This window comes from Longimicrobium terrae (assembly GCF_014202995.1).
Taxonomy (GTDB): domain Bacteria; phylum Gemmatimonadota; class Gemmatimonadetes; order Longimicrobiales; family Longimicrobiaceae; genus Longimicrobium; species Longimicrobium terrae.
The window spans coordinates 470,039-582,869 of sequence record NZ_JACHIA010000002.1 but is presented as its reverse complement, the minus strand read 5'-3'; the positions used below and the strand labels follow the sequence as shown (position 1 = coordinate 582,869).

At 69.4% G+C, this 112,831-nt stretch carries 107 protein-coding genes; 32 read left to right on the top strand and 75 right to left on the bottom strand.

Annotated elements, in window-relative coordinates; translation table 11 throughout:
• Positions 1 to 191 precede the first annotated feature (191 nt).
• The gene (locus HNQ61_RS05855) at positions 192 to 701 is read left to right on the top strand and encodes a hypothetical protein (protein WP_170037319.1); all 510 of its coding nucleotides are present in this window, start codon (positions 192 to 194) and stop codon (positions 699 to 701) included.
• A gap of 96 nt (positions 702 to 797) precedes the next feature.
• Positions 798 to 1,385 carry a tetratricopeptide repeat protein gene (locus tag HNQ61_RS05850; protein WP_170037322.1) on the top strand — a complete coding sequence of 196 codons (588 nt, stop codon included), beginning with the start codon at positions 798 to 800 and terminating at the stop codon, positions 1,383 to 1,385.
• Between the two features lie 113 nt (positions 1,386 to 1,498).
• Here the strand turns inward: HNQ61_RS05850 and HNQ61_RS05845 are convergent, their stop codons facing one another.
• The gene (locus HNQ61_RS05845) at positions 1,499 to 2,506 is read right to left on the bottom strand and encodes an alpha/beta fold hydrolase (protein ID WP_170037325.1); all 1,008 of its coding nucleotides are present in this window, start codon (positions 2,504 to 2,506) and stop codon (positions 1,499 to 1,501) included.
• A gap of 536 nt (positions 2,507 to 3,042) precedes the next feature.
• Here HNQ61_RS05845 and HNQ61_RS05840 point away from each other — a divergent pair.
• The 4 genes from HNQ61_RS05840 (at position 3,043) to HNQ61_RS05825 (ending at position 5,013) form a co-directional block, all read left to right on the top strand.
• Positions 3,043 to 3,951, top strand: a complete 909-nt coding sequence (locus HNQ61_RS05840; RefSeq protein WP_170037328.1) for a 6-bladed beta-propeller — start codon at positions 3,043 to 3,045, stop codon at positions 3,949 to 3,951.
• A 4-nt stretch (positions 3,952 to 3,955) separates the two neighbouring features.
• Positions 3,956 to 4,522 (top strand): TlpA family protein disulfide reductase, encoded by a 567-nt coding sequence (locus HNQ61_RS05835; RefSeq protein WP_170037331.1) that lies wholly within the window; start codon positions 3,956 to 3,958, stop codon positions 4,520 to 4,522.
• A gap of 84 nt (positions 4,523 to 4,606) precedes the next feature.
• Positions 4,607 to 4,798: a hypothetical protein gene (locus tag HNQ61_RS05830; protein WP_170037334.1), complete on the top strand. Its 192-nt coding sequence runs from the start codon at positions 4,607 to 4,609 to the stop codon at positions 4,796 to 4,798.
• Between the two features lie 44 nt (positions 4,799 to 4,842).
• Positions 4,843 to 5,013, top strand: coding sequence for a hypothetical protein (locus HNQ61_RS05825; RefSeq protein ID WP_170037337.1), 171 nt, complete (start codon positions 4,843 to 4,845; stop codon positions 5,011 to 5,013).
• Positions 5,014 to 5,456: 443 nt separating this feature from the next.
• Here HNQ61_RS05825 and HNQ61_RS05820 read toward each other — a convergent pair whose 3' ends face one another.
• The 13 genes from HNQ61_RS05820 to rny form a co-directional block, all read right to left on the bottom strand.
• Entirely contained in the window at positions 5,457 to 6,344 is an 888-nt protein-coding gene (locus HNQ61_RS05820) for an NAD(+)/NADH kinase (protein WP_170037340.1), read from the bottom strand.
• Positions 6,341 to 8,281: a 1-deoxy-D-xylulose-5-phosphate synthase gene (gene dxs / locus HNQ61_RS05815; protein ID WP_205761891.1), complete on the bottom strand. Its 1,941-nt coding sequence runs from the start codon at positions 8,279 to 8,281 to the stop codon at positions 6,341 to 6,343. The genes HNQ61_RS05820 and dxs overlap by 4 nt, the downstream gene beginning before the upstream one ends.
• A 242-nt stretch (positions 8,282 to 8,523) precedes the next feature.
• Entirely contained in the window at positions 8,524 to 9,027 is a 504-nt protein-coding gene (locus HNQ61_RS05810; protein ID WP_170037346.1) for a hypothetical protein, read from the bottom strand.
• 136 nt (positions 9,028 to 9,163) lie between these two features.
• Complete coding sequence (locus HNQ61_RS05805; RefSeq protein WP_170037349.1) at positions 9,164 to 9,625, bottom strand: hypothetical protein; 462 nt, start codon at positions 9,623 to 9,625, stop codon at positions 9,164 to 9,166.
• A 183-nt stretch (positions 9,626 to 9,808) separates the two neighbouring features.
• Complete coding sequence (locus HNQ61_RS05800; protein ID WP_170037352.1) at positions 9,809 to 10,309, bottom strand: hypothetical protein; 501 nt, start codon at positions 10,307 to 10,309, stop codon at positions 9,809 to 9,811.
• The gene (locus HNQ61_RS05795; RefSeq protein ID WP_170037355.1) at positions 10,306 to 10,767 is read right to left on the bottom strand and encodes a divergent PAP2 family protein; all 462 of its coding nucleotides are present in this window, start codon (positions 10,765 to 10,767) and stop codon (positions 10,306 to 10,308) included. Before HNQ61_RS05795 ends, HNQ61_RS05800 begins: the two co-directional genes overlap by 4 nt.
• Entirely contained in the window at positions 10,764 to 11,693 is a 930-nt protein-coding gene (locus HNQ61_RS05790; RefSeq protein ID WP_170040349.1) for a polyprenyl synthetase family protein, read from the bottom strand. Before HNQ61_RS05790 ends, HNQ61_RS05795 begins: the two co-directional genes overlap by 4 nt.
• Before the next feature lie 2 nt (positions 11,694 to 11,695).
• Entirely contained in the window at positions 11,696 to 11,944 is a 249-nt protein-coding gene (gene xseB / locus HNQ61_RS05785; protein WP_170037358.1) for an exodeoxyribonuclease VII small subunit, read from the bottom strand.
• 102 nt (positions 11,945 to 12,046) lie between these two features.
• Positions 12,047 to 12,427: an endonuclease domain-containing protein gene (locus HNQ61_RS05780; protein WP_170037361.1), complete on the bottom strand. Its 381-nt coding sequence runs from the start codon at positions 12,425 to 12,427 to the stop codon at positions 12,047 to 12,049.
• 139 nt (positions 12,428 to 12,566) lie between these two features.
• A complete protein-coding gene (gene xseA / locus HNQ61_RS05775; protein WP_170040351.1) occupies positions 12,567 to 13,712 on the bottom strand; it encodes an exodeoxyribonuclease VII large subunit in 1,146 nt (381 codons plus the stop codon).
• Positions 13,713 to 13,921: 209 nt separating this feature from the next.
• A complete protein-coding gene (locus HNQ61_RS29495; RefSeq protein ID WP_170037364.1) occupies positions 13,922 to 14,830 on the bottom strand; it encodes a tetrahydrofolate dehydrogenase/cyclohydrolase catalytic domain-containing protein in 909 nt (302 codons plus the stop codon).
• Between the two features lie 2 nt (positions 14,831 to 14,832).
• Positions 14,833 to 15,645 (bottom strand): TIGR00282 family metallophosphoesterase, encoded by an 813-nt coding sequence (locus HNQ61_RS05765; RefSeq protein WP_170037367.1) that lies wholly within the window; start codon positions 15,643 to 15,645, stop codon positions 14,833 to 14,835.
• A 575-nt stretch (positions 15,646 to 16,220) separates the two neighbouring features.
• Positions 16,221 to 17,795, bottom strand: coding sequence for a ribonuclease Y (rny, locus tag HNQ61_RS05760; protein WP_170037370.1), 1,575 nt, complete (start codon positions 17,793 to 17,795; stop codon positions 16,221 to 16,223).
• A 351-nt stretch (positions 17,796 to 18,146) separates the two neighbouring features.
• Between rny and HNQ61_RS05755 the strand changes: the two genes are divergently transcribed.
• From HNQ61_RS05755 to HNQ61_RS05745, 3 genes are all read left to right on the top strand, one after another.
• Complete coding sequence (locus HNQ61_RS05755) at positions 18,147 to 19,133, top strand: hypothetical protein (RefSeq protein WP_170037373.1); 987 nt, start codon at positions 18,147 to 18,149, stop codon at positions 19,131 to 19,133.
• Between the two features lie 131 nt (positions 19,134 to 19,264).
• Complete coding sequence (locus HNQ61_RS05750) at positions 19,265 to 20,644, top strand: alpha-amylase family glycosyl hydrolase (RefSeq protein WP_170037376.1); 1,380 nt, start codon at positions 19,265 to 19,267, stop codon at positions 20,642 to 20,644.
• 138 nt (positions 20,645 to 20,782) lie between these two features.
• On the top strand, positions 20,783 to 20,929 hold the full coding sequence (locus HNQ61_RS05745; RefSeq protein ID WP_170037379.1) for a hypothetical protein: 147 nt from the start codon (positions 20,783 to 20,785) through the stop codon (positions 20,927 to 20,929).
• A 452-nt stretch (positions 20,930 to 21,381) separates the two neighbouring features.
• On the opposite strand, the gene HNQ61_RS05740 is transcribed toward HNQ61_RS05745, so the two are convergent.
• The 20 genes from HNQ61_RS05740 to HNQ61_RS05645 form a co-directional block, all read right to left on the bottom strand.
• Positions 21,382 to 21,717 (bottom strand): cell division protein ZapA, encoded by a 336-nt coding sequence (locus HNQ61_RS05740; protein ID WP_170037382.1) that lies wholly within the window; start codon positions 21,715 to 21,717, stop codon positions 21,382 to 21,384.
• Positions 21,714 to 22,046 carry a hypothetical protein gene (locus HNQ61_RS05735; protein WP_170037385.1) on the bottom strand — a complete coding sequence of 111 codons (333 nt, stop codon included), beginning with the start codon at positions 22,044 to 22,046 and terminating at the stop codon, positions 21,714 to 21,716. Before HNQ61_RS05735 ends, HNQ61_RS05740 begins: the two co-directional genes overlap by 4 nt.
• Positions 22,027 to 24,381: a phenylalanine--tRNA ligase subunit beta gene (gene pheT / locus HNQ61_RS05730; protein WP_170037388.1), complete on the bottom strand. Its 2,355-nt coding sequence runs from the start codon at positions 24,379 to 24,381 to the stop codon at positions 22,027 to 22,029. Before pheT ends, HNQ61_RS05735 begins: the two co-directional genes overlap by 20 nt.
• 185 nt (positions 24,382 to 24,566) lie before the next feature.
• The gene (pheS, locus tag HNQ61_RS05725) at positions 24,567 to 25,589 is read right to left on the bottom strand and encodes a phenylalanine--tRNA ligase subunit alpha (RefSeq protein WP_205762273.1); all 1,023 of its coding nucleotides are present in this window, start codon (positions 25,587 to 25,589) and stop codon (positions 24,567 to 24,569) included.
• Between the two features lie 20 nt (positions 25,590 to 25,609).
• Complete coding sequence (locus HNQ61_RS05720; protein ID WP_183685536.1) at positions 25,610 to 26,122, bottom strand: hypothetical protein; 513 nt, start codon at positions 26,120 to 26,122, stop codon at positions 25,610 to 25,612.
• Positions 26,123 to 26,260: 138 nt separating this feature from the next.
• On the bottom strand, positions 26,261 to 26,617 hold the full coding sequence (gene rplT / locus HNQ61_RS05715) for a 50S ribosomal protein L20 (protein WP_170037396.1): 357 nt from the start codon (positions 26,615 to 26,617) through the stop codon (positions 26,261 to 26,263).
• A gap of 44 nt (positions 26,618 to 26,661) precedes the next feature.
• Positions 26,662 to 26,856, bottom strand: coding sequence for a 50S ribosomal protein L35 (rpmI, locus tag HNQ61_RS05710; protein WP_170037397.1), 195 nt, complete (start codon positions 26,854 to 26,856; stop codon positions 26,662 to 26,664).
• A 37-nt stretch (positions 26,857 to 26,893) separates the two neighbouring features.
• The gene (infC, locus tag HNQ61_RS05705; RefSeq protein ID WP_338088079.1) at positions 26,894 to 27,508 is read right to left on the bottom strand and encodes a translation initiation factor IF-3; all 615 of its coding nucleotides are present in this window, start codon (positions 27,506 to 27,508) and stop codon (positions 26,894 to 26,896) included.
• A 775-nt stretch (positions 27,509 to 28,283) separates the two neighbouring features.
• Entirely contained in the window at positions 28,284 to 28,967 is a 684-nt protein-coding gene (locus HNQ61_RS05700) for a tetratricopeptide repeat protein (protein WP_170037401.1), read from the bottom strand.
• Positions 28,964 to 30,034 (bottom strand): vWA domain-containing protein, encoded by a 1,071-nt coding sequence (locus HNQ61_RS05695; protein WP_170037403.1) that lies wholly within the window; start codon positions 30,032 to 30,034, stop codon positions 28,964 to 28,966. The genes HNQ61_RS05700 and HNQ61_RS05695 overlap by 4 nt, the downstream gene beginning before the upstream one ends.
• The gene (locus HNQ61_RS05690) at positions 29,995 to 30,981 is read right to left on the bottom strand and encodes a VWA domain-containing protein (RefSeq protein WP_170037405.1); all 987 of its coding nucleotides are present in this window, start codon (positions 30,979 to 30,981) and stop codon (positions 29,995 to 29,997) included. The genes HNQ61_RS05695 and HNQ61_RS05690 overlap by 40 nt, the downstream gene beginning before the upstream one ends.
• Positions 30,978 to 31,886: a DUF4381 family protein gene (locus tag HNQ61_RS05685; protein ID WP_170037407.1), complete on the bottom strand. Its 909-nt coding sequence runs from the start codon at positions 31,884 to 31,886 to the stop codon at positions 30,978 to 30,980. The genes HNQ61_RS05690 and HNQ61_RS05685 overlap by 4 nt, the downstream gene beginning before the upstream one ends.
• Positions 31,883 to 32,845: a DUF58 domain-containing protein gene (locus HNQ61_RS05680; RefSeq protein WP_170037409.1), complete on the bottom strand. Its 963-nt coding sequence runs from the start codon at positions 32,843 to 32,845 to the stop codon at positions 31,883 to 31,885. The genes HNQ61_RS05685 and HNQ61_RS05680 overlap by 4 nt, the downstream gene beginning before the upstream one ends.
• Before the next feature lie 11 nt (positions 32,846 to 32,856).
• Complete coding sequence (locus tag HNQ61_RS05675; RefSeq protein ID WP_221239658.1) at positions 32,857 to 33,846, bottom strand: AAA family ATPase; 990 nt, start codon at positions 33,844 to 33,846, stop codon at positions 32,857 to 32,859.
• A 606-nt stretch (positions 33,847 to 34,452) separates the two neighbouring features.
• Positions 34,453 to 35,991: a HEAT repeat domain-containing protein gene (locus tag HNQ61_RS05670; protein ID WP_170037411.1), complete on the bottom strand. Its 1,539-nt coding sequence runs from the start codon at positions 35,989 to 35,991 to the stop codon at positions 34,453 to 34,455.
• An 11-nt stretch (positions 35,992 to 36,002) separates the two neighbouring features.
• A complete protein-coding gene (locus HNQ61_RS05665; RefSeq protein WP_170037414.1) occupies positions 36,003 to 37,676 on the bottom strand; it encodes a short-chain dehydrogenase in 1,674 nt (557 codons plus the stop codon).
• 72 nt (positions 37,677 to 37,748) lie between these two features.
• Positions 37,749 to 39,911, bottom strand: coding sequence for a pseudouridine synthase (locus HNQ61_RS05660; RefSeq protein WP_170037417.1), 2,163 nt, complete (start codon positions 39,909 to 39,911; stop codon positions 37,749 to 37,751).
• Entirely contained in the window at positions 39,889 to 40,458 is a 570-nt protein-coding gene (scpB, locus tag HNQ61_RS05655; RefSeq protein ID WP_170037420.1) for an SMC-Scp complex subunit ScpB, read from the bottom strand. Before scpB ends, HNQ61_RS05660 begins: the two co-directional genes overlap by 23 nt.
• Positions 40,455 to 41,201: a segregation and condensation protein A gene (locus HNQ61_RS05650; RefSeq protein WP_170037423.1), complete on the bottom strand. Its 747-nt coding sequence runs from the start codon at positions 41,199 to 41,201 to the stop codon at positions 40,455 to 40,457. Before HNQ61_RS05650 ends, scpB begins: the two co-directional genes overlap by 4 nt.
• A complete protein-coding gene (locus tag HNQ61_RS05645; protein ID WP_170037426.1) occupies positions 41,198 to 41,896 on the bottom strand; it encodes a site-2 protease family protein in 699 nt (232 codons plus the stop codon). The genes HNQ61_RS05650 and HNQ61_RS05645 overlap by 4 nt, the downstream gene beginning before the upstream one ends.
• Before the next feature lie 156 nt (positions 41,897 to 42,052).
• On the opposite strand from HNQ61_RS05645, the gene rpsT reads away from it, so the two are divergent.
• Positions 42,053 to 42,307, top strand: coding sequence for a 30S ribosomal protein S20 (rpsT, locus tag HNQ61_RS05640; RefSeq protein WP_170037429.1), 255 nt, complete (start codon positions 42,053 to 42,055; stop codon positions 42,305 to 42,307).
• A gap of 280 nt (positions 42,308 to 42,587) precedes the next feature.
• On the opposite strand, the gene HNQ61_RS05635 is transcribed toward rpsT, so the two are convergent.
• From HNQ61_RS05635 to pyrR, 5 genes are read right to left on the bottom strand one after another with little or no spacing between them, the layout of a single operon-like run.
• A complete protein-coding gene (locus tag HNQ61_RS05635) occupies positions 42,588 to 43,688 on the bottom strand; it encodes a zinc finger Ran-binding domain-containing protein (RefSeq protein ID WP_170037432.1) in 1,101 nt (366 codons plus the stop codon).
• A 23-nt stretch (positions 43,689 to 43,711) separates the two neighbouring features.
• On the bottom strand, positions 43,712 to 44,815 hold the full coding sequence (locus tag HNQ61_RS05630) for an HD domain-containing protein (protein WP_170037435.1): 1,104 nt from the start codon (positions 44,813 to 44,815) through the stop codon (positions 43,712 to 43,714).
• Between the two features lie 5 nt (positions 44,816 to 44,820).
• Positions 44,821 to 46,116, bottom strand: coding sequence for a dihydroorotase (locus HNQ61_RS05625; RefSeq protein ID WP_170037439.1), 1,296 nt, complete (start codon positions 46,114 to 46,116; stop codon positions 44,821 to 44,823).
• A complete protein-coding gene (locus tag HNQ61_RS05620; RefSeq protein ID WP_170037442.1) occupies positions 46,113 to 47,084 on the bottom strand; it encodes an aspartate carbamoyltransferase catalytic subunit in 972 nt (323 codons plus the stop codon). The genes HNQ61_RS05625 and HNQ61_RS05620 overlap by 4 nt, the downstream gene beginning before the upstream one ends.
• On the bottom strand, positions 47,084 to 47,641 hold the full coding sequence (gene pyrR / locus HNQ61_RS05615) for a bifunctional pyr operon transcriptional regulator/uracil phosphoribosyltransferase PyrR (RefSeq protein WP_170037445.1): 558 nt from the start codon (positions 47,639 to 47,641) through the stop codon (positions 47,084 to 47,086). Before pyrR ends, HNQ61_RS05620 begins: the two co-directional genes overlap by 1 nt.
• 449 nt (positions 47,642 to 48,090) lie before the next feature.
• On the opposite strand from pyrR, the gene HNQ61_RS05610 reads away from it, so the two are divergent.
• Both HNQ61_RS05610 and HNQ61_RS05605 read left to right on the top strand, forming a co-directional pair.
• The gene (locus HNQ61_RS05610; protein ID WP_170037448.1) at positions 48,091 to 48,306 is read left to right on the top strand and encodes a hypothetical protein; all 216 of its coding nucleotides are present in this window, start codon (positions 48,091 to 48,093) and stop codon (positions 48,304 to 48,306) included.
• A 78-nt stretch (positions 48,307 to 48,384) separates the two neighbouring features.
• Positions 48,385 to 49,527 (top strand): 6-bladed beta-propeller, encoded by a 1,143-nt coding sequence (locus tag HNQ61_RS05605; protein ID WP_170037451.1) that lies wholly within the window; start codon positions 48,385 to 48,387, stop codon positions 49,525 to 49,527.
• On the opposite strand, the gene tadA is transcribed toward HNQ61_RS05605, so the two are convergent.
• The 5 genes from tadA to HNQ61_RS05580 all read right to left on the bottom strand — a co-directional run bounded on the left by tadA (position 49,508) and on the right by HNQ61_RS05580 (position 57,129).
• Complete coding sequence (tadA, locus tag HNQ61_RS05600) at positions 49,508 to 50,056, bottom strand: tRNA adenosine(34) deaminase TadA (protein WP_221239657.1); 549 nt, start codon at positions 50,054 to 50,056, stop codon at positions 49,508 to 49,510. The genes HNQ61_RS05605 and tadA overlap by 20 nt on opposite strands.
• Positions 50,057 to 50,133: 77 nt before the next feature.
• Positions 50,134 to 50,790: a transcriptional repressor LexA gene (gene lexA, locus HNQ61_RS05595; protein ID WP_170037454.1), complete on the bottom strand. Its 657-nt coding sequence runs from the start codon at positions 50,788 to 50,790 to the stop codon at positions 50,134 to 50,136.
• Positions 50,791 to 51,048: 258 nt separating this feature from the next.
• Positions 51,049 to 52,488: a glutamate--tRNA ligase gene (gltX, locus tag HNQ61_RS05590; protein WP_170037457.1), complete on the bottom strand. Its 1,440-nt coding sequence runs from the start codon at positions 52,486 to 52,488 to the stop codon at positions 51,049 to 51,051.
• Between the two features lie 645 nt (positions 52,489 to 53,133).
• Entirely contained in the window at positions 53,134 to 54,453 is a 1,320-nt protein-coding gene (locus HNQ61_RS05585) for a vanadium-dependent haloperoxidase (RefSeq protein ID WP_170037460.1), read from the bottom strand.
• A gap of 741 nt (positions 54,454 to 55,194) precedes the next feature.
• Positions 55,195 to 57,129, bottom strand: a complete 1,935-nt coding sequence (locus HNQ61_RS05580) for a M1 family metallopeptidase (RefSeq protein WP_170037462.1) — start codon at positions 57,127 to 57,129, stop codon at positions 55,195 to 55,197.
• A gap of 509 nt (positions 57,130 to 57,638) precedes the next feature.
• On the opposite strand from HNQ61_RS05580, the gene HNQ61_RS05575 reads away from it, so the two are divergent.
• Positions 57,639 to 60,032: a glutamine--tRNA ligase/YqeY domain fusion protein gene (locus HNQ61_RS05575; protein WP_170037465.1), complete on the top strand. Its 2,394-nt coding sequence runs from the start codon at positions 57,639 to 57,641 to the stop codon at positions 60,030 to 60,032.
• A gap of 96 nt (positions 60,033 to 60,128) precedes the next feature.
• On the opposite strand, the gene HNQ61_RS05570 is transcribed toward HNQ61_RS05575, so the two are convergent.
• The 3 genes from HNQ61_RS05570 to HNQ61_RS05560 form a co-directional block, all read right to left on the bottom strand.
• Positions 60,129 to 60,731, bottom strand: a complete 603-nt coding sequence (locus HNQ61_RS05570) for a hypothetical protein (RefSeq protein ID WP_170037468.1) — start codon at positions 60,729 to 60,731, stop codon at positions 60,129 to 60,131.
• A 5-nt stretch (positions 60,732 to 60,736) separates the two neighbouring features.
• On the bottom strand, positions 60,737 to 61,810 hold the full coding sequence (locus tag HNQ61_RS05565; RefSeq protein ID WP_205761894.1) for an AAA family ATPase: 1,074 nt from the start codon (positions 61,808 to 61,810) through the stop codon (positions 60,737 to 60,739).
• A 267-nt stretch (positions 61,811 to 62,077) separates the two neighbouring features.
• Positions 62,078 to 62,287, bottom strand: a complete 210-nt coding sequence (locus HNQ61_RS05560; RefSeq protein WP_170037471.1) for a DUF1508 domain-containing protein — start codon at positions 62,285 to 62,287, stop codon at positions 62,078 to 62,080.
• Between the two features lie 256 nt (positions 62,288 to 62,543).
• On the opposite strand from HNQ61_RS05560, the gene HNQ61_RS05555 reads away from it, so the two are divergent.
• On the top strand, positions 62,544 to 62,753 hold the full coding sequence (locus HNQ61_RS05555; protein ID WP_170037473.1) for a hypothetical protein: 210 nt from the start codon (positions 62,544 to 62,546) through the stop codon (positions 62,751 to 62,753).
• A gap of 76 nt (positions 62,754 to 62,829) precedes the next feature.
• Here the strand turns inward: HNQ61_RS05555 and HNQ61_RS05550 are convergent, their stop codons facing one another.
• Positions 62,830 to 63,138, bottom strand: a complete 309-nt coding sequence (locus HNQ61_RS05550) for a hypothetical protein (protein ID WP_170037476.1) — start codon at positions 63,136 to 63,138, stop codon at positions 62,830 to 62,832.
• 324 nt (positions 63,139 to 63,462) lie between these two features.
• On the opposite strand from HNQ61_RS05550, the gene HNQ61_RS05545 reads away from it, so the two are divergent.
• Positions 63,463 to 63,711 carry a pinensin family lanthipeptide gene (locus HNQ61_RS05545; RefSeq protein ID WP_170037478.1) on the top strand — a complete coding sequence of 83 codons (249 nt, stop codon included), beginning with the start codon at positions 63,463 to 63,465 and terminating at the stop codon, positions 63,709 to 63,711.
• Between the two features lie 156 nt (positions 63,712 to 63,867).
• Here the strand turns inward: HNQ61_RS05545 and HNQ61_RS05540 are convergent, their stop codons facing one another.
• The 10 genes from HNQ61_RS05540 to HNQ61_RS05495 form a co-directional block, all read right to left on the bottom strand.
• Positions 63,868 to 65,727 (bottom strand): RICIN domain-containing protein, encoded by a 1,860-nt coding sequence (locus tag HNQ61_RS05540; protein WP_205761896.1) that lies wholly within the window; start codon positions 65,725 to 65,727, stop codon positions 63,868 to 63,870.
• A gap of 266 nt (positions 65,728 to 65,993) precedes the next feature.
• On the bottom strand, positions 65,994 to 66,401 hold the full coding sequence (locus tag HNQ61_RS05535; RefSeq protein WP_170037482.1) for a VOC family protein: 408 nt from the start codon (positions 66,399 to 66,401) through the stop codon (positions 65,994 to 65,996).
• A 370-nt stretch (positions 66,402 to 66,771) separates the two neighbouring features.
• Positions 66,772 to 66,942, bottom strand: coding sequence for a hypothetical protein (locus tag HNQ61_RS05530; protein WP_170037484.1), 171 nt, complete (start codon positions 66,940 to 66,942; stop codon positions 66,772 to 66,774).
• A 228-nt stretch (positions 66,943 to 67,170) separates the two neighbouring features.
• A complete protein-coding gene (locus HNQ61_RS05525; protein WP_170037486.1) occupies positions 67,171 to 68,127 on the bottom strand; it encodes a zinc-dependent alcohol dehydrogenase family protein in 957 nt (318 codons plus the stop codon).
• Between the two features lie 302 nt (positions 68,128 to 68,429).
• The gene (locus HNQ61_RS05520) at positions 68,430 to 69,122 is read right to left on the bottom strand and encodes a hypothetical protein (RefSeq protein WP_170037488.1); all 693 of its coding nucleotides are present in this window, start codon (positions 69,120 to 69,122) and stop codon (positions 68,430 to 68,432) included.
• Positions 69,123 to 69,240: 118 nt separating this feature from the next.
• Entirely contained in the window at positions 69,241 to 69,954 is a 714-nt protein-coding gene (locus HNQ61_RS05515; protein WP_170037490.1) for a hypothetical protein, read from the bottom strand.
• Between the two features lie 105 nt (positions 69,955 to 70,059).
• Positions 70,060 to 70,650, bottom strand: coding sequence for a hypothetical protein (locus tag HNQ61_RS05510; RefSeq protein WP_170037492.1), 591 nt, complete (start codon positions 70,648 to 70,650; stop codon positions 70,060 to 70,062).
• A 64-nt stretch (positions 70,651 to 70,714) separates the two neighbouring features.
• Entirely contained in the window at positions 70,715 to 71,554 is an 840-nt protein-coding gene (locus HNQ61_RS05505) for a sugar nucleotide-binding protein (RefSeq protein WP_184430709.1), read from the bottom strand.
• A 663-nt stretch (positions 71,555 to 72,217) separates the two neighbouring features.
• On the bottom strand, positions 72,218 to 73,084 hold the full coding sequence (locus tag HNQ61_RS05500) for an HD domain-containing protein (protein ID WP_221239656.1): 867 nt from the start codon (positions 73,082 to 73,084) through the stop codon (positions 72,218 to 72,220).
• Between the two features lie 41 nt (positions 73,085 to 73,125).
• Complete coding sequence (locus HNQ61_RS05495; RefSeq protein WP_170037498.1) at positions 73,126 to 74,142, bottom strand: hydrolase; 1,017 nt, start codon at positions 74,140 to 74,142, stop codon at positions 73,126 to 73,128.
• Positions 74,143 to 74,312: 170 nt separating this feature from the next.
• Between HNQ61_RS05495 and HNQ61_RS05490 the strand changes: the two genes are divergently transcribed.
• On the top strand, positions 74,313 to 75,626 hold the full coding sequence (locus HNQ61_RS05490) for a 1-acyl-sn-glycerol-3-phosphate acyltransferase (RefSeq protein ID WP_170037501.1): 1,314 nt from the start codon (positions 74,313 to 74,315) through the stop codon (positions 75,624 to 75,626).
• 78 nt (positions 75,627 to 75,704) lie between these two features.
• On the opposite strand, the gene HNQ61_RS05485 is transcribed toward HNQ61_RS05490, so the two are convergent.
• Entirely contained in the window at positions 75,705 to 76,115 is a 411-nt protein-coding gene (locus HNQ61_RS05485; RefSeq protein WP_338088083.1) for a transposase, read from the bottom strand.
• 402 nt (positions 76,116 to 76,517) lie between these two features.
• Positions 76,518 to 77,903 (bottom strand): MFS transporter, encoded by a 1,386-nt coding sequence (locus tag HNQ61_RS05480; RefSeq protein ID WP_170037504.1) that lies wholly within the window; start codon positions 77,901 to 77,903, stop codon positions 76,518 to 76,520.
• Positions 77,904 to 78,029: 126 nt separating this feature from the next.
• Between HNQ61_RS05480 and HNQ61_RS05475 the strand changes: the two genes are divergently transcribed.
• The 8 genes from HNQ61_RS05475 (at position 78,030) to HNQ61_RS29490 (ending at position 85,876) form a co-directional block, all read left to right on the top strand.
• Positions 78,030 to 79,199, top strand: coding sequence for an App1 family protein (locus HNQ61_RS05475; protein ID WP_170037507.1), 1,170 nt, complete (start codon positions 78,030 to 78,032; stop codon positions 79,197 to 79,199).
• 195 nt (positions 79,200 to 79,394) lie between these two features.
• On the top strand, positions 79,395 to 79,877 hold the full coding sequence (locus HNQ61_RS05470) for a DUF4142 domain-containing protein (protein ID WP_170037510.1): 483 nt from the start codon (positions 79,395 to 79,397) through the stop codon (positions 79,875 to 79,877).
• Positions 79,878 to 80,413: 536 nt separating this feature from the next.
• A complete protein-coding gene (locus HNQ61_RS05465; RefSeq protein ID WP_170037513.1) occupies positions 80,414 to 80,842 on the top strand; it encodes a hypothetical protein in 429 nt (142 codons plus the stop codon).
• The gene (locus tag HNQ61_RS05460) at positions 80,839 to 81,495 is read left to right on the top strand and encodes an alpha/beta hydrolase-fold protein (RefSeq protein ID WP_170037516.1); all 657 of its coding nucleotides are present in this window, start codon (positions 80,839 to 80,841) and stop codon (positions 81,493 to 81,495) included. Before HNQ61_RS05465 ends, HNQ61_RS05460 begins: the two co-directional genes overlap by 4 nt.
• Entirely contained in the window at positions 81,492 to 82,118 is a 627-nt protein-coding gene (locus HNQ61_RS05455) for a flavin reductase family protein (protein ID WP_170037518.1), read from the top strand. Before HNQ61_RS05460 ends, HNQ61_RS05455 begins: the two co-directional genes overlap by 4 nt.
• A 38-nt stretch (positions 82,119 to 82,156) precedes the next feature.
• On the top strand, positions 82,157 to 82,954 hold the full coding sequence (gene aac(3)-IV, locus HNQ61_RS05450) for an AAC(3)-IV family aminoglycoside N-acetyltransferase (RefSeq protein ID WP_170037521.1): 798 nt from the start codon (positions 82,157 to 82,159) through the stop codon (positions 82,952 to 82,954).
• A gap of 73 nt (positions 82,955 to 83,027) precedes the next feature.
• A complete protein-coding gene (locus HNQ61_RS05445) occupies positions 83,028 to 83,870 on the top strand; it encodes a CbbQ/NirQ/NorQ/GpvN family protein (protein ID WP_170037524.1) in 843 nt (280 codons plus the stop codon).
• A 2-nt stretch (positions 83,871 to 83,872) separates the two neighbouring features.
• On the top strand, positions 83,873 to 85,876 hold the full coding sequence (locus HNQ61_RS29490; protein WP_170037529.1) for a VWA domain-containing protein: 2,004 nt from the start codon (positions 83,873 to 83,875) through the stop codon (positions 85,874 to 85,876).
• Between the two features lie 137 nt (positions 85,877 to 86,013).
• On the opposite strand, the gene HNQ61_RS05435 is transcribed toward HNQ61_RS29490, so the two are convergent.
• Positions 86,014 to 87,030, bottom strand: a complete 1,017-nt coding sequence (locus tag HNQ61_RS05435; RefSeq protein WP_170037532.1) for a hypothetical protein — start codon at positions 87,028 to 87,030, stop codon at positions 86,014 to 86,016.
• Positions 87,031 to 87,314: 284 nt separating this feature from the next.
• Here HNQ61_RS05435 and HNQ61_RS05430 point away from each other — a divergent pair, with 284 nt between their 5' ends.
• Together HNQ61_RS05430 and HNQ61_RS05425 are read left to right on the top strand one after the other, a co-directional pair.
• Positions 87,315 to 87,701 (top strand): hypothetical protein, encoded by a 387-nt coding sequence (locus HNQ61_RS05430; protein ID WP_205761903.1) that lies wholly within the window; start codon positions 87,315 to 87,317, stop codon positions 87,699 to 87,701.
• Between the two features lie 29 nt (positions 87,702 to 87,730).
• Positions 87,731 to 88,678 carry a DUF5996 family protein gene (locus HNQ61_RS05425; protein WP_221239655.1) on the top strand — a complete coding sequence of 316 codons (948 nt, stop codon included), beginning with the start codon at positions 87,731 to 87,733 and terminating at the stop codon, positions 88,676 to 88,678.
• Between the two features lie 82 nt (positions 88,679 to 88,760).
• Here HNQ61_RS05425 and HNQ61_RS05420 read toward each other — a convergent pair whose 3' ends face one another.
• Entirely contained in the window at positions 88,761 to 89,375 is a 615-nt protein-coding gene (locus tag HNQ61_RS05420; protein ID WP_170037535.1) for a hypothetical protein, read from the bottom strand.
• 291 nt (positions 89,376 to 89,666) lie between these two features.
• Entirely contained in the window at positions 89,667 to 90,107 is a 441-nt protein-coding gene (locus tag HNQ61_RS05415; protein ID WP_170037538.1) for a GatB/YqeY domain-containing protein, read from the bottom strand.
• A 250-nt stretch (positions 90,108 to 90,357) separates the two neighbouring features.
• Here HNQ61_RS05415 and HNQ61_RS05410 point away from each other — a divergent pair, with 250 nt between their 5' ends.
• Both HNQ61_RS05410 and HNQ61_RS05405 read left to right on the top strand, forming a co-directional pair.
• A complete protein-coding gene (locus HNQ61_RS05410) occupies positions 90,358 to 91,314 on the top strand; it encodes an ABC transporter ATP-binding protein (RefSeq protein ID WP_170037541.1) in 957 nt (318 codons plus the stop codon).
• A complete protein-coding gene (locus HNQ61_RS05405) occupies positions 91,307 to 92,578 on the top strand; it encodes an ABC transporter permease (RefSeq protein ID WP_170037544.1) in 1,272 nt (423 codons plus the stop codon). Before HNQ61_RS05410 ends, HNQ61_RS05405 begins: the two co-directional genes overlap by 8 nt.
• Before the next feature lie 289 nt (positions 92,579 to 92,867).
• Here the strand turns inward: HNQ61_RS05405 and HNQ61_RS05400 are convergent, their stop codons facing one another.
• The gene (locus HNQ61_RS05400) at positions 92,868 to 94,190 is read right to left on the bottom strand and encodes an MFS transporter (protein WP_170037547.1); all 1,323 of its coding nucleotides are present in this window, start codon (positions 94,188 to 94,190) and stop codon (positions 92,868 to 92,870) included.
• Between the two features lie 222 nt (positions 94,191 to 94,412).
• The gene (locus HNQ61_RS05395) at positions 94,413 to 94,949 is read right to left on the bottom strand and encodes a hypothetical protein (RefSeq protein ID WP_170037550.1); all 537 of its coding nucleotides are present in this window, start codon (positions 94,947 to 94,949) and stop codon (positions 94,413 to 94,415) included.
• A gap of 327 nt (positions 94,950 to 95,276) precedes the next feature.
• Between HNQ61_RS05395 and HNQ61_RS05390 the strand changes: the two genes are divergently transcribed.
• Positions 95,277 to 95,660 (top strand): hypothetical protein, encoded by a 384-nt coding sequence (locus HNQ61_RS05390; RefSeq protein ID WP_170037553.1) that lies wholly within the window; start codon positions 95,277 to 95,279, stop codon positions 95,658 to 95,660.
• A gap of 212 nt (positions 95,661 to 95,872) precedes the next feature.
• On the opposite strand, the gene HNQ61_RS05385 is transcribed toward HNQ61_RS05390, so the two are convergent.
• Entirely contained in the window at positions 95,873 to 96,205 is a 333-nt protein-coding gene (locus HNQ61_RS05385) for a hypothetical protein (RefSeq protein ID WP_170037556.1), read from the bottom strand.
• Positions 96,206 to 96,602: 397 nt separating this feature from the next.
• Between HNQ61_RS05385 and HNQ61_RS05380 the strand changes: the two genes are divergently transcribed.
• A complete protein-coding gene (locus HNQ61_RS05380) occupies positions 96,603 to 97,337 on the top strand; it encodes a suppressor of fused domain protein (RefSeq protein WP_183685532.1) in 735 nt (244 codons plus the stop codon).
• Positions 97,338 to 97,544: 207 nt separating this feature from the next.
• On the opposite strand, the gene HNQ61_RS05375 is transcribed toward HNQ61_RS05380, so the two are convergent.
• Positions 97,545 to 97,940, bottom strand: a complete 396-nt coding sequence (locus tag HNQ61_RS05375; RefSeq protein WP_170037563.1) for a Fur family transcriptional regulator — start codon at positions 97,938 to 97,940, stop codon at positions 97,545 to 97,547.
• 207 nt (positions 97,941 to 98,147) lie between these two features.
• Here HNQ61_RS05375 and HNQ61_RS05370 point away from each other — a divergent pair, with 207 nt between their 5' ends.
• On the top strand, positions 98,148 to 100,625 hold the full coding sequence (locus HNQ61_RS05370) for a PAS domain S-box protein (protein ID WP_170037566.1): 2,478 nt from the start codon (positions 98,148 to 98,150) through the stop codon (positions 100,623 to 100,625).
• A 294-nt stretch (positions 100,626 to 100,919) separates the two neighbouring features.
• A complete protein-coding gene (locus HNQ61_RS05365; protein WP_170037569.1) occupies positions 100,920 to 103,364 on the top strand; it encodes a methyltransferase domain-containing protein in 2,445 nt (814 codons plus the stop codon).
• A 10-nt stretch (positions 103,365 to 103,374) separates the two neighbouring features.
• On the opposite strand, the gene HNQ61_RS05360 is transcribed toward HNQ61_RS05365, so the two are convergent.
• The 8 genes from HNQ61_RS05360 to HNQ61_RS05325 form a co-directional block, all read right to left on the bottom strand.
• Positions 103,375 to 104,115 (bottom strand): nucleotidyltransferase domain-containing protein, encoded by a 741-nt coding sequence (locus HNQ61_RS05360; protein WP_170037572.1) that lies wholly within the window; start codon positions 104,113 to 104,115, stop codon positions 103,375 to 103,377.
• On the bottom strand, positions 104,112 to 105,863 hold the full coding sequence (locus tag HNQ61_RS05355) for a toprim domain-containing protein (protein ID WP_170037575.1): 1,752 nt from the start codon (positions 105,861 to 105,863) through the stop codon (positions 104,112 to 104,114). The genes HNQ61_RS05360 and HNQ61_RS05355 overlap by 4 nt, the downstream gene beginning before the upstream one ends.
• A 66-nt stretch (positions 105,864 to 105,929) precedes the next feature.
• Positions 105,930 to 106,193 carry a pinensin family lanthipeptide gene (locus HNQ61_RS05350; RefSeq protein ID WP_170037578.1) on the bottom strand — a complete coding sequence of 88 codons (264 nt, stop codon included), beginning with the start codon at positions 106,191 to 106,193 and terminating at the stop codon, positions 105,930 to 105,932.
• 74 nt (positions 106,194 to 106,267) lie between these two features.
• Positions 106,268 to 106,552: a pinensin family lanthipeptide gene (locus HNQ61_RS05345; protein ID WP_170037582.1), complete on the bottom strand. Its 285-nt coding sequence runs from the start codon at positions 106,550 to 106,552 to the stop codon at positions 106,268 to 106,270.
• A 57-nt stretch (positions 106,553 to 106,609) separates the two neighbouring features.
• Positions 106,610 to 106,882: a pinensin family lanthipeptide gene (locus HNQ61_RS05340; protein ID WP_170037585.1), complete on the bottom strand. Its 273-nt coding sequence runs from the start codon at positions 106,880 to 106,882 to the stop codon at positions 106,610 to 106,612.
• Positions 106,883 to 107,418: 536 nt separating this feature from the next.
• Complete coding sequence (locus HNQ61_RS05335; protein WP_183685530.1) at positions 107,419 to 109,929, bottom strand: DUF5916 domain-containing protein; 2,511 nt, start codon at positions 109,927 to 109,929, stop codon at positions 107,419 to 107,421.
• A 166-nt stretch (positions 109,930 to 110,095) separates the two neighbouring features.
• The gene (locus HNQ61_RS05330; RefSeq protein WP_170037591.1) at positions 110,096 to 111,970 is read right to left on the bottom strand and encodes a M56 family metallopeptidase; all 1,875 of its coding nucleotides are present in this window, start codon (positions 111,968 to 111,970) and stop codon (positions 110,096 to 110,098) included.
• Positions 111,967 to 112,362: a BlaI/MecI/CopY family transcriptional regulator gene (locus HNQ61_RS05325; RefSeq protein ID WP_170037594.1), complete on the bottom strand. Its 396-nt coding sequence runs from the start codon at positions 112,360 to 112,362 to the stop codon at positions 111,967 to 111,969. The genes HNQ61_RS05330 and HNQ61_RS05325 overlap by 4 nt, the downstream gene beginning before the upstream one ends.
• Positions 112,363 to 112,831 lie beyond the last annotated feature (469 nt).

The window sequence follows — 112,831 nt, the reverse complement described above, 5'->3', positions numbered from 1 at the left end:
GTGGATGGATCGATCGTCCGTGCGAAGCTACGGGGCGGCCCGGACGGGCGCAACGCGCCGCTTGACACGCCGGGGCAGCGCCGGTAGCCTCTTCCGGTTGCCCCGCGCTCCTCCGCGCCGGCTTCAGCATCCACGTGAGGGAGGATCTCGCATCCTTTTTCGTGGATTGTGGTTATCGACAAGGAACGAATGTGACTTCTCGCCCCCTCTACGCCGTTGTCCTCCTCCTCTCCCTCGCCGCGTGCGGGGGTGAGAAGAAGTCGGATGTGCTGCCGCGCGACCGCTTCGTGGCGGCCAGCGTGGCGCTGCGGCTGCTGCCGGCGAACGCCACGGAGGCGCAGCGGCGCGAGACGCTCAAGAAGTTCAAGGTGACGAACAAGCAGATGCTGGCCTGGGTGGATGCGCATCGCCGCGACCCGGGCGCGCTGGCGGAGGCATGGCAGGACGTGGCCAAGCGCGTGGACAGCCTGTCGTCGCTCCGGCCCGTGCCGCCCACCCCGGACTCCGCGCGCGGCGATTCCGCGCGGGCTGATTCTGCCGGGAAGCAGCCGCGGAAAGTGGATGCGCCGTTGATCGTGACGCCCCCGCAGGCCGGCCGTCCGGGCCGCGTGTCGCCGTTCGATTCGCTGGCCAAGTACCGCGGCCGCCGCAGGCCGCCGATTTCCGGCAAGCCTCCCCGCCCCACGGCCGAGATCCAGTAGCCGCCAGCCGACGCGCATGCCGACATCGCCCCTTCCCGCCTCGCGGGTCGTTCTGGCCCGTTCCGCCTGCCGTCCGGGGTCGATGGCGGTGCGCCCATGACCCGCGTCGCGCGGCGGAAGCTGCTCTGGTTCGGCGGGCTGATCGTGCTGATGGCGGTTGCCGCGGTGATCTTCCGGCTGATGGACGGGCCGTTCGCCATCTTTGCCGCCGCGCTGGTGGCGCTCATCCCCGGCCGCATTCAGCGCACCTTCTACCGCGACCTGTTCGCCGCGCGCCGCACGATGTCGCACGGCCGCTACGCGGAATCCGCCGAGCACTCCCGCCGCTTTCTGGCCGACATCCGTGAACAGCCCGGGCTCAAGCGGCTGATGTGGATCGCGTGGCCGGGGCGCACGGTGGACGCGGAGGCAATGGCGCTCAACAACCTGGGCGGCGCGCAGGTGGAACTGGGCGAGTGGGACGCCGCTTCCCGCCACCTGACGGAAGCCATCCGCATCGATCCCGAGTACTCCGTCCCCCGCTTCAACCTCGCGTTGATCGCCGCCGTCCGCGGTGACCGTGAGACTGCCGAACGCCTGCACGGCGAGGCGCGCGCGATGGGTTATGCTCGCGGCTCCATCGACGCGCTGCTGCGGCACGCGGACGAACTGCGGACGCGCTTCGCGTCACCCGCCACGGTCTGAACCGCGGCTCGGATGGCGCGCGGTGCTGAACGAAACGGGGGAGCTCTTCGCGAGCTCCCCCGTTTTTCGTCCGTCCCGGGCTGCGGCCCGTCGGCACGCAGAACCTCCGCGCGTCAGCCGTCCGCGTTGCGCGCGTGTGTCGTGATGTGGTTGATGAGGGTGTCCCACAGCGGCGGCGGGAGCGCGTGGCCCATCGCGGGGATGATCTCCAGCCGCGCGCCGGGGATGAGTTCGGCCGTACGCCTGCCGCCTTGCAGCGGAACCAGCGGATCTTCATCCCCGTGGATCACCAGCGTGGGAATCCGCAGTTCGCGCAACGCGTCCGCGCGGCTGGGGCTGGCCAGGATCGCCGCGAGCTGCCGGGCCACGCCGGACGGGTTGCGCCCGCGCTCGTACGCCTTGAGCACCTGCGTCCGCGTCCGGGCGAGGTCCACGGCGATTCGATGTCCATTCAGGATCCGCCACATCGTGATCGCTCGCCTCACTACCGCATCCCTTCCCCGCGGCGCCGGGAGGAACAGCGCGGCGGACGCGCGCCAGTGCGGATGCGGCAGGTCATCCTCCCCCGTGTGCGACATGACGCTGGTGAGCGATCGCACGCGGCCGGGCGCCAGGACGGCCACGCTCTGCGCGATCATTCCGCCCATCGACACGCCCACGACGTGCGCGCTCGCGATCCCCAGCGCGTCCAGCACGCCGAGCGCGTCGCGCGCCATGTCGTCCAGCAGATACGGAACGCCCACCGGGAGCCCGCGCCGTTTTGCCGCCACCAGCGCCACGACCCGCGGCACCGGCGCGCCCGTCATCCACGTGCTGCGCCCGATGTCGCGGTTGTCGTAGCGGATCACGAACCATCCACGAACCGCCAGCCGCGCGCAGAACTCGTCGTCCCACTGCACCATCTGCGCTGCCAGCCCCATGATGAGCAGAATGGGCGGATGCGCGGGGTCGCCGAACGTTTCGCAGGTGATCTGCAGCCCGTTGGCGGGAACGACGATAGGCTCCACGCGGCGGACGGCGGAGGTGTCCACCGGCGCCAGCGGCCAGGTGAGGACGGGCTTGGGCGTGCGCGCCGCCAGCAGGCTGAGCGTCGCGTCGCCGAACAGGTGCGCCAGGGGCATGCGATGGATGGATCACGGTCCGTGGTTCGCGCGCCGCTCCGGCCGGCGCCAATCGACGCCATCCACAATCGCGAGGCGCGGGCCAGCGCGCGAGTTGCACGCCCGCTCGCACCAGCCCAACGGGAAGGTCATACACATGCGCACTATATTCGCGCAAAATCGCAAGTTGTGATGCCGGAGAAACTTGTGTTGTTGTCTCCTGATCCAGGGCCGAAAACCGGAACTTCAGGGACTTGCGCCGATCAGCAATCATCGGCTTATTCTGAGTGCCAGCCAGAAGTACTCCAGTCTGTACCGCTGTCCCGCAGCAAAAACTCCCTCCTACTTGTTTTCACGAAATGAGAAGTTCTCACGCACGCCGCACGTCCCCGTTTCTCGTATTTTCGCTGTTCCTCGCCGCCGCCGCCTGCACGTCCAAGGACACTCTTCAGCCGCCGATTGATCTTACGACTGTCCAGCAGTTGTCGGCGGGCGACGTTCGCCCGCTGACGCTGACCAGATCCGATTCCATCGTCCTGGGGACTGGCGCGGAGACGGTGGGCGACATCAGTGATTTCCGAGTTTCGGAGGGCCGGTTCTACATTCTTGACGGCCCCTCCAAGCGGGTCCGCGTTTTTGACACTCGCGGCCAGCTTGTCAGCACGATCGGCCGGCAGGGGTCAGGGCCGGGCGAGTTCCGGTCCCCGGTGTCCATCGCGGTGCTCGGCAACGAACTGCTGGTGGCCGATGTGGCGGTGGACAATGCACTTTCGCGATTCAATGCTCAGGGCGCGTTCCTGGACCGCAGGCGGTACGGCGTCGTTGCACAGGCGTCATCTCTGGCCACGGATGCGGACATGGTGGCGTCCATGCGCATGCTGACCATCGCGGACCCCGCGAAAGAGGGCTGGAACGTGGTCGCCATCGCAAACGCCCGCGGAGACTCGGTCGGGTCCGGCTGCGTGATCGATCCGCGGTACGTGGAAAGCAGAAAGGTTGACGGGACTCTTTCGCACTTCGGTTTCGGGAACGTGTCGGTGCGGGGGGGCGAGGTGTACTGCACGCAGGGGATCAGCCCGATCGTGCAGGTCATGGACCTCACGGGAAGGCCGATCCGCCAGATCCGGACTGCGCCTCCGTTCTACCTGGCCCCGAAGGACAAGAAGCTGGACCTGAACCAGAAGGCCATCTTCGAGTTCCTGGGAAGCTTTACGACCAATGCCGGCTACGTACCCGTCGAGGGGGGCTTCGTATCCATGTATACGCGGTTCAACGAGGACGAAGGCGAGGTCCGGTACCACCTGCTTGTCTGCCGCGAGGGCACGCCCATGCGGTGCGGAACGCTGGAAAATATCCGCAAGCCGATCTACATCCCTTCCCTGGACAGCATCTACCTGCAGGAAGAGATGGAGCCCAACGCACCCGTCACGATTGGAATCTACCGCATCGCCGGCCTGACGGAGTGAACGCATGTACCTGTCGAGACTTCTGCCGCCATTGGCGGGTGTGCTGCTGGCGGCCTGTTCCTCGGGCGAGCCGCTGGCCAAGGCCAGCATGGAGCACGGGATTTCCCCCGGCGATGCCGTGGCGTCCGTCAAGGTTCCCTGCATGTCGGGCCCGGACCGCGAAGTAGCCGAAAAGAACAAGTTGCAGGTGGTTACCTTTGCAACGCCCTATGACTGCTCGGCATGCACGCCCCACATGGCTGGAGTGCCCCGTGTGCTCAGGCACATAAACGAGGACCAGAAGGGTTTTGTGGTGGTCTGGAGCCCGAACAAGAAGATGCTTCAGCGCTCCCTGGGGCAGGCGAAAAGCGATCTGCCCATCTGCATTGATGAAGCGGGCGTGTTCTGGGATCGCCACGACATCCAGCATACGCCTTTTACGGTCGTAATCGATGACGGACGCGTCGTTTACACGACAGACGCGGTTTTCACGCAGCGGGACACCGAGGAAAAGTTCGCCCGTGATCTGAAGGTTCTGATTGCGCGGTCGGCGTCGGCCCGCGCACCGTCTCGTTCCACGGCTTCACGATAGACGCTCCGAATGTACGGTCATCCTCCCTGGACGGAGTGGGACCTGCTTGAAGTTCACCTTCCAATACCTCTCTGGAGATCCAAGATGCGCATCAAAGTCTCTCGTATCGTGTTCGCCGCGATTGCGGTGGTTTCCATCGGCGCCGGCGCCCGCGCCGCGTCCGCTCAGGAAGAAAACGAAGTGAAGACGCCCAAGGAGTTCGCTCTGATGGTGAATCCGCTCACCGGGCACGTCTACTGTGTCGCCGCCGGGTCCGGCTGCTTCGTCGTCTCCTGACCCGCCTCGCAGTCAACTTTCCTCAACCCCTCATGAAAAAGCCAATGCGCAAAGTCATCTACGCCCTCTCGCTCCTCGCCTGCGTCTCCGCCCCGCTTGCTGCCCAGGTCGACAATGAGACCGGCGGCGATCTGAAGGAGTATGACGTTACCTTCGACAAGAACGGCAACGTGATCTGCTTCAACACGGGCACCAAGTGCACTGCCGCCGGCTGACCTGATCTTTCCCTGGCCGCGCCTCGATAGCGGCCGGGACCCGCACGTCGTTCTGTTTGCCCACTCCGTCCAGCAGGGTTGCCGCGTCAGGCAAACAGAAGAGGACGAGTGCACCCAGTGTGCACTCGTCCTCTTCTGCTCCAGGCAAAGAGCCCAGCCCTCATCCGGCAGAACTAGGCATTATTCCGGTCGCCTGGAGTGAACTCAAGATCGGCGCGTCGATCGCATCACGGAACATTGCACGATCAGAGCGCTCGAGAGCGCTTCTGGAAGCTCGTTCGACCCTGCACGATTTATCGGGGTGCGTTCAGTCCCGTTCGCACTCTCAGTCCAGCAGGGTGCCCGCGAAACAATGGGAGAAGACAGGCGCTGGTTTGCCTGGCTTCTCCCATTTCCGCAGCTTCCCGCTGCAGGCATCACGCGCGGCAGCCAGCGAACCGCTCCTACTCGCGCTCCACCAGGTCGCCCCAGCGCAGCTTGCGGCGCAGGGTGGAAAAGAAGGTCTGGCCGTCGAAGCGCACCAGGCGCACCGGCCTGGGCGCGCGGTAGACAACCACCTTCTGCCCGGGCACCAGCCGCTCGTGGTCCTGCCCGTCGATGGTCAGAATCAGTTCCTCCGTAGGGGACAGCACCTCCACGGTGATCGTCTCGTCCGCGGGCAGCACCAGCGGCCGCACCCCCAGCGTGTGCGGGCAGATGGGCGTGGCGATGATGCAGTGCACCGATGGCGCTACGATGGGCCCGCCGGCGGAAAGCGAGTACGCCGTCGACCCCGTGGGCGTGGCCAGGATGATTCCGTCCGCGCTGTAGCTGCCCACCACGTCCTTGTACGCGCTCACCGCCAGCCGGATGACGCGCGCGGCGCCGGTCTTGTGCAGCACGGCGTCGTTCAGCGCCAGGTGCCGCCTGCCCTGCTCCCCGTCCGCGGTCTCCGCGTGGCACTCCAGCGCCATCCGCTCGTCGATGGTGAAGTCGCCGGCGATCCACTTTTCCAGCGCGTCCTCCATTCCGTCGCGCGGCGCGGAGGTCAGAAACCCCAGGTGCCCCAGGTTCACGCCCAGCACCGGGACGCCCTCGCGCACGACGAGTCGCGCCCCGCGCAGCAGCGTGCCGTCCCCGCCCAGCGTGAGCAGCAGGTCCAGCCCGGCGCACATCTCCGGGGTCAGCAGCTCGCCGTCGCCCACGTACTCGCGCAGCGGCGGCTCGTAGAACAGCAGAACCCCCTCCCGCCGGGCGAAATCCGCCAGACGGGTGAGGGTTTCCTGCAGCATCCCGTAGTGCGAGTGCCCTACGACGCCAATGCGGCGCGGCCCGCGTTCCGCGGCGCTCACGCCGTTTCGGCCAGCGACCGCAGCGGCCGGCCCAGCAGCGCGCGGGCCCGCGCGGCGATCCCGTCCGCGTTCAGGCCCAGGTCCGCCAGCAGTTCCGCTCGCTCGCCGTGCTCCACGAACGCGTCCGGAAGGCCCATGGAGGCGCCCGCCACCTGCGGCCAGCGGTCGTCGATGGCCTTGCGCACATACGCGCCGAAGCCGTTGGCCACCGTCCCCTCCTCCACCGTCAACACGTGCGGATGGTGCGGGAACAGGCGCTCCAGCGCGGCCTCGTCCAGCGGCTTGATGAAGCGGCAGTTGACCACCGTGGCCGAAATCCCCTCGCGCTGCAGCGCCTCGGCCGCGGCGACGGCCGGGTTCACCATCGTGCCGGTCGCCAGGATGGCCACATCGCGCCCCTCGCGCAGCGTTTGCCAGGTGCCGTACGGAACGGCCTGGATCTCCGCCACCGGCTTCGGTAGCGCGGGCACGGCGTCGCGGGGGATGCGGATGCTGAACGGCCCGGCGTCGTGCTCCAGCGAGGTGCGCAGCAGCCCGATCAGCTCGTCCGCGTCGCGCGGCGCGGTGATGGTGAGACCGGGGACGGAAAGCATGTAGCCGATGTCGATGCCGCCGTGGTGCGTGGCGCCGTCGTCGCCCGCGATCCCGGCGCGGTCCATCACAAAGGTCACCGGCAGGTCCTGCAGCGCCACGTCGTGCACGATGTTGTCGTACGCGCGCTGCAGGAACGTGCTGTAGATGGCGACGACGGGACGCAGCCCCTGCGTCGCCAGGCCGGCGGCAAAGGTGACGGCGTGCCCTTCCGCGATCCCCACGTCGAAGAAGCGGTCGGGATGTCCGGCCTGAAAGATGTCCATCCCCGTCCCCGTCGACATGGCGGCGGTGATGCCCACCACGCGCTTGTCTTCCGTGGCCAGCTCCGTCAGCGCCTCGCCGAACACCTGCTGGTAGCGCGGCAGCCCGCCCGCGGACGCCTTCTTGAGCGGCGCGCCGGTATCGCGGTCGAACAGCGCGGCGGCGTGCCACTTCACCTGGTCCGCCTCGGCCGGCGCGAAGCCCTTGCCCTTGGTGGTCAGGACGTGCACCAGGCGCGGTCCCTCCATCCGCCGCACCTGCTCGAACGTGCTGACCAGCGCCTCGATGTCGTGGCCGTCCACCGGGCCCACGTAGCGAAAGCCCAGTTCCTCGAACAGCATGCCGGGAACGAACATCCCCTTCATCGCATCGTCCGCGCGCACGGCGAAGTGCTCAAGCATTTCGCCGATGGTGCCCAGCTTGGGCGCCTGGTGGACGAGGCGCTTCACTTCCGCGCGCACCTTGTTGTAGAGGGGCGAGGTGCGGACGTCGGTGAGCTTCTTGTGGATGCCCAGGTACTTGTGCAGCGCCCCCACGTTGGGGGAGATGGACATCTGGTTGTCGTTGAGGACGACGATGACGTCGCGGTCGGTGTGCCCCGCGTTGTTGAGCGCCTCGTACGGCAGCCCGCACGTCATCGAGCCGTCGCCGATGACGGCGATGACCTCGAAGTCCTCGCCCTTGATGTCGCGCGCCGCCGCCACGCCCACGGCCGCGCTGATGCTGGTTCCCGCGTGCCCGGCGCCGAAGACGTCGAACTCGCTCTCGTCGCGCCGCAGGAAGCCGGACAGGCCGCCGCGCTTGCGGATGCTGTCGAGCCGGTCGTTGCGGCCAGTGAGGATCTTGTGGGGATACGCCTGGTGGCCCACGTCCCAGATCAGCTGGTCGCGCGGCGTATCAAAGACGCGGTGCAGCGCCACGGTCAGCTCCACCGTGCCCAGGTTGGAGCCGAAGTGCGCACCCTTGTGGCGCGAAACGACGTCGATGATGCGATCGCGCACGTCGGCGCAGAGCTGCGGAAGTTCCGATTCCGGCAGCGCGCGCACGTCTTCGGGGGTCCTGACCGTATCCAGAAGCGCCACGGGGGCTCCTCGTATTTGATCTGCGATGTTGGGTTCCGGCGGTCTCGCCAGCCGGGCACCCGTCCAATTTACGTCCTGAACGCCGCTCATCCAACCGTCCGGCCCCGGATGGCCGCATTCACCGCGCCGCGGCGTTGGCCGATCCGTTACTTTATGGTACAAAGCAAAGCGCGGGCCGTCAACATCGGCCCGCAATCCGCCCCCTGCCCCGCACCCTCTCCGGACGCTCGGGACGACCTCCGTCAGGGCACCAGAAGCCGCCAGCCACGGATTCTGGGTCCCACGTACAGCCCCGCCGCCGCGCCGATCAGCGCCCCGGTGGCGCCCATGATGATGTCGCGCGCACGCTGCTCGTTTCGTCCGCAGCCGTACATGGGAATGCACTCGCCTTCCGGCGTGCGCCCGTTGAGCAGCGTCCCCGCCGCGCCGCCCACCGCGGCCAGAAGGACGGTGGCCTGCGGCGTGTACGAGCGGCGGATCCACAGCGAATCCACGCTGGGCAGCGCGATGCGCGATTCCAGCCTGCGCTTCGTGAGCGCGAGGCGGTCGTCCGCCACGCGGCCGCAGCGTCCCTCCACCCGCTGTTCGTCGACCGTGGCCACGCGCAGCCAGGCGCCGGGGCAGGCTGTCCACAGGGCCGTGGTGATGCGGGCGGTGTCCGCCGCCTGCGCATGCCCGTCGCGGGCGGAAAACGGGAGCGCGATCGCCAGCACGAGCGCGGCGCGGAAAAAACGAACGGCGGTCATTCCCTTTTCGATCATCATGCGGTGGATGGATGGACAAGGCGCATCGGCCGCGCCGGCCAGCCCGGATTGGTGTCCTGCTCTTCCCCGAGGACGGCGGTTGGAGCGGCAAGCCCTCAACATCCGTTCGGAACACGCCTCACGGCGCGAGGCGCACCCAGCTCAGGATGCGCGGGCCCACGAACCGCCCGGCGAGGGCGCCGACAAATGCCCCGGTCGTTCCCGAGATGATCCGATCCCGGCGGTTGCTGCAGTTGCCCTTGGCGATGCACTCCGCGCTGGAGCGCTCAGGGGTGACCAGGAACCCGATTCCGGCTCCCGCCGCGGCCAGAAGGACGGTTGCTTCCGTCGGGTACGAGCGCTGAACCCAGAGCGTTTTCACGCCGGACAGCGGGATCTGTGCATTCCCCTGCGGAGTTCTCACCAGAAGCCGGGCATCCGTCACCGCGCCGCAGCGTCCCTCCATCCGCTCACCATCATGCAGGGAGACGCGAATCTGTGCGCCGGGGCAGATCTCACGCACAGCCCGGGTGATGCGGGCGGTGTCCGCCGCCTGCGCATGCCCATCGCGGGCGGAAAACGGGAGCGCGATCGCCAGCACGAGCGCGGCGCGGAGAAAACGAACGGCGGTCATTCCTCTTGGACCATCATGCAGCGGGTAACAGGCAGCGCGCCGCGGGTGGCGCCTGCCCGCACTCGATTCCGGGCCCCGCTGCTGCGGGAGGTCGATCCTCTCCGATGCAGCGATTGCGGAGCATTCCTGCCCTGACGAATCCTCAGGGCTTCAGGCCCAGCAGGTTGCGGAGCTGCGGACCCACGTACCGCTCGCCGACGGCGCCCAGGAACGCACCGGTGGTTCCCGAGATGATCCGCTCCCGGTTGGTGCCGCACTCTCTTTGCGACAGGCACCCCTGCCTGAGTACCCGGGATCGACCAGGAGCCCCACCCCCGCAAAGACCGAGGCCAGCAGCAGGGTCGTTTCCGGGTCGGAGCTGCCCTGGATCCTCAGCGAATCCACGGCGTCGGGCGGGACCTGCGAGCCGGCCAGCGGCGCCGTGAGCAGAAGCCGGGCGTCCGTCACCGCGCGGCATCCGTCCATCCGCTCGCCGTCGCGCGTGGCGATGCGGGCCTCGGCGGCGGGGCAGATCTCGCGCACCGTCCGGGTGGCCGCGGCTGAACCCGCTGCCTGCGCGCGCCCGTCCCGGGCAGAAAACGGAAGGGCGATCGCGAGCACGAACGCGATGCGAAGGTATCGGCCGGTCATCATCATCCCCTTTGCGGTCATGGATGCAGCAGAAAGGCGAGCAGCGCACCGTACACGGCGCCGACCAGCACTTCCAGCGGCGTGTGGCCCAGCAGCTCGCCCAGCTTCTCGAAATCCAGCGTGTGGTGCTCCTGCAGTTCCGCGACTAGGCGGTTGAGCAAGCGCGCCTGGCGTCCCGCGGCGCGGCGGATTCCGGTGGCGTCGTACATGATGACGAGCGAAAAGAACGCCGCCACGCCAAAGAGCGGCGTGTTCCACCCGTGGCCGATTCCGACCGCCGTGGACAGCGCCGTCACCGAGGCGGAGTGCGCGGACGGCATTCCGCCCGTGCCGATGAGCCGCGTGAAGTCCGGCCGGTTCCGGCGCAAAAGGGTGCGCAGGAACTTGAAGGCCTGGGCCGTCATCATCGCCAGCAGCGCGGGGGCGAGCGGCGGGTTCCACCCGATCAACGGCTCAAAGAACCAGCGCAGCTGGTTCATCGGTCGCGCTCCAGCACGTAGGCGGCTAGCGCCCGCAGTTCCGGGGAGGGGATCCGAGCGCCGGCGAGCGCGTCCACCGCGCGGTCCACGCGCTCGCGCGCCATCTGCCGCGCGCGCTCCAGGCCGAAAATGGATGGATAGGTCGCCTTGCCCGTGCTGGCGTCCTTGCCGGCCGTCTTGCCGAGCACCGCGTCCGCCTGGGTGACGTCCAGCACGTCATCCACGATCTGGAACGCCAGCCCCAGCTCGCGCCCGTAGACCGTAAGCCCCCGCAGCACGCCGTCGTCCGCACCGGCGGCCAGCGCCCCGATCCGCAGCGAGGCGGCGAGCAGGGCCCCCGTCTTTGCGCGGTGGATGCGCTCCAGCCCCGCCCCGTCCACGACTGTTCCGGCCTCGCCCTCCAGGTCCAGCTGCTGCCCGCCGACCATTCCGTTTGCGCCAGCCGCGTCGCACAGTTCGGCGGCGAGCCGCCCGCGCAGCGCCGCGCCCGCGCCCAGCTCGCGCGCCGCGTCGTCCAGCACACGGACCGCCGCGGGGATCAGCGCGGCGCCCGCCAGCAGCGCCGCGCGGGGGGAAAACGCGACGTGCACGGTGGGGCGGCCGCGGCGCAGGTCGTCGTCGTCCATGCACGGCAGGTCGTCGTGCACCAGCGAGTAGGTGTGGATGATCTCCAGCGCGCAGGCCAGGTGGTAGACGGCGTCCGGCACCGGTCCCGGACGCACCACGCTCCACGCCGTCACGCAGAGGACGGGGCGCAGGCGCTTGCCCGGCGTGCCCAGCGCGTACAGGATCGGCTCGGCGAGCGGGGCCGGGGCGCGGGCGGCCAGCCCGGGGACGAGCGCGTCCAGGGCGGCGTCCACGCGGGCGCGTTCGCGGCCCAGGAACGCGGCGAGGTCCGCGCGGTCGCTGGCGGGAACGGCGTGCATGGTCACGCGGGCTCGGCGAAGTCCGTGAAGCGGTGGCCGCCGGCGCCGTCGTCCATCAATTGGCGGATGCGGCCGTCGGCGCTTTCCAGCACGCCTTCCGCCACGCGGAGCAGGCGCACGCCTTCCTCGAACAGGGAAAGCGACTCGTCCAGTTCCAGCGGCTCGCCCTCGATGCGGCCCACGATCTCGGTGAGGCGGCCGAGGGCGGCCTCGAAGCTGGGGGCGGATGAAGACAGGGTATTCTCAGACATGAAGATCGCGTTTGTTTCGGCTTGCTTCAGGGCGGCCCCCACCCGGGCCGGCACCACCGGCCCACCCTCCCCCAAAAAAGACTGGGGGAGGGTTGGGCGTGGCTATGGCTGTCGTGCGTTGCTCATGGATTCTGCGAGCGCCGTGATTTTACGGACGACGGCGGGCAGATCCGTGAGCACCTCGTCGTTGCGGAAGCGGACGACGCGGTAGTTGTGCGCCTCCAGCGCGCGCGTCCGCTCCGAGTCGCGCTCCACCAGTTGTTCGTGCACGTCGCCGTCGACTTCGATCGCCAAGTGCAGCGCCGGGCAGTAGAAATCCAGCACGAAGCGCCCCACCGGGTGCTGCCGCCGGAAACGGAGGTCCGCGATCTGGTTCTTCCGCAGCGCGCCCCACAGCGCCTCCTCCGCGCTGGTCGCGTCCGCGCGAAGCCGCCGCGCCGCCGCATCAATACCCTGCGTCGTCCCCCGAATCCGCTGCCGCATACTCTCCTCGCAAGAGACTCTGCCTGGACAAGCCGAACCGTCCCCCCGGCCCACCCTCCCCCAGTCTTTTTTGGGGGAGGGTGGGCGAGTAGTACGAGCCCGGGTGGGGGCCGCCGTGGACTACGCCTCCCGCTCCAAGCTATTCCGGGTCCACGCCTTCCACCCGCGCCGACACGGACCCGTCCGCCACGCGCAGGCGGAACTCCTGGCCGGGGGCGAACTCCGCGGTGGTGCGCAGCACGCGGCCGCCGGGGGCGATGGGCACCGCGAAGCCGCGGGCCAGCGTGGCCAGCGGCGAAAGCGCGTGCAGCTTTCCCGCGATCCCCGCCACCTGCTCGCGGCGCCCCGCCAGCACGCTTTCCGCCACGTCGCGCAGATCCAGCCGCGCGGTCAGCAGCGACTCGTGCGCGTCCTGCAGCCGCTCGCGCGTGCACCGGGCCAGGCGCCCGCCCAGCTCCGCCACGCCACGCCGCAGCTGCGCCCCGTCCGGCACCGCCGCCTCAGCCGCGGCGGAGGGCGTGGGCGCGCGCAGATCCGCCACCAGGTCGGCGATGGTGAAGTCCGTCTCATGCCCCACGGCGGAGATGACCGGGATGGGTGATTCGGCGATGGCGCGGGCGACGGCTTCCTCGTTGAACGCCCACAGGTCCTCGGTCGATCCCCCGCCCCGCCCCACGATGAGCACATCGGCGCAGCCGGCCCGCGCGATCAGGCGGATGGCGCGCGCCACCTCGTCCGCGGCGCCCTCGCCCTGCACGCGCGCGGCGGACAGCATGATCTCCGTCCACGGCGCGCGCCGGCGGATCACGGAGATGATGTCGCGCACCGCCGCCCCGGTGGAGGAAGTGACGACACCCACGCACGCCGGGTACTCCGGCAGCGGCCGCTTGCGCAGCGGCGACGTCAATCCCTCCATCTCCAGCTTGGTCCGCAGCTGATCGAACGCGAGCTTCCACAGCCCCTCGCCGCGCCCTTCCAGGTCGGAAACGACCATCTGGAACTCGCCGCGGCCCTCGTACAGCGTCAGCCGGCCCAGCGTGCGCACGGCCATCCCCTCGGTGGGCATCGTGGGCAGGCGCCGCGCCTCGTCCCGCCACATCACGCAGCGGATCTGCGAATCCTCATCCCGCAGGCTGAAGTAGCAATGCCCGGAGCGCGCCTTGGTGAAGTTGCTCACCTCGCCGTTCACCCACAGCGGCGGAAAGGTGCCTTCGATGAGGGCGCGCGCGGCGGCGTTAACGGTCGAAGGCGTCCATCCGCCCTCCGGCCCGGCGCGGCGCGGCATAACGGGTCCGGTGTCCTCATCCAGGAAACCGGCGTCCGCCTGCTGCGCGGCCACGCGGCGCGCGATGTCCTCGTTGCTCGCCTCGTTGATGTCCGGTCCGCGTGAGAACTCAGGTGCCTTGGCCGTGCCCCGGGTCCTGGCAGCGCCGCGGCCCTTGGGTTTTTCCGGCTCCTTTGGCGGCGGATCCGCGGACGAAAACAGGTCCCACGTCACCGCGCGCCCGCCTTTGCCTTTCGGGATGCGCGATCGTGCACGCGCTGCGCGGCGGTGATGGTGTTGCGCAGCAGCATGGCGATGGTCATCGGCCCCACGCCGCCGGGGACGGGGGTGATGGCGCCCGCCTTTTCCGCCACGGCCTCGAAATCCACGTCACCGCGGATCACGTAGCCGCGCGGGTTGGAGGGATCGTCCACGCGCGTCACGCCCACGTCGATGACCGTGGCGCCCGGCTTCACCATCTCCGCCGTGATCAGCCCCGGCTTGCCGACCGCGACGACGAGGATGTCGGCCATGCGCGTGTACTGCGCGAGATCGACCGTGTGGCGGTGGGTGAGGGTGACAGTCGAGTTGGCGCCGGGCGCCATCAGCAGCGACGCCAGCGGCTTGCTCACGATCAGGCTGCGTCCGACGATCACGGCGTGCTGCGCGTGCGTGTCGATCCGTTCCCGCCGCAGAAGCTCCATGATCCCCGCCGGCGTCGCGGGAACGAAGCCCTGCGGATCGCCGACGAACGCGCGCCCCACGTTGTTGGGATGAAAGCCGTCCACGTCCTTGGCCGGGCTCACCCGCTCCAGGAACTCCTTGGCGTTCAGCTGCGGGGGAAGCGGAAGCTGAACGAGGACGCCGTGGATGTCGGGATCGGCGTTCAGCCCGTCGATGGTGCCGAACAGCTCTTCGCGCGTCGCGGTCTCCGGCAATTGGAGCAGGCGCGAGTGCATGCCGGCTTCTTGGCACGCGCGGGTCTTGCTGCGCACGTACACCTCGCTGGCGGGGTCGCCGCCCACGAGCACGACGGCGAGCCCCGGCACGGTGCCCTCCGCGCGAAGCTGCGCCACCTGCGCCGCCACCTCCGCGCGGATTTCGCGCGCGATCGCCGTTCCGTCGATGATCCTGGCCACGTCTATTTCTTCCGGAATTCGCCCTGGAGCACGCGCTCGTAGGGAACGTTTACCCGTTCGATGGACCGCGCAAGCCCGGTCCCCGCGTCCACTTCCACCACCGCGCCCTGCAGCGTCAGGTCGCCGTCCGCGGGCTGCAGCCGCTCGCCGCGCGTCAGCGTCAGCTGCCGTTCCACGGAAAGCTCCCACTTCATCCCGATGATGCCGTCCATCCCGCCCGTCATCCCCAGGTCGGTGATGCGCGCCGTGCCCTTGGGAAGGATGCGCTCGTCGGCCGTCTGCACGTGCGTGTGCGTGCCCACCACGGCGGCCACGCGCCCGTCCAGGTAGCGCGCGAACGCCTGCTTCTCGCTCGTGGCCTCCGCGTGGAACTCCACGACAAAGACGTCCGCCTCGTCCTTGAGTTCCGCCAGCAGCCCGTCCACCGCGCGGAAGGGGTCGTCGATGGGCGACATGAAGGTGCGGCCCTGCAGGTTCAGCACGGCCAGGCGCCGGCCGGCGGCCTCGATGACGACGGAGCCGCGGCCGGGGTTGCCGGGCGGATAGTTGTGCGGGCGCAGCAGGCGCGGCTCGGTCTTGAGAAGGGGAAGGATCTCCTTCTTGTCCCACACGTGGTTGCCGGTGGTGATGACGTCCACGCCGGTTTCGCGGAACTCGCGCACGATCTCGGGCGTGATGCCGAAGCCGCCGGCGGAGTTTTCGCCGTTGGCCACCACCACGTCGGCGTTGACGTCCTTTTTTACGAGGCGCAGAAGCTGGGTAAGCGTGCGCCGCCCCGGCGACCCGATGACGTCCGCGACGAAGAGAATCCTCACGTGTGGCGAACCTTTCGAACTGAAGTGCGTGAGTGCGGGGTGCGTTAGTGCGTGAGTGCGACGGCGGCCGCGCACGACGGCCCACCGGCGGCCCCCACCGAACGAGAGCGAATAAATCCGCCGCTCCAACAGCGGGAACCCCCGACACAGCGCTATTCGCGCCCCGTTCGGGGCTTGAACCACCTCACCGCCCGAGATCCGCGCCGAACCTCCAGTCGGCGCTGAGGTCTCCCCCTCTCCCGCTTGCGGGAGAGGGGGCCGGGGGGTGAGGGCTGCCCGCCGCCGCGCCGAACCAACCGGAGCACACGGACCCGCCGTTCTCCCAATCCGTCAAAGTTCGAACTTACCGCCCCTGTGCCGTAATCCGCCCTGGCGCTGAGGTCTCCCCCTCCCCCGCTTGCGGGAGAGGGGGCCGGGGGGAGAGGGGTGCCCGCCGCCGCGCCGGGCTGTCCGAAGCACACGGAGCCGTCGTTCTCCCCCTCTCCGAAGTTCGTCTTCCCTTCCCCAACGACAAAGGGGACACGTACCGTGCCCCCTCGTCCGGCCCGGAAGGCCGCAATCTATCGCCCGGCGGATCAGCGCGCGAAGTCCACCGCGCGCGTTTCGCGAATCACCACCACCTTGATCTGCCCCGGATACTGAAGCTCCGCCTCAATGCGGCGCGCCGTTTCTTCGCTCAGGCGCGTCATGTCCTCGTCGCTCACCACTTCCGGCGTCACCATCACCCGCAGCTCGCGCCCGGCCTGGATGGCAAAGCAGCGCTCCACGCCCGGGAACGAGGTGGCGATCTCCTCCAGCTTCTCCAGCCGCTTGACGTACGTGTCGAACATTTCCCGCCGCGCGCCCGGCCGCGATCCGCTGATGGCGTCCGCCGCGGTCACCAGGAACGACTCGGGGAACATGTGCGGCTCTTCGTCGTGGTGCGCCTTGATGGCGTTCAACACCTGCGCGGGCTCGCCGTACTTCTTGGCCAGGTTCCACCCCAGCTCCACGTGCGTTCCCTCGTGCTCGTGGGTCATCCCCTTGCCCACGTCGTGCAGCAACCCCATCCGCTTCGCCATCGTGGTGTCGAAGCCCATCTCCGCCGCCATGTTTCCCGCCAGCAGCGCGACTTCCTTGGCGTGAAGCAGCTGGTTCTGCCCGTACGACGTGCGGAACTTCAACCGGCCCAGCACCTTGACGACCTCGGGATGCACGCCGTGAATCCCCAGCTCGTACATGATTTCTTCCGCCGCCTCGCGCATTCCCTTGTCCACGTCCAGCCGCGCCTTGGCGACCACGTCGTCGATGCGGCCGGGGTGGATTCGCCCGTCGGACACCAGCTTGTCCAGAGCGATGCGCGCCACCTCGCGGCGGATGGGATCGAATCCGGACAGCACAACCGCTTCCGGCGTGTCGTCGATGATGACGTCGATCCCCGTCGCCTGCTCGAACGCGCGGATGTTGCGCCCCTCGCGGCCGATGATGCGCCCCTTCATCTCGTCGGACGGGAGCGACACGACGGACACGGTCGTTTCGGCCGTGTGGTCCGCGGCGATGCGCTGGATGGCGAGCGAGATGATCTTCTTGGCCTCGCGGTCCGCGTCGCGGCGGGCCTCTTCCTTGATCTCGCGCAGGCGCTGCCCGGCCGTGGCGCGGGCCTCTTCTTCCAGGTCGTGGATGAGCTGCCGGCGCGCCTCGTCGGCGCTCAGGCCGGCCAGCGACTCCAGGCGGTGCTGCACCTCGGCGATGCGGGCGTGGACGGAGTTCGCCTCCACTTCCACGGCCTTTTCGCGCTCCGTAAGCGTCTGGGCGCGGCGTTCCTGCGCGTCGCCCTTTTCATCCAACTGGTGGATCTTGCGGTCCAGCATTTCGCCGCGCTCCTGAAGGCGGCGCTCCAGCCGGTCCACCTCGTCGCGGCGCTTGGCTTCCTCGCGCTCCCACGCTTCGCGGGCGCGGATGGCTTCTTCGCGCCCCTTGAGCACTTCGCTCTTGCGCAGGCTTTCCGCTTCCTTTTCGGCGGCGGCCTCCGCCGCGGAGCGGATGCGGGCGGCTTCGTCTTCGGCGGTGGCGCGGCTGGCGCGAAGGCGGCCCTGGATGACGGACTGCCCGCCAAAGAAGCCGGCGGCCAGGCCCAGCACCGCGGCCACGACGATCAACAGAATGTTCATGGATTTTTATGTCAGCGCGGCCGGAGCCGCGGGGTGTAGCCAAAAGAATCGGTGGCAGAGCCGAACTCCCGCCACCGTGCAACTGAATTCTGCTTCAGGCGCGCCGTGTCACGCGCGCGCAACAAAAAAACATACGTCCACTACACGGTTCCGGGCAAGCCCGGGCGGGCCCCGGAGCCCCGTTCCGCACGGCGCCTCCGCGCGGCCGCGACCCCCGATCCGGGCGGTGCCTGCGTGCGTTGCGGCGGACGGGGTTGATGAACCGCGCCCCCGGTTCCACTTTCCGGAGCAGCGCCGCGGCCGTTCATCCGCCCCGCCCGTCATCCGCCCCTCCCCTGCCCTCCGCGCGCGATGAAGATCCGCATTCTGCTCGTGGCCGCCGCGCTCGCCGCCTGCTCGCACGCCGGGAGGCACGCGGGGCCGCTCCCGTCCCCCGGCCAGCCGGCCGCGCCCGCGTTCCAGCCCAACGAGCTTCAGAACGATCTCTTCAGGCTGTCCGGGCTACGGCCGCTGCAGGCGGTGCGGCTGCCGAACGGCACCCGGGAAGTCCGCGTCTGGCCCGTCACCATGGGCTATCCGCTGCATCTGTACCGCATCGTGCAGACGCCGGCCGGGGTCAGTGGCCAACTCCTGTGGTACTGGCCCACCCAGTTCGACCTCAGCGGGGAGGACCGCGACCCGGAGGGCGAGACTTTTCACGACCTGATCCTCTACTCCCACCAGGGAAACTGCGCCGGCATGCGGCGCGTGTGGCGCACAGCGTTCTGCCGCGCCCGCTTTGTCCGCGAACCGGACTGGGCCGCCGTCCTGCGCCGCATGGACGAACACGGCCTGGACACGCTGCCGGATCCCTCCACCTTCGCGCCGGACAGCATCGTGGTGCTGGACGGATGGGGGTTCCGGGTGGAAACGCGCCGCGAGGACGCCTACCGCACGTACGCGTACGACAATCCCGAGGATCACCCCCGCTGGCCGACGTCGCCGGACGCGATCCGGATGTACCAGGCGCTGTCCGCGGTCGACTCGCTCATCCGTCCGAGCGATTCCGTCCGCATCTACTCGGGCGTGACCACCGGCGCGTGGAACTCCGCCTTCCACCCCTGCGGGACCGGGGAGGCGTGGAATTTTGGCGATGACCTGCGGGACCGGCAGCGTAAGGAGCCGCGTCCCGCGTGGACGGTGGGCGATGATACGACGGCGTTGTACCGCGTGACCGTGCGGGGCCAGGCCAGTCCGCGGTGGCTGGCCCGCAGGTGGGAATCCCGCTTTCCCCGCGAGCTGGACGTGCACGAGATCCTGGAGGTGCGCCCCGCTCCATCCGGCGCGTGCGAGCGCTGACCTCGTCTCGGGACGATGCGCGCGATGTGCTCTTGTGCCGCGCATAGTTCGGCGGATAACGTTCCGCGCCGCCGGACGGGACCGTTCGGCTCCACCGATCATTTCTCGACAACGCTGAACGGATCGTCGTCATGAGACGTTTGTACGCCGCCCTCGTGGCCGGAAGCGCGTTCGCCGGCGCCTGTGCACCCGCGGGGCGGACCGCCGCGCAGCCGGGTGCCGCACCGGCGGGACCCGCGGGCGCGACCAACCAGGGCTGGGTGGCCAACACTGCGCTCTACGAGGTGTTCGTCCGCGACTTTTCGCCCGCGGGCAACCTTAGCGGGGTGATCGATGGGCTGGACCGCATTCAGGCGACCGGCGCCAACGTCGTGTGGCTGATGCCCATCCATCCCATCGGTGTCCTGAACCGCAAGGATCCGCTCGGTTCCAGCTACTCGGTTCGCGACTACCACGAGGTCAATCCGGACTACGGCACCAAGGACGACTTTCGCGCGCTGGTGCAGGCGGCGCACGCGCGCAATCTCAAGGTGATCCTGGACTGGGTGCCCAACCACACCGCGTGGGACCACCGCTGGGCCACCGAGCACCCGGAGTTCTACACGCGCGACGAGCAGGGGCGGATGACCGTTCCGCGCGACGCGGACGGCAAGCTCACCGACTGGACGGACGTGGCGGACCTCGACTACGGCAACCCCGGCCTGCGCCGCGCCATGATCGGCGAAATGCGCTACTGGCTGGATGAGTTCGGCATCGACGGGTTCCGTGTGGACGTGGCCGCGTTCGTTCCCGACGACTTCTGGCGCGAGGCGGTGCCGCAGCTTCGCGCCGGGCGGTCCATCCTGCTGCTGGCGGAATGGGATGCGCCCCGGATGCACGACCTGGGGTTCGACCTTACGTATTCGTGGCCGTCGTACAGCCGCCTCAAGGAAGTGTGGAAGGGCGGGCCGGCGTCGTCGTTCGTGGACGCGGAGATCGCGGACGTGCGCTCGCTTCCCAACGGCGGAATGCGGATGCGCTTCAGCACCAACCACGACGAGACCGCGTGGGACCAGCCGCCCATAACGCTCTTTGGCGGCGCGGCGGGTGCGCGGGCCGCCTTCCTGACCATGGCGCTGCTTCCCGGCACGCCGCTGCTGTACAACGGGCAGGAGGTGGAAAGCCCGCAGAAGCTCGGCCTGTTCGTCCGTGAGCCCGTGTCGTGGTCGCTGTCCGGCGCCGACGCCGCGCGCGCCTTTTACCGCCACGTGATCGACCTGGAGCGCACGCACCCCGCGTTCGTGTCCGGCGATCTGGCCGCGGTGCAGACGGACCAGGCGAACGACGTGATCGCGTACCGCCGCGGGAACGCGGTGGTGCTGGTGAACACGCGCCCCCGCCCCGTTCGCGTCACCCCCGCCGGCGTGAGCCTGAACGGCGCGCGCGATCTGCTGGCCGGCGGCGCGCACCAGGGCGCGTCCGTTTCCCTTCCCGCCCACGGCGCGATGGTGCTGGAGATCGCGGGCTCGTAGATCAGGATCGGATCGAAAAACGCAGGCCCGCCGGATACCGGCGGGCCTGCGTTTTTTCTGATGCCGAGGAAATTCGGCATCAAAGTTGAGTCGCATTGGGAGCGGTCTCGCATGCCGATTCACATCCAAGGAGGCTTCATGAGCGACGATCTAAAGACCGGCGGCCCCTTGCCGCTCGCGCAGGACCGGGGCGGAAGCCAGCCTCGCCTGTCGCGGGAGGACGACGCGAGTATCGTCAAAACCGCAACAACCCTGCATTCGCGGCGGATGAAGCCAATCGGCTGAAGCAGAAGCAGGACAGTTGATCCGTAGACGAGCATGAAACAGAGAGTCCGACTGGTCGCCGACGCGGATCGCGGTTGGCCCAGAGGCTTGTCATCCTGAGCGAAGCGCCGCGCCGGACCGTCCGCAACGCCGAATCATGGCGCGCAGTCGAAGGATCTCGCCACGGCAGCCCGCCGGTGCCCGGCAGGTGGGGGACGGTTCAGACTCAGGGCCGCGGCACGTGAAGCCGGGAATGTGGCAAGATCCTTCGACTCGCTGCATGGAACGGTGTACGGGAGAGCGCGTCGTCGCCGCTCGCTCAGGATGACAGGGGATGGGATGATGCGGCCACGCGATGCAGCCGCGGGCTGACCATCACAGAAAACGCGAACAGGCCGCCGGGAATCCGGCGGCCTGTTCGCGTTGGTCGTCCTCTGGGGGAGAACGAGCCCGGTCGTACCAGTGATGAAGGATCAGGCGGGGCGCTCCCCCGAACCGCTCGCCTCGCTGTTGACCGCTTCCTCCAGCAGCGACGCCACGTCTTCCACGCTGCGCTCGATCTCGGCGCGGAGCCGGGCGATCTCCTCGCGGGCCTTGAACAGCTCGTCGGTGATGGAAAGCGCCGCCAGCGTGGCCGCGCGAAACGGCTCCAGCGTGGGAAACGACGGCAGCGAGCGGATCATGGAATCCACGTGTTCCGCCACCGAGCGCGTGTATTCCGGCGACACGTCCGAGCGCAGCACGTGGCGCTCGCCCGCGATTTCCACCGCGACGGTGTGGCGCGGCGGAGGCGGCTTGCGCGGGCTCATGGGCGGTTCTCCAGCACGGCGAGGCGCGCCAGCAGCCCCGAAATGCGCTGCCGAGCCTCCGTCGCGCGGCTGGTGAGCACGGCGTTCTCCGCGCGCAGCCGGCGGATTTCATCCCCCGACTGTACGGACGGAAGCGAGCCCAGCGCGTTCACCTGCTCCAACTCGCCGCGCAGCCGCTGCACCTCGTTTTCCGCCTCCGTCGCGCGCCTGCGCCACTCGTGCAGCGCGATGGCGGCGGCACGGGCGGCCCGCTCCAGCCGGTTCCATCCCTGGAGTTCCGACGGAAGCGGCGGCGGCACGGCGGGGGACTCAGCGGCGTCGGACGCCATGCCGCTCCTCGAGCGCGGTCAGGACGCGCGTCACGGACTCATCCACCTCCGCGTCCGTCAGGGTGCGCTCCGGCGCGCGGTACCGCAGGCGGAAGGCGATGCTGCGCGTTCCCTCCGGAATCCCCTTCCCCTCGTACAGGTCGAAAGGCGCCACGGACTGCAGCAGATCGCCCGCGCTGCCGCGGATGGTGGAATCCACCTCTCCCGCCGCGATGGCCGTGGGCACCAGCAGCGCCAGATCCCGCTCCGAGCCCGGGTGCACGGGGAGTTCGCGGTGCCGCACCGCGCGCCGGCTGATGGCGATGGACGGAAGGCGCGCCTCCAGCACCAGCACCTCTCCCGCCCACGCCGGCGCATCCACCTCGTCCGCCGTGGCGACGCGCGCCTCGCCGATCACGCCATCCGCCGCACGGAGGACCAGCTTTCCATCCTCCGATTCCACGCGTCCCTCGGGATACTCCGCCGCCAGTTCCTCCAGCAGTCCCTTGAGGTCCCACAGGTCCCACTCCGGCGCGGGACCGGACCAGTGCGCCGGCCGCGAGCCGCCGGTGAAGGCCGCCGCGATCCGCCGCTCCTCGCCCGCGCCGCCGCCGACGGGGGCGTGGAAGACGGAGCCGATCTCGAACAGCCGCACGTCGCGCACGGCGTGGGCGAAGTTGTGGCGCACGCGCCGCAGCAGCCCCGGCACCATGTTCGACCGCAGGAACCCTTCTTCCGCGGACAGCGGCGTCAGAAGCGGCACGGTGCCGCCCGACTCCGGGGCGAACGGGATGGTGCGCGCCTCCATGAATCCCCAGCGGACGAACAGCGCGCGCAGCCGCGCCTCCACCGCCACGATCGGGTGCTCGGGGACGGCGGAGGGGCGATGCGGCACCAGTTCCTCGGCGAAGGTGTCGTAGCCGCGACGCCGCGCCAGTTCCTCGATCAGGTCGATCTCCCCCGTCACGTCCGGGCGGAAACCGGGAACCAGCACGCGCATGGGCGTGGCGCGCGGGTTCACCTCGAAGCCGATCGGTTCCAGCAGGCCGCGCATTTCCTCCGCCGAAAGCTCCACGCCCAGCACCTGGCGCACGCGCTCCGGCCGCAGCCCCACGGCGCGGCGCTCGAACGGGTGCGGCACCAGATCCACCGCGCCCTGCGCCTGCCCACCCGCTGTGGCCACGATCAGGTCGATGACCCGCTGCAGGGCCGCCGGCTGAACCTCCGGGTCCACCCCGCGCTCAAAGCGGTACGAGGCATCGGTCGAGAGCCCCAGCGGCCGCCCCGAGCGCCGCACGCGCGCCGAGGCGAAGAGGGCGACTTCGATGAACAGCTCCGTCGTCCCCTCATCCACCTCACTGTTGGCGCCACCCATGACCCCGGCGAGCGCCACCGGCCCCTCGCCATCCGCGATCACCAGATGGGTCGCGGCGAGCGGGCGGTCCACCCCGTCCAGCGTGGTCAGCGTCTCCCCGTCCCGCGCCGCGCGGACGGAAATGCGGCTGCCGCGCAGCTTGGCCAGATCGAACGCGTGGATGGGCTGCCCCAACTCGTGCAGGACGTAGTTGGTCGCATCCACCACGTTGTTGATGGGGCGCAGGCCCACCGCGCGCAGCCGCGACGCCAGCCACTCCGGCGACGGCCCTACCTTCACCCCGCGGACGATGGCGCCCATGTAGCGCATGCAGGCGTCCTCATCCTCGATCTCCACGTTCATCCCCAGCGCGTCGCAGTGTTTGCGCCCGGGCGTGACGGAATACGATGCGGCCTTCCCGCCGAACGAGGGGAGCGCCACGCCGTCCACGCCGCCGGGGGCCACCTCGCGCGCCACGCCCACGTGCGAAAGCAGCTCGCCGCGGTTGGGCGTGACATCGACGACGAGCAGGTGATCATCCAGCCCCAGCACCTGGCGGAAGTTCGCGCCGGGAGCAAAGTCGCCGTGCAGCGTCATCAATCCGCCATGATCGCGCCCCAGGCCCAGTTCGCGCGCGGAGCAGAGCATTCCCTCCGACACCTCGCCGCGCAGCTTGGCCTTCTTGATCTCAAGCCCGCCCGGCAGCGTGGCGCCGATGGGCGCGAACGGATACAGCCCGCCCGCCTCCACGTTGGGCGCGCCGCACACGACCTGCAGCGTCTCCGCCCCGCCCGCGTTGACGGTGCAGACGCGCAGCCGGTCGGCGTTGGGGTGCTGGCGGACGTCTTCCACGCGCGCGATGACGACGTCGCCGATGTCCGCGCCCAGGTCGGTGATCTCGTCCACCGGCGCGCCGAGCAGGGCCAGGCGCTCCGCGAGTTCCTGCGGTGTGCCGCGGAGCCCGGGCGCGAGGGACTGGAGCCAGCGATAGGAGATGTTCATGGAACTGACAGGGAATAGGGAGTAGGGAATAGGGAATAGGAACTGACAAACGGATCAGTGTCCGCGCCCTGCCCTGTTTCCGTTGTTTGCTCGATTGACGATCCGAAGCCCGGGAACCGGGAACAAGGCTTCGGGCGGGGAGCCGTTCCCCCTATTCCCTATTCCCTATTCCCTATTCCCTGCCGTTAGAACTGCCCCAGAAACCGCATGTCGCTCTCGTACAGCAGCCGGATGTCGGGAATCCCGTAGCGCTGCATGGCGATGCGGCCCGGACCCATGCCGAACGCGTAGCCGGTGTAGCGCTCCGGATCGTAGCCGGCGGCCTCGAACACGTTGGGGTGCACCATCCCGGCGCCCATGATCTCCATCCACCCCGTGTGCTTGCACGCGCTGCACCCGCGGCCGCCGCAGATTTGGCAGCTCACGTCCACCTCCGCCGACGGCTCGGTGAAGGGGAAGTACGAGGGGCGGAAGCGCGTCTTGGCGTCGTTGCCAAAGAAGCGGCGCACGAACGCGCTGATGGTCGCCTTGAAGTCGGCGAAGGTGATGCCTTCATCCACCGCGAGGCCTTCCACCTGCTCGAAGGCGGGGGCGTGGCTGGCGTCGAACGGGTCGCGGCGATAAACCGTGCCGGGGACGACCACGCGGATGGGCGGCGCGAACTGCTCCATCACCCGCGCCTGCACGGGAGACGTATGAGTCCGCAGCAGCACCTCGTCCGTCAGGTAGAAGCTGTCGTGCATGTCCGCGGCCGGATGGTCCAGCGGAATGTTCAGCTTGCTGAAGTTGTAGGTCTGCGTCTCCATTTCCGGGCCCGCCACGCGGCTGAAGCCCAGGTCGCGAAAGATCTCGCAGATCTCGTCGATCACCAGCGTCACCGGGTGCACCTGCCCCGTCCACCGCGCGCGGCCGGGAAGGCTCAGATCCACCCGCGGGCCCGTGTCGGCGGCGACGGCGTACGCGGCGGCGCGCTCGTCCAGCAGCGTGCTGAGCGCGTCCTTTACGCGATTGGCTTCGGCGCCCACGCGGGGGCGCTCGTCGGCGCCCAGCTCGCCCAGGCGGCGCAGGATGCCCGTAAGCCGGCCCTTGCGGCCCAGGTACTCGATGCGGAGCGCGTCCAGCGCCTCGGCGTTCCCCGCCGCGGCCACCGCTTCACTGCCCTGCCCCTGCAGCTCCTGAAGCTGGGCGATCAACTCGTCGACGATCATGGCCCCGTCACTCGTGTGGTTCACTTCCATGCCTGGCCGCAGAGGGCCAGGATCCGTTCAATCAGCTGGCGCGGATGGCCCAGCGCCTCGCTTTCCATCACCTCCTCCGCCGTGCCGACGCCCACCACCGTCGTGTCGCCGAACCGCAGGGACTTCGAGACGACCGTCCCCGTTCTTTCTTGCGGGAGGATGGTGATCATGGTCAGGTCCTGGTTGGGCGCTCGCCGCATCTCGGTGAAGGCATCCAGGCCGTGGACCCCAGTCCTCAGAAAGACGACACGCTCGCCGTTCTCCGGGGCCGGCAGCGTGACCTTCATGTCGCCGGAGCCTTGGGGATAGTGCTCGCACGTGCCGCCCTCCCCCGCGAAGGCGGGAACCAGCACCGGCGACCGGGACAGGAACACCTCGTGCCGATACCCGGCTCCCCGCACCCAGATCACGCGCTCGGGCGCGTAGACCGCCCCGGAGCCGTCGTCCGCGATGCAGCCGCCGGCGAGCAGGGCGCAGGCGCCAAGGAGGACGGGAGTACGCATCAGCTGCGGTGACCGGGGTGGATGCGGAACGGCTCCGCAATTGAGCGATCCGGGACGGGTTTGGCTACCCCCGGAGCGACGAAAAAGCGGCGCCGGAACGTTCCGGCGCCGCTTGTACGGACAGTCGAGCAGACCTGCTCAGCTCTGGGCCGTCTTGGCGGCGGTGGCGAGCTGGGCAAAGGCGTTCGGATCGCGGACCGCGATGTCGGCGAGCGACTTGCGGTCGATCTGAATGCCGGCCTTGTTCAGGCCGTCGATGAAGCGCGAGTACGACATGTCGTTCATGCGCGCGGCCGCGTTGATGCGGATGATCCACAGGCGGCGGAACTCGCGCTTGCGGTTCTTGCGGTCGCGGTACGCGTACTTGCGCGCGCGCTCCACGGCCTCCTTGGCGGTCTTGTACAGATTCTTGCGGCGGCCAAAATACCCCTTGGCGTGCTCAAGGATCTGGTTCTTCCGCTTGAGGCGGGCGACGTTGGTTTTTACGCGGGGCATATCCTCATCCCTTCCGGGTTACGAAAGTCGGGTGCGTGGGCGGCTCAGGAGGCAAGAAGGCGCTTTACGCGCTTCTCGTCGGCATGGGCCAGCATGGTGGTGCCGCGCAGGTTCCGCTTCCGCTTCGGCGACTTCTTGGTCAGGATGTGGCTGTGGTACGCGCTGCCACGCTTCACCCGGCCCTTGGCCGTGACCTTGAAGCGCTTCGCGGCACCGCGGTGGCTCTTCATCTTGGGCATTGAACTTCCTCGTCGTCCGCCGTGAAGGGCGGTTTGGTTAGCTGCTCGGCTGCTGACTGGCGGCCGGAGGCGCGGGCCTGGCCGGCGCCGGAGCGGCCGGTGCGGGCGCTGCCGCCTCGTCGGTTCCCTTGTCGCCACGCGGCGCCGGAGCGGCCTGCGGCTTGGCCAGGGGGGCCAGTACCATGATCATGCTGCGGCCCTCGAGCATGGGGTGGGCTTCCACCTTGCTCATGTCCTGCAGCTCCTGGAACACCCGGTCCAGCACCTGGCGCCCGAACTCCGGGTGAGCCATCTGACGCCCGCGGAACATCATGGTCAGCTTGACCTTGTTCCCCTCTTCAAGGAACTTGCGGGCGTGGCGCACCTTGAACTCGAAGTCGTGATCCTCGATCGCCGGGCGCATCTTGACTTCCTTGAGCTGCACGTGGTGCTGCTTCTTGCGCGCATCGCGCGCCTGACGCTGCTCCTCGTACTTGAACTTGCCGTAGTCCATGATGCGGCAGACCGGCGGACGGGCCAGCGGTGCGACTTCCACCAGGTCCAGGCCCAGTTCCTCCGCGATCTCCAGCGCCCGTTCGATCGGCAGAATCCCCAGCTGCTCACTGTCGGGGCTGATCACCCGGACGGGGCTGATGCGGATCTGCCGGTTCACACGCGTCTTCTCGTTGATACGCCGCTCTCCGGGATCAGGTGCAAAACAAAAAGACGGATCTGAAACCATTCAGATCCGTCCATGCGCCAACGCCGCCGCGCCTTTTGACAAGGCCGGATCGTGCGTCGCGCATCACGCGGACCTGGCAGCATCGAAGCGCCCTGGGGCGCTGAGCCGAAAGGTGGGAAACCTGCCGGTTTCCGCTTTCCTGCATTTCTCGTCGGGGAAACTACGGGGTGCGGGGGAGTTTGTCAACCGGGGAAGTGCGTGAGTGCTGGGTGCGTGAGTGCGTTAGTGCGGTGCGTGAGTACGAAAGTACGAAAGTACGAAAGGAAGGTGCGCGCCGGACCTTGGGTGCGCAAACCAGGCGCCGAGAGGCGTCATCCTGAGGGAGCGTGCGCCGCTTTCTCCTGCCCGCCAAGACCATGCGCGACCGAAGGATCTACCATCCGCCGAGCCAACGTCGCGACAGGCACGCCCGTTCTCGCGCGGGAAGCGGACCCTTCGTCGGCCCCAGACTATGAGGCGAGAGCAGGTGCCTCCGGCGCCTCCTCAAGATTACATGTTGTTGTCCCCCAATTACTTACAGCCTTCAAGCCATGTCATCCTGAGGAGGCGGTCACGAGAGCGTCCGCGCGCTCACAGCCCGGCGCCGACGAAGGATCTGCTTTCCGCACGAGCCAACCTTCCGAGGCACACCGCACCCGCGCCGCGCGTCCTCTTCCCCATCAACCGCCTGATCGCGTTCGTCTTCCCGCGGACGACGGTCCGCGCATCACCAGTCGCGCACGCCGGCGGGGGTCTGGGCGTCGCGCTTCAGCTCGCGGCGCTGCACCTGCTGCTCGCGCCGCGCCGCGCCGTCCAGCACCTGCTCCGCCTGCTCCGGCGTCATTCCGCCCGGGCCGCCGGGGCCGGGCGAAGACGGCGGCGGATTGGCCGGAGCCGGCGCTTTCCCGCCACCGCTGTCCGGGTCGGGATCCGGCTTCGGCGATCCGCCGCCGCCCCCTCCCCCGCCCTTCTTCCGCTCCGCATCCAGCAGCCGCTGCGCCAGTTCCAGATTCCACCGCGCGTCCGCGTCCGCCGGATCGTGCAGCAGCGCCTGCCGATAGCGAGTGACCGCTCGCCGCAGCGCCGGCTCGCGCTGCTCCGCAGGCGCCTTTCCCGCCGCGGCGGGCACCAGATCCGTGTTCCCCGCGTTGTACGCCGCGCGACCCGCGATCCGTCCGCCGCGCGCCGCGGCCTCCAGATGCGGCCGTGCCTCGTCGTACCGCCCCAGCCGCAGCAGCGAGGTCCCCAGATTGTACCTCACCGCCGCGGATGTATCGCCAGCCGCCACCGCGCGCGCGTACGCCGCCGCGGCCGCCGCGTAGTCGCCGCGCCCGTACGCCCGCTCCGCCTCCGCCAGCACGCCCCCGCCGACCAACCCGGCGGCCAGCGCCGCGATCATCATCCCTCTCATCGATCCTTCCTTTGCGGACGCGCGTGGTCCAGCAGTGCGTCCAGCGCGATCAGCACCAGCGCCAGTCCCAGGAACCATTCGTAGCGATTGTCCGCGTACGTGGCGCCCCGTCCCTTTCCCGCCCCGCCCGATGATGCCACTGCGGCCAGCTGCTCGGTCGCCCGCGTATCGGGGTTGGCGTGAAAGGTCCCGCCCGTCGCCTGCGCGATGTCGGCCAGCACGGATTCCGCCATCCGCGATACGGCTTCTTCCCCGGTTTCCGGGTCCTTCTTGAAGCCGCGCCTCCGCCCCGTCGCGGGATCCACGTCCGGCACCGGCCCGCCCGCCGCCGTGCCGATCCCGATGGTGTGCACCGCGATGCGCCGCTGCACCGCCTGCTCCAGCGCGAGCTGCACCATGCTCATGGGCTCCAGCGCCTCCCCGTCGGACACGACGATGATGGAGCCCGGCCGCGCCTCGGTTCCCGCCACCGGAACGTCCAGCAGGTTCACCGCGCTGCGCAGCGCGGCGTACAGCGACGAGCCGTCCTGCTGCACCACGTCCGGCCCCAGCGCGTCCAGATACAAGTTCACCGCGCCGAAGTCGTCCGTCAGTGGCGTCAGCGGCTGCGCGCTCCCGGCAAAGGCAACCACGCCCACGCGCGATCCGCCCAGTCGCGCCACCAGCGCCCGCGCCATCTCCCGCTCGCGCTCCAGCCGGTTGGGCGCAACGTCCTGCACCAGCATGGAGTTGGACGCATCCAGCACCAGCACCACGTCGCCCCGGCGCGGCACGTCCGCCTCGCGCGCTGTGCCCCAGCGCGGGCCGGCGGCGGCGGTCCCCAGCAGCGCCGCCGCAGGGACGAGCAGCGCGGCGCGCCTCCACGGAAAGGCGTGCAGATCGGTTCCCGTCAGCCGTCGGACGAGTGCGCGATCGCCCAGCGCGTCCGCCACGTCCCGCCTGCGCCGCCACCAGAGCAGCATGGCAATGCCGAGGATGGCGGGAAAGAGCGCAATCAGGTGCAGCAGCGAATGGTCTGCCCAGCGGATCATGGCACCCGCCCCCACCGCGTCGCGCGGAACAGCCATTCCAGCAGCAGGAGCACGGCGCCCGCCAGCAGCAGCGGCAGATACCACTCCGTGTGGCGCAGGTAGCGGCGCACACGGACGGGCGTGCGCTCCAGCCCGTCGATCTCCGCGTAGATGGCGGACAGTGCGCGCGTGTCCCGCGCCCGGAAGTAGCGGCCGCCCGTCTGCCGTGCCACGTCTGTCATCAAACGTTCGTCGATGGACACGGGGCCGTCCGCGTACCGCACGCCCGAGCCGGCGCGCGCCACCGCCCGCGGCGCCGTGGTGTCCGTCCCCACGCCGATGGTGTAGACGCGGATGCCCAGCGCCGCCGCCGCGCGGGCCGAAGCGCGCGGATCCAGCGCGCCGCGGTTGTTCATCCCGTCGCTCATCAGGATGATGACGCGCGACTTTTCCGGCGCGCGCCGCAGCCGGTTGGCCGCCGCCGCAATCCCGTCCCCGATCGCCGTCCCGTCGTTCAATTCGCCCCCGCGCAGCCCGTCCAGCGCCTCCAGCAGGGCCGCGTAATCCGTCGTGAGCGGCACGCGCGTCATGGCGTCGCCGCCGAACGCCACCAGGCCGATGCGGTCGTTCTCCCGCGCACGGACGAAGGCGAAAACGGTCTGCTTCGCGGCTTCCAGCCGGTTGCGGGGCCGCATGTCCGCCGTGAGCATGGAGGGCGACGCGTCCAGGGCGACGACGATGGCGATGCCTTCGGAACTCCGCTCCTGCACGGACGCCCCCGTGCGCGGGCCGGCCAGGGCGAGCACCAGCCAGGCGAACGCGCCCGCACGCATGGCGTCGGGAAGAGATCCGAGAACGCCTCCCCGCCCGCGCGCCGCGTCGCGCAGCGCACCCGTCCGCGCAAACCGCAGCGCCGCAGGGGTTACGCGGTGGATCCACGCCAGCCACGCGGGGACCAGAAGAAGCAGCAGGAGCGCCCAAGGATGGGCGAACTGGAACCTCATTCCGCGTCGTCCTCCGGCTCGGCCGTGACGCGAAACGACTGCACCCACTCCCGCGCCGCGGTCCAGTCGCGCAACGCGCGGTCGGCGGAGGGCGGGCGGCGCGCGAACTTGGCCAGGTCCGCCGCACCCAGCACCTCCGCGGCGCTGGCGGCGGATGACGGATCGCCCCGCGCGCCGAGAAGGTCGATCAACTCCAGCGTCGTCAGGTCGCCGCCCAACTCCGGGTCGGCGGACGCGGCGAAGTCGCGCAGGATCGCGCTCTGCCGGGCGTAGAAGCCTTCCAGGTCGCCGGATTCAATGCGCCCCGACGCGCGCAATCGGTCCAGTTCGGTCAGCGCTTCCTTCCGCGCGCTGGCGGGATTGGTCCGCCCACGCCCTTTCCGCCGCCGGACGAACAGCGCCGCGAGCAGGATGAGGAGCGCCGCCGCGGCACCGAGCGCGATCCACAGCCACGGCGGACCGCTCCGCGCGAGCGGGACGATGCCGCGCGCCGCGCGGGGCTGCGGGCGCGCGGAGTCCGGCGGCAGCACGCCGCGGACGGCGGGAAGCTGGATGCGGACGGCGACGGGCGCCGCGCCCTCCCCGCCGGAGCGGACGTCCGCGCGGATCTCGCGCGCCGGGCCGGGAAGCCACGCCACCATCGGCACCGCGAGCCGCCGCACGCCCGCCGAGTCGGAGGGCACGGCGGGGCCGGACGCCTGCCATCCGCCGCCGCTGGCGGGAAAGTCGATGCTCGGCGCGACGAGCGGCGGCCCGCCCGTAATCTCGACCGTCACCTCGAACGGCTCGCCTGCGAGCACGGTGTCGCGGTCCGCGCGCGCGACCGGCGGCGCGGACTGCCCGTGGATGGCGTGTGAGGAAAGGAGTGTGGCGAGCGCGATCGACCAGAAGCGGGCGCGCGTCATTGGCGCAGGCGGCGCTCGCGGCGGCGGAAAAAGGAGAGGACGGCGGTGGAGATGGGCTGGTCCGTGCGCAGTTCGATCTCGTCCAATCCCAGGCGGCGGAATGTTTTGCGGACCGCGGTGCGCTCGTCCCGCGCGGCGGACTCGAACTCGAGGCGGACACGCTCCACCCCCGTATCCACCATCACCGAATCACCCGTTTCCGGATCCACCAGCCGCAGCACGCCCACGTCCGGAATGCGCGCGTCCGCCGGATCGCCGAGCCCGACGGGGATGACGTCATGGCGCACGGCGGCGGAGCGCAGCGCGTGATCGAACGCTGCCTGCTCCCCGTTCAGGTGAAAATCGGAGATGAGAAAGACAATGGACCGCCCGCGCATGACGCGAAAAGCGTGGCGAAGCGCGGCGGCCACATCCGTCCCCGTCCCTGCGGGCTGAAACGCGAGCAGGTCGCGGATGATGCGCAGCACGTGGCGCCGTCCCTTTCGCGGCGGCACGAACGCCTCGATGCGGTCGGTAAAGACGAGCAGCCCCACGCGGTCGTTGTTGCGCACCGCCGACATGGCGAGCGTGGCCGCGACCTCCGCCACCATCTCGCTCTTGAACCGCCCGCGCGTGCCGAACCGCTGCGATCCGGAGAGGTCGACTGCGAGGAGGACGGTCAGTTCCCGCTCCTCCACGTACTTCTTGACGAACGTGGCTCCGGCGCGCGCGGACACGTTCCAGTCGATGGTGCGCACGTCGTCGCCGGGGACGTACTCGCGCACCTCCACGAACTCCAGCCCCTGCCCCTTGAACACCGAGTGGTACTCGCCGCTGAACTGCGACGCCACCAGCCCGCGCGTGCGCAGGTCCACCCGCCGCACCTGCCGCATGATCTCGGCGACGCCGGGCGTGGCGGGTTCGGGCGGGGGCTCGGCGCGCGGGGCTTCCGCGCGCGGGCGGCGGGAAAAGAGGGGCATGCGGCGGTGGATCAGGGGACGCGCACGGCGCGCAGCACACGCCGCACGACATCGTCCGCACTGACTTCTTCCGCTTCGGCCTCGTACGTGGTGATCACGCGGTGGCGCAGAACGTCGGGGGCGATCGCCTTTACGTCTTCGGGGACGACGTAGGAGCGGCCGCGCAGGTAGGCGTGCGCACGGGAGCAGGCGGCCAGCGCAAGCGTGGCGCGCGGCGAGGCGCCGTACTCGATCAGCGGCTCCAACTCCGCCGCGCCGAAGCGCTTGGGCTCGCGCGTGGCGGCGACCAGGTCCAGGATGTAGTCGGCGATGCGGTCGTCCAGGTACAGGCCGGAGATTGCCTCCCGCGCGCTCAGGATGTCCGCGGGCGTGGCGACCGGCTGCACGGGAATGTCGGATCCGGTGGACATCCTGCGCATGATCTCGCGCTCCTCTTCCCGCGTGGGATAGCCCACGCGCACCTTGAGCATGAAGCGGTCAACCTGCGCCTCGGGGAGCGCGTACGTGCCCACCTGCTCCAGCGGGTTCTGCGTGGCGAGCACCAGGAAGGGCTTGGGCAGATCGTACGTTTCGCCGCCGATGGTCACCTGCTTTTCCTGCATCGCCTCCAGCAGCGCGGCCTGCACCTTGGCGGGCGCGCGGTTCACCTCATCCGCCAGGACGATGTGGGCGAAGATGGGGCCGCGGTGCGGGACGAACTCGCCCGTGCGCTGGTTGTAGATGGTCGTCCCCACGACGTCTGCGGGGAGCAGGTCCGGCGTAAACTGGATGCGCTGAAACGAGGCATCCACCGTATCCGCCAGCGTGCGGACGGCGAGCGTCTTGGCGAGGCCGGGAAGCCCTTCGCAGAGCACGTGGCCGCCTGTGAGCAGCCCGATGAGCAGGCGCTCCACCATGTAATCCTGGCCCACCACGCGGCGGTGCACTTCCTGGACGATGCGGTCCAGGAACTCGGCGCGGGGCGGCGAGCCCGGGGGTGCGTACGGCGACGGCTGGGTCACGGGAAGTGCGGGAGTGCGTGAGTGCTGGGTGCGTTAGTGCGGAACGGAAGTGCGACGGGCCGGAGTGCTTGGGTATCGAGAAATTCTGGCTCGGCGGCCGGCTGGGAGGCCCCTCCCCCGGCCCCTCCCCGTGCAAACTGCCGCACGGAGAGGGGAGGACTGCGACTCATCCCGTTGCCGACAGTACCGTGCGTTCGGAGAGGCCCCCTCTCCCCCGCTCCGCGGGAGAAAGGGAGACGTCAGCGCGAGGGCCGGGTTCGGTTTGCTGCGCGCCGGGCCCATGCAGTTGAAGCCCCGAACCGGACGCGCCAGCGGCCGGTGTCCGGGGTTCGCGCTGTTTCAGCGGCGGATTATCCGCTCACGGGGGCCGGGATCCGGACCATCTCCAGGCCTGAATCAAATCAGATTCGACCAATTGCGATTCCCCTCCGCCAGAGCCGCAACCGCATGCTCCCCATCCACTTGCGCTGAGGATACACCCGGCGCGCACGATGTTTCCGCACGATACCGCGCGATACGAAACCGCCGCCGCGGCCCGGGCAGGGCGCGGCGGCGCAGATCAGCCAGAACAGTGCCGCGCAGCCCGCGACTCCTATTCCCTATTCCCTATTCCCTCGACAGCGCCGTGAACACCGCCTCGCGCACCTGATCGTTGCGGTCCTTCAGCAGCTTCTGCAGCACGGCGCGGCCCGCCTCGCCGCCGATGTCGGACAGCGCGCGGATGGCCTCCACGCGGATCGGCGCGGGAATGCGGGAAAAAAAGCCGCCCGCCGACGCCCTTTCCGTCAGCGCGGGAACCGCGCGCGCGTCGCCCACGCGGCCCAGCGCGCGGATGATCTCCAGCTGCGAATCCAGGTCCGTCTCCTGCCCCAGCCGCGCCAGCAGCGGCGTTACCGCCGTCGGCATCTTGGTCAGGCCGAGCCCCAGCGCGGCGGCGGACCGCAGGCTCGCTTCCTTGTCGTTCAGCCCCTTGGCCAGCAGCGGAACGGATTCCTCGCCGCCCACCTTGCCGAGCGCCAGGATCGTTTCGCGCCGCACGCGCGCATCGGAGTGCTCGATGGTCCGCCGGAAGTGCTCCACCGCGTCCGCGCTGCGGATCTCGCCCAGAATCCCCACCATGTTGCGCACCACGAACCAGCGCTCGTCGCCCACCATCTCCTCCAGCAGCGGCACGCCCACCTGGTCCAGCGCGACGAGCGCGTCGCGAAAGGCGCGCCGGGCGGACAGGTCCGTCGCGCCGACCAGCGCGCGGACGAGCGGCGTCACCGTGTCGGCGCCAATGTGCAGCAGCGTGGCGCGAAACGATGCGCGCTCTTCCTCGTTGCGCGCCTTGCCCAGCCGCGCGACGAGTTCGTCGATCATCGCGCGGGTAGAGACGCGGTGGATCGCCAGCATGATCATCCCGCGCGTCACCGGCGAGCGCCCGCGCAGCGCCTCGGCGTCGCGCCGCAGGTCCTGCACGAGGTCGATGCCGTTGTCCGTCATCCCGCGCGAGAACTGGTACTGCGTCAGGAACTCCAGCCGGTTCAGCACGGACAGCCGCTGCGAATCCGACGCGGCCTCGCGCAGCAGGCGGCGCAGTTCCTCGGTATCCTCGCTCTCCACGCGCACGGCGGACTCGCGCACCTGCTCGTACATGTCGTGCGCGCTCCACAGCGTGACGCCGTCCTCCGGCACCTCCACGCGATCGGGGTCGTGCGCGCTCCCCGCGGCCACCATCGCCGCCGCGGGCTGCACCCACAATCCATCTACCGCCATCCGCGACGCACCCGCGGCGGCCAGCGCGGCCCCCAGACCGCCCGCCGCCTTCACCACGCGCGGCGGCAGGGCGATGGCGGAAAGCATGCGTCCCAGCGACTCGCTGCCGATGTCGTGGCGCAGTGTCAGCGATCCCACCGTGTGCTCGCCCAGGCGCTGCGCCAGCCGGTCCACGTGCGCCGACCGCGGCCCCATCACTCCGCCCACCGTCACCCCGCCCGCCGTCAGCCGCACCAGCACGGTTTCGCCGCCGGCCAGCAGGCTTTCGCCCAAGGCCAGCAGCGCCTGCGTAAGCGTGGGATGGGTAAGCGGATAGAACTCGCTGAGCGCGAACGCCTTGGCGAGGTCCACCAGCATGCGTGACGGGGAGGTTTGGGCGGCGGTCATGTGCGTGCGTGTCAGCGCTTGATGCGCTCTCCCTTGTCTTCGTAGCGAAAGATCCACGCGGCCAGCGCGCCGGGGCGGATGGTGCGCGACTGCTGCCACGGCTCCACGTCCCACCGCGAGCCGCCCTCCGGACCCGTGCGGCCGTCCAGATCGGCGAGGATGGCGCGAATCCTTTCGCGCCACGCGGCCCAGTTTTCCGCGCGCAGGTCCACCCAGCCGTTGCGCGCCGTCTGCGCGGGCGTGTCGCCTTCCGCGGGCTCCACCTCCACGTTGCGGCCACGGAGCACGCGCTCGCCGTCCGGAAGGAGGACCGCCAGCTTGCTGGAAAGAATTCGTGTGCGCAGGTCCGCGTCGTCACCGATCAGCTCCTCCGCCGCGCGGGAGAACGCGTCCGGGTCGATGGCGGAGGCGGCGTCCAGCCCGCGGCACAGGCGGCGCAGGATCTCCGCCTCGTACAGCAGCTTGGTGAGGCGCGGCGGTCCCAGCATCTCGAATCCGACACTGCGCGTACCGCGCGACTCCTGCAGCTCATCCATGTAGCGCAGCGCCGTCTCGCGCAGCACGCCGGCGCGGTACGTGGGCCCGCTGGTCGATGCATCCAGCGCGGCCACCACGTCGTGGCCGGTGGGATGGCCGGTGATTTCGCGGATGGCGTCCACCGCGATCTCCTCGGGGGTGATGAACTCCATCAGCCCCAGCGAGGTGATCGCCTCGAATTCGTCCGGCGAAAACAGGCCGTTCTCCCCCGAATCCAGGTATACGCCCGTCAGCGTCTCACCGGTTTCCTTCCACATCACGTCACGGCCGAACTCCTTGCGCTCCAGCCGGTCCGCACCGCCGAACGCCTCGCTTGCCGCCACGGGTGCGACGGAATCGATCCGCTGGATGGGCTTGCCCCGCCAGATGACATCGCCGTCGCGGATGGCCTTCCACGAGATGGCGGCGGTCGGCTTGATCTCCTTGACCGCCGGCGCGCCCGGCGTGCGCGCCATCAGGTAGAGGAGGAGCGTCTGCGCGCCCGCGACCGACGACTTGGCCAGAAGCTGCCGCGAAGGACGCGTTTCCGAGTGCGTAAAGGGGATGTTGAGCCCCATGCCGCCCGTGCCCGCGGTGCCCACCTTGAGGTAGACGCGCGTACCCACGGTGGTCATGGCGTTCAGCGCCACCCACATGTGGTGGATGAGCGGCGGAAGCGTAAGGGTGATGAGGTGCTTTTCGATGGTTTCCGCGTCCACCGGGCCCTGGCGGGCGGCTTCGCGGAGAGATGCGGCGCTCTTGAAGACGTTCTGATAGGCAAAAGCGGTCGCCGTGTTGACGCAGTCGACCACGATCTCCGGGCGATGGCGAAGGATGAGCTCGCCGAGCGCGTCCTGCTCCACCGCCTCGGGTCCGAGCGGGCCGAAGAGCGCGTCCAGCAGGGTTCCGCGCGCCTCCGCGTCGTCCAGCACCGTGTCGCGCGTGGCGTGGCGCAGCGCGGATGGCGTAAACAGGTTGCCCCACTCCCCCACCAGCTCCGCGTCCCCGGCGATGGGGCGCAGCGCGTCCAGCCCTTCGCGCACCTCCGCCTCGGTGAGCGCGGCGATCACGATCTGGGCGGGGCGAAGCGGCAGGATGTCGCGCGCAATGGCCATTCCCACCAGCCCGGAACCGCCCAGGATCATCACCCGGGAACCCTGGATTTCCATGCAGTCCGTTCGATGAATGGATACGATGCGGAGGACCGGCGGCCCCGCCCGGCTTCGGACGGGGCCCGCGGATCACCGTCCGCGCGGCGGGCGTCCGCCGGGCTTTCCGCCCGGCCGGCCGCCGGACGGCTTGCCACCGGGACGTCCGCCGGGGCGCGGCCCCGACGGCTTTCCGCCGCCGTCGCGCGGCGGGCCGGACGGGCGCCCTCCACGCGGACGGTCGTCCCCGTCCGATCCACCCGGGCGCGGGCCTCCGCGCGACGGGCCGGACGAACGGCTGGGACGATCGCGGTCGTCCAGCAGCCCGATCCGCTTGCCGCCACGCGCCGCACCCGACGAGCGGCGCGGACGGGTCCCGAAATCGTCCAGCTCGTCGCGCTCCTCCACGACGGGGGGACGCGGCGTGCGCGGACGATCATCCCCCGCATCCGGACGGAAGCCGCCACGGGCGGGCGGCCGCGGACCACGATCGCCCGTGTCGTCCCGGCCCGCGGGACGGCCGCGAACCGGCGGCCACGACGGGCGCTCGTCGGACGAATCCTGTCCGCCCGCGGGGCCGGAGCGCGGGCCGCCACGCGACGGGGCAAAGCGCTCCCCGTCTCCCGCCTTGCGGGAGCGGCCAGGACCGGACGGGCCCACCCGCGGAGGTGCGGACGGGCGGTCGTCGCCGCGGGGACGCGAGGCGTCGCCCGCGGGACCACGCCCCGGCTTGGCGCCGCGATCGTCGCGACCGCGCGGGCCGGCGCCGCGGGGGGCAGGACGCTCTTCCTCGAACGAGTCGCGGCGCGGCGGCTCCGGACGGTCCCACTCCGCCAGGTCGCCCCACTCCACGTCCGGGCGGCGGGGTACGCGCTTGGGCGGCGCCGGGATCCGGGGCGAACGGTCCTCCGTCCCCGGACCGCGGCGCTGCTTGATGGGGCCCTTGGCGGCACCGCGCTTGGGCGTTCCCTCCCCGCCACCGCTCGTGCGCGTCTCGCCATCCGCCGGGGCGCGGCGGGGACGCTTTTCGCCCTCCGCCAGCGCGCGGGCCGGACGCTTCTCGCCATCGGCCGAACGCGACGGACGCTTGTCATCCAGCGAACGCGCGGGGCGCTTGTCGGCATCCATCGGCCGCGCGGGACGCTTTTCGCGCGCCGGACGGCTGTCCGCATCCACCGATCGCGGACGCTTTTCCGCATCCAACGGGCGCGAGGGACGCTCCGCACCGGCGGAACGCGCGGGACGATCCGCATCCACCGCACGAGAGGGACGTTCTCCACCCACCGCACGCGACGGACGCCTCTCGCCATCCGCAGCGGCCGCGCGGGACGGACGCTTTTCCGGCCCGGACGCCGTCCGCTTGCGGGTCGTGTCGGAATAAGCGCCGTGCGTGCTCTTGCGGTCCGCCGAGGCGGCGGCGCGCTTGGGACGGCTTTCGACGACCTCGGTACGCGATCCGGACGACTTCACCTTGCGCGGCTCGGCGTCCGGACGGACGCGGGGCTGGGCGGGCTCGTCGCGCACGTGCGACAGCTCTTCCAGCGCCAGCACGCGCCACTTGCCCTCCGGCAGTTCGCCGAGCTCGATGGGCCCGAAGCGGCGGCGCACCAGGCGCTTGACCGGGTGCCCGACGACCTCCAGCATCCGCCGGACCTCGCGCTTCTTGCCTTCCTTGAGCACCAGCTTCAGCCGCGACAGCCCGTTGCCCGCCGGCCCGATGAGCCGCGCGGACTCCGCCGTCGCCATGGACCCGTCATCCAGCTCCACGCCCTCCACCAGCTGGCGCAGCGTCGCATCGGACGGCTTTCCCGTCGCGATCACGTCGTACTCCTTGGTGATGCCGTAGCGCGGGTGCAGAAAGCGGTTGGCCAGGTCGCCGTCGTTGGTCAGCAGCAGCAGCCCTTCGCTGTCGCGGTCCAGCCGGCCCACGTGAAAGAGGCCGTGGTACTTTTCCGGCAGCAGATCGTAGACGGTGCGGCGGTCGTACGGATCGGTGCGCGTGGTGACGTATCCCGTGGGCTTGTGCAGCGCCACCCACGTGGTGGGCGCCACCTTTACCTCCACCCCGTCCACGTCCACCTTGTCCACTCCGGCGGTGATCCGCATTCCCTGCACGGTGACGGTCTTGCCGTTCACCCGCACGCGGCCGTGGTCCACCATCTCCTCGGCCGCGCGGCGCGACGCCACGCCCGAGCGGGCCAGAAAAGTCTGAAGCCGAAGCGGTTCCCCGCGCTTAACGAATCCCGGCTGCTTCATTTGAATCCTCGATAGGTTCGCGGCGCGCAAGCACCACGGGCAGCTCCTCGGAGCGCGGAAGGTCCGCCAGGCTCCGGAAGCCGAAATGCTCCAGAAAAAATTGTGTCGTGCCGTACAGCAGGGGGCGTCCCAGCCCCTCGCCGCGGCCCACGACCTCGATCAAACCCCGTTCCTGCAGCGTCTTGAGGACGCCGCCCGCGCCCACGCCGCGGATTTCCTCCACCTCCGCGCGCCCCACGGGCTGGCGGTAGGCCAGAATGGCGAGCGTTTCCAGCGCCGGCCCGCTCAGCCGCTGCGCCGTGGGCACGCTGTCAAAGCGCTCCAGCACGGGCGCAAACTCCGGCCGCGTCAGCAGCTGATACCCGCCGCCCACCTCGAACACGGTGAACGCGCGCCCCTCGCGGTCGTACTCCGCGCGCAGTTCGGCGATGGCGGCCTCCACGCCCTCCTCGTCCAGCTCCTCGTCCGCGCGGGCCAGGTCGGCGGGCGCGAGCGGGGATTCGCTGGCGAAGAGGAGCGCCTCGATCACACGGCTGGCGCGGATCACGGCTGCGACTCCGCCTTGGCGCGGTAGATCCACAGCGCCGCGAAGGGCGCCGTCTGCCGCACCTCCACCACGCTGCGCTTGGCCAGCTCCAGGCAGGCCAGGAGAGAGGCGACGGCGTGGATGCGCGTGCCCCACGGCGCCACCACCTCCGCGAACTCCACCCGGCGCGAGCGGTCCAGCATCGCCAGGATCTCGTGCATCTTGTCTTCCATCTTCACCTCGCGCCCGCGCACGTGGTGAATCGTCTCGGGCGCGTTCAGCCGTTCGCCCAGCAGGCGGATGGCCGTCCACACCTCGTCCCACTCCGTATGCAGCGGCAGGTCCGCCAGGCGCGGCGCCGGGCGCGCCTCCACGAAGCCGCGGCCGTACATGCGCGCCCGCTCGCGCTCAGCGCGCTCCATCACCCGGGCGGCGTCGCGAAAGTGCTCGTACTCCAGCAGGCGGCGCACCAGGTCCGCACGAGGGTCCTCGGCCTCTTCGTCGTCGCCGCGGCGGGGAAAGAGCATCTGGGCCTTGATGCGCACCAGCGTGGCCGCCAGTTCCAGAAACTCCCCCGCCCTTTCCAGCTCCAGCCGGTCCACGTTGCGGATGGCCGCCAGAAACTGCTCGGTGATCCGCGAAATGGGGATGTCGAAGATGTCGACGTCCTGGTTGCGGATCAGGTGCAGCAGCAGGTCCAGCGGCCCGTGAAACCGCTCCAGATCCACCGAGAACGGATCGGGGACCGCCGCCGTGTCGGTCAAAGGCTCTGCAGGACGGACTGGATCAGGCCGATGTTGGCTCCCGCGGCGGGCAGCAGCAGCAGCCGGGTGGGCTCCCAGATGACCGGGCCCATGAACCGCAGGGCGCGGGTCAGCACCAGGATCCACAGGATGATGAAGCCGTACTGGTACAGCTTGCGGTACTCGGCCGCGGCGCGCGCGGGCAGGTAGTGGTACAGCACCCGCGATCCGTCCAGCGGCGGAATGGGGAGCAGGTTGAAGATGATGAGGCCGACGTTGGCGAAGATGCCGTAAAAGAACATCCGTCCGGCGGTCACCGCCATGTCGGGGACCGCGGCGCCGGACGACCGCGTCGCGGCGCTGAGAATCCAGAGCGCCAGGGCGAATACGATGGCCAGGACGGCGTTGGCGGCCACCCCGGCGAGGCTCACCAGGATGTCGCCCCGGCGGTAGTCGCGGAACTTGCGGGGATTGGTGGGCACCGGCTTGGCCCAGCCCAGCAGCGGCATTCCGCTTCCAATGGCGATCGCCGGGAAGAGGATGGTGCCGATCCAGTCCACGTGGGCGGCCGGGTTCATGGTGACCCGGCCCAGCATGTATGCCGTGTCGTCACCCTGCTTGAGGGCGACCCACGCGTGCCCGAACTCGTGCGCCGTCAGAGACAGCAGCAGAATGGGCAGCGCCAGTACGACGGCTTGCAGATCGAATGATTCCATCCCGCCAAGCTAATACAGGGTTCACGGGGATGTCAAAACGCGCGTGCGCCCGGGGTTGACAATCCCCGGACCACCGGATAATATTCGGCTTCCTGTTTTGTGTCCCGGAACGAACATCGGTGCCGGGCGGCCCCGATTCAGTTGGAGAGAGAAACCTTGCCGAACGTCAAGTCCGCCGAGAAGCGGATGCGGACCAACGAGGTCCGCGCCGAGCGCAATCGTCAGTTCCGTTCGCGTCTGCGCACCGCGCTCAAGAAGGTGCGCGCCGCCACCACTGCCGCCGATGCGACTCCTGCGTTCCGCGAGGCCGCTTCGCTGCTGGATCGCGCCGCCCGCAAGCGCATCATCCACCCGAACAAGGCCGCGCGCGCCAAGAGCCGCCTGACCGTCAAGATCGCCGCTCTCGGCTGATCTGTCTCGGGGTTGTTGATCATGCCCGCCGCGCTTTCGAGTGCGGCGGGCATTTTCGTGTATCCACCTCTCTGAACTGCCGTTTCACACGGAGGTCACGGAGGATGCACGGAGGGCACGGACGAACAGCAACAGCAGGTCTCACGCAGAGCAGCAGAGAAGCAGAGAAAGGATAAAAGAAGGGAGCGCGAGACGATGTAGCGTCTGCGCTCCCCTTCTTTTCATTTGTGGCTGTTCTCTGCTGCTCTGCTGCTCTGCGTGATGCCCTTCTTTTTTTGTTCTACAGTTCGGAGCCGCAGATTTCGCAGTACCAGCTGTGCGGTTCGTTGATGGCGCCGCATTCCTTGCACAGCAGCGGCTCCGCGCGGCTCCCCCCGCTCGGCGCGGAAGACGGCGAGGATGGCGTGCTCGGCGTGCTGGACGGCGCGGGAGCGGGGGCGCCGATCGCGCGGTCAAGCTCCTCCAGGAACGCAAGGTCGTCCGCGCCCAGGTCGGCCTGCGTCGTCTCCGGCGCGCGCACCGAGTTCTCAATGTCGCGCAGAAAGTCCAACCCGTTGTCCTCTTCCGCAGGAGCGGCGGCGGGCGGCGTCCAGGCCTTGGCCGCCTCGTCGATCCCTTCCAGCCACGGAAGCTCCTCGTCCGCGTCCGCCATCTTCTGCGGCTCCCCGAACTCCCCGCCGAACGGGTCCCACTCGTCGCTCGACACCTCGTCCGCCGCGCGCGCCGTCTCCGCCGGCGTGAGCGAAGCCGGAGGCGCGATTTCCTGCGCGGGCGTGGCGGGAACCGGGTCTGCCGGCTGCGCGAAGACGTCGTCCGGCGCGAGGGCGCTGGCTTCCAGCGGCTCGCCGCCTTCCGTCTCCCAGTCGTTCTGCACGGCGATGGGGACGGCGGGCGGCGGCGCGTCCGCCACGGCCGGGGCGGGGCTGGGCGCCGCCATGGCGCTCTCCGCGCCGGCGATGTCGGCGGCCAGCGTCTGCAGGCGCTCCACCTCGGAGCGCGCATGCGCCACGGCGTCGCCCGCCTCGGCCACGGCCGATTCCAGCCCGGGGCGCTGCGCATCCCACGCGGCCTCGTCCAGCTCGCCGATCAGGTGGCGCAGCTGCACCTCGTCCATCTCGTCCGCCAGGTGCCCGCGCCGCTCCTCCGCCTCCTGAAGCAGGCCGCGGTTGCGCTCCAGGTCGGCCTCGATCTCGCCGCGGTGCGAGGACAGGTCCTCCGTCACGCGGCGCAGACGGTCGGCGTAGTCCGCGCGCACCCGCTGCGTCACGTGCGTGCTGGCGCGGCCGCCCACCTCGTCCAGCCGGGCGATCCACCCGTTCAGCTGCTCGCGCTGCCGGATCAGGTCGTGCACCGGCGAGGCACCAGGATTCAGTTCACTCATGGCAGTCTGGTTCGGTTGCCCGCTCAGCCGCGGAACAGGTCGATGACGTCGGCCACGAACTCGCGCGGAGCCACGGGCTCCAGCACGGGCGCGGCGGCGGATTCCAGCAGCGCCGGGCGATGGAACGAGCGGTCCATGCCGCGGTCGAACGGCGTCCAGCCGCCCGGCTGCAGCCCGGCCACCGCGCGCATCCCGGGGTTCATCTTGGCGTCCAGGTCGTCCGCAAAGCTCAGCAGCAGCGCTTCCAGCGTCTGCGGCAGCTTGGGGCTGGCGAACTCGTACTTGCCGTGATGGCTGGCGATCAGGTGCTGCAGGTGCAGCATGCGGTCCGCGCGCAGCCCGGGAATTCCGTCCGCCTCGCGCAGAATCACCTGCAATCCCAGCAGGATGTGGCCCAGCAGCTGCCCCTCGTCCGTATACGCGAACGAGCGGCGCGCCGTCAGCTCGCGCGTCTTGCCGATGTCGTGCAGCAGCGCGCCCGCGATCAGCAGGTCGCGGTCCAGCGGCGCGCCCTGCTCGCGGTAGTGCGCGCACAGGCGGTCCGCCGCGCCCGCGACGCTGAGCGAGTGCTCCATCAATCCGCCCAGGTAGGCGTGATGGTGCTTCTTGGCCGCGGGGTGGATGCGGAAGCTGCGGCCCAGCTGCGTCTTGGCGCCCACGCACCGCACCAGCAGCGTGCGCAGCGGCAGGTCCGAGATCGACGCCACCATGGCGTCCAGCTCCCGCATCATCTGCCCGCGGTCGCGTGGCGAAGCGGGAAGAAAGGTCGCCAGGTCGTCGTCGCTGATCTCCAGCGGCTCGATGAGGCTCACGGTGAGCTGCATCTTTTCGCGATACACGCTCACCTTGCCGCGCACCCCCACCACGTCGTCCGGGCCCACGGCGCGGTCGCAGCGCTCGGCGTCGTCCCACACCATGGCGGTCACGGTGCCCGTCTGGTCGCCCAGCGTAAGCTCCAGAAACGGCTTGCCCGCCTTGGTTTCGCGCCGCTGCTTTTCGTAGACCAGGTAGCAGCCGATGATTTCGCGCACGTCCTCGCGAAGGTCGGCCACCATCGGGCCCGGATACGCCGGCCCGCAGAACCCGCGGGGGTCCGTGCGGGGCGCCAGCGACACTGCGTAGTTCACTTCTCTCATCCCGCCTGTGTTTCCCGCCATACGGTCCGGCCGCCCACCAGCGTGCGGACCGCGCGGCAGCGCAGCGCCCGGCCGGTGAACGGCGTGTTGCGGCTCATGCTCAGGAACGACGCCGGATTCACCGTCCACTCGGCGCGCACGTCCATGATCGTCACGTCCGCCAGGCTCCCCTCCGCCAGCGAACCCATCCCGTCCAGCTTCATGGCCCGCGCCGGGGCGCAGCTCATCCGCTCCACCATCGTCGGGAGGTCGATCAATCCCGTGGCCACCAGCTCCGTGTAGGTGAGCCCCAGCGCCGTCTCCAGCCCCACGATGCCGAAGGGCGCGTCCTCGAACGCCTGCTCCTTTTCATCGTAGTGGTGCGGCGCGTGGTCCGTGGCGATCACGTCCAGCGTGCCGTCGCGCACGCCCTGGCGCACGGCGTCGCGGTCTGCCTCGGAGCGCAGCGGCGGGTTCATCTTGGCGTCCGTGCGGTACGCCTCCACCGCCGCGTCCGTCAGGGTGAAGTGGTGCGGCGTGGCCTCCGCCGTCACCCGCACCCCGCGCGCCTTGGCCTCGCGGATCAGCTGCACACCCAGTCGCGTCGATACGTGCTGCACGTGCAGCCGCGCCCCGGTCAGCTCGGCGAGAACGAGGTCGCGGGCGATCATCACGTCTTCCGCCGCGTTGGGGATGCCGGTCAGCCCCAGTCGGCTGGCGACGATCCCCTCGTTCATCGTCCCCTTGCGGGCGAGCGTGGGATCTTCTTCGTGGACGGCGACGGGAAGGTCAAAGGTCAGCGCGTACTCCAGCGCCATCCGCAGCATTCCGCCGCTGACCACGGGCTTGCCGTCGTCCGTGACCGCCACCGCGCCGGCGTTGATCAGCTCGCCGAACTCCGTCAGCTGCTCGCCCTGCTGGCGCATGGTGATGCACCCGGTGGGAAACACGCGCGCGCCGCCGGACCGCATTCCCTCCGCCAGCACGAAGCCCACGGCCGCGGGATCGTCGATGGGCGGGTCCGTGTTCGGCATCGCCACGACGGTGGTGAAGCCGCCGGCCGCCGCCGCGCGGGCGCCGGTGCGGATCGTTTCCTTGTGCTCCTGCCCCGGCTCGCGCAGGTGCACGTGCACGTCCACCAGCCCGGGGGTGACCACGAGGCCGGAAGCATCGATCGTTTCCGCGCCCTCGGGCGCGTCGATCCCCTGTCCCACGCGGGCGACGCGGCCGTCCACGAGAAGGACGTCGGCCACGGCATCCATGCGCTGCGACGGGTCCACCACGCGGCCGCCGCGGATCAGAACGGGGTTCATGCCGCGCCTCCGGTCTTGGCGGCTTCCGCCTGCTCCGGCTGCCCGCCGGAAAGGAGGTAGAGGACGGCCATGCGCACGGCGACGCCGTTGGTCACCTGCTGCAGGATGACGCTGTGCGGCCCGTCCGCCACGTCGCTGTCGATTTCCACGCCGCGGTTCATGGGGCCGGGGTGCAGGATGAGAATGTCGCGCGGCGCCGCTTCCACGCGGGCGCGCGTAACGCCGAAGACGCGGTTGTACTCGCGAAGACTGGGGATGAAGCCGCCCGTCATCCGCTCCAGCTGCAGGCGCAGGATGTTGAGCACGTCCGCCCACTCGATGGCTTCCTCGATGCGGCGGAACACGGTCACGCCCATCTCCGCCACCTGCGCGGGAAGCAGCGTGGCCGGGCCGCAGACGGCCACCTGGGCGCCCATCTTCCGCAGCCCGTGAATGTTGCTGCGCGCCACGCGGGAGTGCAGGACGTCGCCGCAGATGCAGACGTGCAGGCCGTCCAGCGGGCCGCGGTGGTCGCGGATGGTGAGCAGGTCCAGCAGCCCCTGCGTGGGGTGCTCGTGCTTGCCGTCGCCCGCGTTGATGACGCTGCTGGCGATGCGGTCCGCCAGGAACTGCGCCGATCCCGACGCGCCGTGGCGGATGACGACCATGTCGATCCGCATCGCCTCCAGGTTGCGCGCCGTATCCACCAGCGTTTCGCCCTTGGCCACGGACGAGCCGGTGGAGCTGATGTTGACCGTGTCGGCGGCCAGCCGCTTTTCCGCGAACTCGAACGAGATGCGGGTGCGCGTGCTGTTTTCGAAGAACGCGTTGACGATGGTCTTGTTGCGCAGCACCGGCACCTTCTTTACCGGCCGCTCGCTGATTTCCTTGAACGCTTCGGCCGTGTCCAGAATGCCGGTAATCTGTTCGCGGGTCAGCCCCTCCAGCCCCAGCAGGTCCTTGCCCAGCGACGGTACGGCTTGCGGCATCAGTCCAGCCCCTCCGCGTCCACCAGTTCCACCCCCAGCGAGCCGTCGATCTCGGGAACGAGCACCTCCACCCGCCCGCCGTCGCGGACCTCCACCCGTTCGCCCACGATGTCGCCCTGGATGGGGAGTTCGCGCCCGCCGCGGTCTACCAGCACGGCCAGCAGAATGCGCTTGGGCCGCCCGAAGTCCGCCAGCTCGTCCAGCGCCGCGCGCACGGTGCGTCCCGTGTACAGCACGTCGTCCACGATCACCAGCTCCCGGCCGTCGATGCCGCCCACGGGAAGCCGCGTCTGGCCCACGACGGGGCGCGGGCCCACGGTCATGAGGTCGTCGCGGTACAGGGTGATGTCGAGCGATCCGGTGAGGGGGGCGGTGCCGGTGCGGTCGGCCAGGAGCGCGGCCAGGCGGGCCGCGAGCTGCACGCCGCGCCGCTCCACGCCCACGAGAAGCAGCGGCGAGCCGCCGCCGGTGAGCTGCACGATCTCCTCCGCCATGCGCGCCAGGACGCCTTCCACCCGGGCGGCGTCCATGAGCGTGCGGCGCTGGGATTCGGCCATGTTTGCGCTTGTGTGTTCCGGGAGAGAAGCCGGATGTCGGCAACGGCGCAAACTTACCCCGCCACCACGCCAAGTGTCAACGAAGCGCACGGTTGAAGGGCGGAACGCGGCGCTCGTGGATGCGCGGCCCTGCCTGTGTACCGCATTCGGGTAGCACTTCGCCTGTCGGGCTCTCCAGCACGAGTTCACGCACGGGGAGCACAGGACCGGAGGTCAGATTCGAGAGGCAACAGTGGCGATCCGTCGTTCTCTGCAGCAGAGCACATTAGGCATGTGGTGGCGGGCGGGTTTGGCATGCAGTCGGGCTGACCGCCAGAGGCTCACGTAATCACTCGTAATGAGACACTTGTTGCGGAGCTGCCTTGCGCGCATTATGGACGGGCTGGCCAAACCGAAGTCGGCGGATACCGGCGCACGTTCGTCCTCTCACACCACCATGGACGGTGATCATGAGAAAACCCTACCTGCTCGGCTTGATCGGGATGTTGACCGTTTCCGCTTCATCCACGGGCGCCGCACAGCAGGATAATCAGCCCAGAGCGGGTGATCTTATCTGCGTGCAAACCATTGTAATCGTTACGAAAACCACGATTTACCCAGACGGCTCGCAGAGTACGACTACCTTTTCGTACGGCGCGGGAATCGTCTGCCACGTGGCTCAGTGACCCACCCGTCCCACGCAGGCCCAATCGGCCACATGCCGTGGTCTCCTGCACCCGGCCTTTCACCAATCACAGCCCACCATGCAGTTTTACCAGCGCCTGGCACGTCGTCTGGCATCCCTGACCGTGATGGTGGTCTCCTGCTCCGGATGCGAGGACGAGGATGCTGGAGTGAACCGGAACGCCGCACCGGCTTGGGCGAACGGTCAGGAGTGGCGGGTGGAGCGGATGGCGGTAATCGGCGCAGTGGGCGACCAGGAATTCGGCCGCATCGTGGATGTCGCGCTGGACGCGGGCGGGCGCGTGTGGGTGGCGGATGGTTTGAAGAACGAGATCCGGGTGTTTTCGCCGGAAGGCAGGGCGGTCCGCACCGTGGGACGAAAAGGGGGCGGTCCCGGTGAGTTTCTGATGCTCGCGGGAATGGATTGGGATCCGGCGGGCCGGCTGTGGACGGTGGACGGCGCAAGTGCCCGCTATTCGGTCTGGGACACCGCCGGCACCCTGGTCGCCGAACACCGGCGCAACATCGACACGTCCATCAGCCCGTGGCCCCTCGGATTTGACCATCAGGGCCGGCTCTATGATGTACTGGGGGCGTCCGAAGCTGGCATCGGGGGTGTGGTGCGGCACGACTCCCTGCTTCAGCCGCTGGACACGTTCACATTTCCCGTCTTCGTGGAGTCCGCCGTCGAGCGGGTTTCGCAGACGGGAGACCAGCGAAGCGTCTCGCGCATGGTGCTGCCGTTTGCCCCCACGCAGCTGTGGGTGCTTGATCCGAACGGTTCTGTCTGGCTTGCGATCACCGACAGGTATCGGATTGAACGGCACCCGATGGGCGGCGGGATCGAACGCGTGATCTCGCGACCGGTGAAGTCCATGGCACCGAACCGCCTGCAACGCGAGTCGGCCCTTCGCCAGTTGCGGGAAATGAAGAAGCACGGCGCAACGGTGGATCCGTCGAAGCTGCCTTCCACGGTCCCGGTGCTGGCCGACTTCTTTGCGGCGAGCGACGGGCACTTGTGGGTTCGTACCACGTCAGGAGGTCCGTCGAGCTACGACGTATTCCACCCGTCCGGCACCTTTCTGGGCCAGGTCCGCACGCCGGAGCGGCTCTTACCCTCTCCAGCGCCCGTTGTACGCGGCGATCACATGGCGGGCGTGGTCACGGACGAGGACGGGGTGGAGCTTGTCGTGGTGATGCGGATTATTCGCCCTGGCCGCTGACCTGTTCAGGCGGAGAACAGTCCGGGGAGGCGGAAACGTCGAAAGTGGCTGCGCGCGGCTTGCGGCGGGAGCGGAAAAAGGCGCGGAGGACGTCGCCGGCTTCCTCGGCCAGCACGCCGGTGGTGAGCTGCACGCGGTGGTTCAGGCGGGGGTGCTGCACCAGGTTTCCCAGCGACCCCACCATTCCCGCCTTGGGATCGTGCGCGGCAAACACCAGCCGCGGAATGCGCGCGTGCACGATGCCGCCCGAGCACATGGTGCACGGCTCCAGCGTCACGTACAGCGTGCACTCCAGCAGCCGCCAGTGGCCAATGGCCTGCGCCGCCCGGCGGATGGCCACCATCTCCGCGTGCGCCGTGGGATCCTGCAGCGTGTGCGTCAGGTTGTGCCCCGTGGCCACCACTTCCCCGCCCCGCACGATCACCGCGCCCACGGGAACCTCGCCCAGCGCCTCGGCCGCGGCCGCCTCAGCCAGCGCCACCCGCATCCACCGCTCGTCCTGGTCCGGCGCGACCTCGTCCATCTGCATCACGTTCGCTGGGTGACGGAAAACACAAAGGACCCCGGCGCCGCGCCGGGGTCCCTCCTGCCTTGCGGACCACGCGGTCAGTGCGCGCCGGTAACGATGGCTTCGGTGTGCGCGCGGGTAAAGCGCCGGTACAGGCCGCTTACGCGGCCGAGCACGGTGAAGTCATTGTGCTCGTGCACCAGAATGGGGGCGTAGGCCGTGTTGGCCGGCTCCAGCACCACCTTGCCGCCGTTGGCGAAGTAGCGCTTCACCGTGGCGTCGCCGTCCACCCGCGCCGCGACGATGTCGCCGTTCTGCAGGTCGGACTCTTCCACCGGCTCCACGAGAACCATGTCGTTCTCGCTGATGCCCATCCCGGTCATGCTGTCGCCCTTGACCTGCAGCAGAAAGGCGTCGGCAGAGCCCACCAGCTTGCGGTCGAACTCGAACTCCTCCACCACGTCCTCGCGCAGAAGCACGGGGACCCCGGCGGCGATCTGGCCGTAGAGCGGAACGCTGGCCACGGAGGGCGACAGGTTCATCCCCAGAATCTTGACGCCGCGCGAGCGCGAGGCGTCACGCTCGATGAAGTTCTTGTCCGCGAGCGACTGCAGGTGCTCCGAGACCGTCTTGGTGCTCTTGATCCCGAACCGTTTGCCGATCTCCCGGATACTCGGCTGGTAGGTGTTCTCCTTGAGGTAGTCCACAAGGTAGTTCAGGATCCGGCGCTCGATCTTGGTCAGCGCTTCAGGCATGCCCGCCTCCGCTGGACGTTGGGTCGTCCCTCCCAGTGTGTATCGGATTCGCGCTGAATCCGTTCGGTTACTCCTGGCCCGGGATGCGCGAGACAGGCGGCCGCGATGGTGCCGCGACTGTCCCGAACCCGCCCAACCTGTTTCCCGCCGCGCGATGCGTTTCCCGCTCCGCGGGGCGGCACAGCGCTGCGTGTTTCCACGTACCCCAGCCTGTGGGCGCAACTTAGGCGACCTCCCGGTGGAAGTCAACGTTTCTCTTTAGACTCCCGCGATGCGCTCGCGCGCGCGGACGATTCTATGGAGGGTTCGGTCACGTCCCAGCGTGTGGACCACGAAATCGATTCCCGGGCTGGCGGCCTGCCCCACCAGCGCCACCCGCAGCGGCTGCGCCACCTTGCCCAGCCCCACACCCAGCGTTTCCGCCGTCCCGCGCAGCGCCGCGTCGATCCCCTCGGTGGTCCACGGCTCCACCGCGGCCAGGGCGTCGTGCACGGCCTGCAGGCGCTGCGACGTTTCCTCCGCGTTCTTCCAGTGCTTGGCGGTGGAGGCCTCGTCGTACGCCTCCACCTCGTCCACCAGATAGGTGCGCGCCTGGGCGGCGATCTCCAGCGTGGTGCGCCCGCGGATGCGCAGCTCCGTCATCAGCGCCAGCAGCGGCTCGCGGCGCGCCTGCACCTCATCCTCCGTCAGCAGCCCGTCCCGCACCAGATGCGGGGTGACGAGCGGCAGCAGCTCTTCGGCGGGCATCAGGGCGATGTGCTGGCCGTTCATCCACTCCAGCTTGGCGGTGTCGAAGACGGCGCTCTTCTTGTTGACGCGGTCCAGCGAAAAGCGCTCGGTAAGCTCCGTCATCGTCATCACTTCCACGTCGTCGCCGGCGTTCCATCCCAGCAGCGCGAGAAAGTTGTTCATCGCCTGCGGAAGGATGCCCTGCTCCGCGTACTGGCCCACCGCGGTGGCGCCGTGGCGCTTGCTGAGCCGCTTGCCATCCGGCCCCAGGATCATGGGGAGGTGGGCAAAGCGCGGGACGGCGGCGCCCATGGCCTGGTACAGCAGGATCTGCTTGGGCGTGTTGGCGATGTGGTCGTCGCCGCGGATGACGTGCGTGATGCGCATGTCGATGTCGTCCGACACCACGGCCAGGTTGTAGATGGGCGTGCCGTCGGTGCGCAGGATGATGAAGTCCTCGATGCTCTCGTTCTTGAACCGCGTTTCGCCGTGCACCTCGTCATCCCACGCGGTGTCGCCTTCCGGTACGCGGAAGCGCACGGCGAAGCGTTCGCCGGATTCCGCGCGGCGCGCGCTCTCGTCCGCGGGGATGGCGGCGCAGCGGCGGTCGTAGCGGTACTCCTCCTTCATGATGTCGCGGCGGGCCTGCAGCTCCTCGGGCGTGCAGAAGCAGCGGTACGCCGATCCGGCCGCCAGCAGCCTGCCCACCTCGCCCTTGTGCCTCTCCAGCCCGTCGGCCTGATGGACGGGGCCCTCGTCCCAGTTCAGCCCCAGCCATGTCATGCCGTCCAGAATGGCCTGGGTCATTTCGCCGCTGCTGCGTTCGCGGTCGGTGTCCTCGATGCGCAGCACGAAGACGCCGCCCGTGCGCCGGGCCAGGAGCCAGTTGTACAGGGCGGTGCGCGCGCCGCCGACGTGCAGAAAGCCGGTGGGGCTGGGGGCGAAACGGACGCGGATCTGGTCGGCCATGTTCGTCTGTGGATCGTATGCGGGAGCGCCGCGCCGGGCGGCAGTCATGCGTCGGAATGCAGCCGTTGAATGTATCGTGGCGATATACGGCAGGACAGACGGATGCGGATGAGCGCGTCACGGGCAGGCTCTGCGGCGGGCCCCCACCCGGGCCGGCACTACCGGCCCACCCTCCCCCAAAAAAGACTGGAGGGTTGGGGAGGGGCGGAGGGTGTGGTGCGAATCGGCGAGTGCAGGGCGTGAGCGGAGTTCCTTGAGCGAATGAATCCGCCGCTCCAGAAGCGGGAACCCCCGACACGACGCCCACAGGCGCCGTTCGGGGCTTCAACTGCTTGGAAATCTGCGCAAATGTCTCGGGCGGAGTCCGCGGAGGCGGACTTCGTGTGGTTCGAGGCGCGGTTTCAACCGCCGGGCCGAGAACCGCCGCTCGCCCCAAGATCTGGTCCCCCGCCGAACTGGGGTGTGCTCCCTCTCCCACATCCGTTCGTGGGAGAGGGTCGTCGTGCGCAGCACGCGGGGTGAGGGCCCCGGCCGGCGGACGCGCACCGAATCCTCTCCGCGCTCTGTCTAAAACGATGGATCGCCGAACGGGCGAGCGCCCGGACGGCGAACCGTCCGGGCGCTCTGGTGATGGAGGGGAGTCGATCAGACCGCGCCCTGCTGCACGCTGCGCGCATCCAGCGTTTCAGGGCTGGCCAGGTCCGCCGGGGGAGGCGGCTTGCACGGGTCCTGAACGTCGACGTTGGACTCGCCGCAGGGGGCGCACCCGGCCTGGCACTTTTCCGCGCCGATCATGAGATCCTTGCACGGGGGCGGCGCGTCGTCCTTGCAGACGTCCGTGTCCCGGCACTTGCACTGGCTCACCATGGCGGGCATGGGCGGGCACAGGTTGAAGTTGCCGCCGCAGATGCTGGACAGCTGGCGCAGAACCAGGCAGGCCACCACCTGGCCCAGCCGCAGCCCGGCCTCGTGGTCGGACCGCCAGTGCACGCCGCCCCACATGCGCGCCGTGCCGATGTTGTCGGCCATGTTGCGCAGTTCCTCGCCGATCGTGGTGCTGGCCATTCCCAGCGTCAGCGCGGCCGGCGTGGGATCGTTGCCAAAGAAGTAGGCCAGGATGGTGCTGGCCGCGCCGGCGTACGTGCTGTGGCCGGACGGGTACGCCGGGTGCCGCGGCGTTCCCGGGCTGAACCCCGGATTGGGCGAGCACGGACGGGCATCCGGGCAGGTGATGTACATGGGGTTCAGTTCATCGGGCCGGTCGTACAGCACGTTGAACTTGACACCATGGTCGGCCGCGTACTCCGACGGGCGCGGCCGGCGCGAGGTGAGCGGGCGCGGGCTGAGCCACTTGTAGTACCACGCCGCCTGCAGCGCACTGGCGATGGCCACGTCCAGCGCCGCCCACACCAGCGCCTGCCGCGGCGGCGACCAGTTGCGCGTGGTGATCAGGTAGTCGAGGGTGTGCCGGTAGGTGAGGCCCGGCGTCTCGTTCTCAAACAGGCGCGCCAGCCCGCGGCCGGTGCGAATCACCTGCTGGCCGGGAAGCCGGTTCACCTGCACGGCGCCCAGAGCGGGCGGCGTAAGGTTCAGCAGCCGGCTGATGGGCGCTCGGCAGCCGAAGTAGAAGGGCAGCTTCTCCAGCGGCTTGCAGGGGCTTTCCGTCAGCACCGGGCACTCGCCGGGGTTCACCAGGCTGCACGGATCGTCGCGCCGCGACGCCAGATCCTGCAGTTCCTTGAACTCCTTGGCGATCAGTTCCGCACCCTCCGGCGTGCAGGGGTCCGGATACGGATAGAAGTAGCCGGGCTCGCCGGGGTTGTCGGTGATGTCCAGCAGTTCCTTGATGGACACCATCCGCAGCTGCGGGCAGTGGTTCCAGAAGCTTGCTTCCGGCTCAACCTGCGGCCCCTTGAGGGCGTACTCCGGTACGGGACACGGGTACTTTCCATCGTAGCAGCTCATGATCCGCTCCTTCACCTGGGTTCCGCGTGCAGCCGAAAATCGGCTGCTAAAGAATGATAGCGGCATCCAGCGGATCTCCTATGCCCCTCCTCCGGCGGCCCGGGCACAGGGAAGTTGGCGAGTGTTCCGGTACCGCCAACGTGTTCACACGCACAACGTTGGCGGACGGAGCAGGCATACTGTCACCACCCGGTGACGTCAACGGTGCGCCGGATGGAACGGCGCGTTGTGAGCGCGCTCCGGGGGAGTGAATCGTCGGATCAGAGGGTTGAATCAGAGCGTATCGCGGCCATCCCTGAGCGAATCCGCCGCTCCAACGGCGCAAAGCCCCGACACCGGCCGCTGGCGCGTCCGGTTCGGGGCTTCAACTGCCTGGGGATCGGTGGCACTGTCTCGGGCGCAGTCCGCGGAGGCGGACTTCGTGTGGTTCGAGGCGCGGTTTCAACGGCCGGCCCGAGAACCGCCACTCGCCCCATGATCTCGTCCCGCACGATACTGGGGTGTGCTCCCTCTCCCACATCCGTTCGTGGGAGAGGGTCGTCGTGCGCAGCACGCGGGGTGAGGGCCCCCGTCGGCGGTCGCACGCTCATCCTGGCAAGCATCCCCATCCCCCGAACGCAAACACGGCCCGGGATCGCTCCCGGGCCGTGCGTCGGTCATCAACCGGATTCCATCCACCGAGATTGTGAACTGCCGTTCATCAACCCCGGTCCCGCTACCGCCGTTCATCCACCCAGCCGTTCAGCGGACGATGGCGTCCACCGACGTGGCGGTCACGGGGTGGTAGCCGGGGCGCGCGACGGCGTAGATGCGGCGCGCGAGGGGCTGTCCCCACGTGCCCTGCTCCATCAGCGCGGCGAACAGCGGGCGCACGAACTTGCGCCGCCCCTGCGACGTCAGGAACTGCTCCAGCGCCGGCACCGCGGGCTGGTAGCGGTTGCGCACGGCCATCTGCAGCCAGGCGAACAGGATTTCGCTGTTGCCCTGCCGCGACAGGCCGAACGCGCGGTCCAGGTCCGCCAGCCGCGCGGCCGTCATCGTCTGCGGAAGCGCGCCCAGGAAGTGCTGCCACTCCTGCGTGCTCCACCCCGACGTCTGCAGCTGCGCGGCCGGCGTTCCGCGGTCGAACGCCTGGGCCTGCGCCTCCACGGCGGCAAAGGCACCAGAGTGCGGGACGACGGCATTGGTGGGCACGCCCGGCTGGTACGCCCACTGATCCAGCCCGATCCGCTGCTCCAGCGCCGCGTCGCCGCGGATCAGGTTGGCGCGGATGTCTGCCAGCAGCTGCTCGGTGGTCATCGGCTGGAACGCGTTGCGGTCAAAGTACGAGCGCAGGTACGCGTCCCAGCGCGGCCGCCCGACGGCCTGCTCGATGGTGCGCAGGAATGCGGCGCCCTTTTCGTACGCGATGTCCGTCGTGCCCTCATCCGGATCGCGGCCGGTGAGGTCGATCTTGAGGCGCGTGTCCGCTCCGGTGTCTCCGCCCGCGGCCTCGACCGCGTCCTGCAGCCCCTGCCATCCCAGGTTGGCCAGCATGGCGGCGCGCTCCGGCCCGTACAGCGCCTCCATGATGCGGTTTTCGAAGTACGTGGTGAACCCCTCGTTCAGCCAGAAGTCCTGCCACGTCGCGTTGGTCACCAGGTTCCCGGACCACGAGTGCGCTAGTTCGTGCGCGACCAGGGAGACGAGCGAACGGTCGCCGGCAAGGATCGTGGGCGTGGCAAAGGTCAGCCGCGGGTTCTCCATGCCGCCGTACGGAAACGAGGGCGGCAGCATGAGGATATCGTAGCGGCCCCAGCGGTACGGGCCGTACAGCCCCTCGGCCGCGGTGACGAACTTTTCCAGCTCCGCCAGTTCGTACGCGGAGCGCTCCAGCATGGCGGGTTCCGTGTAGACGCCGGTGCGCGGGCCCAGTTCGCGAAAGGCCAGGTCGCCCACGCCCAGCGCGATCAGGTACGGCGGTACCGCGCGGTCCAGCTTGAAGCGGAAGGCGCGCCCGCCCTCGGCCGGCTCGCCGTTCGGCGTGAGCATCTCGGCGCTCATCACCGCCTTGAGCTCGGCGGGAACCACGATGCGCGCCTCGTACGTCTGGCGAATTCCGGGGCTGTCCTGCGTGGGAATCCAGCTGCGCGTAAGGATGGCCTGCCCCTGCGAGAACAGGTACGGATGGCGCTTGCCCGCCGTCTGCTCCGGGGTCAGCCACTGCAGCGCGCCCGCGGACGGGCTGGTGGCGTATTGGACGATGATGCGCCGCGTGCCGGCGGGAAGCTGCACGGTGAGCGGCTGGCCCAGGATGCTGTCCGCGGTGCCGAGGGCCCAGCGCAGCGGCTGGCCGTTCGCGCCGGTCACGCCGCGGATGGTGAGGCCCTTGGTGTCGAGCACGATGTCGTCGGCTCCGGGCGCGGCGGCCACGTCCAGCGCGGCGGTGCCGGAAATCACCTTGGCGGCGAAGTCGGCGCGCAGGTCCAGCGCCACGTGCGTGACGCGCGCCTCGTTGGGCTGCGCGAACGAGTGGACGTCGCGCACCAGCGTGGCCATGGGCGTCTGCGCGCCGGCGGGTGCCTGCGCCGGCGATGCGGCGGACGGCGCGGAGGCGGGCTCCACCGCCGGTGCGCATGCGCCCAGCACGCCGGCCAGCGCGGCCGCGGTTATGGGGCGGGATGTGCGGAAGTTCATCGAGTTCTGTTCCTGGTTGGTCGTTCTCTTCTGATTCGCGACATCATGCGTGCGAGCGCGCCGTCGCGACAGGCGTACGGGATCAGGGACGCGATCACAGGTTCGTGGTGTCGCGTGGTTCCATGCGATCAGATGGCGCCGCACCCGCCCCGCCGCCAAACCATGTCATCCTGAGCGAGCGCGCGATGCTTTGACTCGCGCCGATGCATCGCGAGCGAAGGATCTAGCGTGCGATAAGCCGACGTCGCGACTGGCGCGGAACTTCGCACGGGTACGTCGTCGTCCCGCGCCATCCGTGCACGGGGCGACCTTCATCCATCGTATCGCGTTGGAGTACATGCGTTTACGCGGCGATGTTCCCCGTCGCGGCGCGTCATCATCCAACGAGGCTGTTGATCGGGGAAAACGAGCAAAAAGACCGCCGCGGTTGAAGGGTGGACGCGGCGCCGCTATTCTTGGGGTTCTTCCTCGCGCGACCGCGCGCGGAACGATGGACGAAACGGGCAGCGATGGCGGAAGACGTGAGCGAGAACAAGCACGAGGGCGGTACCTCGACGACGACGGATTTCACGGAGCGCGACGGCATGGACTTCATCCGCACACTGGTCGCGGACGACCTGCGCGCGGGCCGCTACCAGTCCATCGTCACCCGTTTTCCGCCGGAGCCGAACGGTTATCTGCACATCGGCCACGCCAAGTCCATCGTCCTCAACCACGGCATCGCGCGGGAAACGGGCGGGCGCTTCAACCTGCGCTTCGACGACACCAATCCCGAAACCGAGGACGTCAGCTACGCCGAATCCATCGTCGACACCGTACGCTGGCTGGGCGCGGACTTCGGCGGCACGGTGTACCACGCGGCGGATTACTTCGAGCAGATGTACCGCTTTGCCGAGTACCTGATCGGCCGCGGGCTGGCGTACGTGGACAGCAGTACGGACGAGGAAGTGCGCGAGGCGCGCGGCACCGTCACGGAGCCGGGCCGCCCGACGGCGTTCCGCGACCGCTCGGTGGAAGAGAACCTGGACCTTTTCCGCCGCATGCGCGCCGGCGAGTTCCCCGACGGCGCGCACGTCCTGCGCGCGAAGATCGACCTCGCCTCCAGCAACATGCTGCTGCGCGATCCGCTGCTGTACCGGATCCGCCACGCGCATCACTACCGCACGGGCGACAAGTGGTGCATCTACCCGCTGTACGACTACGCGCACCCCATCGAAGACGCCATCGAGGGGATTACGCACTCGCTCTGCACGCTCGAGTTCGAGAACAACCGCGCGGTGTACGACTGGACGGTGGACCACTGGCAGGACTTCGTGCGCGCCGAGGGCGGCGAGCCGTCGCGGCCGCACCAGTACGAGTTCGCGCGGCTGGCGCTGGACTACACGGTGATGAGCAAGCGCAAGCTGCTGCAGCTTGTAAATGAGGGCCTGGTGAGCGGTTGGGATGATCCGCGCCTGCCCACCATCGCCGGAATGCGCCGCCGCGGCGTGACGGCCGAGGCGCTGCGCGCGTTCTGCGAGATGATCGGCGTGGCCAAGAGCAACACGCGCATCGACATCGGCAAGCTGGACTTCGCCATCCGCGACGATCTGAACCACCGGGCGCCGCGCGTGCTGTGCGTGCTGAACCCGCTCAAGGTGACGATCACCAACTATCCCGCGGGCGAATCGGAAACGTTCGATGCGCCGCTGTGGCCGCACGACGTGCCGAACGAGGGGTCGCGTCCCCTGCCCTTTTCCGGCACCGTGTACATCGACCGCGACGACTTCGCCGAGAACCCGCCCAAGGGCTTCTACCGCCTCTCGCCCGGCGGCGAGGTGCGGCTGCGGTACGCGTACGTCATCCGCTGCGACGAGGTGGTCAAGGATGACGCGGGCGAAATCGTGGAGCTGCGCTGCTCGTACGATCCGGCGACGCGCAGCGGCAGTTCGCCCGAGGGGCGGCAGGTGAAGGGGACGATTCAGTGGGTGTCGGCGGAGCACGGCCTGCCCTGCGAGGTGCGCCTGTACGACCGCCTGTTCACCGCGCCCGATCCCGAGGCGGGCGAGGGCGACTGGAAGCAGAACCTGAACCCGGACTCGCTCGTCGTCATCCACCGCGCCATGGTGGAGCCCAGCGTGCGCGACGACGCACCGGGGAGCCGCTACCAGTTCGAGCGCGTGGGCTACTTCTGCTCGGACACGACGGATTCGCGGCCGGACGCGCTGGTGTTCAACCGCACGGTCACGTTGCGCGACACGTGGACGAAGCCGGCCGCGTCCGCCACGGCCAAGCCCGCGCAGAAGGCCAAAAAGGATCGCGACCCGTCCGCCTCATCCGACGCCAGGCCGAAGTCGAAGCCGGCCGCCGTCGCGGTGGAGCGCACGCCGGAGCTGGAGGCGTTGCGCACACGGTTCGCGACGGAGCTGGGCCTTTCGGCGGATGACGCGGATCTGCTCACGCGCGAAGTGGCGTCGGCGCGGATGTTTGAGCAGGCGGTGGCGGGTGGCGCGCCGGCCAGGACCACGGCCAACTGGGTGATCAACGAACTCCCGCGCGTCGCCGATGCGGGCGCGCTCGCGGAATCGAAGTTCACCGGCGCGGAACTGGGCGAACTCGTGCGGCTGGTGGAGGACGGCACGGTTTCCGTCGCGGGCGCGCGCACGGTGCTGGAGGAGATGGCCCGGAGCGGCGGCAGCCCGCGCGAGCTCGTCTCGAAGCTGGGTCTGCAGCAGGTGAGCGATCCCGGCGCGCTGACGCCCATCGTGGATCAGGTGATCGCCGCGAATGCTGGCAAGGCGGACGAGTACCGCGGCGGCAAGACGGGGCTCCTGGGCTTCTTCGTGGGCCAGGTGATGCGTCAGTCCGGCGGCAACGCCAACCCCGAACTCGTCAGCCGCCTGGTTCGCGAGCAGCTAGGCTGACGCAACACGCTCTGAAAGACAGAACGGCCGGCGATCCACGCGGATCGCCGGCCGTTTCACCTAATGGATAGGAACTGAACGAGCTCACCGCAGGCACTATGGGTTTAGGACTACCTTGCTGACGACCTTACCCTCGCGGTCAACGACAATCCCATATGTCCCGTCTTTTGGATCCGCGACAACCCGCCCGCCGAGTGGGATCTCGTAATGTTGGTATTGCGGGATGAAGTTTTCTGCACCGGGCTGTTTGTTGAGGCGACCGTATTCAGTCTCTTCGAACACTTCCTGCGATAGCCATTCCATGGAGTGTTCGGCTTGTCCAGAGTTCGTCTCGAGACCCGGAGCACGCATGAAGCTTGCGCCTCTAGTAGTGCGGGATTGTACCTGGTCAGCAATGTAGGTACTCAGTTTCTCAGCATCCTTCCACTTAGACGTTCGTCGTGTAGCGTCAAAGTCGTGTTGACGGATCAATCCGCGAAGAAGTTGGATGGGTTGATCACGGAGCCACATTCTGAACTCTTGATCTCCTCTAGCGAGTCGTTCGTCGAATGCGTCTGGAAGATCACCACCGTCTACCTGATCAACTGATTTCTGCTTGCGTGTTGGAGGCGGTAGGCTCAGCACTGCCTCGAGTTGGCTCGCGAACTCAGGATTGCGCCGCGCCTCGTCTGCAACAACATCTACGATTCGGCGCAGCATCCGAATCACTGTGTCTTGTTTTCGCATATCCGCTTGATTTCGAGCGTCAGCCCGCGCAGAGGCTCGTACGCGGTGCCGTACTTACCTTTGAATGTTCGAATGTCTGCTTCTACATCAGCACCGCGAGCAACGGCCACCGTCTGCGGAATCGTGTTCGTAAACAGAGGCGGCTGGGTCAGCCCATTTTCTACCCCGAACCTTCCGAGACGATTAGCCCTTAAATCGTCGATCACACGCGCATGCAAGTTATTACCCTGCACCTTCGTTGCCACAATACCGAGCGCGGGGATCTCGCGTCCGATGTCGGTTGCAAACCGGGAGACGTTGTCCACGATCTGGTAGATGCCCCAAGTCGAAACGATATCGGGTATCGTCGGGATCACGTAGCCGGTCGAGAGCCGGAGTCCGTTTTTGGTGACCGTACCTAGGCTCGGAGGACAATCAATGATCACGTAATCATAGCGATCAATGATCGGTTGAAGTGCATTCTTCAAGATCTCGAGCGGGTTCGCCGTGAAGTTCCCCGCCAGCGCTATCATCGGAATTCGATCTTGAAGTTCAATCAACCGAATGCTCGATGGTAGAAGATCGAGCCGCGCAATCCCATCGTTGATGGTGGATACTCCACGGACAATCGCCGCTTCAATGTCAAACGCAGCCCGGTCGTGCGGATTGAGACGGTCTGCAAACAACTGCGCCACAGTCCGCCCCGTGTTGTCCAATTCGGCCCACTGCTCTTCAGCGATTAAACCTACCGTGGCGTTAGTCTGCGGATCAAGATCCACCAATAGTACGTGCTTTCGCTCCTCGTGCGCCAGAATCTCAGCAACAGCTATGGCCGTCGTAGTTTTCCCTACCCCGCCTTTCAAGTTGATGAAGCTCAGCACATGCGTCTCCTCCCCCTGGAACGCTTTGACCCAAGCTTCTGCGGTTTCACGTTCCCAAACCGGCCCGCTCTGCAGAGACTGCATAGGCCGTGGGAAGCTGTCGTAGCGCACACGCCAATTTGCGACCGCCTGCTTCGAGACGCCCGCAAGCGCAGCAATCTCAGCTATACCTACCAAATCAGTGTTCTGCATTTCACCTTACTCCATTTACGGGAACCAACAATTGTGTGCGATGATCAACTTTAATGGATTTTGTGTACTTTGTCAACAACTGGGCTCTGTTGTGTGTTTGTGTCTTTATGTCCCCTGAGCCGTGATCGTTTGTGAGGTGGATCTGGGCTGGCACTAAACACGGCCGACGATCCAAGCGGATCGTCGGCCGTTTTCTCGTCAGAGATATGGGCTGCTACAGCTGTGAGCCGCGTTCGCGAACGCGGCTCCTCATCGTTCAACGCTTGGCTACGCGCCGGTGACGAGCGTCTTGGGCCTCTCCGAGGTGTCGTAGACCAGCGCGGAACCCGCGTCCCGCTTCACGCGCTTTACGGCGTCGACGCAGCTGGTGCGGCGCGTGTAGCCCTCGCCGGAGTCCGCGATCGTCTCGTTGTTGCCGGCCTGGAGCTTCCACCGCCACTCGCCCGCATCGTCCTTGTAGATGTTGAACTCCGCCACGATCCGCTCCCGAAAGCTGGTTGGGACGGCATCTCCGTCTGAGTGCCGTTCCATAGCTTCGTCGGACGCGGCCGCCGGATTTCCCACCCACCTGTCGCGCGCTGCCGATCGCGGTCGGAAAAGACACAGGTAGCCTCCGCCCATCCGACAAACTCACGCGTGTTTCCGCGCGGCGGTATGGGAATTCCGCTGTGGCCCTGGATGGCGATCAACGCATGATTTCTGAACTCGAATTCACCCTGCATGGAGCAGCGATATGGCTGATCAACTGGAACGCGAGTGGCTGGTGTACCTGATCGGGCCCGCGGGGACGATCGAGGTGACGGTGAAGAGCGCCACGAGTCCGGAAGTGGGAAACACGGCCGTCAAACTCGGCGAATCCACCTTTCCGCGCGAAACGTTCGCCGGCGCCTTCCCGGTGGAGAAGGTCACCTCCAGCAAGGTGCACCTCGCCACGCGCGTGTAAGCTGGATAGTGCGTAACAAGAAATGCCGCCGATCAATCCTGATCGGCGGCATTACGCGTGAGTTATATAGCTTCGGTCATAGAATTCTTCGGACCTGCTTGAGGAAGGCGATCAACTGCCCCCCTTGAAACTCCGGATCATTCAATCCGCACTTTGTCCACAGATCGACGATCTCGTTCTCCTTGCGCGTCAATGACGCGCGTGAGCTGCTTCCGCCCCGGCATCCCGCAGTGGACAATGCGAAGTCCAGTGACTCAGTAACAAGAGTAACCCTGGCACACACCTGAGCCTCGTCGTTTCGTCTACGCCGAACCTGCTGGTTCACCCAATCTTCCGAGATGTCGTCGTCCTCCCGTTCATCGCTCCCAATCTGCAGTCGGATCACTCAGTCCTCCTCAGGAAAAGGCCGATTCGCGCCGGTTCGGGAAACCTGCGGTAAATTCGAATCTGCGTCAACACTCCACACGGTCGCACCGTAGGCGGCGTCACAGCACTCGCCAACGTAACAGCCGCGGCCCATCTCGGATCGCCGGCCGGTTTCGCTGCAGACCTCCTGATCATCGAGAATGCCCGCTTCTGCCGTACCTCTCCGAGAGGTGCTCGCGGGCAGGCCCGGCAGCTCGAAACGAAATAGATTGACCTGTTCTGCATGCCGCTTTATCGTGGATGGACGTGCACCATCAAACCACCCTCGACGAGAGCAGGCGGCATGGGCAAGAACAAACTGAAGCTCGACGACCTCAACGTGGAATCGTTTGAAACGCGGCCGGTGGGCGCGCTGGAGCGGGGTACGGTGCGCGCCAACGAGATCACCGGCTATTCGGACTGCGACTGCGGCAGTTCGCCCTTCTACTCGCAGTGCTGCACGGCCGATCCCAACGACCTCCAGTGCTACAACTCGTTCGACTTCTGCGCGCACACACAGCGCCAGATCTGCCCTCTGACCGGGGACTGCTGATCGCCCGTCGGACGCGAAACGCCAGCGGGAACCCGCATCAGAGGCGTGAGCGACCGCAGGGGTGCCGGGATGCCGGTGTGATCTGACCGAAGCACAAGCAATGAGGCCGCCGATCAACCCTGATCGGCGGCCTCATTGTTCACACCGGGATGCAGATTACGGCGTGGTTTCAATGCGCCACTGCTGGCAGGCGGCGCCGGTGTACGGTCGCACGATCACGTCTGCGGCGCCGGCGGTGGAGCAGCCAGCCACGTCCAGCGCCATCCCGCTGTTGCGCGCCGTGACGCGGTAGTAGTCGCCGCCCACGTCCACCACGTCCCACTGCTGGCACGCCGCGCCGGAGTACGGCCAGGTGATGACATCCGCCCCGTCCGCCGTGGAGCAGCCGCCCACGTCCAGCGCCTTGCCGCTGTGCGACGCCGTGATCTTGTAGTAGCCGTCCGCCAGCCGCTCCAGGTTCCACTGCTGGCACGCGCCCGCCCAGTACGGCCACGTGATGGCATCCGCGCCGTCCGCCGTGGAGCAGTCCGCCACGTCCAGCGCCTGCCCGCTGTGCCGCGCCGTCAGCTTGTAGCGGCCGTTGGGGACCACCGCCGCGGCCTGCCGGATGTTCCACTGCTGGCAGAGCGCGCCGGTGTAGGCCCGAACGATGACGTCCGCGCCGTCCGCGGTGGAGCACCCCGCCACGTCCAGCACCCGCCCGCTGTTGCGCGCGACGAGCTTGAAGGCGTCCGGCCCGGTCTTCACCACCTGCCACCGCTGGCAATCGATCCCGCTCCACGGCCAGGTGATCACGTTGGCGCCCTCGGCCGTGGAACATCCGCCTACGTCCAGCGCCTTGCCGCTGTGTGCGGCGGTAATGCGGTAATGCCCGTCCGTCTGCCGCGTCAGGTCCCACTGCTGGCACGCCAGGCCCGAGTACGGCCAGGTGATCACGTCCGCGCCGTCCGCGGTGGAGCAGCCGCCCACGTCCAGCGCCTTGCCGCTGTGCCGCGCGAACAGCTTGTAGCGGCCGTTGGGCACGGCGCCCGTCATGGTCACGGGCTGAATGGCGGTGCCGCTGTACGTGAGCCGGTCGATGGCGGTGGCGCGGCGCTTGGCGTTGAACTCCGCGCCGTCCTCGTAGCGGTGGTAGACGATGTACCAGTCGTCCGCGCCGGGCCGCTGCAGAATGGCGTGGTGCCCCGGCCCGCTGAAGTTGAAGTCCTTGCCCAGGATCTGCGCCCCGTACGTCCACGGGCCCAGCGGCGACGTGCTGGTGGCGTAGCGGACGTTGTAGTCCGGCGTGTTCCATCCGCCGTTGGAGTAGGTGAGGTAGTACACGCCGTTGCGCTTGTGCACGAACGGCCCTTCGGTAAAGTAGCGCGGCTTCTGCACGATGCGCGCGCCGCTCAGCGAGATCATGTCGGCGTTCAGGCGGTGGATGGCCATGTTGCCGTTGCCCGCCGAGCCGCCGTAGTACAGGTACGCCTGCCCGTCCGTATCCACGAACACCATGGGGTCGATGGCCTCCAGCGGCACCGAGGCGTCGCTGGTCACCAGCGGCCGGCCGATGTCGGTAAAGGGGCCGCGCGGCGAGGTGCCCACCGCCACGCCGATCTTGCTGTCCGGATGCGGGCCGTTGGCGGAGTAGTAGAAGTAGTACTTGCCGTTGCGCACGGCGATGGCGGGCGCCCAGCCGTTCCAGTCCGTCCACGCCACGCCGGGGCCCAGGTCCAGCACCACGCCCTCATCCACCCAGTTCACCATGTCGGTGGATGAGTACGCGTGAAAGCGCTGGCCGCCTTCCGATGTGGGATAGATCCAGTACTTGCCGTCCAGAAAGGCCGCGTGCGGATCGGGCGCGTCCGGGCCCAGCACCGGGTTGCGGTAGCTGACCGCCACGGACCGCGCGGGCGGGCCGTCATCGGGCGTGATGGCCGCGGCGGGGCCGCTGACCTCGGTGCAGGCGGGCAACCCCGCCAGCGCGAGGGGAACGAGCAGGGTCCTGAGCCGCATGCCGATCCGTTGTACCATGATCTGCTCCGCTGACGGGGTGCGTGGAGGCGCGAGATTGGGGGATGGCTGCCAGTATACGCCGCTCTCTGACAGGGGGCAAACAGAAAGCGGCCTCCGATCCCGCCGGATCGGAGGCCGCTCAGTCCATGGGAGATGCAGGGACGCGCATCAGATGCCGATCATCCCGCCCACCGTCCTCCATCGCCCACGCGGGGTGCACGATCGCGATCAGGAGCGCCGGATCGCGCTTGCCGGATCGACCGAAAACGTGAACCGGTCCCGGCTTACGAGGGGAGGTCGGCGGGGTTCATCCACATCACTTCCCAGATGTGGCCGTCGGGATCCTGAAAGCTGTGGCCGTACATGAATCCCTCGTGGTCCTGCGGTTCGTTGGCGGGCGAGCCGCCGTTGGCCAGCGCGGCGGCCACCATCTCGTTCACCGCCTGGCGGCTCTGCGCCGACACCGCCACCAGCACCTCGGTGCTGGTGTGCGAATCCACGATCTCCTTCTTGGTGAAGTCCTTGAAGCGGTTGTGCACCAGCAGCATCACGTGCGCCGTGTCGCTGAGGATCATGCACGTGGCGCTCTCGTCGGTGAACGCCGGAACGAACTCAAAGCCGAGCGCGGTAAAGAAATCCACCGAGCGTCTGAGGTCCTTTACGGCAAGGTTGATGAACACGCTTCTGGACATTGACGAACTCCGCAACGAGGGATGGAGGACGGGATTTTTCAGGAAAAAGGGCGCCGCGCCCGGAACGTTGGCGGAGAAAGTGGCGGGTCGTGGTTGGGATGGCAAGCACCGGTGTGCGCCCGGTCCGTTTGCGGGCCGGGCGACGGACGCGACAGAGGCGGAATCGCGGGGTGAACGTCCGCACGGGACGGGGCTCTTCGACGCCTTCCCGGGATCGTGGCACTCGGAAGGCGTCGCCGCGGGACCACGGGAGGATAAACGAGAACAGCCGGCGATCCTGGGGATCGCCGGCTGTTCTGCCGGTCACTGCCGATCAACCGATGTGCATCACTTCACCGGGCCGCGGACGGCCGGCGGAGGATGGGGCCGTTCAGCCCGTGCAGACCTTGGTGGAGGCCGGCGGACACATCATCTCGTAGCAGTACGTGGGGTTCTTGGAGATCTCGTGCGCATGCACGGTGCCCTCGTTTTCGTCCACGACCTGGGCGGTCGGGAACGAATCCACACGCAGCTCGTCGGCGGTCAGGCGCAGCTTCTTCATCTCTGGTTCTCCAGCGTGATGATGATTCTCCTACACCGCGCCATCCGTGACTGCGATGGCGCGTAGTGGTCTCCTGAGGAATACACGATTGTAACGAGCCCGTCAATACAGGCGCCATAAGGGAGACAAACTTTACATCGGACATTCGACCGACTGCTTCCCGAAGCGTAGCAGACGGCCCGGCGCTCCTCCACGGAAAGCGCCGGACCAGACGGCGGGAACCCGCGATCAGCCTTCCGCCACGCGAAGGATCAGCTTGCCGGTGCCGTGGCCGCTGTCCAGCCTCTCGTGCGCGCGGCTCACCTGCTCCAGCGGCATCACCTCGCCGATAAGCGGGCGCGCCAGCCCCTGCTCGAACGCGGCGGACATGTCGCGCAGCCGCTCCGCCTCACGCATGACAAAGATGCCGTGCAGCGTCTGATTCCGGCTGGAAAGGCCGCCCAGCGTGCCTTCCGGCGTAAGGATGCACGCCAGCCGGCCGAACGGGCGCGTGGCCGGCAGGCTGCGCCTGATGAGGTCGCCTCCCACCGTGTCGAAGGTGGCGTCTACGCCCTTGCCGCCCGTTTCGCGCAACGCGACTTCCGCGAAATCCTCCGCCGAATAGTCGATGGCCACGTCCGCACCCAGCTGGCGGATGACGTCCTGGTTTCGCGCGCCGGCGGTGGCGAGCACGCGGGCGCCCGCCGCCTTGGCGAACTGCACCGCGAACGATCCCACGCCGCCCGCACCGCCGTGAATGAGCACCGTTTCGCCCGGGCGCACCTGCATGCGCCGTACGATGGCCTCCCACGCGGTCCCGCCCGCCAGCGGCACCGCGGCCGCCTGCTCGTGCGACAGCGATGGCGGCTTGTGCGCCACCAGCCGCGCGGGAACGGCGTTGTACTCGGCGTACGTGCCCATGGTGTTGCCGAAAAGCTCGTCCATGTAGTACACCTCGTCCCCGGGCGAAAAGCCGGTCACCCCCGGTCCGACGGACTCCACGATGCCAGACGCGTCCTGGCCCAGCACCAGCGGCGGAGCGAGCCCGGCCCAGTCGGCGTTCTGCCGCATCTTGGCATCCACCGGGTTGGTTCCCGCGCAGATCACCCGCACCAGAAGCTCGCCCGGGCCGGCCTCCGGGCGATCCATCTCCCGCGCCTGAAACACCTCCGGCCCGCCGAATTGATCGATCACCATCGCGCGCATTGCAGCCCCCGTCAGACGTGGTTGGATGAGGAGCCCGAGCGCGGCCAGAACCATGCCGATCCGCGTTTCACGTCATCCACCGAACTCCCCGGACGGAAGACGATCAACTCGCCCGATGGCGGCTTCCGGTTATCGATGGACCCCACGACTGCGCAGCACGAAGCGCCGGAGCCTTCCATCGATCTCCATGAGCGAGATCCGCACGGTACGTCCGCGAGTCCCGTGGTCGCGGCGAGGGATGAAGAAAGCGCCGGCCCGGAGATTCCGGACCGGCGCGTTGTCATCTCCCGTCACCGCCGTGCTCAGCCGGCGAGCGTCGTCCGCTGTCCCGGGCTGTTCAGAAAGCGCCCCATGAGCACGTACGCCGACTCCATGAATGGCTGAATCTGCTGCGCCGGCAGCGTGGCGGAGTGGCGCCACACCATGAGGTCCGCGCCGCTGCCCTCCGCGCACAGGCCCGGGTTCGCGACAAAGAACTCGCGCACGGGCGCGCTGAAGCAGCCGCGGATCAGGTCCTCTTCCACCCCGCGCAGCAGGTACGCGTCCGAGAACACCGGATCGCCATCCACGTCGATGTCCTGGTAGCCGAACACCCCGCCCAGCCGGTGCAGCGCGTGCTCCGGCCGCAGCGTGAACGCGGGCAGGTTCAGGCCGGGCGCGTGAATGTGCACCACCGTCTGCCGGTGCGTCACGTGGCTCTTTCCGGCATGGATGGTAAAGGCGTAGTCGAAGACGGACACCCGGCGCCCATCCTTCTGCAGCGCCATGTGGTCGCGGAGGTCGCGCCCGGTTCCCTGGTTGAAGAGTTCGAACCGCTTTCCGTCAGGGATGATGCTGAGCGGCGGGTTCTCCTGAAAGCTCATCCCCAGCCGCTGCGCCAGGCCGCCCATCTCTGCCGCGCGCTTTTTACGAGCCTGGATCGAGTAGCGGATGATGGCCCCGATCCCCGCCGCGGCGAGAACGAGGACGATGGCGACCAGAACGAGGGGGACCATGCGCCTCTGCAGACGTTGAAGGATGACAACGGGTTGCCGCCCACGCTGCCGCGGCTGGTGGCAGAACGCGGCGCGCGTCCGCCGGGTTTCAGATGCGGATGAGGGGAAGCCCGCGTTTCTACCTCGGCGCGGGCGGTGCGCCGCCCTCCGGCACCGGCCCGCCGTCGGCGGACTCCCTGCGGAACGCATCGGCCAGACGCGTGGCGGCATCCAGCAGCCCCGTGCAGGCGTCCGGGTCCGCGGCCCAGGCCCCGCGCCAGAGAAAGAGGTCCGCGCCCTGCCCTTCCGCCCACGCCTTAGGCTCCCCCGCGAGCACCGCCTGCACCCCCGCTCCGAACGCCCGCCGGATGGCGCCCTCCTCCATCCCCTGCAGCAGAAACGCCTGCGAGAACTCCGGCGCGTCGGGAAGGTCGATGTCGGGAAAGAAGCGTTCGCCCACGCGGTGCATCACGTTCTCCGGCCGCAGCAGAAAGGCGGGAAGCCGCAGCGCGGGATCGTGCACGTGCACCACCGTGTGCCGCCACCGCGCGGACGATCCGCTGCCGCCCCGCGTGAACGCGTAGTCGAACAGTGCCAGCCGCCGGCCGTCGCGCTCCGTGCGCGCCAGGTTGCGGATTTCGCGATCCTCCCCCTGCGTAAACAGCTCAAAGCGCTGCAGTTCGGGCATGCTGGACAGCGCGGGGCGCGCCTCGTACGTCATCCCCAGCTCCGCGGAAAGCGAGCGCATGCGTTCCGGGCGGGGCAAGCGCAGCCGCGACCGCATGATGACGGCGGCGGTACCGGCCGTGGCGGCGGTGGAAGCGAGCAGAACGGCGAGGGTGATGGGCAGCATGATGCGGTGAGCGTTAGTGCGCGGGCGTCTGACCAGACCGGCGGAACACCCCCCGGCGTGATGAAAAAACCGCCGCCGCGCTCGTGCGCGGCGGCGGTTTCGCGGTCAGGAGCCGGCGTTGGGCGCGGTAGGCGCCTGATGCGAGGGCATGGGCTGCGCGAGGGCGAGCCCCGCCTGGAACGCGTCCGCCCGGTCCACCGAGGGAAAGCGGCCGATGACGAACCCCTCGTTGGAAAAGGTGAGGATGCACGAGCAGTCGTCCGGGATGACGACCAGATCCTCCGCCAGGCTCCACGCGAACACAAAGAAGTTGTGGACGATCAGCCACACGTCCTCGATTTCCTTGACCCCCAGCCGCAGCGCGCCGCTCGCTCCGCCGTAACCCAGGCCGACGATCAGCCGGTCCAGCGAGGCGTTGCGCATGCCGCCCTCCTCGCCGAAGTCGTCTGTCCACGGCCCGCCGCCGCGCCGCATGAGCCACCACGGGCCGCCCTGCTGCGCCGCGTTCAGTACGGAGTTGATGAAGGCGGGCAGGTCCGAGACGATGCCCACCGGCCGCCACGCACGCTCGATGGACTCGCCTTCGAACACCAGGCGTTCCCCCAGCGACCACCCCGGCGCGGTGGTAATGCCGCGCTGCGCGAGCCAGGCAAAGAAGCGGACGTCTTCCAGAATCTGCACGGGACGCGTGTTCAAGGGTTCAGGCGGGCCGCGTCGGGCGCGGCGCACCCCGTAATCTATCCCGCCGCGCGCCGTGCAATCAACCGTCCGCCGCCCGCGCGAGCACGGAACTGACCGGCCGTGCGCGGGTGCGCAGGGCGCGGTCCGCGCGGGTGGTGAGCAGGCGCAGGTCGCGCGGCCGCGGCGCGGGCGACGACGCGCTCGGCACGGGGATGATGGCGCCCGCGTCCAGCCCGTGCCGCTGCGCGATCAGCAGCCCCAGCGCGTACCGGCTCACCGCCTCCGGCCCGGCCAGGTGCCACACGCCCGCGCTGTCGGCCGCGGGGAGCGCCGCGATCTCCCAGATCTGCGCGGCCAGGTCCTGCACCGCGATGGGGCAGCGCAGCTCGTCCGTGAACAGGCGGATGGGATCGCCGCCGCGCAGCGTGTCGATCACCCACGCGCTCCCCGCGTCCGGCGGCTCCGCGCGGACGATCAGGGACGTGCGGATGATGGCGGATGCGGGAAGGCGCGTACGCACGTCGTCCTCGGCCGCCGCCTTGTGCCGGCCGTACTCGTGCACGGGATCGGGCCGGGCGGATTCGGCGTACGGGGCGGATTCTCCGTCCAGCAGCGCGTCGGTGCTCATGTGGATGAGCCGCGCGCCGGAGGACAGGCATCCGTCCACCACGTTGCCGGTCGCCCGCACGATGTCGCGCTCGCCGTCCCTGGCGGAATAGGCGGTGTGGATGACCAGCTCCGGCCGGACCGCGGCGAACAGCCCGGCGACCGCGCCATCATCCGCAAGATCGACCTGGGCGTTGGGGACGGCGTGTACCGGCGCGTTCCGCCGTGTCGCGAACAGGGATGCGGACGCGGGCGCGCCGCGGATCAGCTCCGCCCCGAGCAGCCCGGCCCCGCCGGTGATGAGAATGCGCACGTGGATGACGGGAATGGATGTGAGAGGATGGCGGTTGGACTGCACTGGAACCGCAGGTCGGAGCGGGAGACGCCCGGTGTGGAGGATGGTTGGGTACGTCCACCGGCTGGGGGCCCTCACCCCGCGTGCTGCGCACGACGACCCTCTCCCACGAACGGATGTGGGAGAGGGAGCACACCCCAGGATCGTGCGGGGCGGAGGGTTCGGTGAGCGTCCCCCGGCCTCGCGGGCCCCTCCCCCGGCCCCCATAGGCGTCAACTTTATTTTGCAAAGTTTATTCGCGACGGCTAATTCGACCAGATTTCGCCAGCTTTGCGCCACCGTGAATGTAAAAATACGGGGCTAAGAGGGCTCGATATGGCTTAAGTTCGCGCCTATGCCCCCGGCCCCTCCCCGTGCAAACTGCCGCACGGAGAGGGGAGAATTCACCCCGGATCTGCTCGTCCCCGATGCGGTGAAGCCCCGAACCGGACGCGCCAGCGGCCGGTGTCGGGGGTTCCCGCTGTTGGAGCGGCGGATTCATTCGCTCCAGATACTCGCGGCCGCGTCCAACTCCGCCGCGCGCGGCGATCTCTCGCCCCGCCCCAACCCTCCCCCGGTCTTTTTCGGGGGAGGGTGGGCCGGTGGTGCCGGCCCGGGTGGGGGCCGGCCGTGGAGCCCGGATTACAGCCGGTACGCCGTCTGGATCAGGCGCTTCTCCGCCTCGCCCTCGATCAGCGCCTCCACCTCCACGTGCTTCTCCAGCCCGCTGCCCTTGAGCTTTTCGCGGAACAGCTGGTCCAGCTGAAAGATGCCGGCCGAGTTGGACATTTCCACCCGGATGCGCAGCGGCTTCTCCACCCCGTGCTCGATGTGCACCGCCTCGATCGCCGCGGCGGAAATGGAGTGGATGCTCATCGTCCCCTCGATCCCCATGCTGATGCGCGAGCGGCCCTTGGCCATGTCCAGCGCATCCGCCACCCGCACGATTCCCGCCTCCAGCGTCAGCGGCGCGCCCCCCGAGCGGTGCCCGATGATGGCGTGCAGGATCTCCGAGCGGATCACCGTGGCGGTCGCGCGGTCGTAGATCCCCTCCAGCAGTTCGCGGATCTTGGGCTGCGCCACAAAGAGCGAAAACTCCTCGTGATCCTTGCGGTGCACGCTCATCCCCACGTCGTGCAGCAGCGACGCGAGCAGCACGATCACCTCGGCGTCGTCGGTTCCCATCCCGTAGTTGGTGACCACGTTGGGCTCCACGCCGCTTTCCGTCAGTACGCGCAGCAGCTTGACCGCGATGTTCATCACGATCTTTACGTGCACCGGACCGTGGTCGGTCATCTGCAGCCGCTCCACCGCATTCACGTTTGCGGCCAGCCACAGCGCATACATCTCGTCATCCGCGTTGATGCGCTCGATCAGCTTTTCCACCTTGGGATTGCCGCGCGAGGGCACATTCAGCATCAGTCGGTGCGCCATGCGTTCCTGCACCGTGCGCCCGAAGCTCGCGCGCGGATCCCAGGCCGCCGCTTCCGTTACGTCCGTAATCGCCATTGTTCGTTCTGTGTCCGTGTTGGCTGGCTCGTTGCCAGTATTCATGCCGATGTGTGTCCGGTCTGCGCGCCCAGAAAGCGCGCCGCCTCTCGCTCCGCCCAGAACCATGGGCGGCGGGGCGATCCGGTAATGAAGCCTACGTGGCCACCGTGCTCCGTAAACGCCGTGGCCAGAAAGGGATTCGCCGCAATGTCCGCGTGCGGAATGGAGCTTTCGTCCACGAACGGGTCGTCCGCGGCCTGCACCAGCAGCACCGGCACGCGGATGTGGAGCAGGTACGGGCCGGAGCTGGAGCGCGAATAGTAGTCTTCCGCGCCGTCGAAGCCGTGCAGCCGCGACGTGGCGGCGTCGTCGAATTCGCGAAAGGTGCGCGCGGTGCGTATCCGCTCTGCATCCAGCCGGTCGCCGATTCGATCCGCCTTGGCGTCGAACTTGGCGCGAAGCTGCTTGACGAAGTGGCGCACGTACACGCGCCCCATGAACGTCCTGTCCAGCTTGTCGCTCCCGCGGCCGAGATCGTACGGCACCGAAACCGCCACCGCCGCGCGAATCCGCGTTCGCTCGCCGCGCTCGCCCAGGTGCTTGATCAGTACGTTTGCGCCCAGAGAAAAGCCCACCGCCAGCAGCGGCGCATCTGGATAACGGGACGCCAGCAGGTCCAGCAGAAACTCCAGGTCGCCCGTCTCGCCCGCGTGGTAGAAGCGCAGGGCGCGGTTGGGCTCGCCGCTGCAGCCGCGGAAGTTCATGGCCACGGCGCGGATGCCGTACTCGCGCAGGGCGCGGCTGGTTTCCAGCACGTACGCGGACCGGGCGCTTCCCTCCAGTCCATGGACGATCAGGGCGAGCGGCGCGTCATCCGCCAGCGGCGGCGCGCCCGCGACGGTGGCGAAATCCAGGTCCAGAAAGTCGCCGTCGGGCGTTTCCACCCGCTCGCGGCGGTATTCCACCCCGTGCGGCGGGCGTACAAAGCGGCCCATCACGGTCTGTGCGTGCGCCCCGGGAAGCCACCACGCCGGCCGGAAGGGCCGTGGCTGAAAGGACTTGGGTTGTGCCGCCATCACCAGATCCGCCGTTGTGCCTCTGTCGCGCCGGACGCGCCGGCCACATGTTGAACGCCGTTCCCGCGGCCGTTCGCCGCGGGCAGGTTGCAGAATTCCCGCCCGCGCGCCCCATCCTCATACCCCGCGCGGGTTCCCTGGATCGCTCCCGCGCCCTTCCCCGCCCGCCCGTGTGGCTGCTTCCCGTTCTTTCGCACGTTTCCCGGTTCGTGGTCCGCGCCTTCTATCGCCTTGAGGTGGATGGAGATGCGGTGCCCGCGCACGGCCCCGTGCTGCTGGTGGCCAACCATCCCAACTCGCTGGTGGACCCGGCCATGGTGGGCGCGGTGGCGGGGCGGCCGGTGCGCTTTCTGGCCAAGGCGCCGCTGTTCAGCGACGGGCAGGTGGGATGGCTGGTGCGCGGCTCCGGCTCCATTCCCGTCTACCGCCGCGCAGATAACCCGTCCGAGGTCGGGCGCAACGAGGATACCTTTCGCGCCGTCCACCAGGCACTCGCGGACGGGTCCGCGGTGGGCATCTTTCCCGAGGGAATCAGCCACAGCGAGCCCTCGATGGCGCCGCTCAAGACGGGTGCCGCGCGCATCGCGCTGGGCGGGGCGGCGCTGCTGGGTGCGCCCTTCCCCATCATCCCCGTGGGATTGACGTTCCGCAGCAAGGAGCAGTTTCGCTCCGAGGCGCTGGCAGTCGTCGGGCAGCCGGTGCGGTGGGATGATCTGGCGGCGCGCGGCGAGGGCGATCACGGCGCCGCGCGCGAGCTTACGGCCCGCATTGACGCGGAGCTGCGGCGGGTGACGCTGAACCTGGAGCGGTGGGAGGATCAGCCGATGGTGGAGACGGCGGAGGCCGTGTACGCCGCCGAACTGGGCGCCGATCCCTCGTCCGCCGCGCGGGTGCAGCGGCTGAGCGCGACCACCGAGGCGCTGGCCCGTCTGCGGCGGGAAGAGCATGCCGCGTGGGAGGACATCGCCGCCGCGGTGCAGGCGCACGCGGGCATGCTGGGCGTGGTGCGGATGACGCCCGCGGAGTTGAAGAGCGCACCGGACGCGCGTGAGGCGGCGCGGTGGGTGGCGCGGCAGGCCAACGTGCTGCGACTGCTGTCTCCGGCGGCGCTGGCGGGAATGGTGATCTTTTTTGTCCCGTACCGGCTTACGGGGTTCGTGGAAAAGCGCGCTCGTCCCTCTGACGACATCCGCGCGACGTACAAGACGCTGGTCGGCGGGGTGCTGCACCTGATCTGGATCGCGATGCTGGCGGGCGCGGCGGGGTGGATGTGCGGATGGACGGCGGGAGTGGCGGCGCTGGTGGTGCTGCCGCTGCTGGCGTGGGCGACGCTGTGGAGCGCGGAGTCGTGGAACCACGCGAGCGGGGAGGCGCGCCGCTTTCTGCTCCGCGCCCGCCGCGCCGAGGCCATCGACGAACTGCGCCAGCGGCAGCACGATCTGGCGGTGCAGCTGGCGGCGTTGTGGGAGCGGGTGCGGATCTAACGACACGGGCGAAATGTTCTGTGCGTTAGCCCAGCAATGGCGTTGGCGCTAATTCCGTTGAGCGAATGAATCCGCCGCTCAAACAGCGGGAAGCCCCGACACCGGCCGCTGGCGCGTCCGGTTCGGGGCTTCAACTGCGTCAGGAGACGAGGCGCGATCGGCGTGGCGTTGTTTCTGGGCCAGCACGTAGTCGCGGACGTGCGGGACGGCGGATGGCGAGATGGAGTAGGCCGCGTATCCGCCCTGCCATTTGAAGTCGCGCCCGAGCACCTGCGCGGCGAAATGGGATGATCCGCCCTTGATCCGGCCGACCAGATCGGCGACGGCGAGCGTCGCGGGGATGCGCACCAGCATGTGCACGTGATCCTCAACGCCGCCTATCGCGATCACCCGCGCGCCCATCCGCGATGCGTGGTGCTGCATCACGTCGTAGAGGCGCTCCTCGAGATCCGGCGTGATCAGCGGTGCGCGGTCCCACGTGGCCCAGATGAGATGGATCTACATCTCCACCCGCGAAAACCGCATCTCTGCCCTCCGTGCCCGAGGTTGATCCATCGCCCGGAGGCACGCTGATCGATCGCCGTCCAGAACGCAAGGATTTGCCTGGTAGATCGCCTCGAATAGGCCACAGGTGGTACCGGCGCACCCACCATCGGCGCGAGCCGTGTGTCCCAGATGCAGTTGAAGCCCCGATCGTGGACGCGTCAGCGGCCACGAGTCGGGGCTTCCCGCTTTTTGAGCGGCGGATTTATTCGCTCAGGAGAGTCGGCTCACTGCTCAATATCCTGAGATGCGTAAGTGCCTTGTGGGGCCTTTCGCGAGGTGCAAACCGCCGTGGCGACGCCCGGCGGGGCGGGCTGCCGCTACCTGCCGCATCCGACCATCACGCGATCACACCGGAACCGGCGCCCCCACCGCGTCCTCCTCGGCGCGGGCGAGGCGCTGTCCCTCCTCCACATCCACCATCGACAGCAGAATCCCGCCGACGATGAAGAACACGATGATCGCCAGGATCGCGTTGCGGCTGGTGCCCGTCGTGGCCACCACGATGGAAAAGATCGCCGGCCCGAAGATCCCCGCGAACTTCTCGAACACGCCAAAGAATCCAAAGAACTCGCCCGACCGGTGGCGCGGAATCATGCTGGCGAACAGCGACCGGCTCAGCGCCTGCGCCCCGCCCTGCACCAGCCCCACCAGCGCCGCCAGAATCAGGAAGTCGCGCCCGGACTTCATGAAGTAGCCCAGGATGGTGATCCCCACGTACACGCCCAGCGCCAGGAACACGCTGCGCTTGGCCCCGATCTTTCCCGCCAACGCGCCGAACAGAAACGCGCACGGCACACCCACGAACTGCACGATCACGATCGCCAGAATCATGGTGCCGGTGGGAATCTTGAGCTCCGTGCCGAACACCGTCGCCATGCGCACGATCGTCCCGATCCCGTCATTGTAGATCAGGAACGCAATCAGCATCAGAAACGCCTGTTTGTATCCGCGCAGCGCCCGGAACGTCTCCCCCAGCCGCGAAAACGCCAGCTTGAGCGCGGGCGTGGCCTTTTCCTCCTCCGTAGAAACCGTCACCGGCGGCTCGGCCACGCGGCGGAACACGGGGATGGAAAAGAGCAGCCACCACACCGCCACGGACAGAAACGAGAGCCGCGCCGGAAACGTGGCCTGCGCGCTCGTGAGCCCCGGGCCGTGCGGAAATCCGAACCATTCCGGCTTTTGAATCCACAGCAGATTTACGACGAGCAGCAGCCCGCCGCCGATGTAGCCCATGGCGTACGCGGCCGTGCTCACCCGGTCCATCTCGTCGCGCCGGGCGATGTGCGGCAGCAGCGATTCGTAGAACACGAAGCTGCCGTTGGCGCCGATGTTGGCCAGGATGAACAGCAGGGACGCCAGCAGCAGGTCGCCCTGCATGATGAAGTACATCAGCGCCGTGGCCGCCACGCCCACGCCCATGAAGGTGCCCATCAGCCGCTTCTTGACCGGCGCGTAGTCGGCGATGGTGCCCAGGATGGGCGCCAGCACGGCCACGATCGCCAGGCCGATGGTGGTCGCCCAGCCGTAGCGCGCGGTGGCCTGCGGGCCGGACATGCCCTTGGCGGCGACGCTGACGAAGTAGATGGGGAATACGGCGTTGGTGATGGTGCAGATGAACGCGGAGTTGGCCCAGTCGTACATGGCCCACGCGCGCAGTTCGGGACGGTGCAGGCCCAGCGTGTTCAGCATGCCGCGGCGTTCGGAGGCCGCGGCGGGCGGGTGCGATGACATCCGGAGTCGGGAACGGGGAAGGACGGGGAGTGGACGGCGGAGAGCCGATCCGCCAATATGGTCCCGCCCCCGCCGCCGGGCCAGAGCGGAGGCGGCGAACCACCCACACCAGGGCTTGTACGGCGCATGGCGGATTGGAAGAAGAGTCTCGCGAAGTTCGTCCATCGCGTGGAGCAGAAGGTGGACGACCAGCGGCAGCGCGGCGACTGGGTGGGTGACGGCGCGCCCCGCATTGAGCCGTACCGCGGATACGGAATGGCGGACCGCGCCTACCTCAAGGGCCGCGTGCTGCGCGGCGCGCCCGCGCCCGCCTCGCGGCAGGACCAGAGCGCGCTGCTGAACCTGGCGGGGATGATCCAGCGCTTCGAGAGCGACGAGGTGGCCGGCGCCCGCGTCCGCGTGGTCCATCCCGGCGGCGAGGTGACGGTGGCGACGGACGAGGAGGGCTTCTTTGAAGCGTGGATCCATCCGGATCCGCCGTTCTCCACCAACGCGCTCTGGCACCGCGTGGAGCTTCACCTGGAGCACCCCGCGCCCGCCGCGCCGTACGTCGCCCCCGCGGACATCCTGATCCCGCCACCGACCAGCGCGTTCGGCGTCATCAGCGACATCGACGACACGGTGGTGAAGACGGATGCCACGTCCATGCTGCGGATGGCGCGAAACGTCTTTCTGTCGAACGCCTACGGGCGCATCCCCTTTCCCGGCGTGGCGGCTTTCTATCGTGCGCTGCAGCACGGCGCGGGGGCGGCGCCCTTCAATCCCGTGTTCTACGTCAGCAGCAGCCCGTGGAACCTGCACGACGTGCTCACGGAATTCCTCACCATCCAGCAGATCCCCATCGGGCCGCTGCTGCTGCGCGACTGGGGGCTGAGCGCGCAGGAAGCGATGCCGACGGGGCACGCGGGCCACAAGCTTGCCGCCATCCGCCGCATTCTGGACCTGTTTCCCGGAATGCCCTTTCTGCTCATCGGCGACAGCGGGCAGGAGGACCCGGAGATCTACCATCGCGTGGTGCACGATTACCCTGACCGCATCCGCGCCGTGTACATCCGCAACGTCACGCCGCGGCCGGAGCGCGCGGCGGCCATCAAGCGGCTGGGGGATGAGGTGCAGCGCGCGGGGAGCACGCTGATTCTGGCGGATGACACGCTGGCCTGCGCCAGGCACGCGGCCGAGCAGGGATGGATTCGTCCGGAAACGCTCGACGAGATCGCAGAGGTGGCGCGGGATCAGAAGGAGGCGTCGCCGGCGGGGACGAAGGCGGTGAACAGGGAACTGAGCACGGAGGGATAGGGACGGCAGGGAATGGGGAATGGGGAATGGGGAATGGGGAATGGGGAATGGGGAATGGGGAATAGGGACGAATGAGTGAAAAGCCGGCGGGCGGATTTGTGAGTGTTTGGGAAGTTTGGGCATACCTTGTGCACCGGGGCGGCGCTCCCGCGCGATGGTCGCGCGGATGGGGACAGCCTTTAGGGAGATGACACGATGCACGAAGGACGCGACTTCCTGCGCGCGCAGGTCAGCAACTGTGTGATGCAGCACCGCACGCTGCTCGAGAGCCTTGAGGATCACGAGAAGCAGGCGCAGGATCCGGAGTTCCGCGCGCTGTGCGCCAAGCATCTGCCCGCCGTGCGCCAGCACCAGACGCACATCGAGGAGTACCGCGCCACGCTGGGCGAGCCGTCGGGCGAGGGCTTCAAGGGCGCGCTGGGCTACGTCTTGGGCAAGGCCAAGGACGCCGCCGACGCGCTGCGCAACGACGACTTCCTGCGCATCGTGGAAGACATCGTAATGCTGCGCCAGGCGCAGGACACGTTCGCCACCTTCGCCGCCGCGGGCACCGCGCTGGGCGAGCCGGCGCTGTCGGAGCTGGGACGCACCGGCGAGCAGGCCGCCGACGCGCTGCAGCGCGAGTTCAACGCGCTGGTGCAGAAGATGTTCATCCGCCAGGCCAAGACCGGCAGCTGAACGCTTCCGGCTTTCGCTGAATGACCGTACGAGCCCCGACCGGCGCCCCGCGCCGGCCGGGGCTTTTTTGATCGACCGGAGGCGGCTGAGGAGGGGCGGCTGGGGCGACTGAAGTCGCGGCAACAAGGGCGCGAAGTCCGCCTGCGCGGACTGTGGGGGCGGCTTGATTTTGTTTTCATCAGCCTCGGTGCGTCCGCCTGTCCAGAGCGAATGAATTCGCCGCTGGACAAGCACGAAGTCCGCCTTCGCGGACTGGGGCTGAAAGTGTCGGGCGCGTCCCGGCGGCGTCTCGGCAGAAGGTTCAACCCGGCGCACCCGCGGGATCGAGCAGCAGCCACCTCCGCTGCCCGCCCGGCATGACCGTCTGCGGCGCGCCGGGCCCCCGGACGAAACACTCCCCCGCTTTCTATTCCCCATTCCCTATTCCCTATTCCCTATCCTCGCTCCCCATTCCCTACCCCCCGGCCCCTTCCCTACATTGTCTCCCGCGCGCGGCCGCCCGGCCCGCACCCACCCGCACCCGCGTTCACGACCCCATGCAGAACATGCTCTTTCACGCCCACTCCGGGCTTCGCTACCTGGTGCTGCTGGCCGGCGTGGTCGCCCTCGTCGTGCTGCTGCTGGGCTTCATGCAGCGGCGGCCGTACAAGGGGCTGTCGCGCGGGGCCGCGTCGGCGTTCATGGGGCTGCTGCACCTGCAGTTCGTGCTGGGCATCATCCTGGTGATAACCGGAATCTGGTACGGCGCCCTGATCGGGCACATGTTCATGATGTTCATCGCCGTCGGCGTGTTCACCGGCATGGCGGGCTACGCCAAGCGCCAGACGGACGACCACAAGGCGCACGGAATCGCCCTCGCCGGCGTCGTCCTCACCCTGGCGCTGATCGCGGCCGGCATCATGTCCATCCGCCCGGGCATCTTTGCCAGCAGCGGCCATCCCTCCGCGCGCTCGGCCCCGCGGTGAGCGTTCTTCGCTACGAGATCGCCGTTCCGCCGGGCGCGAGCGACGGCGCGCCGCTCCTGGTTCTGCTGCACGGGCGCGGCGCGGACCGCTTCGACCTGCTTTCGCTGGCGCCGCACCTGGCGCCCGGCTCCATCGTCGTGACCCCCGAGGCGCCGCACGCGGGCTCGGCGTGGGGCTACGGGCCGGGGTGGGCGTGGTACCGCTTCATGGGCGGCACCCGTCCCGATCCCGACAGCTTCGAGGCGTCCCAGCAGCTTCTCGGCGAGTTTCTGGATGGACTGAAGCAGACGCTTCCCGTCATCCCCGGTCCGCTCGTGCTGGGCGGATTCAGCCAGGGCGGCACGATGTCCATCGCCTACGCACTGCGGAACCCGGGGACGGTGCCGCTCGCCGTAAACCTGAGCGGCTTTCTGGCCGATCATCCCACGGTCGCGGCGACGGCGGAAACCGTGCGGGGCACGCGCTTCTTCTGGGGGCACGGGACGATGGACGATGCCATCCCCTTCCCCATGGGGCAGGCCGGGCGCGCCGCGCTGCGGGCCGCCGGCGCGGACCTGACGGAGCACGACTACGCCATGGGCCACGGCATCAGCCCCGACGAGGCGCGCGACCTGCGCGCGTGGATCGAGCGCTCGGCGGACGCGGCGGAATGATCTGGGAAACGGCCGCGCTTTCCCCGCGCGAACGGTACCAGCTTCTGACCTCGCTGGTGGTGCCCCGCCCCGTCGCGTGGATCTCGACACGGTCTCAGGCGGGAGCACGCAACCTGGCCCCGTTCAGCTACTTCGGCGCGGTCAGCGCGACTCCGTTTCTGGTCTCCGTTTCCATCGGCAGCCGCGGCGGGGTGGACAAGGACACGCTGCGCAACATCCGCGAAACGGGCGTGTTCTGCATCAACGTCGCGACGGAACCGCAGCTTGCGGCGATGAACGAGAGCGCGGGTGAGTGGGGTCCGGAGGTGGACGAGTTCGATCGCGCGGAGCTGGAATCGGCCGAGGCGCAGACCATCTCGGCGCCGTACGTGGCGGACTGCCCGGCGGTCCTCGAATGCCGCGTGTCGCAGATCGTGGAGCTGGACGGATCGCCCAACACGCTGGTGATCGGCGAAGTGACGTGCGTGCGGCTGGCGGATGAGGTGCCCCTCATCCCCGGCACTCTGTTCGCGGATACGCAGGCGCTGCGGCCCGTCGCGCGGCTGTGGGGCGATCTGTACTCGCTGATCGGCGAAACTCCCGCCCTCGCCCGCCCCGCCGTGGACCGCCCGCCCCGCGGCTGAAAACGATCGGCTGGCGCACAACCTCCGGAGCGGAAGAGATGACGGACGAGCATCATCCACGGCGGGAATGGAGTCGCGAGGAGGTCGCGGATCAGCTCCGCGCGCTCGGCGTGAAGGAAGGCGGCGTCCTCCTCGTCCACACGGCGTTCCGCGCGCTGCGGCCCATCCACGGCGGGCCGGGCGGGTTGATCGACGCATTGCGGATGGCGATCGGGCCGCGCGGAACGCTGGTGATGCCGTCGTGGACGGGGAGCGACGAGGAGCCGTTCGATCCCGCCGCGACGCCGGCATCCGACGACCTGGGCGTCGTCGCGGAGACGTTCCGCCAGCTGCCCGGCATCGTCCGCAGCGACCATCCGTTCGCCTTTGCCGCCATCGGCCCGCACGCGCGGCGGGTGACGGACACGCCCCTTCCGCTGCCGCCGCACGTCCCCGACAGTCCCGTGGGGCGCGTCCACGATCTGGACGGGCAGGTGCTGCTGCTGGGCGTGAACCACGACGCGGACACGACGCTGCACCTGGCGGAACTGATCGCGGACGTGCCGTATCGCCTTCCCAAGCACATCACCGTCTGGCGCGACGGAGGGCCGGTCCAGATCCCGTATGGCGAAAACGACCACTGCTGCCAAGGCTTCGACCTCGCGGACGGGTGGCTGCGCGAGGCCGGCATGCAGACCGAGGGGCCCGTGGCGAACGGCGTGGGCCGGCTCATCCGGTCGCGCGACATCGTCCGCGTGGCGACGGAACGGCTGGCCGGCGATCCGCTGGTCTTTCTGCACGCGCCTGACGCGAACTGCGAGGAGTGTGACGAGGCCCGCGCCAGCATCCGCGCGTGAGTTCATCCGCCTCCATCAACCACTTCCGGCCATGGCCGGGTTCATCCGCTGACCGCCGTCCATCCATCATCCCATGACCGATCTTCAATCCCAGCCGGTGTCCGCAGCCCGTGGCGCCTTTGACGGCGTGCGGCATCCCGGCGGCGCGGAGCCGTACTACGTGGCGTCCGGCAACGAGGTAGAGGTGTTCGGCACCGCGCACGCGGCGGGGCTGCCGGTGATGCTCAAGGGGCCCACGGGGTGCGGCAAGACGCGCTTCGTGGAGCACATGGCATGGCGGCTGAACCGGCCGCTCGTCACCATCGCCTGCCACGACGACCTTTCCGCCAGCGACCTCACCGGCCGCTACCTGATCCGCGGCGGCGAAACGGTGTGGAGCGACGGGCCGCTGACCGTGGCCGCGCGCATGGGCGCCATCTGCTACCTGGACGAGGTCGTGGAGGCGCGGCAGGACACCATCGTGGTGCTGCATCCGCTGACGGACGACCGGCGGCTGCTCCCCATCGACAAGACGGGAGAACTGGTGGAGGCCGCGCCGGGATTTCAGCTCGTCATCAGCTACAACCCCGGCTACCAGCACGCGCTCAAGGACCTCAAACCCAGCACGCGGCAGCGGTTCGTGGCCCTGGAGTTCGACTTTCCCGACGCGGCGCGCGAGGCGGACATCGTGATGCACGAGGGCGGCGTGGACCGCGCGGCGGCGACGTCGCTGGTTCGCCTTTCCGGCCGCATCCGCGCACTGCGCGACCAGGGTCTGGCGGAGGCGCCCAGCACGCGCCTCCTGGTCAGCACCGCGCGGCTGATGGCGCGGGGAATTCCGGCGGCGCAGGCGTGCCGGGTGGCGCTGGTCAATCCGCTGACGGACGATCCGGACCTGCTGGCCGCCATTTCGGACCTGATCAGCGCGACGCTGTAGCCGTGCCGCGCGCATCCCTCGTCCAACGCGCCATCGCGGCCCTCCGCAGCGTGGGGCGCGCGCCGGAGCCGCCGTCCATTCACCTGGATGACGTGCGGCGGCGGCTGGAGCTGCTGCTGGCCGCGCTGTACGAGCGGGAGATTCCCGTCGCCACGGCCAAGGCGGAGCCCGGCCCCGGACTGCTGCGCCGGACGATCCTGCGCGCCCCCGCGCACCTGCGCACGCCGCGCGTGGCGTCGTCCACGGACGGCGTGCGCATTCTGCTTCCCGCCACCATCGCGACGGACGGCGACGCCGAGGCGACGCTGCGGCACTACCGCGTGCTGGCGATGGAGCAGGCGGAGCGCCTTACCCGCGGCACGCTGGCGCACCTGCCCGCGGGCGCCACGCGGCTGGAGCGCGACCTGTACCTGCTGGCGGAAAGCGCGGCGGTGGACGCGGAGATCGTGCGGCGCGCGCCGGGGCTGCGCGGCGCGCTGGTGGATGCGCGGGTGTCCGCGCTGGCCGCCCGGCCGCCGGTGGAGGGGATGACGGAGGCGGAGCGCGAGGTGGAGTCGCTGCTGCGCGCCGCGCTCGCCACGGAGCCGGGGGCGGCCGGGGCGGAGCTTCCGGATGGCGCCGATCCCGCCGCGTCGCTGGCCTGGGCGCGGGAACACGCGGCCAGACTGGAGGCGCGGGGACGCTACCGGGGCGTTCCGGACGTGGAGGCCTGGGGGACCGCGCCTCTGACCACCGGTGGCGGCAAATCATCCGCCCGCCGCGAGCAGGAGTCGCAGGAGCCGCCGCCGCTTGCCGCGCACGATGCGCCCAATCTGGGCCGCAAGGCGCCGATGATGATGATGGACGCCGATCCGGCCGCCGCCACGGAAGAGCGCAAGGGAAAGCCCGGCCCCAACGCGCAGAAGGGCCCCGCACCGGCAAGTCCCGCGCAGCCCGCGAAACCGGCTGGCGGAGGCGCGCGCGACGGCGCCCCGCGATCCAGCGGCGACGACGAGGATTTCGGCAAGGGGCTGGACGCCGGGGCCGCCGCGCCCGCGACCGACGCGCCGGAGGTGGAAGCCGCTCCGGCGGTGGCGGCTTCCGGCGCGGCCGTGGCGGACGCCGGTACGCGCTCGGCGCGCGGGATCGACTATCCCGAGTGGGACTGCGAGCTGGGGATGTACACGCGCCCCGGCGCCACCGTCCGCCCGCACGAGGCGGAACTGGGCGACGCGGAGTGGGCGGAGCGCGTGCTGGCCTGGCAGGCGCCCGTGGTGCGCCGGCTGCGCGTGGAGTTCGAGCGGCTTCGCGCGCGCCGCATCCGGCTGACGGCGCAAAAGGATGGCGACGAGCTGGACCTGGCCGCCTGCGTGCGCGCCCTGGTGGACCGGCGCACGGGGCACGCGCCGGACGACAGGATGTACATGGCCGTGCGCCCCGCGCGGCGGGAACTGTCCATCCTGCTGCTGGTGGACGTGAGCGGCAGCACCACGGAGCGCCTGGGCGCGCACCGCATCATCGACCTGGAGAAGCTGACGATTCTGCTGGCCAGCGAGGCATTCGACGCGCTGGGCGACCGCTACGCCATCCAGACGTTCAGCAGCAAGACGGCCCGCAACGTCCGCATCCGCACGCTCAAGGACTTTGGCGAGCGCAACGGCGAAACGGTGCGGCGGCGGATCGCGGCGCTGGAGCCGGAGGCGTTCACGCGGATGGGCGCGGCCGTCCGCCACGCCAGCGCGCAGCTCGCCCGGCAGGGCACCAGCCACCAGCTGCTGCTCATCGTCTCCGACGGGCGGCCGAACGACGACGATCACTACAAGGACACCTTTGCCGTCGAAGACGCGCGTCAGGCCATCGCCGAGGCGAGGCAGCTGGGGATCGTGCCGTTCTGCCTCACCATCGACCGGAAAGGTGCGTCGTATCTGCCGCGCATCTTTGGCGCGGCGGGGCACGTGATCCTGCGCCAGCCGGACCAGATGCCGCTCGCCCTCACCCGCGTCGTCCGCCAGCTCCTGCGCGCGTAGGGCGGACCGTCCGGCGGGCGACGGGAACTACCCTGTCGCTGCCACCCCTCGTTCGGGGTCGATGACAAAAAGAGGGCCCCGGCGGATTGTCCGCCGGGGCCCTTCTGTCGCTGTGGAGCCGAACGAACCGCCTGCAGTCAGCGCAGTTCGTATCCGGCCCCGAGGGTCACGGTGAACGTCGTGCCCTTCATCTCCAGCCCGCCGAACTGCTCGGCGAACTCCTGCGGCGCGTACCGGCGCGCCATGGCCTGCACCTGCACCAGCGTTCGGGTGCCGGTGCGCACGCTGGCCGTGGCCGCCGCCGCGCCCCCGAAACCGGTCGTGGTCCTGTCGACCAGGGTGGGATCCTGCGACCGCCACGAGCCCTCCACGCGGCGCACCGCCGGGCCCAGCCCCAGGCTCAGGTCAAAGCCCGCCGCGCGCGCCACGTAGGTGAGCATCACGTCGCCCTCGATGCTGGCGACCTCGCCGACCGCGTCTCCCTCGCGGCTGCTGAACGCCTTTACATCCGACGGAAAGATGCGGATCAGGTGCACGTCCGCCCGCAGCGGGCCGGTGATTCCCATCCAGGCGCCGCCCTGCACCATCAACCCGGGATTGCGGTTGCGGGCGGGAAAGTACTCCTCGGATTCCTTGAAGGAGTCGTATCCGGCGTCGGCCAGCGCGTCGAAGGCCTGATCCGCGGGCTTGCCGGCGGCCGCGAGTCCCACGTTGAGCGACACGCCCGCTCCGGCTCCGGCCGGGCGGGTGGGACGGTTCGCCGCCACGACCCGGCTGATGTACAGCCCGGCCGTCACCGGCGCGTCGTTGAGGCCGATGGTGCTTTCGCGGACGTGGGCGGCGCTGCGCAGGCGCACCGTTTCAATCTCCGCCGTGTTCATTCCGCGCAGCGAGCGAAGGTCGCCCGCGCGCCGTCCATCTACGAACACCAGGACGCTGCCTTCTGCGGGGGCGCCCACGGAATCCACCGCGTAGTACAGCCACGAGGGACGCAGCGCCGCGACGGCGGCGTACAGGTCGGCGGCGCCGCTGGCGCGGATTTCAGCGCCGCGCAGGGCGTCGCTCGCCGAGCCGGGCGAGGAGTTGGGGCCGGACGACGCGGAGCACGCGCCCAGGGAAAGCAGGGCGAGCGCGAACAGGGAACGGAGCTTCATTTCGGTGATGATGGTCGATGGACGGATGCGCCGCTACGACGGGCGCGCGGCCGGAGGCCGGGAGACGGACGGATTCGGTGCAGATGTTTTCCCCGCGGGATGTACAAAGCTCGCGAGGCGGAATCCGGATGTCAAATCACCTCCTCACCCGCCAATCTCCGCACGATGGAGCGCTCGCGGGGCCGCCGCCGCACCGGCCGGGGCGCTTGTTCGGCCGCTTCGGTGACGGTATCGTTGGGCTCCCGCCGTTCCTCTCCCCCCTTCCCATCCCGGAGTTTCCCCACGTGGCAGACAGCGGCACCGAGCGCGGCGCGGGCGGCACCCCCGGCGGCATGCTGGAATTCGTGATCGGCACGGCGATGACGGCGGTGGGCGCGTACCTGCTCACCACGCGCGTCACGGTGACGAGCGGGTACTGGAACTACTTCGGCGACAACACCTTCGGCCTTACGCTCATTCCGCTGCTGGCGGGAATCGCCCTGCTGTTCTTCAACGGGCGCTCCTTCGCGGGGTGGATGCTGGTGATCATCGGCGCGGCGATCATCCTGTTCGGGATCATCGCCAACCTGCAGATCTACTTTCGCCCGACGAGCCTGTTCGCGACGCTGATGATGCTGGGGCTGCTGGCGGCCGGCCTGGGCGTGGTCGCCCGGTCGCTGCGCAGCCACTGACGCCGTTCTCCCCCTCCACCGAGCGCATGATGACGCACACCGAATCCGCCATGACGCACGCCGAGCCCGTGGAGCGCGAGGCCTGGCCCGCGTTGCCGCTGGACGCGTGGGAGGACACCCGCGACACGCTGCACATGTGGACGCAGGTGGTGGGAAAGGTGAGGATGGCGCTCACGCCGCGCGTGAACCACTGGTGGAACACGCCGCTGTACGTGAACCCGCGCGGGTTGACGACGGGCTCCATTCCGTACGGCACGCGCACCTTTCAGATCGACTTCGACTTCGTGGATCACCGGCTGCGCATTCTGGACAGTCTGGGCGGGGCGCGCATGCTGGCGCTGCGCCCCATGACGGTGGCGCGCTTCCATGAAGACGTGATGGACCTGCTGCGCTCGCTGGGCATCCACGCGCCGGTCTGGACGATGCCGGTGGAGGTGCTGAACCCCATTCCGTTCGAGAAGGATACGGAACACGCCGCGTACGACGCGGAATACGCACAGCGCTTCTGGCGGGCGCTGCTGCAGGCGGACCGCGTACTGAACGCCTTCCGGTGCGGGTTCGTCGGCAAGTGCAGCCCGGTGCACTTCTTCTGGGGCAGCTTTGACCTGGCGGTGACGCGCTTCAGCGGCCGCGCGGCGCCCCCGCACCCCGGCGGCGTGCCGAACCTGGCGGACTGGGTCACGCGCGAGGCGTACTCGCACGAGGTGAGCAGCGCGGGATGGTGGCCGGGCGGGGGCGCCGTGCGCGATCCCGCCTTCTACGCGTACATGTACCCGGAGCCGCAGGGATACGCGGACGTGAAGGTGGGGCCCGCGGCGGCGTACTACGACACGGGGATGCGCGAGTTCATCCTCCCCTACCCCGCCGTGCGCACGGCGGAGGACCCGGACGGCGCCATTCTGGAGTTTCTGCGGACCACGTACGAAGGAGGCGCGTCGCTGGCCCGGTGGGACCGCGAGGCGCTGGAAGCCCGCTGAACCGCGGGTTGATGGATGGAAGTAAACGGCCCGGCACCCTCGCGAGGATGCCGGGCCGTTCCGCATCGCGGACGCGCCGCGATCAGTACGCCGAGCCGCGGTTGCTGTCGTCGCGGCCGGTGTAGCCGGTCTGCCCGGGCTCCACCTCGGCCGCGTCGCCGCCGCCGCGGCGCGCGCGGAACGCGGACATGACCGCCGCCGCCGTGATGGCGGTGATGCCGACGGCCACGGCGGTTACCAGCGCGGTGTAGCCGGAGTCGCGCGGCGAACCCTCATCCTCGCCCTCGCCGCCGGAGCGGCCGCGGGACTTGCTTTCGCCGCGGGACTTGGACTGGCTGCGCGAGCCGCTTTCCCCGCGCGAACGGCTGCCGCCGCGCGACTGGCTTTCGCGCTCCGAGCCGCCTTCGCCCGACCCGCCGCGCGATGCGCCCGCGCTCTGCCGGCTGGACCCGCCCCGGCTGGACGACGCGCCCTTGGAGCCTTCGCGGCTGGATGACTCGCTCTTCGAGCCTTCGCGGCTGGACGACTCGCGGCTGGAGCCGCGTCCGCCGGACGATTCGCCGGACCGTTCGCGGCCGCCTTCTTCTTCCTGGCGCTGCATGTAGGCGTTGGTATGGTGGTGAATCTGTCCATCTTCACCCCGGTACTCACGCTCCTTCAGCGAGTATTCTCTCGACTCGCGATCGTTCTCCGCCATTCCCGCTCTCCGGTTGTGGGATTCTCGATGCCGCATGCACGCTCGGCGTCGGGGCGGCGGGACGTTGCAGTGATGGTGCCAGCGCGGTGGAAACAGTTGACGGTGAGCCCGGCCTGCCCCCGTGAAAGCAGACGGAGCATGCGCCCAGTGCCAGAAACCCCGCCCCGGCGGCGGCCGGGACGGGGTTCGTGGATCGGGAAAGGAGACGGTGCGCGGGCGAGACTCCCCGCGTACCTCCGCGAACCCCCGCGACCTCCGCGTGAACGCTGTTGACGGAGCCGGGAGCGCGACTCAGGCCAGGGCTTCGCGCGCCAGCCGGTTGAGTTCGCGGCCCTCAAAGCGCCCCTTCACCTGTGGGCTCACGGCCTTCATCACGCCGCCGATGTCCTTGGCGCCGCCGTCGATGGCGGCGCGGATCATGGCCAGCACCTCGGCCTCGCCCAGTGCGGGGGGCAGGTAGCCCTGCAGCTGCGCGGCTTCCTGCTCTTCCTTGTCGGAAAGCTCGGTGCGACCCGCCGCGCGGAACTGATCGGCGGAGTCGCGGCGGCGCTTGATGGCGGTGGTCACCAGACCGGTCACGTCGTCGTCGCTGGCTTCGCGGCCCAGTTCGATCTCCTTGTTGCGCACGTCGGCCAGAAAGCCGGTGAGCACCGTGGTGCGCAGCTTGTCGCGGTCGCGGCGCGCCTGGTTCAGGTCGGCGCGGAGCTGTTCCTTCAGCGTGGTTTCGGACATCGGTCGGGCAGCGGGGAAGCGGGCCATGAACGTTCAGCCCCCAATCTACCGCGCCGGAGGGCGGCCTTCAACCGCCGCTTGCCGCCATCCGCAGCTTCTTGTACGATGGTGACTTCCCATCGCCGGCGGACGAGCCGCGAAACTCGCGCGCCTCCCGCCCCGTACACCGCCCCTGCGCTCCCCCCGGAGCGCGTCTCGCCGCAGGCCGGACCACCGCCGCGGCACGCAAGACCATCCTCCCCGAAGGACCATGAGTCACGCACTCCTGCTGGACGGCGTCTCCAAGAGCTACGCCGGCCACGCCGCGGTCAGGCAGTTGAGCCTGGCGGTTCCGCGCGGCACCATCTACGGCATCCTGGGGCCCAACGGCGCCGGCAAGAGCACCACCCTGCGCATGGTGATGAACATCATCATGCGCGATTCGGGCACCGTTTCGCTGCTGGGCTCCGACCCCGAGCGCGACAACAGCGTCCTGCAGCGGGTGGGCTACCTGCCGGAAGAGCGCGGCCTGTACAAGAAGATGACGGTGCTGGACGTCATCACCTTCTTTGCGGGGCTCAAGGGCGTGCCCACCGCGCGCGCCAAGAGCGAGGGCGGGCGGTGGCTGGAACGGATGGGGCTGGCGGACTGGCGCAACGCCCGGGTGGAGACGCTGAGCAAGGGGATGCAGCAGAAGGTGCAGTTCATCACCACGGTGGTGCACGCGCCGGACCTGCTGATTCTGGACGAGCCGCACTCGGGGCTGGACCCGGTGAACCAGGAAGTGCTGCGCGACACGATCCTCCAGGCGCGCGACGAGGGCCGCACGGTCATCTTCAGCACGCACAGCATGGAAAGCGCCGAGCAGATGTGCGAGCACGTGTGCATCATCGCCGGCGGGCAGAAGGTGCTGGACGGCAACCTGCGCGAGGTGCGCCGCGGCCATCGCGGCAACCGGTACGCCATCGCCTTCGACGAGCCGAGCGACGCGGCGGACCGCTTCATGGCCACGTGGCCGGGGTTCGACGGGGTGCAGAAGACGCGCGAGGGGTGGAGCGCGGAGCTGCGGCCTGGCGCCGATCCGCGCGCGCTGCTGGCCGCGGCGAACGGACTGGACGTGGCGCTTTCGCACTTTGAGCACATCCAGCCCACGCTGCACGAGATCTTTGTGGAAAAAGTGGGCGACGCCGCCCGTCCCCGCCGCCGGGAGGAAGCGACCCATGCATAACGTGCTTCTCATCATCCGCCGCGAGTTCCTGGAGCGGGTGCGCACCAAGGCATTCGTCATCGGCACCGTTCTGTTCCCGGTGTTCATGATCGCGATGATGGTGCTTCCCGCGCTCATCAAGCCGGGCGGCGGCGACCGCACCCTGGTGCTGGTGGACCAGTCCCCCGCGGGGATCGGCGCGCGGGTGGAGCAGCTGCTCAAGGCGCCGTCCGCGGAAAAGAACGCCATCCGCTACACCATCGAGCGCACCACCAACCCCCTGGAATCGCAGCGTGCCGCGCTGAACAAGCGGGTGGAAAGCAAGGAAATCGACGGCTACGTGGTCATTGGCGCCGACGTGCTGCAGAGCAGCAAGGTGATGTACCGCGCGCGCGACGTCACCAAGGTGCAGGTGGTGCAGGATCTGGACAGGGCGATCAGCGGCGTGGTGCAGCAGGAGCGCCTGAAGGGGAGCGGAATGACGGCCGAGCAGGTCGCCCGGCTGGTGCAGGGCGTAGACATCGACGCAGCGCGCGTCAGCGGCGACGGGGAGGAAACGGGCGGGCTGATGTCCACCCTGATCACCGCCTACGTGATCTTCTTTCTGTTCATGCAGCTGATTACGCTGTACGGGCAGAACGCCATGCGCAGCGTGCTGGAGGAAAAGAACAACCGCATCGTGGAGGTGATCGTCAGCTCGGTGCGGCCCATGCACCTGATGGCGGGAAAGATCCTGGGTTTGGCTTCGGTGGCGCTGCTGCAGATCAGCATCTGGGTGAGCTTCGCGGCGCTGGTGGCGTCGCAGCAGGGCGTGCTTTCCCGCAGGTTCGGAATGAGCGCGGGGGCGTTCAGCGCGCTCAACATGGGCGGCGGAACATGGGCGGCCCTGCTGATCTTCTTCGTGCTCGGCTTCATCCTGTACGCGGCCATGTACGCCGCGGCGGGATCCACGGTGACCAGCGAGCAGGAGGCGCAGCAGCTTGCCTTTCCCATGATGCTGCCGCTGCTGATTCCGGTCGCGTTCATCATGCCGATCCTGACGGACCCCATGGGGAACACTGCGCGGGTGCTGTCGATGATCCCCTTCACGTCACCCGTGGTCATGCCGATGCGCGCCGTGGCGACCGACGTGCCGCTGTGGGAGATCGCGCTTTCCGTGGTGCTGCTGGTGATGGGGATGACGGCCGTGGTGTGGCTGGCGGGCAAGATCTACCGCGTGGGCATTCTGAGCACGGGCAAGAAGCCCACGCTCGCCGAACTGGGCCGGTGGCTGCGCGCCGCCTGATCCTTTTCTGCCCTGGATGGACGAAAGCGCGCTTCCCACCCGGGGAGCGCGCTTTCGTTTTCCGCCAGCGCCGTCAACTGCCGTTTCACACGGAGGTCACGGAGGAGGCACGGAGGTCACGGAGGAACAGCAACGGATTGAATCACGCGGAGGAGCAGAGCAGCAGAGGAAAAGAAGAAAATCAGGTAATCACTTTGTTGTTCTCTGCTTCTCTGCTGCTCTGCGTGAGAAAACGCCCTTTCTCCGTGCCCTCCGTGTATCCTCCGTGCCCTCCGTGTGAAACGGCAGTTCAGCGATCCATCTCGTCGCGCAGGATCGTGGTGTTCGCCACGCCGGCCACTGCTTCGGGAAGGTATCCGCGCTCCACGTAGATGGGACGAAGCTGGCGGCGAAGGTCCGGCAGCACGCGCGCGAACACCGCCGCGCCCACGATGCACGCCACGCCGCCCACCATCACCGTCTGCGGCGCGCCGATGCGGCCGGCCAGCGCACCCGCCAGCAGGCTGCCGAACGGCGCCGTCCCCATGAACGCCATCGTGTAGAACGCCATCACCCGCCCGCGCATGTCCTCGCGCACCACGGACTGCAGGATGGTGTTGCTGCTGGCCATCTGCACCATGAACCCCATTCCCGCGGGCACCAGCAGGATCAGGGAGAGCGCCATGGACCGCGACGCGCCGAAGCCGATCAACCCCACGCCGAACAGCGCCGCCGTCAGCGGGATGATGCGCCCGAGGCCCAGGATGGACCGGCGCGACGCCAGGTACACGGCCCCGCACAGCGCGCCCACCCCGGTGGCCCCCATCAGAAAGCCCAGGGTGTGCGGCCCGCCGTGCAGCGTCTTGTCGACGATGACGGGCATCAGCACGGTGTACGGCATTCCCATCAGGCTCACCAGGGCGAGCAGCAGCAGCACGGCGCGGATGGGGCGAAAGCCGAACGCGTAGCGGAAGCCGTCCGCAAGCTCCTGCAGCACCTTCTTTTCCGTCGGCACGCGCGCGGGAAGGTTCACCTTCATCAGCAGCAGTGAGGCGATCACGGCGCCGTAGCTCACGCCGTCCGCAAAAAAGCACCATCCCTCGCCCACCGCCGCGATCACCACGCCCGCGATGGACGGGCCGATGAGCCGCGCGCCGTTGACCATCGACGAGTTGAGGGCGATGGCGTTGGACAGGTCCGCCCGGTCCTCGATCAGGTCCACCAGCAGCGCCTGGCGGGCCGGCGTGTCGAACGCGTTGATCACGCCCTGCGCCGCGCCCAGCACCAGCACGTGCCAGATGCGGATGTGGCCGCTGATGGCCAGCCCCGCCAGCGCGAACGACTGCAGCATGGCCGCCACCTGCGTGACGATGAGCACGTGGTAGCGGTTCAGCCGGTCCACCCACACGCCGGCAAAGGGCGCGAGCAGAAAGGTGGGAATCTGCCCCGCGAAGCCCACCACGCCCAGCATGGCCGCCGAGCCGGTCAGCCGGTACACGAGCCAGCTCTGCGCCACGCGGGTGATCCACGTGCCGATGAGCGAAACGCCCTGCCCGCCAAAGAAGAGCCGGTAGTTGGGATGCTTGAGCGCCCGCAGAAGCGAGCGGCTGCCAGCGGACTGCGCTGCCGCCATCGGTTGATCGGTCGTCCGGGCCGGATGGGCGCCCGCACTCCGGGCACCCTGGCCGCCGGCGCATCGTCAGAATCGTGCCGTGTGGCGGGCACCGGGTACGGCCCTCACGCGGGGGAAACGCGGAGGTGGCAGCAAAGGAAGGCGGGGGAACCGCTCCCGCAGTTCCCCCGCCTTCCTCCGCCACCCCCGCGTCCTCCGCGTCAGGGCAGTTGTCCCGGCGTGCTACGGCGCCTCGACCGTGAACGTGCCGGTCAGCCCCAGCGTTTCCGGCGGGGTGCCGGACACGCCGGTGAGCGCCTGGCATCCCGCGCCCGCCGGGCGGGCGCCGGGGGTGATGAAGGCGCCGCGCTGGACGGCACGAAGCCGCACGTTCACCGTCCCCTCCATCCGCCCCGCGGCGGAGCGGGCGACCGTCAGCGTGCCGCTCTCGCCCACCCAGGTAAAGGCGCAGTCGCGCGTTCCGTAGCTCGCGAACAGCGCGCGCGACAGGTCGTACGGCGGGCGGTCCATCGAGCCCAGGACCGTGTAGGTGCCCGGCGCGGGCACGTCGCCCGGCATCACCAGCGTGAGCCCGCCGCCGCTCTGCGCGCCGCTCAGCGCGAACGCCAGGTTCACCGCGCGCACCGAATCGCGGAACTCGTAGCTGACCACCCGCCCCGCGCCGTCCGTGTAGCCGCCGGACTTGGACACGCGCACCAGCGACGGCACGGCGGGCCCGCTTCCCGCGACTGAAAAGAAAAATGACGAAAAGGTGCGCACCTAAGGGTGTGTCGAGTGAGTGGCTCACCGCCCGGAACGGCATCCCGCTATTCCCCTTCTGTTTCCTCGCGGGACTCGGTTTCCGCCCCGTTCCCCCGCATTTGTCCGCCACCCCCGCGTCCCCCGCGTACCGTCAGTTTCTGGAGCACGCCCGCCGCAAACCGGTGCGCTGTACAAGGTATGTCCGATAACAGCACGGAGTCGTTCTCGCCTCGCCGCAGTCGGGAGATGAATCGCATCCAGAGAAAGTTCTTGTCCAGGCGCACACCTCAAGCCTATATATGCATCAAGGAGCGCATCTTTTCCACGTTCTGCCAGGAGCTCAGGATGAAGATCGCACGATTTCTGGCCTGCATTGCGCTGGCCGCGACGGCCGCGGGTGCCTGCGAAAGCACCACCGCGGCCAGCCGCGCGGCCCCGGCCGGCCCGCAACGGGACCTCGACCCCCTGGAAGTCGAGATCCTGGGCCAGTCGCCCATCCTCCCCAACACCAACTGTGAGTTCTGGGCATCCGCCACGGGCGGCGGCGGCACGTACACGTACACCTGGACCAAGACGTCGCCCGCCATCGGAACGCCGTCTGGCGCCTACTGGACAGGCCGCAGTTCCGCCAGCTTTTCGCTCAGGGTGTCGGTGACGGACGGGGTCTCGACCGCGGCGGACACCATAGCCGTGACCGTGTCGTCGTCCGCGCCGTTCTGCCCGGTCTGACCGGCGCGGAACGGGACGCAGAACGACGATCGGCGGAGAACGCGAGCGTTCTCCGCCGATCCTTCCGGGACGACAATGACCAAGGCCCCGCCTCCCTTTACGGGATGCGGGGCCTTGCCGCGCGGGATCGGCATTGCCGCCGGCCGCACGCTCCGTTCAGCGCCGGGCGGTCCCACCCGCGCGTGGCGGAATGGGACTGCCCAGGGGACGGATCAGCCGCCGAAGCCGGCGGCGTTGTGCTCGCGGGCGTCCGTCAGGACGGCGAAACGGCATCCGCCGTTTACGCAGGTGCTGGCGCGGGGCGTGTAGCAATCGGGCGTGTTGACGGTCGGGCGGCACGCGGTGCCGCACGACGCGCCACAGGTCGCCGCGTTCACGTCGCAGGTGTTGTCGCAGGTGTTGCAGAGCGAAAAGATGGTTCCGCCGCCCGCGATGGCTTCGGCGGCATCCTGCTGGCCCCGAACCGTGCCGACCTCGAGCGACTCTTCGCTCATGATAAAGCTCTCGACGGCGATTTCTTCGATGTCCAGACGCAGCTTCTTCATTGCAGCAACTCCCTGGGATGGCGGGAACGAGGCGCCAGGCATGCCGGGCGCGTGAGATGCGCCGGACGGCGCAGAGAAAGTCTTGCTTGAGGTTACAACGGGTGGGGAGTCCAACTTTGGTTGCGCAATATTATGTCATGAAAGATGAGTGCGCAAGTCCTAGGACCTTTCTCCGTGAGCGCGGCTCAGTGACTTGGCCGCGCGGGGCGAGGGACCGGGGGAGGTCGCCCGGGCAGCTCGTCGCTCCCGGCTTGGCTGGAGCCTTGCCATCGCTGTCGCGGAGAACCTCGCGCAACAACAATGCGGGCGGGCGCCGCGGGTCATCCGCATGATCCGGCGGGGAGTCATCCCCCGCGCACCGCCCCGTTCACCCACCTGAATGCCTGGATCGGCAGCGATGGAAGAAAACCCGGAACCGCTGGAAAACGAGGGTATAATCAAGCGCTACACCTCCGAGCCCGGCCCGCAGCCGATTTCGAGCGGCGACGCGGACCTGATCGGGGCCATCACGGAGCACATCGAGCGGCACCTGGGGCCGGTGGAGCAGGTGTTTCACGAGATCGTCTCGCCCACGGTGCACGTGGACATTCACTGGGTGGCGCCCTCCCGCGAGCGTCCGTGGCACATCCTGGTCACCTCGGGAATGAGCGAGCGGCCCATGAACGCCCCGGAAGGGATGGAGGGCTTCCGGTACGCCGAACTGCTCGTTTCGCTCCCCGCCACCTGGCCGCTGACGGTGGAGGCGTTCGAGGACGAGGCGAACTACTGGCCGCTGCGCTGGCTCAAGATCCTCGCCCGGTTCGCGCACGAGTACGACACGTGGCTCAGCTTTGGCCACACCATGCCCAACGGCAACCCGCCGGAGCCCTTTGCCCCGTCCACCCAGTTGTGCGGGATGATGCTGGTTCCGCCCGCGCAGGCGCCGGACTTCTTTGAGCTGGATGCGGGCGGCGGGCGCACCATCCACTTCTGGAGCCTGCTGCCGCTGCATGGCGACGAGGTGGACCTGAAGCTCCGCGAAGGCGCGGACGCGCTGCTGGACCGGTTCGACAAGGCGGGCGTCGGCGAGGTCATCAACCCCGCGCGGCCCAGCGTGGTCCCCCGCGGACGCTGGTGGCGCCCCGGCCGCTGATCCCGCGGATGTTCATCCCCGCCCTTCCCGCGTGGATGCACGCCGCCCCCGCCCGGCTGGCTGCCGGACGGGGGCGTCGGTTTTCGGCGGAGCCCGGCACCGCCGATCGTCGCCGGGCGGTGGACGAGATCACGTCCCCGCGGCGGGATCGGCCGGTCAACGGCGCCGGCGGGCTGCGTCGCACGGCGAACCCGCGGGGGCACGCGATCAGGCGCAGGCGGGGCAGACGCCGTAGCAGGTGAGCTCGTGGCTTTCGATCACGAATCCGCGATCCACGCTGCGGCTTTCCGGAACGCGCACCAGGCACGTCTGCATGTCGTACACGGTCTGGCAGACGCGGCAGTGAAAATGGTGGTGATGGCCCAGCTGGGCGGACTCGTACCGGGTTTCGCCCGAGGGGAGGATGACGGCCTGCAGCTGGCCCGCCTCGCTGAGCAGCTTTACGGTGCGGTAGACGGTGGCGATCCCCAGCCCGGGAATGCTCTGCTGCGACCGCTCAAAGATCTCCGGCACGGTCAGCGGCCCCGCGGCGTCCCGGATCACCTCGGCGATCGTATCTCTCTGGCGCGTGTTGCGCTCCCCCAGCCGTGATCCGGCAGCCATCGGTCTCCCGCACGCAAATGACCTTGCATCCAACAGATCGTCTGAATATAACCCCGCCGCCGCGATCCGTCGCAAGTTGGGCATGTGCTGACCCCGCCCCGCCCGCGTCCGCGCCCACCGGGACCGCGGGTGAAGAGCACCGCGCGTGACGCGCCAACCGGTGATGGTACGCAATGCGCATCACGCGATCCCATTCACGCAATCCGAATGGAACCGCCGAACTCCCCCTCGTTCATGCCGCTGGATGATCCGCTGCGCATCTCCCTGCTGCGCAGGGCAGGCGTCCTGGACAGCCCCGCCGAAGAATCGTTCGACCGGTACACGCGCCTGGCCACGCGCGTCCTGGGCGTTCCCGTCGCGCTGGTGAGCCTGGTGGAGGGCCACCGCCAGTTCTTCAAGAGCTGCGTGGGCCTTCCCCAGCCCTGGGCCACGGAGCGCGAAACGCCGCTTTCCCACTCGTTCTGCCAGCACGTGGTGCGCCGCGCCACGCCGCTCATCATCGAAGACGCGCGGCAGGACGACCTGGTGCGCGAAAACCTGGCGATCCGCGACCTGAGCGTGATCGCCTACGCGGGCTTTCCCATCGTCGTACGGCCGGGGGTGGTGCTCGGCAGCTTCTGCGTCATCGACAGCCAGCCCCGCAAGTGGACGCCGGAGGACCTGCGCATCGTTCAGGACCTGGCGACCGCGGTGTCGACGGAGATCGAGCTGCGGCTGGACCTGGCCGAGCGCGCGGAAACCATCGAATCCGGCCAGCGCGAGCTTTCCTCCGTGGTGGAATCCTCCACGGACGCCATCATCTCCACCACGCTGGACGGCACCATCACGTCGTGGAATTCCGGCGCGGCGCGGCTGTACGGGTATGAGGCGGAGCAGGCCGTGGGACAGAGCATTTCGCTGATCATTCCGCCGGACCGCCGGGCCGAGATGCCGGACCTGCTGGGGCAGCTGCACGGCGGCAGGCACGTGGCGCACCGCGACACCATGCGCGTGCGCAGCGATGGCACGGTGCTGGACATTCTGCTCACCGTCACCCCGCTGCGCGACGCGCTGGGGCGGGTGGTGGGCGCCTGTTCCGTGGGGCGCGACGTGACGGAGCAGAAGCGTGCCGCCGAGGCGATCCGGCTTTCGGAGGAGCGCTTTCGCCTGGTGTCCGAGGCCACCCGCGACGTCATCTACGACTACGACCTGTCCACCGGCCGCGTGGTGTGGAGCGATGCCGTGCGCGAGCTGCTGGGCCCGCACGTCCCCGCCCTGGGGAGCGGGTGGTGGGGCGAGCACCTGCACCCCGCGGACGCGGACCGGGTGCTGAACCACCTGCATGAGGCGCTGGCGGGCGACGCCGAGGTGTGTTCGATGGAGTACCGGCTGCGGCGGGTGGACGGCGAGTACGCGTCCATCGCCGAGCGGGGCCGCATCATCCGCGGGCCGGGCGGCGCGGCGGTGCGCATGGTGGGCGCGCTGCAGAACCTTACGGAGCGCCGCCGCGCCGAAGAGCAGCTGCTGGAAAGCCAGCGCCAGCTTGCGCAGGCGCAGAAGATCGACGCGCTGGGCCGGCTTTCCGGCGGCATCGCGCACGACTTCAACAACCTGCTCACCGTCATCAACGCCAGCGCGGAGTTTCTGCTTCACGACATGCAGGGCGGCCAGCCGCTGGCGGACGATGTGCGCGCCATTCAGGACGCGGGGGAGCGCGCGGCGGACCTGACGCGGCAGCTGCTGGCCTTCAGCCGCAACCAGGTGGTGCAGCCGCGCGTGGTGGACGTGAACGAGGCCGTGGCGGGAATGGACCGCATGCTTTCGCGCCTGATCGGCGCGGACATTCTGCGGGAGGTGGTGCCCGCGCCGGAGGCCGGCCCGGTGCTGGTGGATCCCACGCAGCTGGAGCAGGTGCTGCTGAACCTGGCCCTCAACGCGCGCGACGCCATGCCCGCGGGCGGCACGCTGCGCATCCGCACGCTCGCCACGGAGCTGCGCCCCGGCGAGGCGGAGCCCGGCCCGGACCAGCCGCCGCCCGGGCGCTACGCCGGCGTCGCCATCACCGACAGCGGCCACGGGATGGACGGCGACACGCGCCAGCGGATCTTCGAGCCGTTCTTTACCACCAAGCAGTCCGGCAAGGGAACGGGGCTGGGGCTGGCCACCGTCTACGGGATCGTGAAGCAGGCGGGAGGCTACATCACGGTGGAGAGCGAGCCCGGCCAGGGAACGAGCATGACGGTGCTCTTTCCCGTGACGGACGCCGTGGACGCGCCGGAGCCCGAGCCGCAGGGGATGGATGCCGCGCCGGACGGCCGCGTGCTGGTGGTGGAGGACGATCCCGTGGTGCGGGGCATCATCACCCGCATGCTCACGCGCTCCGGGTACGCGGTGGCGTCGGTCTGCTCCGCGGAGGATGCGGTGGGGCTGCTGGAGGAGGAAGGGGACACGATCGACGTGGTGCTTACGGACGTGGTGATGCCCGGGATGGGCGGCGGGGCGCTGGTGCGGCACGTGGCGGAGCACCATGCGCACATTCCCGTGGTGTGCATTTCCGGCTACACGGACGACGTGATCGCGCCGCAGGGCGTGCTCGTTCCGGAACTGCGGCTGCTGCGCAAGCCGTTCAGCCAGGCCCAGCTGGTGCGCGCACTCACCGCCGTGCTTCACCGGAGCGGTTCCGCGCGGCAACCCTCCGCGTCGTGACGGCGGGTGGGGGGGGACGGAAAGCTCTGCTTGTCGGCAGCCGGGGAGGCCCCTCCCCCGGCCCCTCCCCGTGCAAACTGCCGCACGGAGAGGGGAGAACTCACACCGGGGAGCCGGGGCCTCGATGCAGGTGAAGCCTCGTATCTGATGCGATGATAATGGACCGATAGGGCGCGATCCACTGTCCCGGGACCGGCTGGGTGGGTTGCGACGGCAATGCTTTTCTCGCCACCTTTCGACGATCAGCGGCTGTCCGCAGCCACTTCCCCGCCCCGAACCGGCGCGCACCGATCGATGATGCTGCTCCTCCGCGCTCCGGATCGGGCGCCGGCCGATCCGCCCCTGTTTGCCATCGATCCAACCACTCCTTCGACCGTCGAGCTTGCGGATGGGCGCGCGCACCTCGTTCCGCACGGGGTGGATGGCGCCGCCATGATCCTGGAGATCGAGCGGCCGGCGGATCATGAGGACGGCGCGGTCCCGGGGCACTCCGCGCTTGCGGCGGGAACGTCGCTCGGGAGCGCGCTGGGCGCGTTCTTCTCCGTTGCGCGTCCCGCGGACGAGCAGCCGCGCGCGCTGGAAGTACGGTTTCCGGCGCTCTGGTGCCCGGCGGGCGAACCGATGCTGCAGCGCCTGTTCGCGCCGCTGGGCTACGCCATTACGGCCGCGCGCCTCCCCGTCAGCCCGGACCAGCCGGGCGGGCAGAGCCCCTTTCTGCACGTCCGGCTCGCGGGCACGCAGCGCCTCGCAGATCTGCTCTCCCACCTGCGTGTCTTTCTTCCTTTCTTTGATGATCGTCCGTCCGGCGGCCTGACCCCGGACGACGCGCGGGCGCTGTGGGACCACGGGCGCGCGTGGCTGGCGGAGCATCCGGAGCACGATCTGCTCGCGCGGCGGCTGCTGCAGCGTGAGCAGGGGCACGCGCTGCACGACCAGCGGCACGACGCGGTGCTCGCCGCGCTGGTGGCGAGCGGGGCGCGGCGCGTGCTGGACCTGGGATGCGGATCGGGCGGGCTGCTCGGCCGCCTCGCGCGGGAGCCGCGGTTCCGGGAAGTGGTGGGCGTGGAGGTCGCGCGCGACGAGCTGGCCCTTGCCGCCGCCCGACTGGAACCGGGCGGACCGGGGCGCGTGCTGCACGGTTCGCTCACCTACCGCGACGCGCGCCTCCGCGGGTACGACGCCGCCGCGCTCGTGGAGGTGATTGAGCACCTGGATCCGCCGCAGCTGGCCGCGCTGGAGGGCGCGGTGTGGGACGAGGCGCGCCCGGCGACCGTCGTCGTCACCACGCCGAACGCGGAGTACAACGCGCTGTTCGACCAGCCCGGCGCGCGGCGGATGCGGCACCCGGACCACCGCTTCGAGTGGACGCGCGGCGAATTCCGGGCGTGGGCACAGGGGGTGGCGGGCCGTCACAGATACGCCGTCCGCTTCGCCCCGGCGGGGCCGGAGGATGCGCAGGCCGGCCCGCTGACGCAGATGGCCATCTTCAACAGGCTCGACGCAGCGGCGCGGCCGGGGATGGACGATGGCGGGACGACGGGCGTTCGGGACGATGCCATCCACCTGGACGCGCTGGCGGGCGATCGGACCATCCTCACACGCGTCGGCGGCGAGGTGTTCATCGCGGGCGAGCAGGCGGCCGCCGCGCTGGAGATGATGAGCCGCTTCGCCGTGGATCCGCGCTGGCTCATTCATCTCCCGCCATCCACGCCCGTTGCGCCCGCGTCTCCGGCGGCGGGCGACGGCGTGCGTGCGGCGCTGGCGTACTTCCGCGCGAGCGGGATCGCGGAGATCGACGTGCAGCGGCTGCGGTCCGGCACGCGGGTGATGGCGATCGTCTGCCGGGACGCGGCCGTGGCGCGGCGCCGCTTCGGCGTGGCGGAGGGAGAAACGGGATCGGTGTACACCGCGGCGGGACGCGCGTACTTCGCGGACCGCGACGCGGAAGAGCACTTTCTGGCGCGCGTGCGTGCGGCGCTGGACGGCGCGGGCACGTGGGACCGGCTCGCGACGGACTGGATCGCGCTGGAAGGAGTGATGGGTCCGGCGATGATGCGGGGACTCAACCTGCGGACGGGCGCTCCGCGGGCACTGTACTCGGCCGTGGCGATGGCCGCGCGCGCCACCCTCGCCGCGGAGGAAGAGGTGCTCGCGAGCGCGAGCGGGGACGCCGTGGCGCGGCTTGCCGCCCGCGTCCGGGAGCGCGCCGCCCGGCTGATCGCGTATGAGGAGGCGTGCGGGCGCGCGGAGCCGCCCGTCCATGCGCCGGACGGACTGCGGCTCGCTCCGCTACGCATCGTGGCGGCGGAGGGGGATGTGTACGCCGATCGTGATCCGCACTGGCACCGGGAGCAGCTCGCGCCGCTCATCCACGCCGCCCCACGGACGCTCGCCCACACGGAGCACGCCGCGTTCAGCCTGGCCGATCCCGCAGCCGACGGAGCCGTTCTGGCGTGGGCGGATGAGGCCGGCGCGGGGGTCGTGATCCATCCATCCACCGGAACCGCCATCGCCGTGCCGGTCAAGTGCTGGAGCGAAGCGGCGTTGCGCCTGGCGGACGGGCCGCTGCCGCCGCTCTCCTCCCCGCGCGAGCCCCATGCGCTCGCCGGGGATGCGGACGCGGCGATGCGGCAGTGGGCGCTTTCGATGGAGGCGCTGGACCGCCACCGCCGCGGGGAGCCGCTGGAGCGGGTTCACCAGTGCATCTTCGCCGCGCTCGCCCTCAAGCTGGGCGCGTGAGGGGGAGCTCCTACGGATCGTCCCGCGCCGCGGGCTCGAACACGTAATCCACGGCGCGCAGCAGCGGCGCCATGGAGCCGTGGGTGATGGGGATCGCCCGGCGAAGCAGCTGATGGAGCTCCGGATCGCGCGCGGCGATGACGTCGATCGCACGCGCACTTTCGCGTTTGGAATCCATCGAAAGCCCCTTCCGCAGGTACCAGCCCTCCACGACGGCGGCAAACAGCTCCAGCTGAAGCTGCTCGTCCGTGGCCTCCGTGCCTTTCGCCAGCGCACGGACGGCCGCCAGCGCCCGCTCGCGCCGCAGCGCGACCAGCTCGCCGCGCCGCGCATGCCGTTCCCCCGACAGCCGGGCGACGGTGCGCTGCATCTCCGCCAGCCATCCCGCCGGATCGCGCGCGACGAACGCGGTGCGCACCATGGTGACCATCGCGGCGTCGCCGCCGGAAGCCAGCATCCACCGCCTCTCGCGCTCCGCGTCAAAGCCGGGGTGCAGGCAGAGGATGGCCGTGCGCACGCCCTCCGCCCGCGTGGCGAACTGCATCTCGCGCCGGAACGACGCATCCGCCACCACCAGGTCCAGGTCGCTTTCCGCCGTGTGCGTGCCGGTGGACACGGATCCCGTCACGCCCAGCCCGGCGGAGGGAAAGCGCGCGGCAAGCCGGCCCAACACGCTTTCCGCCGCGGCCCGGTGCGCGTCGCGAGGGAGGTCCGGGAGAGTGAACGGTGTGGCTTCCATCGTTCCCGTCATGAGATGACGTACGGTGAGCGCGCGAACATTCCGGCACCCAGCGCGCCGGCCAGCACGTCCAGCACGTGCGTGAGGGACGCGACGCGCGCCCGCGCGTCCGGTGCGCTCCAATAGCCGTCCAGCTCCGCCGCAAAGGCGTGGCGGAGGCGCGCGGCACCCAGAAGCTGCTCCAGAAGACCCACGGAAACGTCCAGGCCGTGGATGGCATGCGCGCCGTCCGCCGCCTCCAGCGCGGCCGCGGCGTGCTCGCGCGCGGGCCGGATGGCGCGGGCCATCAGTCCGGCCAGGCCGCGCGGCGCCATGGCGGGGGCCTCGTCGCCGGACAGCAGGCGCTGCATCTCGTCCACCGTCTCGTCCGCGGCGGTCGCGGCGGCGGGAAGCAGCAGCCCCGACGCGCGCAGCTCCGCGATCTGCGCGGCGACCACCGGCGCAAGCTGGTCCAGCGGTGCATCCACCTGCTCCGCGACCGCCGCGACGATGTCCGCCGCCGCCAGCGGCCACGCGCACGCCTCCAGCAGCAGGGCGGGAAGCGGGTGCAGCCGCCGGATCTGCACCGGACCGGAAGCCGCCAGCAGCAGCACCCACGCCGTCTCCGCCTCTTGGGGCGCGGCCCGCGCAGAATCCGCCAGAAACGCGTCCCAGTCCCACCGCGTCCGCACCACCCGCACCGACGGCGCGGTCACAAAGCCGTCCGCCGGCGAATCCGCGTCTGCCGGCCGCGGCGGCTCCCCCGCCCCGCACGCCCGCAGCAGCCGCGCGAACAGTCCCAGCTCATACGCCGCGCTTTCCAGCCGCGACGCATCCTGGAGCAGCGCCGCCGTTTCCGCGCCGGTCGCGCGCACCGCGTCCCGGACCGCGCGCCAGGTGGGATGCGCATCCGGAAGGCCCGGCGCCGCCGCGGGAGCGCCCGGAACCACGCCCAGGCGCTGCATGGCCGTGATCGAGCGGCGGAACGCCGGGTGCGGAACCGCGGCCGGCTTGACATCCCCGCCCGCCAGCAGCGCGTTCAGCGACTCCGGCCGGGTGGAGAGCGGATCGACGCCCGCGGGCAGCCCCAGCGCCGCCGCGACTTCGGCGGGGGTGAGGTCGCGCGCCGCGGCATCGGCCAGACGCTCCAGTTCCGCGCCGCCATGGCCGCGCGCGATCCAGTCGCTCACATCCTCGCCATCCGCCAGCGGAAGCAGCAGGAGCGCGGCGGAACGGGCTCGTCCGCGCAGGCTGTGCAGCACCCGCGCGGCGTGAATGCGCCCCGTGCGGTCCGCGTCGGGGATGACGATCACCTCCGCGCCGCGCAGGAACTCCGCGTGCCCCTTCGTCCACTGCATCGCGCCGAGCGGGCTGGTGGTGGCGGTCAGCCCCAGCCCCTCCAGCGACTCCACGTCCTTTTCCCCTTCCACCACGTAGACGCGCCCGCCGCGCAGGGCCGCCGACTGGACGCGCGGAAGCCGGTACGGCACCGTCGGGCCGTCCGGCAGCCCCCACGCCCAGCGGCCATCCGCATCCAGATGGCGCCACAGGAACGCCTTGTCCGGCGCGGCGGAATGGTCCGCCGGCAGATGCTGGCGGATGCACTCGAAGCGCGGCTCGCCCTCCGCGCCGGTGTACAGGTAGCGCGCCGCCTCCCGGCCGTCGCGCAGCGGGTGCCACGCCCGCGCGGGCTGGTAGCGCACGCGCACGGGGAGAAACGGATAGCCGGACGCGGCCAGCAGCGCGGCGCCGGTGAGATCCGGCATGGTGTCGTCGGTCACGGAACGCGGACGATCAGGCGGAAACGCGGGTCCGGGCCGGCGAGATTCGCCGGCCCGGGGACACGCTCAGCACCACGACGCTCCGCTGGAGCACGGGCGGTAGGCGGAATAGCACTCAAAGGTGCAGTCCGCGCTTTCCGGCTCCGGGCAGCCCTCGTTGGTGCGGTCGCACGTGTCCCAGCACGTGCTGGGGTCGCCGTAGCACGAGGGACAGACCACGCCGTCCGTGGAATCGTTGCCGCGGACCGTTCCGCGCTGGCCGCTTCCGGCCGGGGTGGTCGCGAACGACTGCACCTGAAGTTCGCTCAGCGTAAGACGTACCTTTTCCATTGCACCGCTCCGGGTTGGGATGAACGGACGATGGCCGGCCGGCGGACGATCCGCCGGCCGGCCGCCTGCCTGCGTCAGCAGTCGCTGGGACCGCCGCGGCTGCCCCAGGTGCACGGACCCCAGTCCGTGAACCAGCACTCCTCTTCCACCGTACAGTTGCCCGTCTCGCAGTCACAGCTGTTGCTGCAGCCGTTGCAGCTCGCCCAGCACGTGCCGTAGGCGGGGTCCGCCGTGGGGCACTCCACCGCGTCGGAGGGGGCGTCGTGGCCGTGCACCGTACCGCGGCGCCCGGCTCCCTGCTCCGTCGTGGCGAAGGACTGCACCTGCAGTTCATCCAGCGTCAGCCGAACCTTTTCCATGGGGATCTCCAAGGTCGGAAAGGAAGCCGGCCGGGCGGTCGCCGGCCGGCGTGCGGCTCAGCAGTCGCTCGGACCGCCCCAGCCGCCGAACGTGCACGGGCCCCAGTCGGTGTACCAGCACTCCAGTTCCACGCTGCACTCGGCCGTCTCGCACCCGCAGCTGTTTTCGGGGCAGCTGCCGTTGCAGGTAAAGCCGTCCTGCGACGGGCACTCGTTGTAGTCCGTGGGCGCGTCGTGCCCGCGCACGGTGCCGCGGACGCCCGAGTCGCGATCCGTGGTGACGAACGACTGCACCTGAAGGTGGTCCAGCGTAAGGCGTACCTTCTCCATGAGCGGCTCTCCGGTCGCTGTGAGAGATTCCGCGGACGCGCGCCCGCGGCCGGGGCGGCAGGGTCAGCCGCCCTTCAGTGGAACCCGCCGGGCTCCCCGTCAAATGTAAGCGCCGTCAACGCTTGTATCACATTGCGGCGTGTAACGATGTGATCAAGGACCGCGAGCGTCCTTCCGGCACGCGGCCCTTCTCGGCGCAGGCCCGCCAAAACCGTCGCATGATGGATGCCGCGCCGCCGGCTTCCGGCCCTGCCCATCCGAGTCTGGCGTGGATGTGCCGCGTTCCGCACCGAGATGAACTCACGGAAGAGAGGCACTCGGTCGATGAACATCGTCCATGCCACGGCCGATCGTCCCCTCGGGCATTCGCGTGGATCCGGATCTCGACGATGTCCGTCCGTGGCGCCAAAAAGAGACCGGCGGAGAGCCGAAAGGCCCTCCGCCGGTCATCCAGGCAACCCGTCACTTCTGATCCGCGAGGCGCGCTCTGTCCGTCCGGCACGCGATGCGGCGAGGGATGGCGGCCGGCCGCCGCGTCAGATCCCCAGCCAGTAGCTGAGCTTGATCAGCAGCACGTTCGTCCCCTCGGAACCGAAGAGCCGGCGCGTGTCGCGCACCAGGTTGAACTGGCCGGTCGGGTCGTCCTGCTGCATGTCGGTGTTCCACACCAGGAAGAGGGTCGAGCCCGGGCGGTACTCCCAGCGCAGCACCGCGTTGCTGCGGAACTGGCGGACGTTGAAGTCCGGGACCTCGTCCATGGCCAGCGGCGTGAAGCGGTCACCGAACCGCCCGGCGCCGGGATCCGCCACCTGCACCACGTCCGAGTACGTGCCGGAGCTGATGAACGGCTGGCCGTAGTACTGCAGCGACAGGCGCGGCGTAAAGGTGTAGCTGAGCCGCGCGGTGAGCGCCGTGGTGGTCTGCCGCAGCCGCGCAAAGGCGAAGCGCCGCACGCCGCCATCGTCGGTGAACTGGCTCAGGTACTGGGCGGGCACCCGGTTCAGCCGCACCGAGGGCCCCAACGACACGTTCAGCCGCGGCGAGGGGCGCAGCTGCAGGCTGGGAACCACGGCCAGCGAGTAGCCGTCGCCCTCGTCCAGCATGCCGCCCGCGCTGGCCACGCTCCAGCTGATGCGCTTGCGCTGGTCACCGGCCAGGCGCAGCGTCAGCAGCGTCTGCCCGTCCGTCACCAGCGCCGGGCCGCCACGCAGCTCCGACGGGCTCAGCGCCTGCTGGTAGCGCTCCACCACCGCGCTTCCGCTCCAGAAGTTGTTGAGCTGAAAGCTGCCTTCCAGGTTGTAGTACCCCTGCGTGAACTCCCGCCCGTACGTCCATTCCGCGCGCTGAAAGGCGTGCAGCGCCCAGGTGCGAAAGACGGGTCCGGGGCGGAACTGCAGGTACCCGGCGCCCGCGTACTGCTCCGCGCGGTCCGTCTGCTGCTGAAAGCCCAGGTCGTTGATCTCCAGCCCCGGCGAGCGAGCGCGGCCGCCCAGCTCCCACGTCCAGTGCCCGCCGCCGATCTTGCCCACCTCCAGGTTGGCCACCCACCCGGTCAGGCTGGTGAGCGAGGAATCCACCTCCAGGTGCGGTGCGTCCGGACGCTGAAAGCGGTGCGCGCTCCCTGTCTGCGTGGACAGGATGGCGGCCTCGCTGCCCCGCACGCCGCTCCCCACCAGGTATCCGCTGAGCTCGAAGTTGCCGCCGCCGAAGCGGTGCCGGCCGTCCACCCCCGCCGTCACCGCCGACGAGCGCATGAAGTCCAGCCCGGTGCCGCCCAGCCCGCGGTTCACCAGCGTGGCGATGCCGCCCAGCGCGCTGCCGCCGCCGTTGAAGTCGCGCATCACCCGCACCACGTTGAAGCTGGTGAGGGGCTCCACCGCCACGCTCTCGCGCCCTCCGCCCGGAATGGTGTAGGGCGCGCGCTCCTCGCCCGTGAGCGCCGTCAGCGCCCCGAGCGACCAGCCGTTGGCGCGCCCGGAAACCTTGGCGGCGCCCAGGATGGTGGTGCGCTCCGGCTGGTCGCTGAACTCCGCGTCGCCGGGAACGGCGCCGTGCGGCGTTCCCCCGATGCGGCGGGTGTACATCAGGTCGCCCGCGCTCCCCCCCAGCTTGAACTGGAACAGCCGCGAATCTTCCACGAAAAAGGGGCGCTGCTCGGCCAGGCGCGTTTCGAACGCGGTCAGGTTCACCTCCGACGGGTCCGCCTCCACCTGCCCGAAGTCCGGGTTGACCGTGGCGGTGAGGGTGAACGCGGAGGTCAGGCTGTAGCGCAGGTCCAGCCCCGTGCTGGCCGACGGCTCGTTGTGCGAGTAGAACGGATTGTCTCCGTCCCCCGGCGCGCGCGTCACGCGCGAGACGGCGTACGGGCGCAGTTCCAGCCGCGTGGGCGACGACAGCCCCGCCAGCCCGGTGAGCGCGCCGAAGCGGGACACGAACCCCGGCGCGTCGGGCGGAATGGGCGCCCAGTACGACGTTTCTTCCCGCCGCGCGATCACGCGCTGAAAGTTGAGGCCCCAGGTGCCGGCGCGCGGGGAAAAGCGAAGCTGCGACAGGGGGATGCGGAACTCCGCCGTCCACCCCTGCGCGTCGGTGGCCGTGCGCACCGCCCACACGGCGTCCCAGTTGGCGTCCTGCCCGCCGTCTTCGGCAAGGATGAAGTCCTGCTGAACCTCGCGCGGGTTCACGCCCAGCACGTAGGCCGAGCGGTTGTCGTCGTCGCTGTCCAGCATGACGAACAGCCAGTCGCTGTACGTGTCACCGTCGTCGCGGCGGGAAAGCTGCGCGGCGATGCTGTCGGGCGAGTCCGTCATGCGCGCCCCCACGTACAGCGCGCCATCCGTGAACAGCACGCGCACCTCCGTAGGCCGGCTGGCGGCGGCGCCCGCGTCCGGCCGGCGCTGCACGAAGCCGGTCGCCACGGGCGCGTCGGCCCAGGGCGCATCATCCAGGCGGCCGTCCATGACCGGGGCCGCACCCCCGAGCCGGGCGGCGGCCAGCGACCGGGGCCCCGCGTCCTGTGCGGCGGCGGCGCTGGAGATTGCACCCAAAAACAGTCCAGTAACGAGGGTCGTTCTGGCTACACGCATGCGTCGCAGCTCCGGCGGAAGCGGCCCACCCGGCGGCGCGGGGCGGGACGAGGGTTTCAGAATTCGGGGGAACCACGCCGGAGGAGGGGATGATTCCCGCCTCCGGGTACCACGGCGCGGCGCGCGCCTACCGGTCCGCGCCGCGCTCCAGCCAGTCGCCGGCTTCGCGGCGCACGCCCGGCGAGGGCGCGTCGCGCTCCAGCCGCTGCAGCGCGGTGCGCGCCGCGGGAAGGCGCATGCGCGCCAGCCCGCTCACGGCTTCCTGCCGCACGTCCTCCGACGCGTCTTCGCGCGAGGTGCGCTCCAGCAGGGCCACGGCCGCGTCGCCGGGCTGGTGCCGCAGCCAGAAGGCGGCCTCGGCCCGTACCCGGGCGCTGGGGTCGCGCCCCAGCACCCGCCGCACAAAGGCCAGCGCCTCGTCGCCCACGGGGTGGACGGCGGCGGCGGCGGCGATCTCCGCGCGTACCTCGTCCGGCGCGCCGGCGTACAGCGCGGCCAGCAGCCCCAGGCTTTCCCCGGCGGGCGGGCGTCCCAGCCAGACCAGCGGGCCATCGTCCACGTCGGCGGGGAGAGTGGCGCCGCGCAGCTTCATCACCCGCGGGACCGTGTCGTCCGGCGCGCCCAGGCGAAGGAGGACGACGGCCTCGGTCCCGCGCGGCGCCTCGCCCATGGACACCGCCCCGGACCCGCCGCGCGCAAGGCGGTCCAGCACCGGCGCGCCGCCCTCCGCGCCGTCTCCGCGGTCGCTGTTGCTGGCCAGATCCACGGAGTGGTCGCCCGGAACCGCCCAGCCGATCCAGTAGCCGCGGCTCCATCCCTCGGCCGCCGCCCGCTGCCGAGCCTGGCGCCGCCGCTCGCCCAGCGCGCCGGGATCGGACGGGCGCGCGTCATCCACCACCGCCGCGAGGGACGCAACGGACCCTTCGCCCGCGGTCAGCGTGCGCACGCCGCCCAGCGCCAGCACCGCGCACAGCAGCACCCCGAGGGCGGCCAGGGAGCCGGCGCCCGCGGCCGGGGGCCCCTGCCCCGGCCCCACCAGGCGCTGCACGCGGCGGTACAGCGAGCCGCCGCCCAGCGCGGGGGCCAGCATGGGGCCGGGGCGCGCGGCGCGCAGTTCCTCCGCCGCCAGCAGGGCGCGGGCGTAGCGGTTGCCCCGCCCGGTGGCCGCGACCACGGCATCGTCGCAGCAGTGTTCGCGCTCCTCGCGCACCACGCCGGACAGCCACCACACCGCGGGGTGAAAGAAGAGGACGGTTTCCAGCGCGGCCTGCGCCAGGTTCACCGCGTAGTCCCAGCGCCGCACGTGTGCCAGTTCGTGGGCCAGAATCAGCTCCAGGTCGCGCACCGAAAGCCCGGTGAGCAGGCTGGCGGGGAGCAGAATGACGGGGCTGAGCGCGCCCACCAGCGCCGGCCCGTCGATGCGGGTGGAAACGAGGAGCCGCACCGGGCGCGAGATGCGCAGTTCGCCGGCGAGGCGCGAGAGCGAGGCGCGCCACGGCTCCGGCACCTCGCACAGCCAGCGCGTGCGCAGCCGGCGCAGGTGCACCCACGCGCCCGCCATGCGCACCGAGCCCAGCAGAACGCCCAGCATCCACCCGAGCACCACCAGCGGCAGCCAGCGCCGCACGCCGTCCCGCCACTGCTCCATCCACCCTGCTACTTCGCCCGACGGCGCCGCGGAGAACACCGCTGCATCCGCCCGCCCCGCATCCGCCGCGGGGACGAACTCCGCCGCGGCGCCATCCGCCGCTCCCTGCGCGACGGCGGCGGTCTCCGGCGCCGTGCGCAGCGCCGTCACCGTCCCCGCGACCGGGGCGGCGGCCATCAGCAGCAGTCCGGCGCAGCCGACGAGGTAGCGAGCCTGCGCGGGTGCGCGGTGCATCGCACCAAGGATGGCGCGGAACACCACCGCCAGCAGCAGCCCCTGCCACACGAAGTTCACCAGCGCCCAGCCCACGGCTTGAAAGAGGGGGGCGGAAAGGGCGTTCAGCAGCGTGCTCACTGGCCGTCCTCCTCGTCGTCCAGCCCTTCCAGCAGCGCCCGGATGCGTGCGCGCTCGTCCGCGGGGACGGGGGCGGAGTCCAGCGCGCGCAGCATGAGCCGCGCGGCCGATCCGCCAAAGGCCCGCAGCGTGAGATCGCCGAGCAGGGCTCCCTGCGTCTGCTCGCGCGGGGCGGAGGCGGTGTACACGTGGTGCCGCTGCCGCTCGTCGCGGGTCACAAGGCCCTTCTGGTGCATCAGCTGCAGCATCTTGAGAACCGTGGTGTAGCCCACCGCCTTGGTGGGCTCCAGCGCGTCCGCCACCTGCCGCACCGTGCTGGGGCCGCCCGCCCACAGCACGTTCAGGATCGACAGTTCCGCGTCCGTGGGAAGCGGAGTGTGAGACGAGGCCATGCGCGCTCCGGTGGCGGGCGAGTATCTACGAAGAACATCGTACGATAGATAGTCCGCGATAAACCCGGCGTCAAGGATCTTGTGTCCGGGAGCGGAAGGTCCGTCAGAAAAAGAGTGGTGAGATGCTTGGTAATCCCCTGTGGAGCAAGTTCGACTTCACCCTGTAAACGTCGGCGGGCGAGGCGGATGCGTGTCCGGGTGGAGGATCTGGACCGGTTCCCCGACATTCTCGGACGCAGGAACCGAAGTTCATCAAACGAACGGAAGGGCGCAACGGGCGCGCTCCCGGCGGGTGCGCACCACGTTAATGTACGCGCTTTCCTCGACGTGCGAGAGCAGGAACACCGAGCAGGTTCTGCTTCGGACGGTTCTGCCCAGCGCCGGCCGGGGAGGCCCCTCCCCCGGCCCCTCCCCGTGCAAACTGCCGCACGGAGAGGGGAGAAAACCACACCGGGGAGCGAGGCGTGCG

Coding starts and splice junctions, on each gene's coding strand:
- pheS (WP_205762273.1), bottom strand. CDS start 25,589: ATGATCGTCGACGAGTTGATCGCCCAGCTTCAGGAGCTGCAGGGGCAG.
- HNQ61_RS05350 (WP_170037578.1), bottom strand. CDS start 106,193: ATGGAAAAGGTACGTCTTACGCTGAGCGAACTTCAGGTGCAGTCGTTC.
- HNQ61_RS05645 (WP_170037426.1), bottom strand. CDS start 41,896: ATGGAATCATTCGATCTGCAAGCCGTCGTACTGGCGCTGCCCATTCTG.
- HNQ61_RS05755 (WP_170037373.1), top strand. CDS start 18,147: ATGAAGATCCGCATTCTGCTCGTGGCCGCCGCGCTCGCCGCCTGCTCG.
- HNQ61_RS05390 (WP_170037553.1), top strand. CDS start 95,277: ATGAAGATCGCACGATTTCTGGCCTGCATTGCGCTGGCCGCGACGGCC.
- HNQ61_RS05695 (WP_170037403.1), bottom strand. CDS start 30,034: ATGGCTGTTCCGCGCGACGCGGTGGGGGCGGGTGCCATGATCCGCTGG.
- tadA (WP_221239657.1), bottom strand. CDS start 50,056: ATGCAGATGGACGAGGTCGCGCCGGACCAGGACGAGCGGTGGATGCGG.
- HNQ61_RS05525 (WP_170037486.1), bottom strand. CDS start 68,127: ATGCGCGCGATGGTGATCGATCAATTCGGCGGGCCGGAGGTGTTTCAG.
- HNQ61_RS05665 (WP_170037414.1), bottom strand. CDS start 37,676: ATGGAAATCCAGGGTTCCCGGGTGATGATCCTGGGCGGTTCCGGGCTG.
- pheT (WP_170037388.1), bottom strand. CDS start 24,381: ATGAACATCTCCTATCGCTGGCTCCAGTCCCTCGCGCCCGGGCTCCGC.
- HNQ61_RS05825 (WP_170037337.1), top strand. CDS start 4,843: ATGCGCAAAGTCATCTACGCCCTCTCGCTCCTCGCCTGCGTCTCCGCC.
- HNQ61_RS05380 (WP_183685532.1), top strand. CDS start 96,603: ATGGAAGAAAACCCGGAACCGCTGGAAAACGAGGGTATAATCAAGCGC.
- HNQ61_RS05420 (WP_170037535.1), bottom strand. CDS start 89,375: ATGGCGGAGAACGATCGCGAGTCGAGAGAATACTCGCTGAAGGAGCGT.
- pyrR (WP_170037445.1), bottom strand. CDS start 47,641: ATGGCCGAATCCCAGCGCCGCACGCTCATGGACGCCGCCCGGGTGGAA.
- HNQ61_RS05360 (WP_170037572.1), bottom strand. CDS start 104,115: ATGACGGGAACGATGGAAGCCACACCGTTCACTCTCCCGGACCTCCCT.
- HNQ61_RS05400 (WP_170037547.1), bottom strand. CDS start 94,190: ATGGCGGCAGCGCAGTCCGCTGGCAGCCGCTCGCTTCTGCGGGCGCTC.
- HNQ61_RS05545 (WP_170037478.1), top strand. CDS start 63,463: ATGGGCAAGAACAAACTGAAGCTCGACGACCTCAACGTGGAATCGTTT.
- HNQ61_RS05670 (WP_170037411.1), bottom strand. CDS start 35,991: ATGACCGCCGCCCAAACCTCCCCGTCACGCATGCTGGTGGACCTCGCC.
- HNQ61_RS05685 (WP_170037407.1), bottom strand. CDS start 31,886: ATGACGCGCGCCCGCTTCTGGTCGATCGCGCTCGCCACACTCCTTTCC.
- HNQ61_RS05340 (WP_170037585.1), bottom strand. CDS start 106,882: ATGGAGAAGGTACGCCTTACGCTGGACCACCTTCAGGTGCAGTCGTTC.
- HNQ61_RS05520 (WP_170037488.1), bottom strand. CDS start 69,122: ATGGTCCCCCTCGTTCTGGTCGCCATCGTCCTCGTTCTCGCCGCGGCG.
- HNQ61_RS05585 (WP_170037460.1), bottom strand. CDS start 54,453: ATGAGCTGCTACGATGGAAAGTACCCGTGTCCCGTACCGGAGTACGCC.
- HNQ61_RS05365 (WP_170037569.1), top strand. CDS start 100,920: ATGATGCTGCTCCTCCGCGCTCCGGATCGGGCGCCGGCCGATCCGCCC.
- gltX (WP_170037457.1), bottom strand. CDS start 52,488: ATGGCCGACCAGATCCGCGTCCGTTTCGCCCCCAGCCCCACCGGCTTT.
- HNQ61_RS05410 (WP_170037541.1), top strand. CDS start 90,358: ATGAGTCACGCACTCCTGCTGGACGGCGTCTCCAAGAGCTACGCCGGC.
- HNQ61_RS05660 (WP_170037417.1), bottom strand. CDS start 39,911: ATGAAGCAGCCGGGATTCGTTAAGCGCGGGGAACCGCTTCGGCTTCAG.
- HNQ61_RS05850 (WP_170037322.1), top strand. CDS start 798: ATGACCCGCGTCGCGCGGCGGAAGCTGCTCTGGTTCGGCGGGCTGATC.
- HNQ61_RS05810 (WP_170037346.1), bottom strand. CDS start 9,027: ATGACCGCCGTTCGTTTTTTCCGCGCCGCGCTCGTGCTGGCGATCGCG.
- HNQ61_RS05385 (WP_170037556.1), bottom strand. CDS start 96,205: ATGAAGAAGCTGCGTCTGGACATCGAAGAAATCGCCGTCGAGAGCTTT.
- HNQ61_RS05495 (WP_170037498.1), bottom strand. CDS start 74,142: ATGGCGGCACAACCCAAGTCCTTTCAGCCACGGCCCTTCCGGCCGGCG.
- xseA (WP_170040351.1), bottom strand. CDS start 13,712: ATGCCGCGCCGCGCCGGGCCGGAGGGCGGATGGACGCCTTCGACCGTT.
- HNQ61_RS05835 (WP_170037331.1), top strand. CDS start 3,956: ATGTACCTGTCGAGACTTCTGCCGCCATTGGCGGGTGTGCTGCTGGCG.
- HNQ61_RS05555 (WP_170037473.1), top strand. CDS start 62,544: ATGGCTGATCAACTGGAACGCGAGTGGCTGGTGTACCTGATCGGGCCC.
- rpmI (WP_170037397.1), bottom strand. CDS start 26,856: ATGCCCAAGATGAAGAGCCACCGCGGTGCCGCGAAGCGCTTCAAGGTC.
- HNQ61_RS05795 (WP_170037355.1), bottom strand. CDS start 10,767: ATGAACCAGCTGCGCTGGTTCTTTGAGCCGTTGATCGGGTGGAACCCG.
- HNQ61_RS05575 (WP_170037465.1), top strand. CDS start 57,639: ATGGCGGAAGACGTGAGCGAGAACAAGCACGAGGGCGGTACCTCGACG.
- HNQ61_RS05605 (WP_170037451.1), top strand. CDS start 48,385: ATGCAGTTTTACCAGCGCCTGGCACGTCGTCTGGCATCCCTGACCGTG.
- HNQ61_RS05480 (WP_170037504.1), bottom strand. CDS start 77,903: ATGTCATCGCACCCGCCCGCCGCGGCCTCCGAACGCCGCGGCATGCTG.
- HNQ61_RS05780 (WP_170037361.1), bottom strand. CDS start 12,427: ATGCGGCAGCGGATTCGGGGGACGACGCAGGGTATTGATGCGGCGGCG.
- HNQ61_RS05370 (WP_170037566.1), top strand. CDS start 98,148: ATGGAACCGCCGAACTCCCCCTCGTTCATGCCGCTGGATGATCCGCTG.
- HNQ61_RS05475 (WP_170037507.1), top strand. CDS start 78,030: ATGGCGGATTGGAAGAAGAGTCTCGCGAAGTTCGTCCATCGCGTGGAG.
- rny (WP_170037370.1), bottom strand. CDS start 17,795: ATGAACATTCTGTTGATCGTCGTGGCCGCGGTGCTGGGCCTGGCCGCC.
- HNQ61_RS05635 (WP_170037432.1), bottom strand. CDS start 43,688: ATGAGTGAACTGAATCCTGGTGCCTCGCCGGTGCACGACCTGATCCGG.
- HNQ61_RS05540 (WP_205761896.1), bottom strand. CDS start 65,727: ATGGTACAACGGATCGGCATGCGGCTCAGGACCCTGCTCGTTCCCCTC.
- HNQ61_RS05740 (WP_170037382.1), bottom strand. CDS start 21,717: ATGAGCCCGCGCAAGCCGCCTCCGCCGCGCCACACCGTCGCGGTGGAA.
- HNQ61_RS05500 (WP_221239656.1), bottom strand. CDS start 73,084: ATGGCGATTACGGACGTAACGGAAGCGGCGGCCTGGGATCCGCGCGCG.
- HNQ61_RS05535 (WP_170037482.1), bottom strand. CDS start 66,401: ATGTCCAGAAGCGTGTTCATCAACCTTGCCGTAAAGGACCTCAGACGC.
- HNQ61_RS05745 (WP_170037379.1), top strand. CDS start 20,783: ATGAGCGACGATCTAAAGACCGGCGGCCCCTTGCCGCTCGCGCAGGAC.
- HNQ61_RS05830 (WP_170037334.1), top strand. CDS start 4,607: ATGCGCATCAAAGTCTCTCGTATCGTGTTCGCCGCGATTGCGGTGGTT.
- HNQ61_RS05610 (WP_170037448.1), top strand. CDS start 48,091: ATGAGAAAACCCTACCTGCTCGGCTTGATCGGGATGTTGACCGTTTCC.
- rplT (WP_170037396.1), bottom strand. CDS start 26,617: ATGCCCCGCGTAAAAACCAACGTCGCCCGCCTCAAGCGGAAGAACCAG.
- HNQ61_RS05455 (WP_170037518.1), top strand. CDS start 81,492: ATGATCTGGGAAACGGCCGCGCTTTCCCCGCGCGAACGGTACCAGCTT.
- HNQ61_RS05800 (WP_170037352.1), bottom strand. CDS start 10,309: ATGACCGCAAAGGGGATGATGATGACCGGCCGATACCTTCGCATCGCG.
- HNQ61_RS05530 (WP_170037484.1), bottom strand. CDS start 66,942: ATGAAGAAGCTGCGCCTGACCGCCGACGAGCTGCGTGTGGATTCGTTC.
- HNQ61_RS05735 (WP_170037385.1), bottom strand. CDS start 22,046: ATGGCGTCCGACGCCGCTGAGTCCCCCGCCGTGCCGCCGCCGCTTCCG.
- xseB (WP_170037358.1), bottom strand. CDS start 11,944: ATGTCTGAGAATACCCTGTCTTCATCCGCCCCCAGCTTCGAGGCCGCC.
- HNQ61_RS05425 (WP_221239655.1), top strand. CDS start 87,731: ATGACGCACACCGAATCCGCCATGACGCACGCCGAGCCCGTGGAGCGC.
- lexA (WP_170037454.1), bottom strand. CDS start 50,790: ATGCCTGAAGCGCTGACCAAGATCGAGCGCCGGATCCTGAACTACCTT.
- HNQ61_RS05625 (WP_170037439.1), bottom strand. CDS start 46,116: ATGAACCCCGTTCTGATCCGCGGCGGCCGCGTGGTGGACCCGTCGCAG.
- HNQ61_RS05845 (WP_170037325.1), bottom strand. CDS start 2,506: ATGCCCCTGGCGCACCTGTTCGGCGACGCGACGCTCAGCCTGCTGGCG.
- HNQ61_RS05415 (WP_170037538.1), bottom strand. CDS start 90,107: ATGTCCGAAACCACGCTGAAGGAACAGCTCCGCGCCGACCTGAACCAG.
- HNQ61_RS05345 (WP_170037582.1), bottom strand. CDS start 106,552: ATGGAAAAGGTTCGGCTGACGCTGGATGAACTGCAGGTGCAGTCCTTC.
- HNQ61_RS05570 (WP_170037468.1), bottom strand. CDS start 60,731: ATGCTGCGCCGAATCGTAGATGTTGTTGCAGACGAGGCGCGGCGCAAT.
- HNQ61_RS05700 (WP_170037401.1), bottom strand. CDS start 28,967: ATGAGAGGGATGATGATCGCGGCGCTGGCCGCCGGGTTGGTCGGCGGG.
- HNQ61_RS05435 (WP_170037532.1), bottom strand. CDS start 87,030: ATGAAGCTCCGTTCCCTGTTCGCGCTCGCCCTGCTTTCCCTGGGCGCG.
- HNQ61_RS05375 (WP_170037563.1), bottom strand. CDS start 97,940: ATGGCTGCCGGATCACGGCTGGGGGAGCGCAACACGCGCCAGAGAGAT.
- HNQ61_RS05690 (WP_170037405.1), bottom strand. CDS start 30,981: ATGAGGTTCCAGTTCGCCCATCCTTGGGCGCTCCTGCTGCTTCTTCTG.
- HNQ61_RS05620 (WP_170037442.1), bottom strand. CDS start 47,084: ATGCCGCAAGCCGTACCGTCGCTGGGCAAGGACCTGCTGGGGCTGGAG.
- HNQ61_RS05515 (WP_170037490.1), bottom strand. CDS start 69,954: ATGCTGCCCATCACCCTCGCCGTTCTGCTCGCTTCCACCGCCGCCACG.
- HNQ61_RS05465 (WP_170037513.1), top strand. CDS start 80,414: ATGCAGAACATGCTCTTTCACGCCCACTCCGGGCTTCGCTACCTGGTG.
- HNQ61_RS05750 (WP_170037376.1), top strand. CDS start 19,265: ATGAGACGTTTGTACGCCGCCCTCGTGGCCGGAAGCGCGTTCGCCGGC.
- HNQ61_RS05470 (WP_170037510.1), top strand. CDS start 79,395: ATGCACGAAGGACGCGACTTCCTGCGCGCGCAGGTCAGCAACTGTGTG.
- HNQ61_RS05580 (WP_170037462.1), bottom strand. CDS start 57,129: ATGAACTTCCGCACATCCCGCCCCATAACCGCGGCCGCGCTGGCCGGC.
- HNQ61_RS05720 (WP_183685536.1), bottom strand. CDS start 26,122: ATGCGTACTCCCGTCCTCCTTGGCGCCTGCGCCCTGCTCGCCGGCGGC.
- HNQ61_RS05565 (WP_205761894.1), bottom strand. CDS start 61,810: ATGCAGAACACTGATTTGGTAGGTATAGCTGAGATTGCTGCGCTTGCG.
- HNQ61_RS05680 (WP_170037409.1), bottom strand. CDS start 32,845: ATGCCCCTCTTTTCCCGCCGCCCGCGCGCGGAAGCCCCGCGCGCCGAG.
- HNQ61_RS05790 (WP_170040349.1), bottom strand. CDS start 11,693: ATGCACGCCGTTCCCGCCAGCGACCGCGCGGACCTCGCCGCGTTCCTG.
- HNQ61_RS05325 (WP_170037594.1), bottom strand. CDS start 112,362: ATGGCCTCGTCTCACACTCCGCTTCCCACGGACGCGGAACTGTCGATC.
- HNQ61_RS05405 (WP_170037544.1), top strand. CDS start 91,307: ATGCATAACGTGCTTCTCATCATCCGCCGCGAGTTCCTGGAGCGGGTG.
- HNQ61_RS05445 (WP_170037524.1), top strand. CDS start 83,028: ATGACCGATCTTCAATCCCAGCCGGTGTCCGCAGCCCGTGGCGCCTTT.